Annotated in this window: 116 protein-coding genes, 1 other RNA gene and 1 pseudogene (1 of these 118 only partly in view); 60 read left to right on the top strand and 58 right to left on the bottom strand. The window is 41.8% G+C overall.

Translation table 11 applies throughout. The annotated features are described in order from the left end of the window. Positions 1 to 671: 671 nt before the first annotated feature. The 18 genes from C6H66_RS00840 to C6H66_RS00760 all read right to left on the bottom strand — a co-directional run bounded on the left by C6H66_RS00840 (position 672) and on the right by C6H66_RS00760 (position 12,224). Positions 672 to 1,499, bottom strand: coding sequence for a glycosyltransferase (locus C6H66_RS00840; RefSeq protein ID WP_105394533.1), 828 nt, complete (start codon positions 1,497 to 1,499; stop codon positions 672 to 674). A 604-nt stretch (positions 1,500 to 2,103) separates the two neighbouring features. Next, positions 2,104 to 2,493, bottom strand: a complete 390-nt coding sequence (locus C6H66_RS00835) for a YscW family type III secretion system pilotin (protein ID WP_105394532.1) — start codon at positions 2,491 to 2,493, stop codon at positions 2,104 to 2,106. After that, entirely contained in the window at positions 2,490 to 2,723 is a 234-nt protein-coding gene (locus C6H66_RS00830; protein ID WP_046395137.1) for a T3SS regulon translocated regulator ExsE family protein, read from the bottom strand. The genes C6H66_RS00835 and C6H66_RS00830 overlap by 4 nt, the downstream gene beginning before the upstream one ends. Beyond that, positions 2,720 to 3,166, bottom strand: coding sequence for a type III secretion system chaperone (locus C6H66_RS00825; RefSeq protein ID WP_269468834.1), 447 nt, complete (start codon positions 3,164 to 3,166; stop codon positions 2,720 to 2,722). Before C6H66_RS00825 ends, C6H66_RS00830 begins: the two co-directional genes overlap by 4 nt. Next, positions 3,163 to 3,291, bottom strand: a complete 129-nt coding sequence (locus tag C6H66_RS27210; RefSeq protein ID WP_256448142.1) for a hypothetical protein — start codon at positions 3,289 to 3,291, stop codon at positions 3,163 to 3,165. Before C6H66_RS27210 ends, C6H66_RS00825 begins: the two co-directional genes overlap by 4 nt. 93 nt (positions 3,292 to 3,384) lie before the next feature. Further along, positions 3,385 to 4,275: a YopD family type III secretion system translocon subunit gene (locus C6H66_RS00820; protein ID WP_105394531.1), complete on the bottom strand. Its 891-nt coding sequence runs from the start codon at positions 4,273 to 4,275 to the stop codon at positions 3,385 to 3,387. 11 nt (positions 4,276 to 4,286) lie between these two features. After that, complete coding sequence (gene sctE, locus C6H66_RS00815; protein ID WP_105394530.1) at positions 4,287 to 5,465, bottom strand: type III secretion system translocon subunit SseC family protein; 1,179 nt, start codon at positions 5,463 to 5,465, stop codon at positions 4,287 to 4,289. Next, entirely contained in the window at positions 5,446 to 5,955 is a 510-nt protein-coding gene (locus C6H66_RS00810) for a SycD/LcrH family type III secretion system chaperone (RefSeq protein WP_046395139.1), read from the bottom strand. The genes sctE and C6H66_RS00810 overlap by 20 nt, the downstream gene beginning before the upstream one ends. 9 nt (positions 5,956 to 5,964) lie before the next feature. Continuing rightward, positions 5,965 to 6,894: a virulence-associated V antigen gene (locus C6H66_RS00805; protein WP_046395140.1), complete on the bottom strand. Its 930-nt coding sequence runs from the start codon at positions 6,892 to 6,894 to the stop codon at positions 5,965 to 5,967. Between the two features lie 11 nt (positions 6,895 to 6,905). Beyond that, positions 6,906 to 7,184 carry an LcrG family type III secretion system chaperone gene (locus tag C6H66_RS00800; protein WP_046395141.1) on the bottom strand — a complete coding sequence of 93 codons (279 nt, stop codon included), beginning with the start codon at positions 7,182 to 7,184 and terminating at the stop codon, positions 6,906 to 6,908. After that, the gene (locus C6H66_RS00795; protein ID WP_105394529.1) at positions 7,184 to 7,660 is read right to left on the bottom strand and encodes an LcrR family type III secretion system chaperone; all 477 of its coding nucleotides are present in this window, start codon (positions 7,658 to 7,660) and stop codon (positions 7,184 to 7,186) included. Before C6H66_RS00795 ends, C6H66_RS00800 begins: the two co-directional genes overlap by 1 nt. Then, positions 7,657 to 9,774: a type III secretion system export apparatus subunit SctV gene (sctV, locus tag C6H66_RS00790; protein ID WP_046395143.1), complete on the bottom strand. Its 2,118-nt coding sequence runs from the start codon at positions 9,772 to 9,774 to the stop codon at positions 7,657 to 7,659. The genes C6H66_RS00795 and sctV overlap by 4 nt, the downstream gene beginning before the upstream one ends. Continuing rightward, positions 9,771 to 10,100 (bottom strand): type III secretion system chaperone SctY, encoded by a 330-nt coding sequence (gene sctY / locus C6H66_RS00785; RefSeq protein ID WP_046395144.1) that lies wholly within the window; start codon positions 10,098 to 10,100, stop codon positions 9,771 to 9,773. The genes sctV and sctY overlap by 4 nt, the downstream gene beginning before the upstream one ends. Before the next feature lie 2 nt (positions 10,101 to 10,102). Continuing rightward, on the bottom strand, positions 10,103 to 10,468 hold the full coding sequence (gene sctX, locus C6H66_RS00780) for a YscX family type III secretion system protein SctX (protein ID WP_036775307.1): 366 nt from the start codon (positions 10,466 to 10,468) through the stop codon (positions 10,103 to 10,105). Beyond that, positions 10,465 to 10,836, bottom strand: a complete 372-nt coding sequence (sycN, locus tag C6H66_RS00775; protein ID WP_046395145.1) for a type III secretion chaperone SycN — start codon at positions 10,834 to 10,836, stop codon at positions 10,465 to 10,467. Before sycN ends, sctX begins: the two co-directional genes overlap by 4 nt. After that, a complete protein-coding gene (locus tag C6H66_RS00770) occupies positions 10,833 to 11,120 on the bottom strand; it encodes a TyeA family type III secretion system gatekeeper subunit (RefSeq protein ID WP_036775304.1) in 288 nt (95 codons plus the stop codon). Before C6H66_RS00770 ends, sycN begins: the two co-directional genes overlap by 4 nt. Continuing rightward, positions 11,101 to 11,973 (bottom strand): type III secretion system gatekeeper subunit SctW, encoded by an 873-nt coding sequence (gene sctW, locus C6H66_RS00765; RefSeq protein ID WP_105394528.1) that lies wholly within the window; start codon positions 11,971 to 11,973, stop codon positions 11,101 to 11,103. The genes C6H66_RS00770 and sctW overlap by 20 nt, the downstream gene beginning before the upstream one ends. Positions 11,974 to 12,044: 71 nt before the next feature. Then, positions 12,045 to 12,224 (bottom strand): hypothetical protein, encoded by a 180-nt coding sequence (locus C6H66_RS00760; RefSeq protein ID WP_146111004.1) that lies wholly within the window; start codon positions 12,222 to 12,224, stop codon positions 12,045 to 12,047. Positions 12,225 to 12,279: 55 nt separating this feature from the next. Here C6H66_RS00760 and sctN point away from each other — a divergent pair, with 55 nt between their 5' ends. The 23 genes from sctN (at position 12,280) to C6H66_RS00645 (ending at position 30,285) form a co-directional block, all read left to right on the top strand. Further along, entirely contained in the window at positions 12,280 to 13,602 is a 1,323-nt protein-coding gene (sctN, locus tag C6H66_RS00755) for a type III secretion system ATPase SctN (protein WP_105394527.1), read from the top strand. Further along, entirely contained in the window at positions 13,602 to 14,063 is a 462-nt protein-coding gene (locus C6H66_RS00750) for a type III secretion protein (RefSeq protein ID WP_036775296.1), read from the top strand. Before sctN ends, C6H66_RS00750 begins: the two co-directional genes overlap by 1 nt. 11 nt (positions 14,064 to 14,074) lie before the next feature. Then, on the top strand, positions 14,075 to 15,286 hold the full coding sequence (locus C6H66_RS00745) for a type III secretion system needle length determinant (protein WP_105394526.1): 1,212 nt from the start codon (positions 14,075 to 14,077) through the stop codon (positions 15,284 to 15,286). Then, positions 15,283 to 16,212, top strand: coding sequence for a type III secretion system cytoplasmic ring protein SctQ (gene sctQ / locus C6H66_RS00740; protein WP_105394525.1), 930 nt, complete (start codon positions 15,283 to 15,285; stop codon positions 16,210 to 16,212). The genes C6H66_RS00745 and sctQ overlap by 4 nt, the downstream gene beginning before the upstream one ends. Further along, positions 16,209 to 16,862, top strand: coding sequence for a type III secretion system export apparatus subunit SctR (gene sctR, locus C6H66_RS00735; protein ID WP_046395151.1), 654 nt, complete (start codon positions 16,209 to 16,211; stop codon positions 16,860 to 16,862). Before sctQ ends, sctR begins: the two co-directional genes overlap by 4 nt. A gap of 2 nt (positions 16,863 to 16,864) precedes the next feature. After that, positions 16,865 to 17,131, top strand: coding sequence for a type III secretion system export apparatus subunit SctS (gene sctS / locus C6H66_RS00730; protein ID WP_036775290.1), 267 nt, complete (start codon positions 16,865 to 16,867; stop codon positions 17,129 to 17,131). Beyond that, complete coding sequence (sctT, locus tag C6H66_RS00725; protein ID WP_046395152.1) at positions 17,128 to 17,916, top strand: type III secretion system export apparatus subunit SctT; 789 nt, start codon at positions 17,128 to 17,130, stop codon at positions 17,914 to 17,916. The genes sctS and sctT overlap by 4 nt, the downstream gene beginning before the upstream one ends. Beyond that, positions 17,913 to 18,968 carry a type III secretion system export apparatus subunit SctU gene (gene sctU, locus C6H66_RS00720; protein ID WP_046395153.1) on the top strand — a complete coding sequence of 352 codons (1,056 nt, stop codon included), beginning with the start codon at positions 17,913 to 17,915 and terminating at the stop codon, positions 18,966 to 18,968. Before sctT ends, sctU begins: the two co-directional genes overlap by 4 nt. 753 nt (positions 18,969 to 19,721) lie before the next feature. Continuing rightward, positions 19,722 to 20,540, top strand: coding sequence for a helix-turn-helix transcriptional regulator (locus C6H66_RS00715; RefSeq protein ID WP_040150126.1), 819 nt, complete (start codon positions 19,722 to 19,724; stop codon positions 20,538 to 20,540). Positions 20,541 to 20,654: 114 nt separating this feature from the next. Then, a complete protein-coding gene (locus C6H66_RS00710) occupies positions 20,655 to 21,491 on the top strand; it encodes a T3SS regulon anti-activator ExsD domain-containing protein (RefSeq protein WP_105394524.1) in 837 nt (278 codons plus the stop codon). A gap of 14 nt (positions 21,492 to 21,505) precedes the next feature. Further along, positions 21,506 to 21,928 (top strand): YscB family type III secretion system chaperone, encoded by a 423-nt coding sequence (locus tag C6H66_RS00705; RefSeq protein WP_036775278.1) that lies wholly within the window; start codon positions 21,506 to 21,508, stop codon positions 21,926 to 21,928. Next, entirely contained in the window at positions 21,916 to 23,766 is a 1,851-nt protein-coding gene (sctC, locus tag C6H66_RS00700; RefSeq protein WP_105394523.1) for a type III secretion system outer membrane ring subunit SctC, read from the top strand. The genes C6H66_RS00705 and sctC overlap by 13 nt, the downstream gene beginning before the upstream one ends. Further along, the gene (gene sctD / locus C6H66_RS00695; RefSeq protein ID WP_105394522.1) at positions 23,763 to 25,034 is read left to right on the top strand and encodes a type III secretion system inner membrane ring subunit SctD; all 1,272 of its coding nucleotides are present in this window, start codon (positions 23,763 to 23,765) and stop codon (positions 25,032 to 25,034) included. Before sctC ends, sctD begins: the two co-directional genes overlap by 4 nt. Then, a complete protein-coding gene (locus C6H66_RS00690) occupies positions 25,031 to 25,270 on the top strand; it encodes an EscE/YscE/SsaE family type III secretion system needle protein co-chaperone (RefSeq protein WP_105394521.1) in 240 nt (79 codons plus the stop codon). The genes sctD and C6H66_RS00690 overlap by 4 nt, the downstream gene beginning before the upstream one ends. After that, positions 25,236 to 25,490, top strand: coding sequence for a type III secretion system needle filament subunit SctF (gene sctF, locus C6H66_RS00685; protein WP_036809034.1), 255 nt, complete (start codon positions 25,236 to 25,238; stop codon positions 25,488 to 25,490). Before C6H66_RS00690 ends, sctF begins: the two co-directional genes overlap by 35 nt. Before the next feature lie 2 nt (positions 25,491 to 25,492). Next, on the top strand, positions 25,493 to 25,846 hold the full coding sequence (locus tag C6H66_RS00680; protein ID WP_105394520.1) for a YscG family type III secretion system chaperone: 354 nt from the start codon (positions 25,493 to 25,495) through the stop codon (positions 25,844 to 25,846). Next, a complete protein-coding gene (locus tag C6H66_RS00675; RefSeq protein WP_105394519.1) occupies positions 25,839 to 26,405 on the top strand; it encodes a YopR family T3SS polymerization control protein in 567 nt (188 codons plus the stop codon). Before C6H66_RS00680 ends, C6H66_RS00675 begins: the two co-directional genes overlap by 8 nt. Positions 26,406 to 26,480: 75 nt before the next feature. After that, complete coding sequence (sctI, locus tag C6H66_RS00670) at positions 26,481 to 26,819, top strand: type III secretion system inner rod subunit SctI (RefSeq protein ID WP_046395160.1); 339 nt, start codon at positions 26,481 to 26,483, stop codon at positions 26,817 to 26,819. Between the two features lie 6 nt (positions 26,820 to 26,825). Further along, positions 26,826 to 27,563: a type III secretion system inner membrane ring lipoprotein SctJ gene (sctJ, locus tag C6H66_RS00665; RefSeq protein ID WP_269468749.1), complete on the top strand. Its 738-nt coding sequence runs from the start codon at positions 26,826 to 26,828 to the stop codon at positions 27,561 to 27,563. Continuing rightward, positions 27,564 to 28,190 (top strand): Yop proteins translocation protein K, encoded by a 627-nt coding sequence (locus C6H66_RS00660; RefSeq protein WP_105394518.1) that lies wholly within the window; start codon positions 27,564 to 27,566, stop codon positions 28,188 to 28,190. Further along, positions 28,169 to 28,786 (top strand): HrpE/YscL family type III secretion apparatus protein, encoded by a 618-nt coding sequence (locus C6H66_RS00655; RefSeq protein ID WP_046395163.1) that lies wholly within the window; start codon positions 28,169 to 28,171, stop codon positions 28,784 to 28,786. Before C6H66_RS00660 ends, C6H66_RS00655 begins: the two co-directional genes overlap by 22 nt. Positions 28,787 to 28,960: 174 nt before the next feature. Continuing rightward, complete coding sequence (locus tag C6H66_RS00650) at positions 28,961 to 29,893, top strand: YopT-type cysteine protease domain-containing protein (protein WP_105394517.1); 933 nt, start codon at positions 28,961 to 28,963, stop codon at positions 29,891 to 29,893. Continuing rightward, complete coding sequence (locus C6H66_RS00645; protein WP_282183102.1) at positions 29,890 to 30,285, top strand: CesT family type III secretion system chaperone; 396 nt, start codon at positions 29,890 to 29,892, stop codon at positions 30,283 to 30,285. The genes C6H66_RS00650 and C6H66_RS00645 overlap by 4 nt, the downstream gene beginning before the upstream one ends. A 284-nt stretch (positions 30,286 to 30,569) precedes the next feature. Here C6H66_RS00645 and cspE read toward each other — a convergent pair whose 3' ends face one another. The 3 genes from cspE to C6H66_RS00630 all read right to left on the bottom strand — a co-directional run bounded on the left by cspE (position 30,570) and on the right by C6H66_RS00630 (position 32,482). Beyond that, positions 30,570 to 30,785 carry a transcription antiterminator/RNA stability regulator CspE gene (gene cspE / locus C6H66_RS00640; protein WP_021323801.1) on the bottom strand — a complete coding sequence of 72 codons (216 nt, stop codon included), beginning with the start codon at positions 30,783 to 30,785 and terminating at the stop codon, positions 30,570 to 30,572. 464 nt (positions 30,786 to 31,249) lie between these two features. After that, entirely contained in the window at positions 31,250 to 31,552 is a 303-nt protein-coding gene (locus C6H66_RS00635; protein ID WP_036775251.1) for a hypothetical protein, read from the bottom strand. A 624-nt stretch (positions 31,553 to 32,176) separates the two neighbouring features. Beyond that, positions 32,177 to 32,482 carry a hypothetical protein gene (locus C6H66_RS00630; RefSeq protein ID WP_036809005.1) on the bottom strand — a complete coding sequence of 102 codons (306 nt, stop codon included), beginning with the start codon at positions 32,480 to 32,482 and terminating at the stop codon, positions 32,177 to 32,179. 877 nt (positions 32,483 to 33,359) lie between these two features. Here C6H66_RS00630 and C6H66_RS00625 point away from each other — a divergent pair. Beyond that, the gene (locus C6H66_RS00625) at positions 33,360 to 34,412 is read left to right on the top strand and encodes a hypothetical protein (RefSeq protein ID WP_105394516.1); all 1,053 of its coding nucleotides are present in this window, start codon (positions 33,360 to 33,362) and stop codon (positions 34,410 to 34,412) included. A 398-nt stretch (positions 34,413 to 34,810) separates the two neighbouring features. On the opposite strand, the pseudogene C6H66_RS00620 reads toward C6H66_RS00625, so the two are convergent. Together C6H66_RS00620 and C6H66_RS00615 are read right to left on the bottom strand one after the other, a co-directional pair. Then, a pseudogene (locus tag C6H66_RS00620) lies at positions 34,811 to 35,652 on the bottom strand (IS30 family transposase); the annotation flags it as partial. Between the two features lie 184 nt (positions 35,653 to 35,836). Continuing rightward, positions 35,837 to 36,262 carry a hypothetical protein gene (locus tag C6H66_RS00615; protein WP_105394515.1) on the bottom strand — a complete coding sequence of 142 codons (426 nt, stop codon included), beginning with the start codon at positions 36,260 to 36,262 and terminating at the stop codon, positions 35,837 to 35,839. Between the two features lie 1,228 nt (positions 36,263 to 37,490). Here C6H66_RS00615 and C6H66_RS00610 point away from each other — a divergent pair. The 7 genes from C6H66_RS00610 (at position 37,491) to C6H66_RS00580 (ending at position 44,633) form a co-directional block, all read left to right on the top strand. Then, the gene (locus C6H66_RS00610; RefSeq protein WP_105394514.1) at positions 37,491 to 38,573 is read left to right on the top strand and encodes a hypothetical protein; all 1,083 of its coding nucleotides are present in this window, start codon (positions 37,491 to 37,493) and stop codon (positions 38,571 to 38,573) included. Between the two features lie 221 nt (positions 38,574 to 38,794). Further along, positions 38,795 to 39,076 carry a hypothetical protein gene (locus tag C6H66_RS25540; RefSeq protein ID WP_146111003.1) on the top strand — a complete coding sequence of 94 codons (282 nt, stop codon included), beginning with the start codon at positions 38,795 to 38,797 and terminating at the stop codon, positions 39,074 to 39,076. Beyond that, positions 39,066 to 39,725, top strand: a complete 660-nt coding sequence (gene atoD, locus C6H66_RS00600; RefSeq protein WP_105394513.1) for an acetate CoA-transferase subunit alpha — start codon at positions 39,066 to 39,068, stop codon at positions 39,723 to 39,725. The genes C6H66_RS25540 and atoD overlap by 11 nt, the downstream gene beginning before the upstream one ends. 2 nt (positions 39,726 to 39,727) lie before the next feature. After that, the gene (locus tag C6H66_RS00595) at positions 39,728 to 40,387 is read left to right on the top strand and encodes a CoA transferase subunit B (protein WP_105394512.1); all 660 of its coding nucleotides are present in this window, start codon (positions 39,728 to 39,730) and stop codon (positions 40,385 to 40,387) included. A 706-nt stretch (positions 40,388 to 41,093) separates the two neighbouring features. After that, complete coding sequence (locus C6H66_RS25770; RefSeq protein ID WP_181150125.1) at positions 41,094 to 41,423, top strand: hypothetical protein; 330 nt, start codon at positions 41,094 to 41,096, stop codon at positions 41,421 to 41,423. Positions 41,424 to 41,435: 12 nt separating this feature from the next. Then, positions 41,436 to 42,353 carry an AEC family transporter gene (locus C6H66_RS00585; protein ID WP_105394511.1) on the top strand — a complete coding sequence of 306 codons (918 nt, stop codon included), beginning with the start codon at positions 41,436 to 41,438 and terminating at the stop codon, positions 42,351 to 42,353. Positions 42,354 to 42,782: 429 nt separating this feature from the next. Next, positions 42,783 to 44,633: a phage tail protein gene (locus C6H66_RS00580; RefSeq protein WP_105394510.1), complete on the top strand. Its 1,851-nt coding sequence runs from the start codon at positions 42,783 to 42,785 to the stop codon at positions 44,631 to 44,633. A gap of 234 nt (positions 44,634 to 44,867) precedes the next feature. On the opposite strand, the gene C6H66_RS26535 is transcribed toward C6H66_RS00580, so the two are convergent. Beyond that, a complete protein-coding gene (locus C6H66_RS26535) occupies positions 44,868 to 45,713 on the bottom strand; it encodes a gp53-like domain-containing protein (RefSeq protein ID WP_248000581.1) in 846 nt (281 codons plus the stop codon). A gap of 536 nt (positions 45,714 to 46,249) precedes the next feature. Between C6H66_RS26535 and C6H66_RS00570 the strand changes: the two genes are divergently transcribed. Then, positions 46,250 to 47,473 (top strand): insecticidal delta-endotoxin Cry8Ea1 family protein, encoded by a 1,224-nt coding sequence (locus C6H66_RS00570; protein WP_036808984.1) that lies wholly within the window; start codon positions 46,250 to 46,252, stop codon positions 47,471 to 47,473. Between the two features lie 351 nt (positions 47,474 to 47,824). On the opposite strand, the gene cysS is transcribed toward C6H66_RS00570, so the two are convergent. Then, positions 47,825 to 49,210: a cysteine--tRNA ligase gene (gene cysS, locus C6H66_RS00565; RefSeq protein WP_105394509.1), complete on the bottom strand. Its 1,386-nt coding sequence runs from the start codon at positions 49,208 to 49,210 to the stop codon at positions 47,825 to 47,827. 267 nt (positions 49,211 to 49,477) lie between these two features. Between cysS and ppiB the strand changes: the two genes are divergently transcribed. The 5 genes from ppiB to C6H66_RS00540 all read left to right on the top strand — a co-directional run bounded on the left by ppiB (position 49,478) and on the right by C6H66_RS00540 (position 52,821). Further along, the gene (ppiB, locus tag C6H66_RS00560) at positions 49,478 to 49,972 is read left to right on the top strand and encodes a peptidylprolyl isomerase B (protein ID WP_105394508.1); all 495 of its coding nucleotides are present in this window, start codon (positions 49,478 to 49,480) and stop codon (positions 49,970 to 49,972) included. Positions 49,973 to 49,982: 10 nt separating this feature from the next. Further along, the gene (gene lpxH, locus C6H66_RS00555; protein ID WP_105394507.1) at positions 49,983 to 50,705 is read left to right on the top strand and encodes a UDP-2,3-diacylglucosamine diphosphatase; all 723 of its coding nucleotides are present in this window, start codon (positions 49,983 to 49,985) and stop codon (positions 50,703 to 50,705) included. 146 nt (positions 50,706 to 50,851) lie between these two features. Then, complete coding sequence (gene purE / locus C6H66_RS00550) at positions 50,852 to 51,382, top strand: 5-(carboxyamino)imidazole ribonucleotide mutase (RefSeq protein WP_105394506.1); 531 nt, start codon at positions 50,852 to 50,854, stop codon at positions 51,380 to 51,382. Further along, the gene (purK, locus tag C6H66_RS00545) at positions 51,379 to 52,461 is read left to right on the top strand and encodes a 5-(carboxyamino)imidazole ribonucleotide synthase (protein WP_105394505.1); all 1,083 of its coding nucleotides are present in this window, start codon (positions 51,379 to 51,381) and stop codon (positions 52,459 to 52,461) included. The genes purE and purK overlap by 4 nt, the downstream gene beginning before the upstream one ends. A gap of 105 nt (positions 52,462 to 52,566) precedes the next feature. Beyond that, a complete protein-coding gene (locus C6H66_RS00540) occupies positions 52,567 to 52,821 on the top strand; it encodes a type II toxin-antitoxin system RelB/DinJ family antitoxin (protein ID WP_046394884.1) in 255 nt (84 codons plus the stop codon). A 107-nt stretch (positions 52,822 to 52,928) separates the two neighbouring features. Here the strand turns inward: C6H66_RS00540 and C6H66_RS00535 are convergent, their stop codons facing one another. Further along, a complete protein-coding gene (locus tag C6H66_RS00535) occupies positions 52,929 to 53,549 on the bottom strand; it encodes a riboflavin synthase subunit alpha (RefSeq protein ID WP_105394504.1) in 621 nt (206 codons plus the stop codon). 342 nt (positions 53,550 to 53,891) lie between these two features. Further along, a complete protein-coding gene (locus tag C6H66_RS00530; protein WP_105394503.1) occupies positions 53,892 to 55,073 on the bottom strand; it encodes an MFS transporter in 1,182 nt (393 codons plus the stop codon). 172 nt (positions 55,074 to 55,245) lie between these two features. On the opposite strand from C6H66_RS00530, the gene C6H66_RS00525 reads away from it, so the two are divergent. The 4 genes from C6H66_RS00525 (at position 55,246) to C6H66_RS00510 (ending at position 60,035) form a co-directional block, all read left to right on the top strand. After that, positions 55,246 to 56,139, top strand: coding sequence for a LysR family transcriptional regulator (locus tag C6H66_RS00525; protein WP_105394502.1), 894 nt, complete (start codon positions 55,246 to 55,248; stop codon positions 56,137 to 56,139). Between the two features lie 562 nt (positions 56,140 to 56,701). Then, on the top strand, positions 56,702 to 57,589 hold the full coding sequence (locus tag C6H66_RS00520) for an outer membrane protein OmpK (RefSeq protein ID WP_248000580.1): 888 nt from the start codon (positions 56,702 to 56,704) through the stop codon (positions 57,587 to 57,589). A gap of 55 nt (positions 57,590 to 57,644) precedes the next feature. Beyond that, positions 57,645 to 58,919: an MFS transporter gene (locus C6H66_RS00515; protein ID WP_105394500.1), complete on the top strand. Its 1,275-nt coding sequence runs from the start codon at positions 57,645 to 57,647 to the stop codon at positions 58,917 to 58,919. Between the two features lie 60 nt (positions 58,920 to 58,979). Beyond that, positions 58,980 to 60,035: an LLM class flavin-dependent oxidoreductase gene (locus C6H66_RS00510; protein WP_105394499.1), complete on the top strand. Its 1,056-nt coding sequence runs from the start codon at positions 58,980 to 58,982 to the stop codon at positions 60,033 to 60,035. A 212-nt stretch (positions 60,036 to 60,247) separates the two neighbouring features. On the opposite strand, the gene ybbP is transcribed toward C6H66_RS00510, so the two are convergent. Then, positions 60,248 to 62,680, bottom strand: coding sequence for a putative ABC transporter permease subunit YbbP (ybbP, locus tag C6H66_RS00505; protein WP_105394498.1), 2,433 nt, complete (start codon positions 62,678 to 62,680; stop codon positions 60,248 to 60,250). Then, on the bottom strand, positions 62,677 to 63,363 hold the full coding sequence (ybbA, locus tag C6H66_RS00500) for a putative ABC transporter ATP-binding protein YbbA (protein ID WP_046394877.1): 687 nt from the start codon (positions 63,361 to 63,363) through the stop codon (positions 62,677 to 62,679). Before ybbA ends, ybbP begins: the two co-directional genes overlap by 4 nt. Between ybbA and tesA the strand changes: the two genes are divergently transcribed. The 5 genes from tesA to C6H66_RS00475 all read left to right on the top strand — a co-directional run bounded on the left by tesA (position 63,334) and on the right by C6H66_RS00475 (position 67,131). Continuing rightward, positions 63,334 to 63,966, top strand: a complete 633-nt coding sequence (gene tesA, locus C6H66_RS00495) for a multifunctional acyl-CoA thioesterase I/protease I/lysophospholipase L1 (RefSeq protein ID WP_181150129.1) — start codon at positions 63,334 to 63,336, stop codon at positions 63,964 to 63,966. The two genes, ybbA and tesA, sit on opposite strands and share 30 nt — an antisense overlap. A gap of 50 nt (positions 63,967 to 64,016) precedes the next feature. Beyond that, positions 64,017 to 64,802, top strand: coding sequence for an SDR family oxidoreductase (locus C6H66_RS00490; RefSeq protein WP_105394497.1), 786 nt, complete (start codon positions 64,017 to 64,019; stop codon positions 64,800 to 64,802). A gap of 68 nt (positions 64,803 to 64,870) precedes the next feature. Next, positions 64,871 to 65,728, top strand: a complete 858-nt coding sequence (locus tag C6H66_RS00485) for a co-chaperone YbbN (RefSeq protein WP_105394496.1) — start codon at positions 64,871 to 64,873, stop codon at positions 65,726 to 65,728. A gap of 24 nt (positions 65,729 to 65,752) precedes the next feature. Beyond that, a complete protein-coding gene (locus C6H66_RS00480; RefSeq protein ID WP_036775200.1) occupies positions 65,753 to 66,673 on the top strand; it encodes an SPFH domain-containing protein in 921 nt (306 codons plus the stop codon). 2 nt (positions 66,674 to 66,675) lie between these two features. Further along, positions 66,676 to 67,131 (top strand): NfeD family protein, encoded by a 456-nt coding sequence (locus C6H66_RS00475; protein ID WP_105394495.1) that lies wholly within the window; start codon positions 66,676 to 66,678, stop codon positions 67,129 to 67,131. Here the strand turns inward: C6H66_RS00475 and cueR are convergent. After that, positions 67,125 to 67,526, bottom strand: coding sequence for a Cu(I)-responsive transcriptional regulator (gene cueR / locus C6H66_RS00470; protein ID WP_040150066.1), 402 nt, complete (start codon positions 67,524 to 67,526; stop codon positions 67,125 to 67,127). The genes C6H66_RS00475 and cueR overlap by 7 nt on opposite strands. 138 nt (positions 67,527 to 67,664) lie before the next feature. Between cueR and copA the strand changes: the two genes are divergently transcribed. The 3 genes from copA to ybaK all read left to right on the top strand — a co-directional run bounded on the left by copA (position 67,665) and on the right by ybaK (position 72,236). After that, positions 67,665 to 70,400 carry a copper-exporting P-type ATPase CopA gene (copA, locus tag C6H66_RS00465; protein ID WP_105394494.1) on the top strand — a complete coding sequence of 912 codons (2,736 nt, stop codon included), beginning with the start codon at positions 67,665 to 67,667 and terminating at the stop codon, positions 70,398 to 70,400. A 349-nt stretch (positions 70,401 to 70,749) separates the two neighbouring features. Further along, on the top strand, positions 70,750 to 71,562 hold the full coding sequence (locus C6H66_RS00460) for a TraB/GumN family protein (RefSeq protein ID WP_046394871.1): 813 nt from the start codon (positions 70,750 to 70,752) through the stop codon (positions 71,560 to 71,562). Between the two features lie 197 nt (positions 71,563 to 71,759). Further along, entirely contained in the window at positions 71,760 to 72,236 is a 477-nt protein-coding gene (gene ybaK / locus C6H66_RS00455; protein ID WP_046394870.1) for a Cys-tRNA(Pro)/Cys-tRNA(Cys) deacylase YbaK, read from the top strand. A 62-nt stretch (positions 72,237 to 72,298) separates the two neighbouring features. Here the strand turns inward: ybaK and ushA are convergent, their stop codons facing one another. Next, positions 72,299 to 73,957, bottom strand: a complete 1,659-nt coding sequence (ushA, locus tag C6H66_RS00450; RefSeq protein ID WP_046394869.1) for a bifunctional UDP-sugar hydrolase/5'-nucleotidase UshA — start codon at positions 73,955 to 73,957, stop codon at positions 72,299 to 72,301. 278 nt (positions 73,958 to 74,235) lie between these two features. Here ushA and C6H66_RS00445 point away from each other — a divergent pair, with 278 nt between their 5' ends. Further along, positions 74,236 to 75,453: an MFS transporter gene (locus C6H66_RS00445; protein WP_046394868.1), complete on the top strand. Its 1,218-nt coding sequence runs from the start codon at positions 74,236 to 74,238 to the stop codon at positions 75,451 to 75,453. Between the two features lie 241 nt (positions 75,454 to 75,694). Next, positions 75,695 to 77,401 (top strand): YbaL family putative K(+) efflux transporter, encoded by a 1,707-nt coding sequence (ybaL, locus tag C6H66_RS00440; protein WP_036775184.1) that lies wholly within the window; start codon positions 75,695 to 75,697, stop codon positions 77,399 to 77,401. 411 nt (positions 77,402 to 77,812) lie between these two features. On the opposite strand, the gene C6H66_RS00435 is transcribed toward ybaL, so the two are convergent. From C6H66_RS00435 to apt, 10 genes are all read right to left on the bottom strand, one after another. After that, positions 77,813 to 78,424 (bottom strand): LysE family translocator, encoded by a 612-nt coding sequence (locus C6H66_RS00435; RefSeq protein WP_036808915.1) that lies wholly within the window; start codon positions 78,422 to 78,424, stop codon positions 77,813 to 77,815. Between the two features lie 1,041 nt (positions 78,425 to 79,465). After that, the gene (locus C6H66_RS00430; protein ID WP_040150057.1) at positions 79,466 to 80,776 is read right to left on the bottom strand and encodes an inosine/guanosine kinase; all 1,311 of its coding nucleotides are present in this window, start codon (positions 80,774 to 80,776) and stop codon (positions 79,466 to 79,468) included. A gap of 96 nt (positions 80,777 to 80,872) precedes the next feature. Next, positions 80,873 to 81,976, bottom strand: a complete 1,104-nt coding sequence (gene wzz(fepE), locus C6H66_RS00425; RefSeq protein ID WP_105394493.1) for an LPS O-antigen length regulator Wzz(fepE) — start codon at positions 81,974 to 81,976, stop codon at positions 80,873 to 80,875. Positions 81,977 to 82,154: 178 nt separating this feature from the next. Next, complete coding sequence (gene hemH / locus C6H66_RS00420) at positions 82,155 to 83,132, bottom strand: ferrochelatase (RefSeq protein WP_046394866.1); 978 nt, start codon at positions 83,130 to 83,132, stop codon at positions 82,155 to 82,157. 176 nt (positions 83,133 to 83,308) lie between these two features. After that, complete coding sequence (gene adk / locus C6H66_RS00415) at positions 83,309 to 83,953, bottom strand: adenylate kinase (protein WP_105394492.1); 645 nt, start codon at positions 83,951 to 83,953, stop codon at positions 83,309 to 83,311. Positions 83,954 to 84,137: 184 nt separating this feature from the next. After that, entirely contained in the window at positions 84,138 to 86,030 is a 1,893-nt protein-coding gene (gene htpG, locus C6H66_RS00410; protein ID WP_181150128.1) for a molecular chaperone HtpG, read from the bottom strand. A 265-nt stretch (positions 86,031 to 86,295) separates the two neighbouring features. Further along, positions 86,296 to 86,901: a recombination mediator RecR gene (recR, locus tag C6H66_RS00405; RefSeq protein ID WP_105394490.1), complete on the bottom strand. Its 606-nt coding sequence runs from the start codon at positions 86,899 to 86,901 to the stop codon at positions 86,296 to 86,298. Next, entirely contained in the window at positions 86,901 to 87,230 is a 330-nt protein-coding gene (locus C6H66_RS00400; RefSeq protein ID WP_021323842.1) for a YbaB/EbfC family nucleoid-associated protein, read from the bottom strand. Before C6H66_RS00400 ends, recR begins: the two co-directional genes overlap by 1 nt. A 56-nt stretch (positions 87,231 to 87,286) precedes the next feature. Further along, the gene (gene dnaX / locus C6H66_RS00395; RefSeq protein WP_105394489.1) at positions 87,287 to 89,281 is read right to left on the bottom strand and encodes a DNA polymerase III subunit gamma/tau; all 1,995 of its coding nucleotides are present in this window, start codon (positions 89,279 to 89,281) and stop codon (positions 87,287 to 87,289) included. Between the two features lie 96 nt (positions 89,282 to 89,377). Beyond that, positions 89,378 to 89,929 carry an adenine phosphoribosyltransferase gene (gene apt / locus C6H66_RS00390; RefSeq protein ID WP_046394861.1) on the bottom strand — a complete coding sequence of 184 codons (552 nt, stop codon included), beginning with the start codon at positions 89,927 to 89,929 and terminating at the stop codon, positions 89,378 to 89,380. A 145-nt stretch (positions 89,930 to 90,074) separates the two neighbouring features. On the opposite strand from apt, the gene priC reads away from it, so the two are divergent. Then, positions 90,075 to 90,617 (top strand): primosomal replication protein PriC, encoded by a 543-nt coding sequence (priC, locus tag C6H66_RS00385; RefSeq protein ID WP_040150043.1) that lies wholly within the window; start codon positions 90,075 to 90,077, stop codon positions 90,615 to 90,617. A 22-nt stretch (positions 90,618 to 90,639) separates the two neighbouring features. After that, positions 90,640 to 90,807, top strand: a complete 168-nt coding sequence (gene rsmS / locus C6H66_RS00380) for a pleiotropic regulatory protein RsmS (RefSeq protein ID WP_065389291.1) — start codon at positions 90,640 to 90,642, stop codon at positions 90,805 to 90,807. 128 nt (positions 90,808 to 90,935) lie between these two features. Here the strand turns inward: rsmS and C6H66_RS00375 are convergent, their stop codons facing one another. After that, positions 90,936 to 91,373: a DUF1284 domain-containing protein gene (locus tag C6H66_RS00375; protein WP_046394860.1), complete on the bottom strand. Its 438-nt coding sequence runs from the start codon at positions 91,371 to 91,373 to the stop codon at positions 90,936 to 90,938. 122 nt (positions 91,374 to 91,495) lie between these two features. Between C6H66_RS00375 and C6H66_RS00370 the strand changes: the two genes are divergently transcribed. Beyond that, positions 91,496 to 92,260 (top strand): 2OG-Fe(II)-dependent halogenase WelO5 family protein, encoded by a 765-nt coding sequence (locus tag C6H66_RS00370; protein ID WP_036808898.1) that lies wholly within the window; start codon positions 91,496 to 91,498, stop codon positions 92,258 to 92,260. Between the two features lie 202 nt (positions 92,261 to 92,462). On the opposite strand, the gene C6H66_RS00365 is transcribed toward C6H66_RS00370, so the two are convergent. From C6H66_RS00365 to acrR, 4 genes are all read right to left on the bottom strand, one after another. Beyond that, the gene (locus tag C6H66_RS00365) at positions 92,463 to 93,011 is read right to left on the bottom strand and encodes a biotin transporter BioY (RefSeq protein WP_046394858.1); all 549 of its coding nucleotides are present in this window, start codon (positions 93,009 to 93,011) and stop codon (positions 92,463 to 92,465) included. A gap of 40 nt (positions 93,012 to 93,051) precedes the next feature. Next, positions 93,052 to 93,681, bottom strand: coding sequence for an energy-coupling factor transporter transmembrane component T family protein (locus C6H66_RS00360; RefSeq protein ID WP_046394857.1), 630 nt, complete (start codon positions 93,679 to 93,681; stop codon positions 93,052 to 93,054). Next, positions 93,678 to 94,352, bottom strand: coding sequence for an energy-coupling factor ABC transporter ATP-binding protein (locus C6H66_RS00355; protein ID WP_105394488.1), 675 nt, complete (start codon positions 94,350 to 94,352; stop codon positions 93,678 to 93,680). Before C6H66_RS00355 ends, C6H66_RS00360 begins: the two co-directional genes overlap by 4 nt. A gap of 411 nt (positions 94,353 to 94,763) precedes the next feature. Then, the gene (acrR, locus tag C6H66_RS00350) at positions 94,764 to 95,405 is read right to left on the bottom strand and encodes a multidrug efflux transporter transcriptional repressor AcrR (RefSeq protein WP_046394855.1); all 642 of its coding nucleotides are present in this window, start codon (positions 95,403 to 95,405) and stop codon (positions 94,764 to 94,766) included. A 129-nt stretch (positions 95,406 to 95,534) separates the two neighbouring features. Between acrR and C6H66_RS00345 the strand changes: the two genes are divergently transcribed. The 3 genes from C6H66_RS00345 (at position 95,535) to C6H66_RS00335 (ending at position 101,149) form a co-directional block, all read left to right on the top strand. Then, positions 95,535 to 96,728 (top strand): efflux RND transporter periplasmic adaptor subunit, encoded by a 1,194-nt coding sequence (locus tag C6H66_RS00345; RefSeq protein WP_046394854.1) that lies wholly within the window; start codon positions 95,535 to 95,537, stop codon positions 96,726 to 96,728. A gap of 18 nt (positions 96,729 to 96,746) precedes the next feature. Next, a complete protein-coding gene (locus C6H66_RS00340; protein ID WP_046394853.1) occupies positions 96,747 to 99,896 on the top strand; it encodes an efflux RND transporter permease subunit in 3,150 nt (1,049 codons plus the stop codon). A gap of 1,049 nt (positions 99,897 to 100,945) precedes the next feature. Continuing rightward, complete coding sequence (locus tag C6H66_RS00335; RefSeq protein WP_011147992.1) at positions 100,946 to 101,149, top strand: HHA domain-containing protein; 204 nt, start codon at positions 100,946 to 100,948, stop codon at positions 101,147 to 101,149. A gap of 100 nt (positions 101,150 to 101,249) precedes the next feature. On the opposite strand, the gene ffs is transcribed toward C6H66_RS00335, so the two are convergent. Next, an RNA gene (ffs, locus tag C6H66_RS00330) (signal recognition particle sRNA small type) lies at positions 101,250 to 101,346 on the bottom strand. A gap of 134 nt (positions 101,347 to 101,480) precedes the next feature. Beyond that, the gene (locus tag C6H66_RS00325; RefSeq protein ID WP_046394852.1) at positions 101,481 to 101,927 is read right to left on the bottom strand and encodes a YbaY family lipoprotein; all 447 of its coding nucleotides are present in this window, start codon (positions 101,925 to 101,927) and stop codon (positions 101,481 to 101,483) included. Between the two features lie 376 nt (positions 101,928 to 102,303). Here C6H66_RS00325 and tesB point away from each other — a divergent pair, with 376 nt between their 5' ends. Further along, the gene (tesB, locus tag C6H66_RS00320) at positions 102,304 to 103,167 is read left to right on the top strand and encodes an acyl-CoA thioesterase II (protein WP_046394485.1); all 864 of its coding nucleotides are present in this window, start codon (positions 102,304 to 102,306) and stop codon (positions 103,165 to 103,167) included. 72 nt (positions 103,168 to 103,239) lie between these two features. On the opposite strand, the gene amtB is transcribed toward tesB, so the two are convergent. The 5 genes from amtB to C6H66_RS00295 all read right to left on the bottom strand — a co-directional run bounded on the left by amtB (position 103,240) and on the right by C6H66_RS00295 (position 109,197). Next, a complete protein-coding gene (gene amtB, locus C6H66_RS00315) occupies positions 103,240 to 104,523 on the bottom strand; it encodes an ammonium transporter AmtB (protein ID WP_072165115.1) in 1,284 nt (427 codons plus the stop codon). A gap of 22 nt (positions 104,524 to 104,545) precedes the next feature. Then, positions 104,546 to 104,884, bottom strand: coding sequence for a P-II family nitrogen regulator (gene glnK, locus C6H66_RS00310; protein WP_036775141.1), 339 nt, complete (start codon positions 104,882 to 104,884; stop codon positions 104,546 to 104,548). A gap of 178 nt (positions 104,885 to 105,062) precedes the next feature. Further along, the gene (locus C6H66_RS00305; protein ID WP_046394487.1) at positions 105,063 to 106,847 is read right to left on the bottom strand and encodes a SmdB family multidrug efflux ABC transporter permease/ATP-binding protein; all 1,785 of its coding nucleotides are present in this window, start codon (positions 106,845 to 106,847) and stop codon (positions 105,063 to 105,065) included. An 11-nt stretch (positions 106,848 to 106,858) separates the two neighbouring features. Further along, positions 106,859 to 108,613 (bottom strand): SmdA family multidrug ABC transporter permease/ATP-binding protein, encoded by a 1,755-nt coding sequence (locus C6H66_RS00300; protein WP_046394484.1) that lies wholly within the window; start codon positions 108,611 to 108,613, stop codon positions 106,859 to 106,861. A 122-nt stretch (positions 108,614 to 108,735) separates the two neighbouring features. Continuing rightward, complete coding sequence (locus C6H66_RS00295; protein WP_036775135.1) at positions 108,736 to 109,197, bottom strand: Lrp/AsnC family transcriptional regulator; 462 nt, start codon at positions 109,195 to 109,197, stop codon at positions 108,736 to 108,738. Positions 109,198 to 109,324: 127 nt separating this feature from the next. Here C6H66_RS00295 and C6H66_RS00290 point away from each other — a divergent pair, with 127 nt between their 5' ends. Continuing rightward, on the top strand, positions 109,325 to 110,377 hold the full coding sequence (locus tag C6H66_RS00290) for a PLP-dependent cysteine synthase family protein (protein WP_105394487.1): 1,053 nt from the start codon (positions 109,325 to 109,327) through the stop codon (positions 110,375 to 110,377). Between the two features lie 32 nt (positions 110,378 to 110,409). Continuing rightward, entirely contained in the window at positions 110,410 to 111,108 is a 699-nt protein-coding gene (queC, locus tag C6H66_RS00285; protein ID WP_046394482.1) for a 7-cyano-7-deazaguanine synthase QueC, read from the top strand. Positions 111,109 to 111,136: 28 nt separating this feature from the next. Here queC and C6H66_RS00280 read toward each other — a convergent pair whose 3' ends face one another. The 5 genes from C6H66_RS00280 to lon all read right to left on the bottom strand — a co-directional run. Next, on the bottom strand, positions 111,137 to 111,544 hold the full coding sequence (locus tag C6H66_RS00280; RefSeq protein WP_046394481.1) for an acyl-CoA thioesterase: 408 nt from the start codon (positions 111,542 to 111,544) through the stop codon (positions 111,137 to 111,139). Positions 111,545 to 111,699: 155 nt separating this feature from the next. Continuing rightward, positions 111,700 to 112,074 carry a ComEA family DNA-binding protein gene (locus C6H66_RS00275; protein WP_046394480.1) on the bottom strand — a complete coding sequence of 125 codons (375 nt, stop codon included), beginning with the start codon at positions 112,072 to 112,074 and terminating at the stop codon, positions 111,700 to 111,702. A 150-nt stretch (positions 112,075 to 112,224) separates the two neighbouring features. Beyond that, positions 112,225 to 114,096 carry a peptidylprolyl isomerase gene (gene ppiD, locus C6H66_RS00270; protein WP_046394479.1) on the bottom strand — a complete coding sequence of 624 codons (1,872 nt, stop codon included), beginning with the start codon at positions 114,094 to 114,096 and terminating at the stop codon, positions 112,225 to 112,227. 177 nt (positions 114,097 to 114,273) lie between these two features. After that, on the bottom strand, positions 114,274 to 114,549 hold the full coding sequence (gene hupB, locus C6H66_RS00265) for a nucleoid-associated protein HU-beta (protein ID WP_011148005.1): 276 nt from the start codon (positions 114,547 to 114,549) through the stop codon (positions 114,274 to 114,276). 226 nt (positions 114,550 to 114,775) lie between these two features. Next, positions 114,776 to 115,343, bottom strand: partial view of an endopeptidase La gene (gene lon / locus C6H66_RS00260; protein WP_036775120.1) — the final stretch only. The gene runs 1,787 nt beyond the window's last position; 568 of the gene's 2,355 nt are visible here — the last part of the coding sequence; its start codon lies beyond the right edge, outside the window; the stop codon is at positions 114,776 to 114,778.

Raw genomic sequence — 115,343 nt, 5'->3', positions numbered from 1 at the left:
TCTTTCTGTTAGCTATTATTCTACAAGAAACCATATTCTATCTATTTTTTAATTTCCCAATAATCCATCCTTCAATCAAAAGCAAAGAATTATTACTTCGCCTTGAACTTGCTACTTTCAAGTATCAACATGACCACCATACACTTAAACTCTGGAATGTATTTTTATCTTGTTATAGTGATCTCATTTCTGCTGATTCATTTAAAAACAAAATAAACGCTAAATCAAGGCTAAATCACTTCTCCATCTTTCTTCCTAATATAAAAACCTTTGTTTCTATCAATTTGCGCAAATACCCCTAAATGTATGCTGATATTTTCAATCATTTAACCTGGAAAAATGAACGTTCACAGGAAGATTTTTGTTACTCAAACAAACAATTATATCCAAAATATTTTATATCCTCACCGCCAACTTAAATGTTGGATTACCCTTCCCAATAGATTGTGAAATGACAAAGTAATCAGGTGAAAACAATTAAAAAAATAGAGCATCTAACATATCATAGCCACTAGCCCATAAATCTCCTTAATACTAATATTAGATTACAACGTATAATGAACCACAATTCATGATAATTATGTACACCTGGTAATAAATCTCTCAAAGCAATTTTTTCAATAAAACGTTTCGCAAGTAATTTTTTTAAGGCAGGATCTTTTATCCTTTTTCTATACAAAATAAAAAAAACTGCCAACCTCTCGTATTGCATGACGGCTCAGTGATCTTCTTAACGACTTTTCACCTTTAATTTCTTTTGAGATGTTAATAATTGAATCAACTACAGTAATATAGCTATCAGCCCGATGATATAATTTTTTAATTTCTTTTGAGCGAGTTATTGATTCCAAATTATGTCGATAACAATATAATAACTCCTCACAAAAGCCAATTCGATTCGCGATAAGTGACAAATTAATGGTCCATAAAATATCTTCGTGAAGGGTATTGTCTTTAAAACTTAGCTGGTTATTTATAATCAGCTCCTTTTTAATAAGTTGTAACCAAACAAAATGTGGCCATTCCCTATATTCAACACAATATTCTATCCACTCTTTACCCGTTAATACCCTACCATAAGGTTGTCTACGTGTTATTCTTTTATTCTCTTGTAAGAATGGATCTTCTGTAAAACTGACTCCATTACCAATTAGCACATCTAATTTCTGTTCAATAGCTTGATCAAGCCACTTTCTTAATGTTCTCGGTTTCAACCAATCGTCACTATCAACAAATAAAATCCACTCTCCTCTCGCATACTTTATGCCATAATTTCTGGCTATTGAAACACCACGATTTTCTTGATTAAAGATCCGTATTCTATTATCTCTTTTTTTATACTCATTAATGACTTCTAAGCTATTATCCGTTGAGCCATCATTAATAATGACAACCTCAAAGTTAATATTTTCTTGCGCAGATATTGAATCTAACAAACAGGCTATATAGTTTTCATTATTAAAAATAGGGATAATGATAGTAATATCAAACTGAAACATCTATGGTCCTTTTAATAAGTTAGTTGTTTTTGATAAGAACATTATTTTCATAGTAAAAATGTGCCTTTTCCCCATTGCGATTCACAGACCATACAATATTTTAAGCATCAGTTACAGATGGAATTAAAATTTTCCTTAAAAAAGTAGATGGTTAAGTGTGATAATGATGAAATGATATATCTGTAATTTACGCATTACCGCTTCTTGTAAAGATAGGAACAGTTATTCAAACCTATTGGAACAGTTTAAATAAATCGGTAAATGTAGCAGATAAAATTAACAGAATATTTTTGATTTACCAAGATTGCTGTAATCTTATATATACAAATACAATTAAATATTTTAAGGCAAAAAACAAATGTAATCAAAAATAAGAAATAGAAGAAATAGAAGAAATAGAATAAAACAATAGAGAAGGGCAAAAAATATTAATTATCTTTACTAGCCATAATAATATAACAGACGTAAAGATTATCATGACCTAATTAGCAAATAATATTAAAATAGATATTATAGTAGATAATACTCTTATTTAACCTATAATCAAATGGCATTTAAAAGGCAATATTATTGCCTTATTTATTAATGAAGAAATATTTAAAACTCATAGACATTCTGGATAACACGCTAAAGGAGACAACTGCACTATAATCCTTTTTCCTGCAACAACTCGTTGTTGGCTTTTCGCCTGTACCGCTCGTTTCCCATCCCAACGTAAACGAGTCCTTAAGAATAGCTCACTATGAGAAAACTGTGGGCTTAAACGCATAGAAAAAGTGAGGGGTAACATGTCCAAGCGATAATACATCTCACCCACTGTCAATACTTTACCTTCAACCACAGTAAGCAACGACACCTCAACGTCTGCCGTTTTAGGCAGAGAAACCGGCATGGTCACATCTCCCTCAATCAACCGTGATGCATCATGCTTGACTACTTCACTGACACAACCAGTAATCAGCAAGCACAACAAGACCAGCCCTATTTTGGTCACGGCTGGCTGATCCTACGTTGTGACAACGGAGTATGCTGCCCATCCAACAAACGCTGCAATGTTGTCTCATGTTCAAGCCCTACGACAAGACCTCTACTTAGCACCACAGAAAGTGGCTCATTAACATTTTGCGGTATGTGTCCCAAAGTAACCTGACGGCCGCAACAAAGACTATTATTTTCATGGGGCACGCTTGTTAAATGAATGGGTAACGAATTTTCAATTTTCATACTCGCATTCCCAAAGATTCGCGCTGTTGAGAGTCAGCCGGAAGTTGAGCCTGCAATAACTCCTGCCAAAACTCAGCATGATCCAACATACTTGATAGGCTTTCTTCAAAGAGAGCCAAATTTAGCCGACTAGCTGACATCTGCCGATAAAGCTGTACCATTAGCGTTGACTCATCAAAACCAAAATGAAGATCAAACTGATACCAATGACGATTAAAACTTGCTAATTGACGGAAAATCCCTTCTCCAACCGCAGTGATATCAGCTACATCTATCTGTAAAACGAGCTGGTCGCGTTCAGGAATTAAGATCAAAGAGAGGTGAAGGTGCTCATCAAAACAGAGAGCGGCCACACCTTCATGATTTAAAGCCAGGTGCGGCAAGCCGAATTTAACAGCAAATTCAGACAAAACTTGGTTGACGATGGCTATCACATCCATCATGGGTTACTCCTGCTAGAGAAGGCAATCAGACCAACTTGAACTACCGAATGGTCAAACAAACGGGTTACTCCCGCAGAAAAGGGGGCCAGTTTACTACCATCATCTTTTGTGCCTCTGTCACTCAAGGGCAATTCTTTTAATAAAAAGGTCACACCAATAAGAGCGCACCTCTCGGTGCACTCAGACTTATTGTCCAACACAGATCTATTCTGCCAGCATTACACCACGCCTGTCGCCGCGCGCCATGCCTGGACATGACTCTGATAAAGCTGCTGTATCAATTGCAAAACCTCTCTCATAAAATTGTTATTCAATGAGATCTGATCTTCACTCTTCTGTTTTTCATGTTGAGAAATAGATGAATCCACTTCATGTTCCTTAGCTTTAGCTTGAGCCAGTCCCTGTTCTACCTGCACCGAATTATTGGACATACTCTCTAAAGATTTCATCACTGAACTTAAGAACTGCTGCTTACTGTTACGACTTTCAAAAACCAAGGTAATAGATTTCAGAGCACTCTTGTCAGCATCTTGTGCTACATTCCATACTCTACCAATTGCTGCCCGATCCGCATCGCTACTCTTACCTAACTGTTGCAACTTAAGATCGATTAATTCGTTACGACCAGCAATATTACCTTCCAACGTCTTCTGCTGCTTAATCGCTTGACTGTTTTTAGAGGAAGAAAAACCACCTATCAGCCCCGAACCAATTGTCATTAAGCCTGAAACCACTGCCATAGCAATCATCAACTTAGCGCCATGTCGCATCTCATCCACTTGTGACTTCTGAGCATCAATGGACGCTTTATTCTCAGTGTCACGCTGCAAAATACCCAGTTCACGCATTCTCTTGGCAATCTCAAACAGCAGCGACATCATATCCAGCGTATTATTTAATTCTTGTCCGACGTTTCCTAAGCGACTGGGATCGAAGCTCTGTTTCGGTACAATCAATTCAACCGTATCCGTGAGCCTAATTTTTTCCGGCTGTTGAACAGCAGCTTCATGTGCTGTCGGTGTCGGCGTGGAGATTTTATCAGTCACAATATCAACACTGTTATTGACACTGCTCACCTGAGAACTATTGATATTATTAATAGCTTCCATCTTCTTATTCCCTAAATTTCCTGTGGTCGGCTGGCAAGGTTATTTATCATGTCTCCCCTAGCATTGAGCATCTGGAAAATCATTTCCATCACATGTTGGAAAGACTCTACCATTTGGGACAACTCCTCTTTGAGCCTGTCCATCACAGCCTGAAATGCGGTCAATTCGCTACGCGAAAGTTGCACATCAGCTTGTCGGTTAGCCGCTTTACTCTGGAAGGCCGCATTGGTAGTTTGAGCGGCGCCATTAGCAAGATCCACTGTCATGTCACTTACCTGTACAACCACTTTCACGCTCCGAGCCGTAGCATTTGCTGCCGTACCTGCGACTTTTGCAGAGAGTTCCGCTGCCTTTATTGCCATCTTAGCAGTCACCTCAGCCACTTTACTGCCCATTTTAGCGCCCATTTTCGCTATCAAACCCGCGGCTGAACCACCGAAACTAACCGCCGCCGCCGCTACAGCCATCGTAACCTCAATCGCCGTTATAACTGGCCCCAGCCATTTCATGGTTTCCTTGCTGATTAAACCCGCTTTAGCCGCTTCTTGTAGTCCTTGAGAGACCACCCCCATTACCCCTCCGGCAATCAGTAAAGCGCCTGCTACCGCACCAACACCGGTGGCAACCATAATTGCTCCGACCACAATTGAAGCAATCGCACTGATCCAACCAAAGATCTTGGAAAATAATCCAGATTTCTGCGCCTCTTTAGCAGAATTTTCAGCTTCTTTAATCTTCTGCTGGTTCTCATCCATTTTCTGCAAGCTTTCCTGACGCGCCCGCTGGATATCTTGGATCTTGAGCTTTGTTTGATTACGCTCGATCTCGCTGGTCAATTTGCCCAATTCAATCTCTATTGCTTCAGATGAAGACAACACGAGAGAGGACAACCGCGAAGTTGTTTCTGTCAGCTTTGCTGTCAGCGCCTTTATCAGCCCTGTAGCCTGCTTGGACTCTTGTATAATCGATTCGAGCTTAACCATTTCTTCTCGCCCAAGGCGAGCATTACTCACCGCCAATGGCGCTGGCAATGATACCCTTCGTGACTTAGCTACATCAGCCGACAAGTTACTTGCCTGGCTAGGCGTAACAAGCTGCTCTCCTTTAGGGGGTGTAGCCACAGAGATATCATCAACCAGTAGACTCCTTTCCGGTTGAGAAACTCGGTAATCATTTGTTATCGGAATCATCTTTCTGAGTCCTTTTTATTGTGATGGCTTCTAACATTGCACTGGAACTGGCAGCTAAAGCAGCCTGTTCCGGCAAAGCGGCCGCAAGTTGTTGAGCCGAGTAGAAGCCACTCTCAGCCCCATCAAGTTCTCCTAATTGCAGGAGACATTCGGCAGCATGAAATGGAAAACGGGGTTCATTAATATCAAGCATCGCTCCGTAGCTATAGCTTTGAATCGCCTGTTCCAGTTGCCCCATTGCCTGACGGCACGCACCCAATCCAAGGAAGAACCGGGAATCATAGTGATCCAACATACACAAAGCCTGGAATATCTTATGTGCATCCTGCCATTTGCCTGACTGATACTGGTTGAACGCTAATGAGTAAAGTTGCTCCAACGTATCACTAGAAATATCCTTCAACATGGCAAAGGTGCCGCCATCATGAAGAAAAGATTCCAGCTCTTGTGCATATTGGTCAGAAGTCGTTGATGTTTCTTGATGCTCCATAATCATTCCTTAAATTGCGCCGAGAATATTGCGCATGATGCTGTCATACTTTTGAATAAAACGGTTTAACGCCTCGATAGCCGCGTTATAACGGGAACTCGCCTCATTTAAACGTGTTGTTTTTTCCTGGACAGTATTGTTTAGCGGATTTACACGATCATTAACCGAAGTAGAGAAATTGGCTAACTTATTATTATCCTTGTCATATTTATATAAATCCTCCAGACCTGTCATAGCGCCACTCTGCTTATTAGAACTTTCTAAAAACTTTTTAATAGAGAGGTTTGGTGATCCCTCGGATATCTTGATTAGCAGTTTATATTCAGCACTTTTCTCAAAAGCAGCCTGATCGCTAAAACCATACCTGGTATGGTCCAACAAATTGAAGGAACCGGAATCGGTAATCTTAAGCTCCCCATTAGCTGCTAATTTCGCATTAATCTCCGATTGAATAACACTGTAAATCTTTAACTCTGCGGTCAATGCAGCCAATTCATCACGCAACTCAAGTCGTTTTTTATCATGACCTAACATAACAGACTCAAATACCCCAATTACATCATCATCAAGACGATCCGGCGTTAAATTAAAATGAACCACAGCCAGAAAATCCCTTAATGTCCAATCAGTTTTTAATGTCGGGCTATTCAAGAAGGATTTAAGATTCTTGATGCCATTCTTTATTTGGCTATCGAAATGACCATCTTTGACAATAGCGTCCGCTGGCAGAAAATAGGCAATCAGTTTTTTCAGGAGATCCTTATTTTTATTTTCAGTGATAACATCAGAACCAGATTTAATCTTGATCCCCTTATTAAGAATAAGCTCAACCAATCCATCAAGCTCCGAAGATCCAGAACCTTTTAATTGAGCTAACGAAACCTTTTCTAGATCTGCCAAGAAAAGCTGTGGGTCATTTTGATATGGCCTAATTTCCACCTTCAAACTCCTTACACAATAATGCCACGCATACGAGGTGGGCGACGGAGACGCTTTCCCTCTTCCAGAGAGGGTGGTTGATTGCTTCGTAAGCGATTAACTTCTGTCAGCAATTCTTGCTCAGCATTCTGAACCAAAGTAACGTCAGTATGACCAAACAGTTCTGTACCCACATTTGGGTTGATGCCAAGAGACTGCCACATCTCCTGCAATAGTTGCAGTCTGTGATCGCTATCCTTAATAGCTGCCTCAGCAGCTTGTAGTACCTTAGCGTTAGGCTTCTCTTGCATCAGTGACTCCTATAATAAAGAGAGATATTGATTCTTCCTGTCAAAGTTAGACTTTTTTTTTGTTGTTTTCTCATTTGATGTAGCGAGATAACACAACTGGCTTCTAACTCGAACCAGCCAGGCGCGACCTCACTCGCACCGGTCCAACGGTGATAAAAGCGGGCCAAACGTTCATCATTAAGGGGAGAATCAACCAAAGTATTAACTTGACCATAAAGCCGGCTACCCGGCCCAAGCACTGCCATCGTTGCTGTTGCCAACAGATAAAGAGGCGCAAATGGATTAGCCAGTCCTCGACGCTGCCGGGTGCGACGTAACATGATGATCCAAACTCGCGGCTTATCATAGCGCCAGGCAATTTCACAATCTTCATACCACACACGCCAACCAAGAGCGATCGCGCTACTTCCCATATAGTGAGGGTGAACCGAATAACCCCGCTCCTCAAACCAAGGCGTAAGTGGATCACGGTTCATAGACACACCCTGCCAAGAGGTTGGATATTGATCTGTTGAGTCAACTCTTGATACGAGAGCACAGGCAAGCCGTGGTGATCACCTTCAATTAACTTACGGACATAGCGACGAATATCCATTGATACGATTAACACTGGTTTATTCTGCATCTGTGTTAAATCGCCCACTGTTTTCTTCATCTGTTCAAGGAAACTTTGTGTCACCGCTGGGTCCAGCGCCAGATAACTACCTGCGCTCGTTTGACGAATACCACTCCGGATCTGCTCCTCTACCTGTTGATCCAACAAATAGGCGGGCAGGATATTGTTACCATTAGCATACTTGTAACAAATGTAACGCTTGAGACTACTGCGAATATATTCCGTTAATTGCACTACATCTTTCTCCTTCTGCCCCCACACCACCATAGCTTCAAGAATCGCGCGTGTATTACGAATGGAGATATCCTCACCGACCAACCGTTGCAATATCTCAGTCATCCGCTGCAATGGAATGATGCGCATGGCCTCCTTGACCAATTCACCATAGCTACCCTCCATCTGTTCCAGAAGATAACGGGTTTCCTGCACGCCAATAAAATCTTCAGCATACTCCCGCAACACATGTGATAAATGCCAGGTGATCACCTGAGACATGGATAAAACCGCCAGCTTAGACTTCACCAAACGTTCCTGATGAGCTTCGGCTACCCACAGGGTTGGCTGATTAGGTAATAGCGGTTCCCCCTCTTCATAAGGAATAGCCAACAATTCCAACTGACTGACCGGTTCCTGCACCAGCAAATGTAATGAACGTAGCCGACCACGAGCAACAGGCACCTCTTGTAGCTGGATCAGGTATTCCCCCTCCTTCATTCCCTCATTAAAGCGTAAGTGGATACCCGGAAATGGTACCCCTAAATCCAAATAGAGGGCGCGTCGTACCCGTATTAATTCATCATTCAGTGAAATAGCTTCCAGTTCAGCCTGTAGTCCCGCGTCCACATCAATAAGCAAAGGAACCGTCATCGCAAATTCCTCTTTCTCACTAAGCTTTCCAGCTTTGGCCTTACTACCGCTTTTGGGTTTAGGTTTGGCTGCCGGAGCGCCTGCTCCTTGGGCTAATAGGCTAGGAAGATCCGTTTCCTGGCTAGCGCTGGCTTGTCTCTGGCGTTGGAACAGCAAATAACCGCCACCTGCCACCACCAGTGCAAGCGTTAAGAAGGTTAATGTAGGGAATCCGGGAATAAGGCCAAATAGCACCAATAAAACACCGCCAATCAGCAGTGCCTTTGGTTGGGCAACAACCTGCTCGCCGATCTCATTACCCAGATCCGAGGCGTCTTCCGACGAAACCCGGGTAACAATGATACCTGCGGTGATAGCAATCAATAGTGCCGGAACCTGAGAGACCATACCATCACCAACGGTCAAAATAGCGTAGAGCTGCAATGCATCAGCCGCCGACATCCCTTTCTGGGTGACGCCTATGGTTATCCCACCCAAAATGTTGACAAAGATGATGAGGAGACTTGCTATCGCATCACCCTTAACAAATTTCATCGCACCATCCATCGAACCAAACATCTGGCTCTCTTTTTCGATAATGCTACGCCTCTCTCTAGCCTCATTGACATCAATAACGCCGGCACGCATATCTCCGTCAATACTCATCTGTTTACCGGGCATGGCATCAAGGGAAAAACGGGCGCTCACCTCAGCTACACGTTCTGAACCTTTGGTTATGACTATAAATTGTACAATGGTGATGATCAGAAAGATCACTATCCCGACAATCAGGTTGCCACCAACAACGAAATCACCGAAGGTATAGACTATCTTACCGGCATCTGCTTGTAGAAGAATCATCCGAGTGGTACTGACGGAAAGCGCCAGACGAAATAGCGTTGTCACCAGTAAGACCGCAGGAAAAGCGGAAAACTGTAAGGGGGAATTGATATAGACCGCCATCATCATGAGCACAACAGAGATGGTCATATTAATAGCGATCAAAATGTCAAGCAGGATAGGCGGAAGCGGCAACACCATCATGAAGACCACGGCTAGCAACAATATTGCCAACATGATGTCCTTACGCTCGCCAATCAACCGCAATAACTCAAACCCACGGCTCATAATTGCGCCCCTTGAGCGAGATAACGTTGATAAGCACTGCGCGCTTCTTCCAGGTTCCCCTCCTGTTGACAGGCGCGGCTAACACAAAGCCAGAGGGCAGCGCTTTGTTCGCCCTGTTCTTGTAAGAGAGAGCAATGTTCTTTTGCTGCGCTTCCCTCTTGCAGTTTAAGTAATGAAACCACCAAGGCGCGACGCCCTTCCTGATGTTCTGGATGCAAAGCCAGTAATGCATCCAATAAAATACGCGCGCGGTCAGGATGACCGTATTGAAGTTGTAGCCAGCCGAGCAGCAACAGGGCGCTCTGCTGTTTAGCACTGAGAGTCATGGTCATACCTTGTGCAACAGGTGCAGAGCCATCTGCAACAACTGTTCATCTTGATTCATTTTTTCCAACAGGGAGACAGCATGCTGTACCCTGACGTCATCATCTTGTTGCAAAATTGTACGCAGACCACTCACAGCCTGACGGAAATCATGTGGGCGCAACAGAGAGTGAAACCCATCTTGCGGGCAAGCAAAAGCCAACAAAGCCTGATCAGCCTTGTTAGCGGGATAAAGACGTGCAGAGTGAGTCTCAACGGATTGACCATCGGGCAATAACGCGTAGCGATCAGGTAAACTAACCCCTATCTCTTCCCGACTGATCGCCGTTAGTTGTTCAATTCCTATGTGGGCGGCAGCGATTTTGCTCACGAAGCGAGCACCTCTCGCTGTACTCTTAACAAAGAGCGAAATGCCTGATGCAGCAAAGGCAAGGTTATATCTCGTTCGTCTAGTGTCACAAACAATAACAGGCGATCTTCCCCCAACCAGCCACAACGCAAGGGCAGTTCTGGCCCCTGACCACTGAAAGTGAGTAACATCGCCTTAACCATGACCTCTTTTCCCTGATGCCAGGGAATTTCTCTGGCCAGCCAAAGTGTTAATGCGCCACCATAGCGCTCAATTTGTAACGTACCAGAATACTCAAAATCGATTTGGATCAAGGGGCTAGAAACATCAGACATCTCCATACCCAAATCCTGACAAAACTGGAGTAACTGTGGCTCTATCCAGTTCATGATGCTCCCTCTCCCGACCACAATTCGTCTTCTTCTCTCTCAATCGCTGTATCCAGCGCCAGTTGACAAGCATTAAGCAAATTTTGACGCTGTTCTTCATCACTGAACACTTCTACCGGAATCAAGCGAATCAATCGCTTCAACTCCCGATAGAAATGAATTTGAGTTTGGCTATCCTGCAATCCCAAAGCATGACCGAGCATTTCAATATCCCGCACATTGGCCCAACGTTTCTCAACCAGAGAAACGACATCCCCCATAAGGTCAGAAGGCCCGTATGCCATGACTTTCCCCCTCTATCACGCTTTTCCATAACTGCTCAACCTGAACCGATAAGCTGTTAAGCAAACGGAGTTTATGCATGTCACTCATTACACGTTCCAGCTTAATCGGATCAAGTTGCCGCTGTTGGCTGTCTAGATCAGCGCTCAACGCTTTCATGATGAATCCTGTCACTTCCATCAGGGAGCTACTCTTGAAATTGGCTTGAATATCCCGCCAGGTAGCCGACAGCCCTTGATAATCCATCACTGCATCACGATAGATGTTGCGCAACGCTTGCAAGTTGCCAACCCCATTTCTCGCTGCTGTCGTGGCATCAGGCGTAATGCGAGCTCCCAACTCGATAGCAATCCCTTGCTCTTGCGCTAAACGTGACAACTCCTGATCAATCAATGTCAATATGGCATGTGCCTCCGGCCTGCCAGCCAGCGCGTCACGGGCCTGACTCAGCGCATAAAATTGCTCACTCACCTCGCCAGAGAAACTTTCCAGATAAGCCTGTAACTGAGCAATATTAGTCAGTTGAGCGCTATTTAAGTGAGAGATCAATGCCTTGACCTTTTGTTGACGCTCCAAATCCGGTACCTTCTGCAAATATTCGCCCACCAGCGCCTCAATTTCTCGTACCCTGGCATGCCCATCGCTAACTTTACGCTTGGAGAGCGGCATATCTTTGCGCTCCGAAAATGCAAAGGTCAGCTCTTCAGCCGCATCAGCAAAAGATTGGGATGCCGATACCAACACGACTTTCTCTCCCTGAAACTGACCAACCTTAGCCTGCTCCTGTTGTGCGGTAACCCCGGTACCCGGTTCTGATAAAGTTATCGAATGAAGATGATTCTGGATAATATCCATAGCCTACCTTGTCATATCAGAGTTAATAATGAACAAATTATAAAGATACCGTCCCAGCGCCTATGCCAAAATCAGTCGTGAATTTTTAGCAAAATCCGTCGTAATCCAAGGCAGAGTCCCATTGGTCTGGTGTAAAGCGCATCAAGCATGAACAATACGCCGTGAATAAGATCAGGAAATCTCACCGATAAAGCAGGGAACGTCCAGGCAAACTCCAACCATTTTCTAAAAACTCCCGACTCAGGTTGCAATCCCTCCCCCTCTCCCTTCTTTATAGTATTTGCAGCAGAGGTTATATAAACGATCATGAAGCTTTCCCTTGACCATATTCCCGGCCAAATGCGCCACGCCATTAATGAATGCCGGCTAATTCAGATTCGCGGCAGGGTTACACAGGTCACGGGTACACTACTTAAAGCCGTCATTCCTGGTGTACGGATAGGTGAACTTTGTCACTTACGTAATCCTGACAACACGCTGTCGCTTTTAGCGGAGGTGATTGGATTCCAACAACATCAAGCGCTGTTGACGCCACTTGGTGAAATGTTTGGTATCTCTTCAAATACCGAAGTCAGTCCAACCGGAGCCATGCACCAAGTTGGTGTAGGTGATTACCTGTTAGGACAAGTCCTTGATGGGCTAGGTAATCCGTTTGCCGGCGGCCAATTGCCGGAACCACAAGCTTGGTATCCCGTTTATCGAGATGCCCCGGCTCCTATGAGCCGTAAACGGATTGAACACCCGCTTTCACTCGGTGTACGCGCTATTGATGGCTTACTCACATGCGGTGAAGGCCAACGTATGGGGATTTTTGCCGCGGCGGGCGGCGGAAAAAGTACATTGCTATCTACGTTGATTCGTAGCGCCGAAGTTGATGTTACCGTGCTGGCGCTCATTGGTGAACGTGGCCGTGAAGTACGGGAATTCATCGAATCAGATCTCGGTGAAGAGGGACTAAAACGTTCAGTGTTGGTGGTCGCGACCTCAGATCGCCCGGCAATGGAGCGAGCTAAAGCAGGGTTTGTCGCTACGTCAATCGCTGAATATTTTCGTGATCAAGGCAAACGTGTACTGCTATTGATGGATTCTGTGACCCGTTTCGCCCGAGCGCAACGAGAAATAGGTTTAGCTGCCGGTGAACCACCAACCCGGCGTGGTTATCCTCCGTCAGTGTTCGCGGCTTTGCCACGATTAATGGAACGCGCGGGTCAATCCGACAAAGGTTCGATTACCGCCCTCTATACCGTATTGGTGGAAGGCGATGACATGACAGAACCCGTAGCAGATGAAACTCGATCTATCCTTGATGGTCACATTATTTTGTCACGCAAGCTGGCGGCGGCTAATCACTATCCCGCTATCGATGTACTACGTTCCGCCAGCAGGGTAATGAATCAAATTATTACTTCTGAACATCAGGCTCAAGCTGGCCTGTTACGCAACTGGTTAGCTAAATATGAAGAAGTGGAACTTTTGTTGCAGATTGGAGAGTATCAAAAGGGGCAAGATCTCGTTGCTGACAATGCCATTGCGCGTATTGACGCAATACGTAGCTGGTTACGCCAAGGCACTCATGAGCCAAGTGATTTACCGCAAACTTTAGCGCTATTACAGCAGATAACAAAATAATGATTAGCCGTTTACAACGCATAAAAGCTTTACGAGTCGAACGTGCTGAAAAACATTTTTCTCTGCAACAAATGAAACTGCAAACAGCCCGTCAAAACCATCAACAGGCTTTGCAAACCCTGCAAGATTACGGTCAATGGCGAATAGAAGAGGAACAGCGGCTTTTTGCACTGTGTCAGGGCAAGCCTATTGACCGTAAAGGTCTTGAACGCTGGCAACAACAAGTTGCCCTGTTGCGCGAAAATGAAGCGCAATTGGAAAAGCAAGCGGCTGAAATGAAAGAAAAAGTAGAGCTGGAACTCCGTCAATTACAAGAGTGTCAGCGTGTATTGCACCACGCACGCCAGCAGCAAGAAAAATTTAATGAATTGGGTCGTCAGCAACAAGAGGCGATCCGTGCCCAAGGTGAATACCAGGAAGAGCTGGAACAAGAAGAGTTCCATCGCCAAGAAAGAGTGTAAAACAGAAGAGTATGAACCCACTGACAGCTATCGGCAAAGGTGTCTCCTCCCTCCCAACGTCGTCTCCCACAGAGGCAGACGCAGATTTGCAACGCCGTTTCGAGCAAGCTATCACCTCTCATGCCGTCAACACGCGCCAGTCAACCACACGGCGGACAGAACAACCGTTAACTAACACGGCAGCAACGTTAACTAACACAACAACGTTAACTAACACAATAAATAGTAAAACAGCGGATCGGCATGCTACACATGACTCAGATGAGGAGCTTCCACTATTCGATTCTCCCCAACCGGTAATTGATGATCCGCGCAAGCAAGCCTTACCATTGACAGTCCATGACATGCCTGCGCCACCTCAAAATCAGAAAAAAAATTTATCGACCTCTGTTCATCGCCTTAGTGAGATCGCTAGCGAGATACAAGAGTCTCTGTCAGCACCTGGAATCCCAATGCATCGGCCAAACCTGAACGTCTTGTCTGATTCCGGCCTGAAACCGGTTGATATCACTGTGACTGGCCATCCTGACTCAACAATGACGCCTGTACAGCAAGACGCAAACGATGAACTGGCATATCATGCAGTGATGCAGACAGCACCTGGCCGATCCCCATCACAGCCAGACACACAACGCGGTACCACTCCTCACCAACAAACAGATCCGACTTTACCTATACCTGCTCGCTATACCAACGAAAGCAACATCACGGAAAAAAAAGCGTTGGATGAAGTCGAGACCTACCATTTGTTGGCATCAAAGCCAAAAGAATTTGACTCTCAATCCTCTTACTCCGGCGGATCAGATGGGAAAACCCCTTTCTTCCCACAAACACCACTCCTGCCAGGGGAACGCATCCTCGCCACGATGCAAGCAACTTCAACCATATCTCCCCTTTTGGAAGCATTGATCGACAAACTGAGTGTGGAGATCAGTATCGAACTCACACAGCAACCGCGTCCGGCAACATTACATTTAACACTTCCTAGCCTGGGGGCACTTGAGATCCAACTCACTAATGAGCACGGCAAACTTCAAATCGAGATTTTAGCGAATCCCGCAGCTCAACAACTCCTGAAACAGGCACGCTTTGAACTGATTGAACGTTTACAACTTCTTTACCCAACACAAACGGTTGAACTCTCCCTTCCGCCTCAAACGGATAGTGAACACGGATCACGTCAACGTCGCAGCGTATATGAAGAATGGAAAAAAGATGCATGAATGACCTAACCCTATCCAAAGTTTCATTAGAAGAATTAACGCTGCATCAGACCCTGAATCGCCACCAGCAACAATTTAGTTGGGATAATAGCCATCTCTCTCTGGATGTGGCCTCCCCTCCCCAAACGTTGGACAGGGTATTGATCGCCCATTGGCAAGGACAAACTTTTTCCTTTTACTGCCATGCAGCCGAGCTAGCATTGTGGCTTGCTCCTGATCTACAACAAGCGAATCTCACCTCGCTCCCTCAAGATCTGCTGCTGGCACTGCTGGAATATCAGAGCAAAGTGCTATCCACTCTGTCATGGTCAGCACTGCGTACCACGTCGGAACGCCCTTTGTCAGCTTGTTTACAATTACGCCTTGAACGGCCGGGGGCCACATTGCCGCTCTGGTTACCAGAGCCATCCCCTTTAATTGCTATATTGCCAGAACGTCAACCTGGCGAGTGCCTGTCTATTCCATTACGACTTTCTCTGCAATGGGGAGCAATAACCCTGACTTTAGATGCGTTTCGCACCCTGGAATCAGGGGATGTGCTGCTACTGCCCCCACAGCAACAACCAGATGCCCCTTTATTAGCGTATCTGGAAGGACGCCCTTGGGCTTACTTTAAATCCCATGACCATAAACTGGAGTTAATCACTATGCACACCCCCTCCTCTGACAATTCTGACGACACTCTGCCAGTAACGGACTTAAACGACCTGGAGGTTCATGTCAGTTTCGAAGTGGGTCGTCAGACCTTGGATCTACAGACACTCACCAGCCTGCAACCCGGTTCATTACTCGATCTTGGCGTTCCCTCAGACGGTGTAGTACGTATTCTTGTCAATCAGAAATGCCTGGGTTCAGGGCGGTTGGTCGATATTGAGGGGCGTCTGGGAGTAAGAGTCGAACATCTCTCCGTGGAGAAACAATCATGATCCAGCTACCGAACGAATTGGATCTCATCATCGGTCTGGCTTTACTGGCTCTGCTTCCCTTTATCGCGGTAATGGCAACCTCTTTTCTCAAACTGGCCGTGGTATTTTCCTTATTGCGTAACGCGTTGGGCGTACAGCAGATCCCACCCAACATGGCTATGTACGGATTAGCCATTATCCTCACTATCTATGTGATGGCTCCGGTGGGTTTCGCCACTCAAGATTACCTGCGTCAAAATGAAGTTTCATTCAGCAACTCACAATCAGTAGAGAAATTTGTGGAAGAGGGCCTGACACCTTACCGAAACTTTCTTAAACAGCATATCAAGCCCAGTGAACGCACTTTTTTTATCGACAGTACCCGACAAATTTGGCCAAGCCAGTACGCAGATCGGCTAGAACCAGACAGCTTGTTGATACTGTTACCCTCCTTTACAGTCAGTGAATTAACCCGAGCTTTTGAAATCGGGTTTCTGCTTTATCTGCCGTTTATTGCAATCGATCTCATTATTTCTAACATTCTGCTCGCAATGGGAATGATGATGGTTTCTCCAATGACTATCTCTCTTCCTTTCAAGTTACTGTTATTTGTCCTGCTTGATGGCTGGACACGCCTGACACACGGCCTTGTTATCAGTTACGGAGATTGAATATGAGTAATGCTGATATTTTGCATTTCACCAGCCAATCGCTCTGGTTAGTGTTAATCCTTTCCCTGCCTCCGGTACTCATGGCTGCGGCAGTGGGAACATTAGTCTCGCTAATCCAAGCACTCACCCAAATACAAGAACAAACATTGGGTTTTGTTATTAAATTAATCGCGGTCGTTATCACCTTGTTCGCGACAGCTACCTGGCTTGGCAACGAACTTTATAGCTTTGCCAACATGACCTTTCTTAAGGTGCCGCTGATCAAATGACCTTACCAGAGCTCCAGCAGCAAATGCTGGCTTATACCCTGCTATTACCGCGCATCATGAGCTGCTTTGTGATATTCCCTGTGCTCAGCAAACAGATGCTAGGTGGTGGGTTAATCCGCAACGGCGTGGCTTGTTCACTGGCCCTCTATGCTTACCCAACTGTAGCCGGCAACCCACTGCCCACATTAGGTAGCCTGGAGTTGACGCTGTTGCTCGGTAAAGAAGTCCTGCTTGGTTTGCTCATTGGCTTTATCGCTTCTATTCCATTTTGGGCGATGGAAGCCACCGGTTTTATTATAGATAACCAACGGGGAGCAACAATGGCGTCAGTGCTTAACCCTTCCTTGGGAAGTCAAACTTCACCCACAGGTCTGTTATTAACTCAAACGCTAATCACACTTTTTTTCTCCGGCGGCGCTTTTCTTAGCCTGCTTGGCGCTCTCTTTCAGAGCTATAACAGTTGGCCGGTAACGCAGTTCTTCCCCAACATTACCAACCAATGGCTCCATTTTTTCTATGGTCAGTTTAGTTATCTGCTGCAACTCTGCGCCCTGATGGCCGCCCCTTTGTTAATTGCCATGTTTCTGGCTGAGTTCGGGTTAGCACTGATTAGCCGCTTCGCTCCTTCTCTTAACGTTTTCGTGTTGGCAATGCCAATCAAAAGCGCAATTGCCAGCCTGCTACTGGTTATCTATATCCAGTTATTGATGCATCACGCCTATGACAAGGTGCTGTTAATTCTCTCCCCGGTACGCATGTTAATCCCTATTCTGGAGGCGCCATGAGTGGAGAAAAGACTGAAAAGCCTACCCCCAAGAAACTCCGGGATGCCCGGAAGAAAGGCCAGGTAACTAAAAGTAACGAAGTCGTCTCTACCTCCTTAATCTTGGGGCTAATCGGCATGATGATGGTCATGTCTGAATACTACTTGGAGCATCTGAGTAAACTGATGCTAATCCCGGCTAATCTGCTAGATAAACCCTTTCCCCAAGCCTTAAACCATGTGGTTGAAAACTTGATGCAGGAGCTGGTCTACCTCTGCTTGCCAATTCTGAGCGTTTCCGCTTTGCTATCGCTGGCTTCACACTTCGCCCAATACGGTTTTCTACTGAGTGGACATTCCATCAAACCTGATATTAAAAAGATCAATCCTGTTGAAGGCGCTAAAAGAATCTTCTCTATCAAGAGTCTGGTGGAATTCATCAAATCGATACTTAAAGTGGGGTTGCTCTGTACCTTAGTCTGGGTGACTTTGGCAGGCAACCTACAAGCGTTACTCTACCTACCAGAGTGTGGGGAGAAATGCATTACCCCTGTACTGGGAATGATGTTAACCCAGTTAATGACCGTGTGTGGCATTGGATTTATCGTGATCTCTATCGCTGATTATGCTTTCGAACACTACCAACATATTAAGCAGCTTAGAATGAGCAAAGACGAGATCAAACGGGAATACAAAGAGAGTGAAGGCAGCCCAGAGATCAAAAGTAAGCGACGTCAATTTCATCAAGAATTACAGTCGAGCAATATGCGTGCCAGCGTCAAGAACTCATCAGTGATCGTCGCCAACCCAACTCACATTGCGGTGGGTATCCGTTACAAGAAAGGGGAAACACCATTACCCCTTATCACGCTCAAGTTCACCGATGCTCAGGCCCTACAAGTTCGACGTATTGCCGAAGAGGAAGGTATTCCGGTGTTACAACGTATTCCTCTGGCACGGGCGCTTTATCAGGATGGCTTAATCGACCACTATATTCCTGCCGATCTCATCCAAGCTACCGCAGAAGTTTTACGCTGGCTAGAACAGTGGCAAGATCGTGCTCCTGAGTCGTAACCTGTTCCCAAATAGCGTTTTTTAACAGCGAAACTACATATATGACTGAGCATTGGCATTCAAAACACCTCGCCAATGCTCAATATAAACGAAATATAATTCAGATTCGTTTCTTAATTATTACGATTAAATTACATAATAACAACAAATTTAATATAAATAAAAATTACTGCTAATAAACCAACATTTCTTAAACAATATTATAATAAACAATCCAATTCAGTTCGGTTGATTTTACCTTTTTATCGATTGATCAAATCGTTGAAACCAGATTGAATTTATTATTAAGTAATTTATATTACATATAGCCATTTGGATTTCACTTTGCGCTGACTTCTATACCTGTTAATCCGTTAATATTACTCTAGTCATTACAATTATTAACGTATTCTGAACCATTAATACATTGCCTGAATAAAAGGAGATAACTATCAATATCAGTCAGGAAAAAAGGCCCAGTTTATGATTAAAAGTGCGAAATCTATCGGCAATGGTTATCGTATAAAAATTTGATCGCTTTTTACTCTTCGTTTATAAAACGTGAGAATAATTCGGTATTCGGGCCAAGGAACATAAATAGGCCCACTAGCAAAAATCATTTTAATTAAAAGGTGCTATAGTTAACCATCAGGTTAAATACATAAACTATTCTTTCTGTCTATTTCAGGCAGCGAAAACGAAGAAAATATCTATTAATAATAATAATGTGATTTGTATTTTTAAGACATACACCAACAGATCCAGGACAATAGAATGAACGGCATCACAACATCAGGGAAGGGAATGGATATCTCGCTATTCCAACGTAGCATGCCTGCCTTTAACGTTATAGAACATCCTCAGGAAGGGATATATATCCTACTCGAAGGTGAAATGACATGGCAGGATAGTACCAATACCTACGATATCTCCCACAACGAACTGCTTTTTGTTCGTCGTGGCAGTTATGCAGCAAAAACGCGTAGTGATACCTGTAAGCTACTCTGGTTGCCTCTGAGCACCGCTTTTCTCCACGGTTTTTTGCAACGTTTTGGCACTCTGCTCAGTGAGGTCGAGCGGCACAATATGCCAACACCCGAATTAATTGCATTTACCTCATCGCCTCTGTTATCTCAAAGTATAAATGGGCTGGTCGATTTACTGGCTCATGATTACCCCACAGCGTTGGGTCAACTCAGAACAGAAGAGTTGCTATTGTTATTAGCATTTGGAGAACAAGGCACTTTGCTCATGTCAGTATTACGACAATTGAGCAACCGCCAAGTGGAACGTTTGCAGAGTTTTATGGAAAACCACTACCTTAAGGAGTGGAAACTCAGTGAATTCGCTAAAGAATTTGGTATGGGATTAACCACTTTCAAAGAGTTGTTCCGTTCGGTATACGGAATATCACCACGCGCCTGGATCAGTGAACGCCGCATTCTTTATGCACACCAACTACTACTCAACAGTGAGATGAGTATTGTTGATATCTCAATGGAAGCTGGATTCTCCAGCCAATCTTACTTTACTCAAAGCTATCGAAGACGCTTTGATTGCACCCCCAGTCGGGCCAGGTATGGCAAAGAGTAACGATTGGCTAAAATAATCTGACGTTTTTTACAAGTTAACCATTGGCCTGACAGATAAAATAAGGCCATTCCTAATTTAATCGACAAGAGTGACTAGCAGCAAGATGAGCATAGCATGAGCCAGCAAGACCATAATCAGACTCGAACCAGCATGTTTCTCGGCCGCAAGATCTCTGTCATGCAGTCGGGAATTCCACGCCGGGATCAGTTACTCGGAAAATCATCGGCTATTCAGTATCAAAATAGCGACATTATTAATAGCCAACAGTTTATTTTATTACAACGCTTGCTACCCAGACATCTGCTGGAAAGCTTGATGAAGTCCGTCTGGTTTCGTAGACGGTTAAATTGTGGACAAGCTTTGCGGCGTGATGATCTACAACAGCTCATCAGAGCGGCGGCAGAACCGGAATGTGACTGGAATAAGGTATTGGGCGACCGCATAAACCTGGCTGACAGGCATCTTTTACAGCACTGGGTATTACACCCGCTATTTAACTGGTGGCTCCGTTTGTTGGAGCCAGAGATAGATTTCTGGTTCACTGAATTTGAGCAGTTACAGATCCAAGAACGGCAATTGCGGGCTAAAGCGCATTTTTGGCAGCAGGTGGAAAGTGTCCCATCTCAATGCCGTAAACAACATCATCAAGAGGTTATATCTTTGCAAACAGCGCTTAATCAACGCAAACAACTATTAGAAAAATTGCTGTTGACAACGGAAACCCAAGCTCGCGAAGCATGGCCCAACTGGTTTACCGGGCTGGATGCGCTCCAAGCTGGCGGCGACCTGACCGCTTTTACACCGGTTCCCGAAGCACTGTCATCCTGTTGGACGTGGTTAACCGCTTTAGAGCATGACAACGAGTCGGCCATTCACTTACAAAAATGGCTTTGTGCCCGTGTTCTGTGTCTGCCACAGGACAGTTTTTATTGGCAATCGACGACGACCTAATTATTAGAGGAAACATGCAAACTCTACTCAATCATTTGGCCAGTCGCTTGGGCCAGAAGCCTTTCGTTTCCGATAGACAAGGGCATTACCATTTGCACATTGATAACTACAACCTGTTCCTTCGCCAACAGGGAACTGAACTTGTGTTATCCAGCCCGTTAAGCTGGCGCCATAACCCAAAAGATCCGTCAGGCGCAGAGTTACTGAAAACACTATTGCAGCAGGTCACACGTTGGGGACGCCATGCTCCCCACGCACTGACCTTAGATGAATCAGAGAATCTTATTCTGGAGGCACGCCTTGACCTTGATAGTTTGGATGCTCAAATACTGGAACAGATGCTAACCATGCACGTCGATCTACTGGAACAAGTTATGGCTTTATTGTCAGAAACCCAATCCTCCCCCCAATGGAAACAGGTAATATGGCAACCATGAAACAGTTCCAACGGTTATGCCGTTCCCTACTGTTGTCGTTAAGCATCAGCGGCGTGATGATTCCCTCTGCTTATAGCCAAGATCTGGATTGGTTTCCTACGCCTTATAGCTATTTGGCAAAAGGAGAAAGCTTGCGGGATGTACTGGTTGATTTCGGCGCTAACTATGAAGCCTCAGTGGTTGTCAGTGACAAAGTGACCGATCAAGTTAACGGCCATTTTGAGCAGAACACTCCTCAGGAATTCCTGCAACATTTATCCTCTCTCTATAATCTGGTCTGGTATTACGACGGGAGTGTGCTGTATGTATTCAAAAACAGCGAAATACAATCGCGCCTGCTTAAGCTTGAACAAACCAACGCAACGGAACTACAGCAGGCCCTAAAACGTTCAGGCATTTGGGAACCACGCTTTGGCTGGCGTCCTGATCCAAGCAATCAACTGGTTTACATATCAGGCCCTCCCCGTTATCTCGAACTGGTTGATCAAACCGCATCTGCGCTGGAACAGCAATCATTGCTGCGTAGCGAAAAAACCGGCGCCTTGACGGTGGAAATTTTCCCGCTTAAATACGCCTCGGTAGTCGATCGCAAGATTCAATATCGTGATACCAGCATTGAAGCACCTGGCGTAGCTACCATTCTCTCTCGTTTGCTCAGTGATACCAATGTGACCACTGTTACTGGTGAAGCGTCTTCTTCTACGGGAGGAAGCTACTCAAGCCGTGCGGTTGTACAGGCAGAACCCTCCCTCAATGCCATCATTGTACGGGATAACCCGGAAAGGATGCCCATGTATGCCCACTTGATCAACGTATTGGACAAACCCTCTGCCCGGATTGAAGTTGCCCTTTCCATTGTCGACATCGACGCAAACAACCTTTCAGAATTGGGGGTTGACTGGCAAGTCGGCATCAACACCGGGCCTCGTCACATTATCGATATCACCACTTCCGCCGGGGGAAAAAATGAGGTCAAAGAAAAAGGGGAAAGCCTCGGTTCAGCCGCATTAGGTAGTCTGGTCGATCGCCGTGGTCTGGATTACCTGCTCGCCAAAATAACCTTACTAGAGAGTAAAGGAAGCGCTCAGGTGATTTCCCGCCCAACGCTTTTAACGCAGGAGAATACACAAGCGGTCATTGACAACAATGAAACCTACTACGTGAAAGTGAATGGTGAACGGGTTGCGGAACTTAAAAGCCTGACCTATGGCACTATGCTACGCATGATCCCCAGAGTCATCCAAGTAGGAGATTCTGCTGAAATCAGTTTAGATCTGCATATTGAGGATGGTAACCAGAAACCTAATAGTTCAGGTCGGGATGGTATCCCAACTATCAGCCGAACCGTTGTCGATACCGTTGCCAGAGTTGGACATGGGCAAAGTCTGCTGATCGGCGGCATCTACCGCGACGAAATGAGTCAAATAACACGTAAAGTGCCATTTTTAGGCGATATCCCCTATTTGGGTGTCTTGTTTCGCAATACCAGTGAACAAGTTCGGCGATCAGTACGGCTATTCATTATTGAACCACGTCTGATTGATAGTGGGATAGCCCATTATCTGGCTCTTGGCAACGGACAAGATCTACGCCCAAGATTACTGGCAACACAAGATATCTCTAATCATAGCTTATCGTTGAGTAAAGCTCTGGGGAGTGCGCAATGCCAGCCACTATCCTCGGCCCGTCAAGTACAAGAAACGCTACGGCAAGCAGGTAAAAGCTCATTTTTAGACTCATGCCGAATGGGTAAAACTTACGGATGGCGAGTCATTGAGCAACAATGTTCACTGAAAGAAACCTGGTGTGTTCGTGTGCAAAATAAGGCGAACAGATGAGTTGGAAAATTCGCTTTTACCGCGGACTGAATAAAAGTATTGAGGTCAATTTAGCTGAAGGGCGTTTAGCCATCGGCTCAGACCCCCTACAGGCAGATATCGTTCTGGTGGATGAAGATGTTGCCCCAGTGCACTTGATCTTAGAAGTCGAACCGGACTCAATTCGCCTGTTGGAATGGGCCGGTGAAACCGCGCCAAGTCAGAATGGCGAACCGCTATCACCGGGAGCGACATTGCAAGCGTTAGCCCGTCAGGAGGCAGGCCCATTATTGTGGGCTTTTTGTGACCAACAACATACATTCCCAAACCAACTCGCTGAACCGGCGGTCACACCACGCCAGCACCCTGTCCGCCAAAATCGCAGCCGGGTAGCTGGTGGAATGTTGATACTGTGCTTGGTACTGGCACTTGGTCTCTTGATGCTGCTTGGACATGAAGGATGGCAAAGAAGCAATATGTCCAACGGTATGGCCGAGCAAGAGCTACGCCGTTTTCTCAATGGCGATTCAGCCTATCGTCATGTAAGTGTACAAATGATGCCCAATAACGAGCCGCTATTGCTCAAAGGTTATGTAAACCTCAATCAACAACGGCTGGCGCTGCAACAGTATCTTGATACTCACTCTCTCAGTTATCGGCTGGAATTACGCACTATGGAAGAATTGCGTCAAGGGGTGGATTTCATTTTACAAAAACTAGGCTATGCCCAGCTCCAAAGCAACAATGGCAAACAACCGGGCTGGGTTCGCCTTATGGGCGAAGTCACTGATACCAGCCAGCAATGGAACGATATCGAATCACTGCTCAAACGTGATGTTCCGGGCTTACTAGGCATAGAAAACCAAACGAAGTTCACGGGCAATCATATCAAGCGACTAGATATGCTGTTAGCTAAACATGATTTACCCAACACGCTGACCTACAAAGATAAAAATGATCGTATCGAGTTCACAGGTCAACTGGATGAACACCAAGCTCACAATTTCCAACGCTTACAGCAAGTATTTAAACAAGAGTTCGGCAACCGGCCAGCATTGGTATTACTGAATAATAAGCAGCTCACCCGCAATGATGAGCTCAATTTCGATGTCCGGGCAGTGTCCCTCGGGCGTATACCCTATGTGGTACTCAAAAACAACCTGCGTTACCCCGTCGGAGCAACAACAGAAAACGGTTTAAGAATCGAGGCCATCCGCCAAGATGCGATTGTTATTACCAAGGGCGAGCAGCAATTTATTATCAAACTCAACAGGAGCCCGGTTTTATGATGACATCCCTGGAGGCACGACTGTTTGGCGCCGATCCCACTTATGTCAACGAAATGCAACTCCGCCTCTCTCAGGCGCTGAACGATATCAAACAACGCCTGAGACGTGGCGGTTCGGTACAAGAATACCAACAATGGCAACTGGAGGCTGATGCCATCCAAGCCGCAATCACAATACTTAACACAACAGAAGGAGACCATCATGGCCCAAATTTTTACTTCCGCAACAACAGTTAATACCCTCGATAAGGTTGCTGACCAGTTGAAGACGCAAGCTAACACAGCCAACAAAGACGTTGATGAAGCAATCACCGCCCTCAACGACGGTGCTGACAACCCCGCTTTGCTAGCCGATTTACAGCACAAAATCAACAAGTGGTCAGTCATCTACAACATTAACTCCACTGTCACCCGGTCCATGAAAGACCTGATGCAGGGTATATTACAGAAGATCTAATCATGACACGTTCACTCAAAGGGCTACTGGCAGATATCGCTCTGGTTGGAAGCGGCCATCACTGCCATGACGAAGCTAATATTATTGCTGACTGGCTGATGTCAAACGAGGAAGGGCAAGAAGCAGCAAACCTGATTCGGCTCTCTTCTTTGACGAACCAAGGCAAATATCAACAGGCTCTGGATTTTGGACGGGATCTTCCCTGGCCTAGTCTGGAACCTTGGTTAGCGTTGTGCGAATGGCGCCTGGGACTGTCATCAGCTCTGGAGAAAAGACTGACGCGAATGGCTGGCAGTGATGATCCACAATTGCTCTCCTTCGTTGACGGCATGCGGGAACAGCTAGCTCATGGATAGGATTGAAGGGCCATCCCATAACAGCGTGTCGCAACCAACGGTACAGCCTTCAGTCAGCTCCAGGCATCAACTCAGCTTTGAGCAAGCACTGGAAACCACACCGGATCAGCAAATGCTGAAAGAGCGCCAACAACGCTGGCTACAGGGAGAATCGCTGGAAAACGTTTTAGGCGATTTTGATCCAGCAACACAGCGCCAAGTGACATGGCAGTGGTATCAGACTTCAACATCTGATAAACAGCCCGCCCAACGTGCTCAGTTAGAAGACAAGCTGATCGCTCCGGTACAAGAGCGGCTATGGTCGCAGTTTGGCGGCCTGACATTGCCCGTCAATCCGCCGCTGGATATGCCAGAACTGAGAGCGATTGTTCGTGAATTCGCCCCCACAGGTCGACAACAAGAGACGGTGCTTCTCAAGATACTCGGCAAGATTGGGACTATTCCGGGCAATGAGTACCTGAGTGACCTTATCCGGCAAGAGTTGAAAACACTGATCCCCCGTAACGGTATGGTGGATAACCTGATACGAAACTCACACAAACTCGATTTGGAAGAATAATGGACCAACCACAACTCAGTGAAACAGGGATAGACAACCTAAATAAACTCAACCTACCTCAAATTTGGAGGAACAATGGATCTACCACAGATAAGTGAGACACTGCTCACCAGCCTGGATGAACTCAACGCACCTCAGGCCAGTGCCGAAAATATTGCGAGTTTTGAACACGCTATGTCCAATCAAGATCAGGGGATTGAAAACAATCTGATTAGTGAATTGGGTCAGCTCAGACAACAATTCACTCAGGCCAAACAGGAGCTGGAAGCGCAACTAGCCGTGCCCGGTAGCGACCCTAACAGCCTGATGCAAATGCAGTGGTCTCTGATGCGAATCACCCTGCAAGAAGAGCTAATTGCCAAAACGGTAGGACGGCTCAATCAAAACATTGAAACCTTAATGAAAGCCCAGTGAGGAGCTGTGAAGAAACCCTATATAATCTGCGTTATGCTCGCTGTCCTGATGCTAACTGGCTGTAAAATCGAACTCTACACCGGCGTCAGCCAAAAAGAAGGCAACGAAATGTTAGCCTTGCTCAGGGAAGCGGGCATTTCCTCTGATAAGCAACCAGACAAAGATGGCAATATCAAGCTGTTAGTCGAAGAGTCCGATGTGGCGCAAGCGGTTGAAGTGCTCAAACGTAAAGGATATCCACGGGAGAGCTTCTCTTCGTTACAAGATGTCTTCCCCAAAGACGGCCTTATCTCCTCGCCAATAGAAGAGCGGGCGCGGCTTAACTTTGCCAAAGCGCAGGAGATCGCCCGAACACTTTCCGAGATCGACGGTGTGCTGGTAGCTCGGGTACATGTTGTTTTACCCGAGGAGCAAGACCGATTGGGCAAAAAACTATCGCCAGCCTCTTCCTCGGTGTTTATCAAACACGCGGCGGACGTGCAACTCGACACTTACATTCCTCAAATTAAGCAACTGGTTAATAACAGCATTGAAGGGTTGAGTTATGATCGGATCAGCGTCGTATTAGTGCCCGCAGCGGGCGTGCGTCAAGTACCGCTGGCGCCACGCTACTCCACTCTGTTCTCTATCCAAGTGACTGAAGAATCACAAGGGCGTCTGATTGGGCTGTTTGTACTATTATTAGCCTTGTTATTTGTCAGTAATCTGGCGCAATTCCTGTGGCATCGAAGCAGGATGCAATAAATGGCAACAATATTAACGCCCTATCAGTTTCGATTTTGCCCTGCCAGCTATATTCATTCTGACCACCTACCATCAGAATGGCTTGCAGTCTTATCTTCCCTGCCTGAGTGGAGAAACTCTCCCAGACTAAATGGGCTACTGCTAACCCAATTTGATCTGAATGTGGATTATGAATTACCAACCGGGTTGGGAAATCTCGCCCTGTTAGAACAATCGTGCTTAGAACAACTTCTTACCTGGCTAGGAGCCTTACTGCACGGGCAAGCTATCCGCCATTGCCTGCTGGCGACAGAACTTCGCCATTTACACGATTCACTAGGAAAAGAGGGGCACCGCTTCTGCTTAAAGTATCTCGACATCATTATCGGCAACTGGCCGACTGGCTGGCAACGCTCGTTACCACTAGTAATCAATGCAAACTATTTTCGTATCAGTGCTTTACAGTTCTGGCTAACAGCGATGGAGCCTCTTCCTATCGATTTCGCTAAACGCCTGAGCCTACGGCTTCCACCTTATGAAAACCTCGCGGCCTGGCCTGTCAGCCAGGCAGAACGACCATTGGCACAAGCATTGTGTCTCAAATTGGCTAAGCAAGTGAACACAGAATGTTACCATTTATTAAAATAACAACAGAGCACCTTCAACTGGCCCCTGAACTCCAGATACTGCGTAAAGCGGACTATCAGACCTGTCTGAGTGCGCAATCTCTGCTCGATGCCGCCCGGATACAGGCACAAGAAATTGAACGTGACGCGCAGGCGGTGTATGAACAACAAAAAGAGCTAGGCTGGCAAGCTGGTATTGATGCTGCCCGCGCAGAACAAGCTAACCTGATTCATCAAACCCAGTTGCAATGTCAGCAATATTACCGGCAGGTGGAGCAACAGATGAGCAATGTAGTCTTGCAGGCTGTACGTAAGATCCTAAAGAATTATGACCAAGTTTCCCTCACCTTACAGGTCGTTCGTGAAGCCCTGTCATTAGTCAGTAACCAAAAACAGGTTATTTTACGCGTTAATCCTGAACAGGCCGCAACAGTTCGCGAACAGATATCACGGGTACACAAAGATTTCCCTGAGATCGGCTACTTAGAGATCACCGCTGATGAGCGTCTCGATCAAGGGGGCTGCATTTTAGAAACAGAAGTCGGGATCATTGACGCCAGTTTGGATAGCCAATTAGAAGCGCTGATGTCTGCCATCAATAACCAGTGGCAAAATTGACGACCTTATTCGCTTCAAAGAGATAACCGGTTTTCGACGGAAAGTGAAAATTTCTTCTGCCGTTATTAATATTCTCTATTTCGACAAAACATTATGATTCACTCTATCTGATATCCAAGCGCATATGCGTATCCCTTGGAATAATCACAAAATAAACCACTAAAGGAGTGACCATTGTCTCCCATCTCAGGTATTAATCACCAAAGAATATTTCCTACCCAACAGCTCGATACCACAGCCGTTAATCAACAACAGGGGGAGCTGTCGGGCAAATCCCTGAAAGTCTCTTCACCCAGACCAGGATTGTTAGAGCGCCTTTCCGCGACGATTCAACGCAATCTACCGGGCCACTCCATGCTTGATCGCCAACTGACCACCGATGGCAAGAAAAATCAAGAGAGCCGCTTCTCGTTCAGCATGATAAAAGACAGAATCGTTCACTTTGCGGTGAGCGCCAAGTTAGGGAGTGTTCGCGATTCTGCCAGTAAGCACGGCGGCGAAGTTACTTTCAAGTTCGCTCAGACCAAAGGCGCCTTTCTGGACCAAATCATGAAACATAGCGACACCTCCGGCGGGGTTTGTGAATCCATATCAGCTCATTGGATAAGCGCTCATGCCAAGGGTGAAAGCGTCTTCAACCAGCTCTATGTAGGCGGCCAAAAAGGTCAATTTCATATCGACTCTCTGGTTTCCATTAAGCAGTTACAAATGGATGGCCTAGATCCATATGCCGAGCAAAGCCAAATAACCGAATCCTGGCTCCGTGAGAACGGTATCCAACCACGAAGCCCACTTGAAGTAAGCGGAGAAACTGGCAGTAAAGGCACAAAAGATCTATTAAACGCCATCCTGGATACAGGTGATAAAGGCTCAGGCTACAAGAAGATCAGTTTTGAAGGACAAATGGCCGGGCACACAGTAGCCGCTTATGTAGATGACCAAAAGGGTGTTACCTTCTTCGATCCCAATTTCGGCGAGTTCAGCTTCCCGGACAAAACCTCATTCTCCAACTGGTTCTCTGAAGATTTCTGGTCTAAATCCATGTACAACAAGGAAATCGGACTAGGACAAAATTTCTACGTTTCCAACTTCGAGCCTAAAACATGATGACACACGACTATCACCAGCTTATAGAAGCACTGTTCTCTAAACTCGGCGTACCTGCGTCCCCTACCGACGATGATATCTACACTTTGGAAGTTGACGGGCGTTTTCAGGTATTGATTGGCTGTTATCACGACAACTGGCTACAGTTGTTTTGCGAATTAGGGTCCGAAGTCAGTCATGCCAACAATCTTTTTGGGCAACATTGGCCGGCTCATGTCCAAGGTGATTTGGATGGACAAGCCATTCTATGGTCACAACGTCCCTTAACCGAAGTAGATGTAACCGAGCTACAAGCTTGGTTGGAGCGATTTATTGATGATATTGAGCAGCGCCTGGCACCTAACACAACTCAACAGCCTAAAAATCTACCGCCTTCCTTGATGCGGGTTTGAACGCTAAATACAAACCACTACCGGGATATAAATTCAATGGGAGCTTCAATATTTGCCTCCCTTTAAACTACACCTCCCTTTAAACTACAAGGTCAAGGTAAGAGACAAATAAAAGATAAAGGTTAAATAAGCCAAATAGAGAATCAGAATAAAATACTATTCTGGCACCATACAAAAAACCCGCACTTATGGCGGGTTTTTACTTATCAACGACTTTAACTACTCAGGATATTACCTTCATCTCTATCGTAAAGTCGCTAATAGATTTAAGCAGTTAAGTTAAATCAAGATAATACGATAACATTTACTGCGGATGGACCTTTAGCGCCATTCTCAATAGAGAATGAAACTTCCTGCCCTTCTTCCAATGTTTTGAAATTATTACTCTGAATTGCAGAATAATGAACAAAAACATCTTTGCTACCATCTTTTGGCGAAATAAAGCCAAAACCTTTATCGTTGTTAAACCATTTTACTGAACCAGTCATTGCATTAGACATAGAATTTTCCTTTAATTTTTAAGTTGCCACAAGGCGTTATGAGGTCTGTTTTTCAGTTTTACTTATGGGTACTATTTACGGGTACTAATTAGAAGGAATTCGCAATGAAGTGGTATCAGGGATAACGCTAAATGGTGAACTGCTTTAACTTTAATACTTTTCATAAAAACTTTTCATAAATAGGTCTGTACTTCCAAACCAGTGACGCTATTAAATCACATTGATCGGTTGTTAGCAAATCTTAATTTCATTTATTTTTTCCTATTTGTTGCTCTCCCTTATCCTAAATTTCGACCTTAACCAATATTGCAATAGCTTTACCATAGCCATAACTAACTAATTATAAAAAGTTTTTATCCAAAAATCCCATTTGCCGAGATTACGGCACTGATTTGAATTTACAAATTTCCCCCAACGCCCTAATCAGGCTACAATACCGTAGCCTAAAATTAGTGAAAATAAAGTTAACATCTTCCCATCTTTAAACGACCATTGCAGTTCATGATCTCTGATACCTTAAAATACGGAAAATACTCAGTACCGTTATCGATAAATCCTCCATTATCAGTACGACATTGTGATGTAATAGCGCAAGTCTCATCTCCTTGCTTCCAAATGAATACATCACAAGACTGGGAAGCACGAGACATATTCCACTGCGCCATACACTCTTGATCAGTTAGTTCAATAGGCTTATCGGCTCCACTACCTGCGTTTGCGGCAGACGCAATCCCGAGAAGCAATGCTCCTAACATAAATTTCTTCATATTTATATATCCTTTAAGAATCATTCAATTATCGTATAATGGCATTAACTAATTGAAATTAATTTTCATAGCTATTTTAGGTATGTAAATATCTTTCTTAAATAATATTTAATTTCTGAATAAAACAATCAATATTCTTTAGTGAATCGGAGAGTTTCATATATCCACATTAAAAAAGTAGTCCATCTTCCACATTATTACAAGTTAACTGGGATATAATATGAAAAAACCGTATATTGATTTCAAATGGTTATCATTAGAATGATATTATTTACCCTACAAGATTCCAGTGAATTAAATATGTTTTTTATTCATCAAGCATTAAGTAATTTCAGGTTATTCATCTGTAATGTAATTATCCTAATAACAAAGTAATAATTAACTCCAGCGTTAAACAGTAACCGAATTACAATAAAATATATTTTCAGGTAAACTTAATGACGGAAAGAGCATTGATCTATGCACTGTAATTTTCGGCTTTACCATAGCCATAACTAATTAATTATAAAAAATTTCATCCATAATCCCTATTTGCCGAGATTACGGCACTGATTTGAATTTACAATTTTTCCCTAACGCCCTAATCAGGCTACAATCCGTAGCCTGAAATTAATGAAAATAAAATTAACATCCATCAGTCTTTAAATAACCACCGCAGTTCGCGATCTGTGATACCTGAGAATACGGGAAAAACCGAGTACCATTCTCGACAACTGGTCCATGAACAGCACGACATTGTGCTGTAATAGCACAAGTATCATTTCCGAGTTTCCAAATTGATAATATATCACAAGACTGGGAAGCACTAGACATATACCACTGCGCAATACACTCTTGATCAGTTAGTTCAATAGACTTATCGGCTCCATTGCCTGCGTTTGCGGCAGACGCAATCCCGAGAAGCAATACTCCTAACATAAATTTCTTCATATTTATATATCCTTTAAGAATCATTCAATTATCGTATAATGGCATTAACTAATTGAAATTAATTTTCATAGCTATTTTAGGTATGTAAATATCTTTCTTAAATAATATTTAATTTCTGAATAAAATTATATAATCAATATTCTTTAGTGAATCGGAGAGCTTCATATATCCACATTAAAAAAAGTAGTCCATCTTTCACATTATTACAAGTCAATTGGAATATAATATGAAAAAACCATATATTGATTTCAAATGGTTATCATTAAAATGATATTATTTACCCTACAATATTCCAGTGAGTTAAATATTATTTTTCATTCATCAAGCATTAATTAGACAGAGCAATATGAATAAATTCCGGGCAAACAGCACTTAAATTAAAACTGAGATAAATCAATTCACTATAATATTTATATGCTTTAAATAATGCAAATCGCTATGGAAAAATACTGACAAAAAGAAATATTATGACCATACATTATAAGTTATATCTATGATATTACTTTAAAACTGGATAAATATTTCAATTATCCCCACAAGCGTTAGATAATTCCAGGCTATTCATCTGTAATGTAACCATCCTAATAACAAAGTAATAATTAAAGAGACGCTATAAGAGAAATATGGAATAATGTTAATAATTAATTCCAGTGTTAAACAATAACCGAATTACAATAAAATATATTTTTAGGTAAACTCTTCGACTGTAAAGAAAATTGAACCATTCAATGTAATTGCATTTATCTTAAATGGGAAATAAATTGAGAAAATACATAATGATCTCATTCAACACCTTGAAACCCTCTCATTTTGAACTATATTTATTTTAACTATGTTTAATTATGAAAAAATATTAACTACCATGAGAGGTTGAGAAATGAACAAAAACTTTAACTGGGATCGAGCAAGCACCCAAGCATACACTAAAGATTACGGAAACAAGACCTTTACTTTATTACAGAATGATTCTAATCCCAATTCACTCAATATATTAGGTGGTGCTAATTTTATAATGAACTCTGAATGCGCAACATTAACATTACAAAATGATTCTGATGATATACCTATCTATTGGCCCGAATTTAATCGTAACAATGATGGAACAATGACTGACAGCGGAAAAGGAATGCAGGTGACTTTATATTCAGGAACATTGGAAGCAAACTATACATCAAAAAATAGGAATCACACAGTCATTTATTTAGGTTGCTCTGAAAATGCTATTTTTAATCTTGGAAATTCAGGAAATTTAAATATCATAAATCCAGGAACTGTATTTATGTTCATAGATTATGTCGCTTCAAATGAACTTAAACCACCTAAACTTACCATGTCAGGAAACAGCAAATTTAAAATAACACCAAACCTTAACATAACACCAACACAAGGAACACAGCAAAACAATCCCGCTTATATTTTTTTATCTAGTTACATATATCTCTATGAATCATCAGAGTTAACTTTAAAAAGTCATGGCCTCTTTTTAGGAGATGGAATCTTAGATTATTGCAATATAAACATACGAGGAAATTCAAAAGTAACATTAGTTAACGATGGTATAGTACCAAAAGACAACATAGACAGAAAAAATACAAAATTCAATCTTGGATCTGGCTCTCCTTTATTAAAACTCTCATCTTTTACTGGTACCAATTTCCCTCTGGATCTTGACAATGTAGAATACCCAGAGGGTCTATTCAATTTTATTACTACAGAAGGTGAGAATAAAGGGAAACTAGTGATCGATGTCTCATCCTCTAATGCTAATACATTCTATATAAATAAACTATTTAAGAAAAAGCTCATAGCCATTGATAACACAGTAATAGAAGAAACTCAAAAATTTACTATCACTATTAACGAATTCAAAACCACTTATAACAGTGACGAACAGATAGTATATAATTTTATAACTATCTCAATAACATAATAAATAAATTTAAATGTATAACCGTTCAAAACTATCCCTTCTCTCTATGGTACGATATCGAATAAGATAACGTACCACTTAATATCAGTAAGAACTGTCAATATCATATTTAACTGTATAAAATAACAAGTCAGGAATCAAGAAACTATCCCATCCCTGTCCATAAAACCCTTCATCCTCTAGTATATCATCGGTACCGCATGGATAACTGGGTAGTCATGAATGACATTACATTCTCAAGGTAATTCTCCTGAAAAAAGAGAATATCCTGACAGACTGGGATTCAGATTACAGTTGTACTTGGATAAAAGAAAGAGTTATAATCTAATTAATCTTGGATTCACATAATAAGTGCAACATCGTTATTCTGGAAGTAAACATGTTCGTATTCCCTTAAATCACTCATTCGGTGTTTCCTATCCCGTGTTTTCCGGCGGCGATGATTTAATCGGTTTACCACAAAACTTATTTCCTGCACAGAGACTTCATTAAATTCGGTTCCCTTTGGAAGGTATTATCTAATTAACCGATTGATCCCTCTTTCCCAAAGCGGATAAGGGTGGGAAAAGTATATTTATGTTGCTAATTTTTTACCAATGATTTCATGATCTGCGAACTCCAAATCATTATCGAATGTGATGGTATTAACCCTTTGCTTTAACTAGTATAATACTTTCACCGCCGCTTTCGCTACTTCTGATGCCTGTTTGTTATCAAGTTTAACAATAATTATATACAATATTTTGTAGTCAATCAGGGTTAATAAGACACTTTTTTTTATCTTTCCCAATTATCGCATCCCCTTCCCAGCCGTCAATACGTTCTTTTTCACTAACGACTTCCGGACTCTCATCAATACTGACCCGATGTTTAATTTTTCCTCTTTTTTCATAGCGATCATAGCGTTTGCGATAGGGTTTTCTGGCAATTCGCAGATGTTGCCATAAATCTCCACCTCTATTTTATCTTTATAAATTAGCCTATAAATTGGCTCATGATGCAAAACTATCCTTTTATGCTGCTTCAAATAATTAACCACCTGTTCAGGACTTGAATCTTTCCAAATTAACCGTTTTATCCATTTTTTGACTTCTGGCGTTATTTTTACGGCTTTTTTAGCAAAATGCCGACAAGCCAATATCTTCAAATGGACCTGTTCAGGGCAATATGTTTGGAATGCTTGATTTCTCTTCAATTCTCTGCTGATGGTCTACGGGCTTCGCTTAAGTGACTCAGCAATCATATGATAAAAACTATACTATCAGAACTTGACCATCAAGACGGTAGCTTATTCGGCGAATCCGCCCACCATACTTAACCAGGCTACTCTTCAGAGTAGCCTTAAATTCAAAGCTAAAACTCGTAGAACTTATTCAAACCATTATACCTGCAAAATCTCCAATTAAAGAATCGGTTGTTCTGCTCTAGAATAACGTTAGTACATAAGATCCATCAATCTTTTTAATGCTTAACGGTTTAGTTCCTCCACCTGTATTACGACCTCGAACATCTTCCGCTGCGTTGTAATCAAATACTTGACCAACATAACCTTTAATACTGTTATTTGGGCTCCTTTTATCTTGGAACACCCAAATATGCTTAATTACACTTTCTTCATCTTTTGGCATGACAGAGAACCGGATTACCTCCGAACTATCACTATCGGGGCCTATCAATGGAACAGTTACGTTTTCATCCTTTGTGGATTTTTGAGGTATACTTGACAGTTGCTGATTATTAACTCTCATTTGTACTGTATTTTCTAATTGATTATCAACCATCGAAATAATTGTTAGTTTTAATGCTGTTACAATTTCCATAGCGTCAATATTATCAATGTCTTTTTTCATTTCATTCACCTATATTATTAAATTAAAAAATCATAATAGAATTTTTAATAACATTAATCTTTTCATTCAAAAATACAATATAAATTACAAATTAATCAAGTTGATAAACTAATCTCTAAGCACCTCCTTAAGCTTAAAATTTATTGTTGGTAGTAAATTTCATCTTCTATTCCACGAAGGCATTACTATTTTTATTTATCATGTTACGTTGTTAATTAAATATAGACAAAGTTTCATTCCTTTCCACTAAATTTTAAAATAATTTAATGGCATCTTATCAATTTTCATGCTTAAACATTAAAAACCACAAAATCATTTATCTAAAAAAATAAAACCAGCTAATCACTCCGCTATGAATGCCAATAAACAATATAAAACAGAATAATATTATGCTCATACTTATTATTATTTCATAATAAAATTAACCATTTTAAAAATCATCACACTCAGGTGTATTCGCAATTAACTTTATAATTATTTCAGTATTTACAATGCATTATAGTATTTTGCACATATTTCCCCAACAAGATCCTCGTCAGAGGATTACTTCATTTGACAATCAATAATAAAGTGTACGGAAATTAGAAATTTTCTTTTTTGAGATTTAAATCACATATAGGCAAACCGATTAATTCAATCAGGTACCTTAATTTTCTATATGACAAGAAATAAGATAATAACAACCTATTAAAATGCGTTGATAAGCTTACCTAACATCAACTTATCCAACAAAACAGATACAAAAAATAGATTAAATTTACGACTAAGATATCTGGCTACTCACAGAGAGTAAAATTCTCAGATTGAAACTAATATCGTCTTCGGATTATACATAATATGTATTGATTACATCAGCGCCCCACCAAACATAACTATCCTGACACAAGATTTTCACCTATCGTTATTTTTTCAATCACAAAGAATTATTTATCAACTTAAACAACTCTCTTCACCAATTATGCTCAATCAAATTTTTACTTAAACAGCATTATTCGGTTAGCAAGTAGTAATAAACTATTCTCCCATAATATCATTCCTTACATAAATAAACCGTTGAAAAATCTCTATTAAAAACAGGAAAAAATTCTGATATCAGGTTCCATTGATCAGCAACAAAATCGCAATAAAATAGGCTGAAAGTATCTTGAAACTCACTTATTTTGAACTATATTTATATTAATCTACATTTAATAATGAAATAATATTAACTCAAAAAAGGGTAAAATTAATGAGCGAGAAATTTATCTGGGTCCCTGATGAAGATCAATCATACGGTCATCAACACGGCAGTCAAACTATTACTCCATCAAGCTCTTTCGATAAAAATATTGGTTTCACCTTCAAAATGGACGCTGGAGAAAATACATTAACACTGAATACTGATAACACAAATAGCATTAAAGCACACGATATTCATTGGCCCAGACCATCAATTCCAGTTGAACTTAAAGAGCAATATGAGATAGTACATAAGGCAGAAAATACAGATAAAACTTTAGGAGAAACAATAAACATATCCTCAGGAAATCTTATAATATCAGGAAGTAAAGAAAAACCTGTTAATTTTTATCTTAATTCTCAAGCTCAAGATAGATATAGAATAAAATTACAAAACTCAAGTACCCTTGCAATAGCAAAGGCAAACACGGTAAGAATTAGCGGTCCTAAAAATAAAACACTGAAACCAGAAGAATCAGCAGTCGCTATATCAGGGTCAAGTCACCTTACTGTAGAGGCTTCGGTAGAAATACAGCAAGAAAATGAAGTGATAAAAGGTAATATTTCATTAGAATGTGATTTCTCTATCACTGAATCTTCTAAGGCTATGCTTAAAAGCCATCTGGTCAATATATACAATAGCAATATTATCTTACAAGATAATGCACAGATGTTAATAAGTTCTCAAATATTAAACATAAGAGCTGATTTAGATGAACAAGGTCAACCTTTATTCTACACAAATTTCACTCTAAAAGCTGGAGCGACTTTATTAAATCTTAACTCTCCAAACGGCACCGATTTTCCATTAGATATTCACAGAGAAGATTATCCTAAAGGTGTATTCAACTTTATGGCCGAAGGAAAAGAGAACACAGGAAAAGTCGTCATTGATGTTGCACCAAAAGATGCTAATGCCTATGGTCTTAACACCATGCTCCGTAAAAATTTCATAGCGATTAATGGAACAGTGGTAGAAACCGGAGACCAAATGAAATATTTTGATTTTAGTTATGGAAAAGATACCCGCAAAGGTAATCAGGTCGGAACAATAACTATTTCTCTTAGAAACCCTCACCTAAAATTGTCTTAACAAATAGATCCAAGGCACAGCATAGAATATAACGCTGTGCCTCCCGGTATTAACAGATCATCCCTACTCTATACACCTATAAGGCTAAAGTGAGCCAAACCCATTAGAAGCCCCTCACACTTACCCATTTTCCCCCTTGCTCCCATTCGGCAACGCTTTCTATACTCCCAATCATCGCCTTTCTCCGATCCTGAGCGGCGAGGTTTCTCGGAGGTTAACTGATGAAACAGGAAGTCAATCAACGATATCGTACCCTATCCGGCAGCTACCATTGGGATCGTATCTTGACTAACAGCCCAAAAATGATGACGTTGTGCTGCGATACAGTTAAAGTTGGCGAAATGCCCCTTACCCTACAGGTCAAACTGTACCGCCTTGACACTATTCATCTTTCTCCCCTCCGGAGACGTTCTGAGGATATTGCTTTACTGGCATATTCATTGCCTTACGGACATGCGCCTATGTCCAACATATCCTATATAGGGAATCAATATGAAAAATAAACTCATTAGCATACAACAAGCTATAGAGCATTTTTATGACGGCATGACCATTATGGCTGGCGGTTTTATGGGCGTAGGTACACCCCCTCACTTAATCAGCGCATTGTTGAACTCCGGCGTCAAAGATTTGACCATCATTGCTAACGATACCGCCGGGATTGACGTTGGTATCGGCCCCCTTGTGGTTAATAACCGAGTGAAAAAAGTCATTACCTCACATATTGGCACTAATCCAGAAACCGGACGCAAAATGCTTGCTGGAGAAATAGAAGTGGAACTGGTTCCTTTAGGTACGCTGATCGAACGTATTCGCTGCGGAGGAGCCGGTCTGGGCGGATTCCTAACCCCAACCGGGGTAGGTACTGTTGTTGAAGAGGGAAAACAAAAAATCACCGTCAATGGAACGGACTATTTGCTGGAGCTCCCGCTACGCGCCGATCTCGCGTTGATTCAAGCTCATCTTGCTGACTATCACGGTAATCTGACCTACCAGTTAAGCGCCCGAAATTTTAACCCAGTGATCGCTCTGGCAGCGGACATCACGCTTGCTGAACCCGATAGGCTGGTTGAAGTCGGTGAGATTACACCGGATTGCGTGATAACACCTGGCGCACTGATCGACTACATCGTTTATCCAAGAGGGAACTAATAATGAATGCTCAACAAATTATTGCCCACCGTGTCGCACTCGAATTACAAGACGGCGACATTGTTAATCTTGGCATCGGCATTCCCACGCAAGTCCCGAACTATCTGCCGGATCACATTCACATTACTCTCCAGTCAGAAAACGGCATACTTGGCCTTGGGCCGATTACAGAAATACATCCCAATCTGGTCAACGCGGGCGGAAAACCCTGCGGTATCCTGCCCGGCGCAGCCATATTTGACAGTGCCCTCTCTTTTGCTCTGATCCGAGGTGGTCATATCAATGCCTGTGTTCTGGGGGGGCTGCAAGTTGACCAGCACGCCAATCTAGCCAGTTGGATGATACCGGGGAAAATGGTCCTTGGTATGGGAGGAGCAATGGATCTTGTCACCGGCGCACGTAAAGTCATCATTGCCATGAAACATTGTACCAAAGACGGTTCAGCAAAAATCCTCAAGCAGTGTACTTTGCCACTCACTGCCATCAATAAAGTCAGCATGATTGTCACTGAATTAGCTGTCTTCTGCTTTGAACATGGCCAGTTAATCCTGAAAGAACATGCGCCAAATGTCACATTAGAGGCTCTGCGAGAAAAAACCGAAGCAGAATTTAGTATCGCACATGACCTCAAAATCATGCCTATTCCGGTACAGGAGAAATGAGCATAATTAGCAAAATCATTAGCTGGTTTTATCAGTACTATCCTACCGCCCCACCAATCTAGACAGTTCAGATGTGAGGCAATGGCTGCAGGAATCTGCTAATTATTATCATTGCTCATATTCCCGCTAACTCATCATCATTATCAATAATTACATCAAGAAATTTGAAGATACTGGAATTACTGTAATTAAAACAAATAGCCACTCAAATATTAATAAAATGAAGTAATAACCCTTCAAGAACTGTCTCTTTATTCTAGATAAAGCATAGAGTAATTATAATAAATGCTCATTGAATTCTCATAAAATTATATAGTTATTTTTACAAGAAGAATCTTAGTATTCTTATTTAACGAAACAGTTAACATATAACTGTAATCATGCCAGCCTATTTAATATAGGCGTATTCATGCAACCACATAACTTTTATCGTTTTTTGTCAATTGTAAGGCTACAGATAAATCAATTTATTTTTCCATTAATACATCCTACTTAATCTCTAGACTATCTAGCTACAGTGATCATTAGCTATTAAAAAGATGATTTTTATCACACTTTAAGATTTAAAAAATCAAATATAATAATTTTATTTTAGGTGATTCAAATCACACTATCTATTAATTTTGGTTTTAAAGAAGAACAATATATGTAATATATTCCTACTTTTAGGGTTAGTTAACATTATAATTTTTCAAAGAGAATATAAATGGATTACCAAAATATATTTCAATTAACCATGCAAGAAAAACAGGATCTATTTTCAGCATTAAACAAAATTGATTACGATCCTACCGGTGGCGATTTATATATTCATTTAGTTAAATCCGCCATGATGTCTTCTTTACCTGTAAGAATAATATCAGCCCTAAATAAACAAAAAACATCCATAAACCCTAAGCCAATATACCCTCTTAGAAAAATTATAAAACATCAATATAAATATTTTAACTGGCGACTACAACGCGTATTTATCTCATCTAACCTTTGGAATCATCGGTATTTAAATCAAATAGAGCATAGAGTTTTCTCTGTCTAAAAGGACCACCAGATGTTAAATGTTTTCTTTTCAATCCTACCTATATTCTTACTAATTATTCTTGGATTCCTATCTAAAATATACACAAAGGACATTTCTATTTTCTGGAATTTTTCAGATAAATTTGTTTACTATCTTTTTTTTCCTTGCTTGTTAATATTAGATATTAGTGAGGCTAATTTCTCTGGTTCCGATAACTTCTATCCAATCGTATCAACCATAAGTTCAACAATAATAATCGCTATTATTATTTTCATCAGTAGATTTTTCTTTAGCACTACACCAGATCTATTTACATCTATTTTCCAAGGAGGAGTTAGATATAACTCATATGTTTTTATAGCACTTTCACAATCACTATTCGGCAGTGAGGGAGTTGCATTATCCGGATTTTTTGTGGCCTATATGATAATTATTACCAACATTATGAGCGTACTCGTGATGAATCACTATGGTCACGGAAGTAAGAAAAGTCTCGGTGGCGCTATCCTTGCTTTAGCTAAAAACCCACTAATCATTAGTGCAATTATTGGAGTATTGCTAAACTACTTTAATATTCATATTATCGGCCCAATCAGGCAACTTTTTATTTACTTATCGAACGCAGCCACACCATTAAGCTTAATGTCCGTAGGAGCTGGATTGATCATCAGCATGCATATAAAAAAGATACTTTCTATTTCCTATGCGACTATACTTAAGCTGGTTGTAATGCCGCTTATCACCATATTGATAATAAAATATCTAGGTGTATCAGATGTTCCCGCAAACATTGCTATTCTATATTCCGCAGTGCCTTGTGCCGGCAATGCTTATATATTAGCTAAACAAATGGGTGGTGATCATGAGGCAATGGCATCTATTATTACATGGACAACGTTGCTATCCATTATTACTGTAACTTTAATTCTTGGTAATATGAAGTTATAGAAATAGGCATAAAACAGCGCGTCATTATATAGAAAACATATTGTTCAGAACAAATGTAATATGTTTTCTATTACTAAATAACCACGTCAAATAGTAGACCACTTAATATAACTCAAGCCGTTTTAAACAATCTAGTTAATCGCTAAAAACAAAAAAATATACCGTACATCTGACAGACGTAGCAGGAAGAAATATAAGTATAAATTTCATATATTAAATACAAATAGCTTTGATATATTTCCGGTTAAAAAATTTCTAGCTATTTATTGCTAGCAACCATACAAAAATAATTAACCTTATAAGATATAAGAATATTCCATTATTCCAATTCCTAACTAGACTATGTTCAGAGGGAGTTGCCAGGAATTATTTTCACAATAATTCAACATGTTAATTATAAAATAGTATTATTTAATTTGAGGAAAGTATATGAGTCCTAAGAATGATTTTAAAGCTTTTTCTATTAGTAATAATGCTAACGTAGTAAGCCAAGAAGGGTATGAAGCAAACCCGGCTTTAAAGACCGGATTTCCACCAGAGAATATTACTACTCATTTACTCAATAAGGTATTACGCCAATCTTCAACAATATCCTCTGTAATAGCTAATTTTATCGCTACACAATATGGCAATGATGTTTTGGATGATGGGGATATAGTCAAACTCACTAGTCAATTAAATAAAGCCTTAGAAAAAAAGATCGCCGCAGAAGTTCCAAGCGCTTCACTAACCCAGAAAGGAATTGTTCAACTCACAGATAAAATAGGCAACAGCAATTCACTTGCAGTCACTCAAAAACTTGTTTCTGATGTAAATGATAATGCTAACAACAGATTAGCAAAAAACCAAAATGGCGCAGACATTCCTGATAAAAATGCGTTCATAAAGAATCTCGGTTTAGAAACCGGCAATTTAGCTAAAGATGCGGTGCCAAGTAGTAGAAAAATTAACGGGAAAGCGTTAACCGGGGATATCAATCTGAATGCCGGAGATGTTGGGGCATTTAAGCTCGGATTAACAGGAAACAACACGGTTAGTAATCCAGTCCCCTGGAACGCAAACACAGGGTTATATGATTTGCTGAACCCTGGCATAGATTCTTCGCATATTGCTCATTTCAATAATGGCGTTGGAAGTTGCCCGGCTTTTCAATTGAAAGTACGATACAGAAACGGCGGAATTGCTTATCGCTCTGCCCGTGATAATTTTGGCTTTGAGGAAGATTGGACTGATATTTATACAACAAAAAATAAACCAACGGCGGCGGATATTGGGGCAGTTAAGCTCGGATTAACAGAAAGATACACTATTAGTAATCAAGTCCCTTGGAACGTAAACACAGGGTTATATGATTTACTGAACCCTGGCATAGATTCTTCACATATTGCTCATTTCAATAATGGAGCTGGAAGTTGCCCAGCTTTTCAGTTGAAAGTACGATACAGAAACGGCGGGATTGCTTATCGCTCTTCCCGTGATAATTATGGCTTTGAGGAAGATTGGACTGATATTTATACAACAAAAAATAAACCAACGGCGGCGGATATCGGGGCATATACAAAATCCGAAGGATCTGAATTTATCCAGCCAAAGTCTATTAATCCAGCGAATATCAATGATCTTACCGCATGGATAAGATCATTGCCGCAGGGTGGTCATGCATTCAGATTTGCAGAAAATCATGGTGGCATTGGATATCCGTGGTCAGGCGGCTATGTAACAAGAATGCATGACATATGGGCGGGATTTGTCGCGCATTATGACTCTGCCGGTATTAGCTTTATCCACGGAAATGATGTAGGTGGAAATACAAAAGTTAGCCAACTTCGGACAGATAAAAACACACACTTCGACACTAACGGCATTCTCAGAGCATCCAGCCCAGTTGTAGATATTCATCCAGACGGAACTTACGAGTTAACCAGCGAAGCTGAGGGAGTGACGGTTAAGCATATAGATACAGGGAAATATCGAATCAGCGGTTGCAATGGTTTTGCCAAAGATGGCGCGTGGGGAATTCACGGTGGAACTATCATTCCGGCAGACAGCAACGGGTTAAATCTTATTTGGGTGCGTGAATCGGTAGACACCGCCAGCGGCGATATAACCATCGAATGTTACCATCGTCAAAATAAAGACGCTCCTGAATTTGCTCAAAATAAGCGTGTCAAAAGCGTAACTGCAACAGGAGAAGTCGTTTATTACCATGATGCTGAACCATGCGATATTCCAGACGGAAGAGTAATTAATATTCGTGTGCAACTACCTGAGAAGTCATAATAATGTAATCAGGGCTACTTAGCTCTCCTGCATTATTACAATTTGTTGGAACACAGAAAATCGGTTAACAAACCTCGTTCAAAATGGCGAGGTTTGTTTTTTCATCCATAAAACATTCTGATATAGGAAAGATCACCGATTAAATACATTTAATAACAAATGATTTAAAAAAATCAATCCAATTTGCATTACGAGTGATTATTAACGCAAAAACTATTGTCATCGGTTTCCATATTAAAATCCCCAGGCAAACCAGACACATCTTGCCCCAGGTATCGGTCCAAATTCTTTAACACCTCGGCTTAACATGCCAAGATTTGACGCAGTGAAACCTGACAATTGAATATTATTTATTTGCCAAACTGCTTTATTAACACCTCCTCCATAGTCATGTTCAGCAACTACAACAACCTTTTCTGGGAATGGAATTGGGAAATTAACATGTCTATCAGGATTATCATACGCAGTAGCATCTGAAATTCCCCATTGAAATATCATCCCAGTATTGCCACATTTCCACCAACCATTTACTGCTTTTAGGGATGTGTTTTTATTGCCATAACGAGAGTCAGATTCAGATTTATCGTAACTTCCCACATCCCCGGCATTCAGATTGATGTCACTCGACAACGCCTTTCCATTCACTTTTCGAGTATTAAGTACTCTACTATTAATATTTTCACGCAATGAATTTATTATTTCCTGGGCAAGCTTTTGCGTTACTGCCAATGAGTCACTATTACCAATCACATCAGTAAGCTGAACAACCCCTTTTTGTGTTAACGAAGCATCTGGTGCTGTTGTAGTGATTTTTTGTTCCAACGCTCTGTTTAATTGAGCAGAAAGCTTAGCGATATTACCATCATCTAAAACATTATCGCCAGATTGTGTCGCGATAAAATTAGCAACCACGGATGCTATTGTTGAAGATTGACGTAATACCTTATTTAATAAGTGAGTAGTAATATTCTCAGGTGGAAATCCAGTACTCAAACTCCGGCTTTCTTCATATCCCTCTTGGCTCACTACATTTGCATTATTACTAATAGAAAAAGCTTTAAAATCATTTTTTTGGCTCATATGATCTCCTTAGATTAAATAATGTTATCTTATAATTGATATATTAAATTATTATGTCAATAACTCATTGTAACTCACAATAATCACAGTCTAGCTCAAAAACAACAATAATTACATTCACTACCTCATCATTTATTAATTAGATGATTCATCGTTATTATTTTACAAGTTATAAGTTATAAGTTATAAGTTATAAGTTATAAGTTATAAGTTATTCAATAAAAGTAAAAAAATTTATCAATAATCTGATTATTATCAATTTATTACTCGAACGGTTATTACCAAGATTATTATTAAAGAAAATAATTGCTTAAAATATTATGGCTATAAATTACTGGATATAAATAGCATTTCACAATAGTGCTATAGTTTGTTCGCTTGATTGACATCAGAACCGAATTAAATTTATAAGGATTTAAATAATAAGTCTTGTTTATCAATCAAATATTATGAAATAAAATTCCATTCCATCAAATGGTCGTGTAATATAATTAAAAACAAGAATGTATTTTATAACCAAAAATAAGGTAACTAAAATGACAATATCATTGGAAAATAATATAGATGTACAAGACAATAATATTAAATTACACCTTTTGACTTTAGAAGCGTTAGATATGATTAAAAAGAAAAGTTTTAATCAGTCAGACTCTGTGTCTCCACAAGGTGTTGTATCCAGTGTATTAAGTATTTTATTAAAACTGACGTACAAAAAACTGACAGAACCTAAAGAAGTCGATGTCATTGGGATTATTCAAGATGCATTAATTAAATATACTAGTGAATGGTTAGAAGCAGAGTATCAAGCCGTAAGAAAAGATGCAGAAAGTTTACAAGATGCCATCGCATCTTATCAAAAAAATCCCACAGATGAAGCAAGACAATTAATTGTAGTTCGTAATGAAATCGCGATAGCGGATATGCGTCGTTTGTGTATTCTCAGTATTAATACAGCGAAGAAAAACAGTATTACGCTCTTATCCAGCATTTGTTCCCTTTCCTGTTTATTATATTTCTTTACATTAAGAGATACCTTGGTTAATGGATCGGAATGGGGTTATTCACCTGATGATCTTCAAAAATACAGCAAAGCAATAGCCGAACAAGCAGATATTATGTTTAACGATATCATAGTTGCTGCTATTCATAGATATAACAGTGACGACTTTTACGAGCCGGAATCACAGGCAAAGCGTTCAATGATATATTGGACAAGTGACTATACTAATATTCAATCCCATTTAACTTTTGGCGCACAACGAAAATCTTCACGTGTCTGTTTAAATCCAAGTGACACAGATAATTTATTTATCGACCATAACTATAACAATATTTTTCTCGGTGATGTATTTTTGAATGGCGGTAGGACATCTATTAACAAGGGCTATAATTATCTTTCAGCGGCAGAACCGCAAATGTATGAGCGTGGCCCGACTCAAATTACCTTACAGGTTAAATCGGCAGGACGGTATCGTTTACGCATGTATTATGCTTATATGGCAGATTCATTCAATTTTGATTCGGCAATCCAAATGAAGTTAGAACAGTCAAACAACACTATTTTCGATCAAAATATCAAATTCTTTACCGAAAGAGTTTTAACACCTTATAAATCAGGTTCAAACTACGGGCCGGTTGTATATCGGACAACTGAGGTTGATTTAGAGGCAGGGCCTCTATTGTTAACATTACATGAAGAAGAAGGTAAACGTCTATCTGGTCAAGGGTTAATTCAGCATATTGAATTTTTAGGACTATAATGTTGCATGAGATTGTCACTGAGACCTTGGTGACAGTCTCAACTCAACAACCACCGATTTTAGTCGGTGGTTGTTGAGTTATCCATTCAGACATGACAAGCAATATACTTTTATAGATATTCAGCTTGTGGGAATTAAAAGATTGTGACTTGTTTAAATAGAAACCTTATAAGCCAGAGAGTTTTTTTTGAATTTATTCAAAAAATCATAAACATTTTTTTCAAACTTGCCTTATTTCTTAACCAGGAGATCTCATAAAGCAACAAGTGGGATAATAGAGATAAACCATCAATATTAGACTCCCTCAATAGGGAGCCTAAATTATAAATTAACACCAAAAATAGATCGAACTTACTTACGACGCCAGCTTGTCCCTTGCGGACCATCTTCCAGTTCAATACCCATCTCATTTAACTGATTACGAGCAGAATCTGCCAGCGCCCAATCTTTGTTTTTACGGGCATCATTACGCTGCTTAATTAGCGCTTCAATTTTAGCAATCTCTTCATCGTCAGCCTGAACACCACGGTGCAGGAATTGCTCCGGCTCTTGTTGCAATAAACCTAGAATACCAGCCAACTTGCGTAATTCAGCCGCTAAACCATTCGCTGCGTCCATATTTTCTGATTTCAGGCGGTTAATTTCACGTGCCATATCAAACAATACCGAATAAGCCTCTGGCGTATTGAAGTCATCATTCATCGCTTCAATGAAACGCTCCTCAAATACTTCACCACCGGCCGGCTGTACAGAAGCATCTGTACCTCGCAGAGCTGTATAAAATCGTTCAAGTGCGGTACGGGCCTGCTTTAGGTTATCTTCTGTATAGTTAAGTTGACTGCGGTAATGGCCTGACAATAAGAAGTAGCGTACCGTCTCCGCATCGTAATATTCCAATACGTCACGGATAGTAAAGAAGTTGTTCAGCGATTTGGACATCTTCTCTTTATCCACCATCACCATTCCTGAATGCATCCAGTAATTCACATACGGACCATCATGGGCACAGGTAGATTGTGCAATTTCATTTTCATGATGGGGAAACATCAGATCAGCGCCACCACCATGAATATCAAAATGATTACCTAGCTGTTTGCTGTTCATGGCAGAACATTCAATGTGCCAACCCGGACGACCCGCTCCCCACGGCGATTCCCAGCTTGGTTCACCGGGTTTGGACATTTTCCACAATACGAAATCCATCGGGTTACGCTTAACATCAGCCACTTCCACTCGCGCCCCGGCTTGTAACTGGCTGAGATCCTGACGGGAAAGCGATCCGTAATCCTGATCACTCTCGACGGAAAACATGACATCGCCATTATCTGCAACATAAGCATGACCACGTTTTATCAACGATTCGGTCAGTGTAATAATCTCCGGGATATGCCGGGTCGCACGTGGTTCCAGATCAGGGCGTAGGATATTCAGCGCGTCAAAATCTTTATACATTTCCGCCAACATACGGCCAGTCAGATCATCACAACTTTCACGGTTTTCTGCCGCACGCTTGATGATTTTGTCATCAACATCGGTCACATTGCGTACATAGGTCAAATCGTATCCCAAATAACGCAGATAACGAGCAACCACATCAAAAGAAACAAAGGTTCTGCCGTGACCAATATGGCACAAGTCATAAATCGTGATACCACACACGTACATCCCTACTTTCCCCGGATGGATTGGCTTAAATTCTTCTTTCTGACGGCTGAGGGTATTGAAAATTTTTAGCATCGAGATTTTCCGTAAATTCACTGTACGTGTGTTAAAAATAACGAATTGATAATTCTGGATTTATGTCCCTATCTCATCAATAACAGCTCGATATGGCATAGTCCAATAGGATATTGAAACCTGATATCAAGCGCTTTGCAAGGCTAGCGATCAATATAGCTTACTGAAACTAATAGGTACTGACTCATTATGGTATATGTGATATAAAAGCCGCCTGGTCCGAATGCCCTAACTGGGTTAGTCAAAACTATTATTAGGATTTCAATTATGGTGACTTTCCATACCAATTTTGGCGATATTGTAATTAATACTTTCGCCGACAAAGCTCCTGTAACTGTTGAGAATTTCTTGAACTACTGCCGCAATAGCTTCTACGATAATACTATTTTCCACCGTGTTATTAACGGTTTCATGATTCAGGGTGGCGGATTTGAACCTAGTATGAAACAAAAGCCGACTGATGCAGCTATCAAAAACGAAGCCAATAACGGTCTGAAAAACAACCGTGGTACTTTGGCAATGGCCCGCACCAACGATCCACACTCAGCAACTGCGCAGTTTTTCATTAACGTTGTTGATAATGATTTCCTGAACTTCCGCTCTGAGCGCCCTGATGGTTGGGGTTACTGCGTCTTTGCCGAAGTGATCGAAGGTATGGATGTTGTTGATAAGATCAAAGGCGTTTCTACCGGTCGCAGCGGTATGCACCAAGATGTACCACTCGAAGATGTTATCATCGAAAAAGTAACTGTTAGCGAATAACTCACTGAATATGTGCACACTTTTTATCGCAGATTTACATCTCAGCGAACATGAACCGGCAATCACTGCCGGTTTTCTGCGTTTTTTGCATGAGGATGCCATTCAGGCCGATAGCCTCTATATTCTCGGTGATCTGTTCGATTACTGGATCGGCGATGATGATAACAATCCTCTCCACCGTGAAATCGCTAGCGCATTAAAAACTGTGCAACAACAAGGTGTTACCTGTTACTTTATTCACGGCAACCGTGACTTTCTGCTCGGTTCGCGCTTTGCTAAAGAGAGCGGCGTCATATTGCTCCCGCAAGAAAAAGTACTGGAACTGTACGGTAAGCGAGTGCTTATTCTGCACGGCGATACCTTGTGTACTGATGACGAAGGTTATCAACGATATCGTAAGCGGGTTCATACCCCGTGGGTCCAACGTCTGTTTCTACTGCTACCTCTGTCTATCCGCCAAAAAATTGCCGTAAAAATGCGAGCCAACAGCCAATCGGTCAACAGCAGAAAATCCGAAGCCATTATGGATGTAAACCAGCAAGCTGTTATTGATACTTTTGAGCGGTATCAAGCTGACTGGATGATTCACGGGCACACTCATCGCCCTTTTGTACATGAAGTTCCTCTACATGATAAAACCGTTTACCGTGGTGTACTTGGCGCATGGCATCATCAAGGATCGATGTTCAAAGTAACGGATAAATCAATCGATCTTATCTCTTTCCCATTCTGATTAACCAGAAGCCCCCAATCCAAGTATCGCAATGGAAGTATAAAGTAACGCAATCGTTTTCCTTAGCTTGTGAGCATGATATGATCCGCAGCCTTAAAGCGTTATTTTCATTCTGGTGGACGTTAAAACACAGGAGCATTTGATTTATGACTGCCCAGCCTGATTTAGCAGGAACAACTCAACACAATGCCAAAATCGCCATTGTCATGGGTTCTAAAAGCGATTGGACGACGATGCAGCACGCGGCTGATATTCTCATTTCTCTTAATGTACCTTTTCATGTTGAAATTGTTTCTGCTCACCGTACACCCGATAAACTATTCAGTTTTGCCGAGCAAGCTGAACAAAATGGTTTTGATGTCATTATCGCTGGCGCCGGCGGCGCGGCTCATCTACCCGGCATGCTGGCGGCTAAAACGCTGGTGCCGGTTCTCGGCGTACCCGTACAAAGCGCTGCACTGAATGGAGTAGACAGTCTTTACTCTATCGTACAGATGCCAAAAGGGATTCCTGTCGGCACACTTGCGATTGGGAAAGCCGGCGCGGCAAACGCAGCCCTATTGGCCGCACAGATTCTGGCTCGTCATGATAAAGATTTACTGCAACGCCTCAGCCATTGGCGTGAAACACAAACTCAGGATGTACTCGATAATCCTGATCCGCGGGAGGAAGCATGAAGCCAGTTTGTGTATTAGGCAATGGTCAGCTCGGCCGCATGTTACGTCAAGCTGGTGAGCCTTTAGGTATCACGGTTTATCCTGTTGGCCTGAATGCAGAACCCGAAGCGGTTCCTTATCAGAATAGCGTTATTACCGCTGAAATTGAGCGCTGGCCGGAAACGGCCCTTACCCAAGAACTTGCCCGTCATAAGGCTTTCGCTAATCGAGATATCTTTCCCCGTCTGGCTGATCGTCTGCCGCAAAAACAGTTAATGGATAGCCTTGGGCTGGCAACGGCTCCGTGGCAATTACTCTCTGATACCAACCAATGGCCGCAATTATTCTCTGAACTCGGTAGTTTCGTTATCGTTAAGCGCCGTACTGGCGGTTATGATGGCCGAGGGCAATGGCGTATTCGTCCCGGAGATGAAACAGCATTACCCGCTGATATTTATGGTGAATGTATTGCTGAGCAAGCCATTCCTTTCTCTGGCGAAGTTTCACTGGTCGGCGCCCGCAATAAAAATGGCGATTGTGTGTTCTACCCCTTAGCACATAATCTGCATCAAGATGGCATTCTCCGCGCCAGTATTGCCTATCCTCAGGAAAATGACCATTTACAGCATTATCATTTACAACAACAGGCTGAAAATATGTTGTCAGCGATTATGCACGAGCTGAAATATATCGGCGTGATGGCAATGGAATGTTTTATTGTCGGTGATAATTTATTGATTAACGAACTCGCGCCACGCGTTCACAACAGCGGTCATTGGACTCAGAACGGCGCATCTATCAGCCAGTTTGAATTACATCTTCGCGCTATTCTGGATTTGCCCCTGCCTCGACCAGAAGTCACTGCACCGTCAGTTATGATCAATTTGATTGGTACAGATATCAATACACAATGGCTCAGTTTGCCCTTGGTACATTTACATTGGTATGGGAAAGAAGTCCGTCCTGCACGTAAAGTTGGTCATCTTAATCTTTCTCACTTTGATAAAAATGAATTAAAAGATACATTGCAGAAACTTGTTCCTATGCTGCCTCCTGAATATCAGAGTGGCCTTGAATGGGTACAGGAAAAATTAATTTAACTAACGCCTAACACTAACGTTGTTTATTTATCGATCTTGTTATCTTGATTTGTATCCACAATAGTCCCACAGTAAGGATACAAATTAAGAGACAAAGAGGGACATATGAATACGGCTATATTAAAAGTTCGTGTTTCTGAAAAACTGAAAAATGCGATGGCACAAGCCGCCCGGAATAATAATTTGAATATGTCTAGCTTTGTCCGTCTGGTATTAACTAGAGCGACAAAAGAACACCATGTTCCTAATGCTACAACACAGGCAGCGATCCATGAGCTGGAAAGTGGTGGCGGTACAAGTGTAGGTACCATAGATGAATTTTGGGATAAAATAATAGATGACAAATGTCCATCAAAATAATCAAACGTTTGTCATTTAATGGCTTGGGATTAACTGTGGAAGCGGAGGTAAAGTGACTTCCGCTTCACACCTCAACTCAATCTAGCTTATTCATATTACTTCAATTATCATATTGATCTATTAGCATTCATCGATCTGGATATTGTGTCTACAATCGTTCTGGTTGTTTGATCTATTTCGTAATTAAGTAAGTCACCAACTTTAATATTACTAAGATTGGTAGCCCTTAACGTTTCTGGAATTAAATTCAATTCTATAGTTTTATCTTCTTCATTTATACCATTTATTGTCAAGCTACAACCATGTAACCCAATAAAACCTTTATGGAAAAAATATCTTATATTATCTCCAGGAATATTAATCACCAATCGATAAGTTTCGCCAGTTTTGATAAATTCAACGACTTCTGCCACACCTTCAATATGCCCATATAGACTATGACCGCCATTTTCTTTATTCATTTGATGTGATCTTTCAATATTAACTTCATCCCCCACATTTAAAAACTTTAATGTGGTCACATCAGCCGTAAAATCTGATATATCAAACCAGACGATATCGTTCTTAAATTGGGTGACAGTCAGGCACGTACCATTAATCGCAACACTGGCCCCCACAGAAACATCATCAAAGAAATGGTTATTATTACTGACGGTTAATGTACTAAACCCGTCTTTTCTATCAAGAGATAATACACTTTCTTTTCCTTGTACAATTCCAGTATACATAATCACCCTCTTTTATTTATATTAAGTAGAAATGCCCTTGTTACATTAAGAGAATTTATGGTTTTCATGAATATATCTAATAAAATTTTATTAGCTCTATTAACCATATTTTCCTACCCCATATTTACAAAATATCTTTTATATACTTGATTTAAATAAAAATTTCAATAAAACATTTAAAAGCCAATAAACTACTTTACCCTATAGTTTTTAATTATATCAAGCTTTTTGTAGAATGGATGATTTCTTACTATTAAATTGACAATTATCAAACATAAACCAAGATAGAATCGAAGATTATTTTTCTAACTTATGGAAACACTTTAATTTGAATATTCATCACTAACTGCTCTTTGAACTAAATATAACCACTAGAGCGGCTAATAATGCGCATCCTCCGCCGCTGCAAGCGACGCCATACCAAGAAAAATGCCAGGCTGCGACAGCTCCCAAAGAAGAACCTATTGCGCCACCGGCGAAATAACAGGTCATAAATACGGTATTTAGTCGACTGCGGGCATCAGGTAATAATGTATATAACCGTGTTTGATTTGCCACTAAACCCGCTCTGCTGCCAAGATCTAACAGAACAATACCGGCGAATAAAAATAGAATATTGTGGTTCGCGCCGCTAATTAGGCACAAGGCTAACGTCACCAATAAAGCGCCTGTGGTAACAATCGCTCTCCCGCCGAGGCGATCTGTCAACGAACCTATTACTGGTGAAACTAGCATTCCCACAATGCCCGTTAAGCCAAAAAGACCGGCGATATCGCTTCCCCAACCGTAAGGTGGTTGGGAAAGTAATAAGGCCAGAGAACCCCATAAAGTATTAAAAGCGGCGAACAGTAAAAAACCGGATAATGCTGCTTCACGCAAAAGGGGTTGTTGCTTTACCAACTTACCAAGTGAAATAAGAAGTTGGCTATAAGTCATAGTGTGTGATGTTTTTATTTCTGGCAGTACAAACCAGACCAGAAAAAACAGGAAGATATCAATTAAAGCTGCTAATACAAACATTTCACGCCAACCGAAATGCTCTCCAACCGCACCACTCAATGCTCTGGCAAGCAGTGCTCCAGCGAAAAGGCCACTCATCAGACTTCCTACCGCCCGGCCACGCTTTTCTGGTATTACCCAACCGGATACGGCGGGAATGATGATTTGTGCTGAAATAGAAGTTAGCCCCACAATCAGACTACTTGTCAAAAGACATGTAAAATTTGGGGCTGTGGCACATAAGATAAGACTGACTATGTTACCGATTAAGAGGCAAAAAATCAGCTTGCGACGGCTTAGTGTATCGCCAAGCGGCCCAAAAAAGAGAAGCCCCGCCGCGTAGCCAATCTGCGTTAGTGTCGCGATCCAGCCGGATATTGAACCATTAACGCTAAAACTTGTCCCAATTGTTGGCAATAGTGGTTGGTTATAATAAATATTCGCGACAGCAAAACCACAAGCTACAGATAATAAGATAAGAGAAACGGAAGAAATAGGATTTGGTTTAATTGCTGTATTTGACATGGGAACTCTCAGCATTTGGGCCGGAATTATGATGAAGTGATTCTGGCACTATTTTGAAATCGTGGGAATAAAGAGAGCGAACGAAATTGTTTTGCATAGAATGCAAAAGTGATAGCGCTACCAGATGTTGTGTATTATTTGTAATATATGAAATGTATAGGTAACAATTGCGATGAAAGATTTATTACGTACCGATATGCTAACAACATTCATTCATGTTGTCCGTTCACAAAGTTTTTCTGCCGTTGCTCGTTTGCAAGGTATGGCTGCGTCTTCTATCACTCGTCAGATAGACAACCTTGAAAAAATGCTAGAGACAAAACTATTCTTTCGCTCTACTCGTGGTTTATCACTGACTGACGCAGGGGAGATTTTATTTGCAAGGGCGCAAGGTATTATCAATGATCTTGTCGATGTCCAAGCTGAGTTGGCGGCGTTGAATGGCGAACCGCAAGGGGCGTTACGTATAGCTTGCCTGCCAACGTTTGGACGTCAACATATTATTCCGATGCTAGCGGAACTATTCACGCGATATCCTAAAATTCAGGTTGAACTTGATCAAACCGAGCGTTTGACTGATCCGGTCAGGGATCGTCTCGACGCGGTTATTCGTATTGGTGAATTAAAGGACAGCACACTTTATTCAAAACGCATCGCCACACAAACTTGGATTATTTGTGCTAGCCCAAACTACATTCAAAAGCATGGAACACCGACAACACTGACTGAACTGGGTGAACACTATTTGCTTGATAAACATCATGACCCCGCAGGTATTTGCTGGTCACGTTATCGCAGTGCTATTAACTTCAACGATGATAACAGGATCTTTCGCAGTGATAACTTTGAAACATTGAGAATGGCCGCTGTCAGTGGATTTGGGGTAGGACTTTTACCTAATTGGGTGATATCCACCGATATTCGTTCTGGAAAATTGATACCTTTATTTAATGATCCCGATGGACGTAAAGAAGATATTTATTTACTGCGGGCACTTGCTCACCCGCCAGCAAAATTAATGGTATTTATGTCACTATTGCAAAAATGGCTTGCCAAGACGATTTAGTCTTGGAATACCTAACTATTCATAATCTATTCTTTATTTTTTTGAATATGTATTTCATGTATAAGTGATTTGTGAAAAATGCAAAGATACATTGAGCTAGTTAGGGTTAATTACTCAAGATAAATATTAAAAAAGATATTTTATCTATATATTTTAAAACCAAAGCAATAATTATTAAAAATATTTAAATTAACGAATAGGTTTTATTATACCAAAACAGACCCCCATTTATCATTGTTATTTCCCATTAAAAAATCAAATTAATCAAGTAAAATAAATAATATATTTAAGTTAACAAAAATATAATTAAAAAATATTTTCACAAAACCATTAATTAACAATATTTTTCCCAATATCCAACACAAAGTTGAATAAACAACCTATCGATAATTAAATAATCAATGTATTACTAACACTGAAAAATCACTAAGGTTAAAACAATCTTATCTTTCTACTCCTTCCTCCTTTCATCAATAAAATCAAATATCCCTTTGACAAAACCGTCTTATTAGATCAATGTTAGCAACCACCAGCCCGATACCGTACGAGAAAGGGAATCTTCGTGTTACTTGCCACAAAAATCCATAATACGAAAAACTATCTCCCGCTTTTTTTCACCTCAAGGCTCTCTTCTCCATTTTGCGGCGCCGCTTATCTGGCAATGACTTGGCGCTGGATAGGCACTCGATTAAAGAAGAGCGGATTACCTGCAATGCTATTATTGTTGTCGGCAATCAATCAAGCTCAAGCCGGTCATTTTGTTAATTTTCAATCGATTGATACCAGCCTTTATATGCAATTTGAAAATCGGGTCGATCCCCAAAAAACCATTTCGCCGATTTTAGAGGCTTTCGGCGACTACAGTATCGGCGATATGTACGTCTATAGTATTTGGCAAAACTCGCTGCAAAGTGATTACCAAGGTGATAAAAGCACCTACTATTATAAAGTTGTCCCCAGAGTAAGCTTGAGTAAAGTCACTGGTAATGACATCTCTTTTGGGCCGGTAAAAGATATTTTGTTCACTCAATGGATTGCCAAAACGAAAGGGATAGATTACGACTACTTCCCCGGTATCAGTATTGACTGGCAAGCTAGCTGGATTAGCTGGCTACGTACAATTTTTTATTTTGAGAATAATGCCAAAGGAAGCTGGAATGATCAGCGAATTCATATCGATTACGGCATTCCCTTCAATAATAGCTTAGGAGATTTTCGGGTTGTCGGCACTTTTGACTATACCTTAGGTTTGCATGGACAGCCTGAAACTATCGATTTCAAACCAGAGTTACATTACGATTTAGGGAAACTCCTTGGTCATCAATCCGGTCATTTATGGACAGGCATTGTTCTGAACCCCATAAAAAACAAATACAAAATAAGAGATACCCCTTATTATCGAACGGATCAATTTAGCTACGGGATCTTTATTCGATATAGTTTTTTCTGATATCGGAATAAAATATCAGAAATTTTCTGATGGCCTTTATCCTGATGGAGTCAAAATGCCCATTCAACATGACCAGTTCGGACGTACTTATCAGTGGCTCCTACTGATACTTTTGGGTTTGATTTACTTTCTGGTCACCGCAACCACATTTACTTCGCTGGGCGTTGTATTACCTAGTATGATTAAGGAATTACACTGGAGTTGGACCGATGCCGGTTTAGGGTTCACGTTACTTGGCCTGTCATGTGGGCTGTCCAGTTACCTTCCAGCGATGTTTATTCGTCGTACCGGCGTCCGCGCTACCTTAATGATCGGTACGCTCACCTTTATCACCAGTTTTTACATCCTCTATAACACCCACAGTATCGCAGCCTATTTTACCGGTACCACATTATTAGGAATTGGCTTTAGTCTTATGGCGACGGTTCCCGGTACTTATGTCATTAGCCGACTTTTTAAAAAACAGTCGTTGGCTTTTGGTATCTATTTCACCATTGGGGGATTAGGGGGCGTGGTCGGTCCGTGGATCTATTTCCTAGCAACAATATTTTGGGAAAACTGGCGTATACACTGGGCAATTTCCGGGATATCACTCACCCTGATTAGTTTATTAACCATTTTATTTATGCGCGAAGGTAAAAAGGAAAACGCCCACGCGGAAAAGGTTAGTAAAAATCAACAAGACCAGCTCCCCACTAGTATCTATCGCACCAAGGAAATATGGAATGTCCGGCAGGCGCTGCACACTTGGCAATTTTATGCCATTGCCGCCGCTTATACCTCTTTTTTACTGTGTGGGATAACCGTTAATAGTTTTGCAGTCGCCCATATTACTGAAAACGGATTCAGTGAATCTGTCGCCGCCTCCTCACTCAGTATTTTGGCTTTTATCAACGCATTCTCACGATTTGCAGGAGGCGCAGTTGGTGAATGGCTCGATCCCAAAAAATTGCTTATCGGTAGTCTGTCGATAATTATCTGCGGCCTTATCGCACTCAGTGTCACCACTTCATGGACATTTTTAATCCTGTTCACATTGTGCATTGGTATCGGCTATGGCATGACTTTTCTGGCATCCAGTATATTGCTGTTCAATTATTTTGGGCGCACGCCTTACTTGGAACTGTTTTCGGTAATGAATCTAATCTCTACTACCGCCTGTATCGCCCCTTTCCTGGTGGGCGCAATTAAGGATTATTCAGGTAGTTTTACACCAGCATTTCTCATTATCGCCATACCAGTGCTAGCTATTCTGATCATCACATTCATGATGCAACCACCGTCACAAATCGTGAAGAAATGTCCTGATGACAACACACTACTTAACTGAATTTAACAATAAAATGAACCTATAAAATATTCCTTACCACAGACAAACAAGGAATTAATCATGGCAAAAAAAGAATTCGGTGTATTTCTACCCATAGCGAAAGGTGGATGGATTATTTCCAAAAATACACCACCACTCGATGCTTCTTATCAGCAAAACCGTGAAGCGGCTATTCTGGCTGATCAAATTGGTTTGGATTTCATCATGTCAATGAGCAAATGGCGTGGCTTTGGCGGTGAAACGGAACATTGGGGCTGTTCGCTGGAATCCGTTACGATGATGGCCGGTATTGCCGAAGTGACTCATCATGCCCGGCTGATCGCAACCATGCATGCCGGGCTGCATAATCCCGCCGTGACAGCCAAAATGATTGCGACACTGGATCAAATTAGTCATGGCCGAGCCGGGCTGAATATTGTCTCTGGTTCATTCAAAGACGAATTTGAACAGATGGGGGAATGGGATAACAATTTAGACCACGATCAACGTTACGCAATGACCGAAGAGTGGACCCAATTGATCAAACGGCTTTGGAGTGAGAAGCAGGTTAATCATCAGGGAGATTACTTTAATTTCAAGAATTGTGTTTCTGAGCCTAAACCTGTTTCCGTTCCGCGCCCTTATTTGGTCTGTGCCGGTCAATCAGAATGTGGGCTACGTTTTAGTGTACGGAACACCGATGTGTGTTTCATTGGTGGTAAAGATGAAGAAGAAACACGACAAATTAGTCTAATGGCTAAGCGTCTTGCAGCCGAATACGACACAACCACCAAAACCTTTTGTATGTGTACGATTATTTGCGCTGAAACAGATGAAGAAGCTAAAACGCTGGCTGAGTTCTATCATGATGGCTTGGATATAGACGCAGTTAAAAGCATGATGCACAGTTTTGGCGTCGATATTGACGGAAAAAGCAATGCGATGGTTGAAAGATCCCAAAACGCTTTTATGACCCACACAGCTATCGGCAACCCGGAAACATGTCGTAAACAATTGTCAGATTTACTGCGTGAATGCGAACTGGACGGGGTTATGTTGATCTTCCCTGATTATGTTAAGGGGTTGACCTCTTTCGGCGAGAAAATATTGCCACAACTTAGAGCCGAATTTACCTAAACAACGATATACCCGTTATTTTTCAAGTTGCCTCTTTGTTGGCCGCGCTCACCCCGGTCACATAGTTCGCTATGCGACCGGGGATTCACTCCTTTGCCATCGCGATGAATCTTGAAATCCATAGGGTATAGTAGGCCAATAAGCTTGGAATGGGTTCATCACATCTCGACGAGCGATTACCCATTCCCTGAATGTCTGCAAATATCGCCCCTTTATCCCTGAACTCGCCGGTGTAATCCCGTCCCCCGTAACAACCGAAACCCCAACCCGCTTCCACACAATGAAAGTAACAAGCTGCTGATTATTGGTAGTAATAGCCACATCTGCCATGCTGGTTGCCACGGAAAATCAAATACCTTGGTCTGCAACAACCAAAGCGCAACCTCAGCTCCCAGTGCCGCAGTAAAACCCGCCATTAATCCAAGCAAAGCAAATTCACTCCAAAGGGTACGACGCAGTAACTGTTTACTGGCTCCCAAGGTGCGGTAAACCACCAGTTCAAGTTGCCGTTGATGCATCCCTACCTGAACCTGTGCCAATAGCAGTAATGCGCCGCAGACCATGACCAACCCAACCATGACCTCCAATGCCTTACTGACCTGCTGCAAAATACCCTGAATTTGCTTAATCATCGCGCCGGTATCAAGCAGGCTCAAGGTTGGAAACTGACGATTAAGATCCGTCAGAAGTCGGCCATCGCCTTCATAATGGAAACTAGTCAGCCAGGTTTGCTGCTGATTCTCCAATGCTTGTTTTGGGAAAATAAAAAAGAAATTTGGCCGCAAACTTTCCCAATCCACCAGTCGAATACTGCTGACTATGGCGCTAAATTGCTGCGTATCACCACTGAATGTTAGCTTATCGCCGATTTTGATTGCCAAACGTTCAGCAAGCCCCTGCTCAATAGAAACCTCATCCGCCTTTGGCGGCCAGTGACCTTCCACCAAGGTATTAAACGGAGGTAATTCCTCTTTCCATGTCAGGTTCAACTCCCGCTGCACCGTGTTGCTATCCGATTCTCTGGCCTCTGCCCACGCGATAGCTGACTGACCATTAATTTCCGTCAAGCGAGCCAATACCACCGGATAGAATGCCGTAGGTTTAACCTGATATTGAGCCAGCAAATGTTCTACTTGTGGAATTTGCTGTCCAGTCATATTAATCAGAAAATAGTTTGGACTGTCCGGCGGCAATTGGTGCTGCCAACGGTCAAGCAAGTCTCCCCGGACCACCAGCAACAAAGCAAATAACATAAAGGATAAAGAGAAAGCCGCCAGTTGGGCTCCTGTCTGGAACGGCTGCCGCAGTAGTCGATTAACCGCCAGGCGAAAACTGAGCTGGCGGAGTTTCAGATGACGTAATAACCATAATCCTCCCCAACCAAACACCGCCAGTAATAGCGCAACCATCACCATACCAGCCAGTAACGCCCATAGCATAGGTTTGGTTCCAACCAACAGGCCCAACCCGCTAATGACCACCAATGCCGCCAACGGCAGGTAATAGCGCAACGGCCAGATAGGCGCGATAATATCATCACGCAGCACCCTTGATGGTTGAGTTGCCATTAACTGCTTGTACGGACGTATTCCCACCAGTAAAGCGATAACAGATAACGCGCCTAACGCCCATATCCACGGCCAGAATCCGGCTTGCGGCAACATCTTCGGTAACATGGGCGCCAAAATCTGTACGAGCAAATATTCAAACATCAATCCCAGAAGCGTCCCCACTACCGCTGCCGCAATTAATATCACTAACCATTGGCCAATCACCCATTTACGCAACGCCCAACGCCCGGCACCCAGTGTTTTTAGTACTGCAATTAAATCATGGCGGCTACGGCAATAGTGGGTCATTGATACCGCTACCGCGGCGACAGCGAGTAATAACGTCAGCAAAGCCGATAACAACAAAAATTGCTGCGCCCTTTCAATGGATTTTGCGAGCGCCCCGCTATCCTGTTTCAAGGTATACCAGCGTTGATCAGCTTTAAGTTGGGGATCAATGAGCTGCTGATACTGATAAACCGCTTCTTTATCACCTGAAAACATATAACGATAAGTCAGACGGCTACCCGGTTGAATCGCCCCGGTAGATTGAGCATCATCAAGACTGATTAAAATCCGAGGCGCAATCTGAAAGGGATTGAAACCACTGTCCGGTTCCTGAATTAATTCTCCGCTCACCTTAAGCGTGGTATCTCCGACATCCAGATTATCGCCAACTTTGATTTTCAACAGTTCAAGCAAACGAGGCGCAACCAGTGCTGTTCCTTTTTCCGCTTTCAAACCCGGTGGATGGGTTTCCAGCTCACCATACAATGGATAGTCATGGTCTGCGGCTTTTACATTAGCAAGTTGCGGAACATCCCCGGCATAAGTCATCGTGGTGAAAGAGAGCTGGCGACTCAACTTTAATCCCAAACTTTTCGCCTGTTGTAACCATCCTTCATCTACCGGATAAGCCGCACGCAGGACTAAATCACCTGCCAGAAAATCCCGACTCTGATAATGAACACTTTGATCAATCCGATCACTGATCCTTCCCAGCGCCAGCACACAAGCCACCGCCAACGTAAGCGATAACCAGACAATCAATAAAGAAGGGGTGCGCCATTCGCGCCAAAACCAACGCCAAATCATCTTTCTTCCCTCAATTTGCCATCAACCAATCGCAAACAACGTTGACAACGAGCCGCAAGCTGGCTGTCATGCGTGACCAGAATTAATGTTGTGGCGTAATCACGATTGAGAGAAAACAGTAAATCAGCAATCCGATCACCAGTTTGCCGATCCAGATTACCCGTCGGCTCATCAGCAAACAGAATTTTAGGTTGGCTGCTGAATGCCCGCGCCAATGCCACCCTCTGTTGCTCACCACCAGAAAGTTGGGCCGGCATATGTTTCAAACGTTTTCCCAATCCCAATTGTTCCAGCAATTCAACCGCTTGTTTCCTGCTACGCTGTTCAGATTCACCACGCAATAAAGCAGGAAGCTGGACATTTTCCAATGCGTTCAACGTCGGAATTAACATAAATGATTGAAAGACAAAACCGACATTTTCAGCCCGCAGTTGCGCTCGCCGTTCCTCGTTCATCTGGCTTAAATTATGCCCTAGCAGCCGAACCTCGCCGTCACTGCCATCATCTAACCCGGCAATAATGCCAAGCAATGTGGATTTACCCGAACCCGATTCCCCCACTAAAGCGATAGTCTGTGCCGACTCGACAACCAACTCGACTCCCTGCAATATAGTGATCTTATTTTCTCCCTGACCAACGTGCTTACTAAGATGCTGAACTTCAAGAATACTCCCCGTTACCATTTACTTTTCCTTTTATTAGTGATGCTATTTAGCGCCAGAGCGACTGCGGCTGATACCCTTCTGATTCTCGGTGATAGTCTTAGTGCCGGTTACCATCTGCCTATTGAGCAATCATGGCCTGCTTTGATGGAAAAAAAGTGGCAGAAATCCGGTAATAAAATCACGGTCATCAATGGCAGTATCAGCGGTAATACCGCCGCTCAAGGTCTTGAGCGGCTACCTGAATTACTTAAACAACATAAACCCCGTTGGGTACTGATAGAACTGGGCGCCAATGATGGACTACGCGGTTTTCCTCCACAACAAACAGAGCAAGATCTGCAACAGATCATTACGTTAGTGAAACAAGCCAATATTCAACCTTTATTGATGCAGATCCGTCTGCCGCCAAACTATGGGCGCCGTTATACCGAATCTTTTGCCAAGATTTATCCCAAACTGGCAGAACACAATCAAATCCCCCTGCTTCCGTTTTATATGGAACAAGTCGCTATTAAACCGGAGTGGGTGCAACAAGATGGATTACATCCTAATCTGGCAGCCCAACCATTTATCGCCGATTGGATGTCTGACACACTATCAGCACATCTTAATTATTCTTAAGTAGTAAACTATTAGTTTCAACAAATTGATGTCTATAAGCAGGTAAAGTTATGCAAAAGTCCGTTCTTATCACCGGCTGTTCCAGTGGAATTGGTCTGGTGGCGGCCAAAACACTACATCAGCGGGGCTATAGAGTATTAGCAGCCTGCCGGAAACCCGCAGATTTACAACATATGCGCGAGTTAGGACTGGAACCTATCGAATTGGATCTTGATGACAAAATGAGTGTTGAACGCGCCGCCGCCGAGGTCATCAGGCTCACCAATGGCCGTCTTTACGGGCTGTTTAATAACGGCGGCTTTGGTATTTATGGCCCACTAAATACGATCAGTCGTGAACAACTGGAACGGCAATTCTCTACTAATCTATTTGGTACCCATCAACTTACCTGCTTATTACTTCCAGCAATGCAACTTCATGGCGAAGGCCGTATTATCCAAACCAGTTCAGTTATGGGACTAATTTCAACCCCAGGCCGCGGCGCTTACTCCGCCAGTAAATATGCCTTGGAAGCCTGGTCAGATGCGTTAAGAATGGAATTAGCCGGAACCGGAATTAAAGCTTGTCTGATTGTTCCTGGCCCGATAAAAACACGTTTTGCAGAAAACGTGAATCAAACGCAAAGCGATAAACCTGTCAGAAACCCCAGGCTCGCCCGCCATTTTACCCTCACCCCCGAAGCCGTTGTGCGCAAACTGATTCATGCTCTGGAAAGTCCAAACCCCAAATTACGTTATCCAGTAACTTGGATAACCCACGCAGTCACGATTATGCGCCGGATTTTACCAGGAAGAGTAATGGATAAAATACTGAGTAAGCAGAGTGGTACAACTTGAAAGTTAAGAAAATAACCTCAATCTATTTAATCATACCCTGCGACAACCAAATTTAAGAGACTAATTATATGTTACCAACTTCTACTGGAATTAATGTTAACGAAAGCAATCTACATCAAACCGTTGAACAGTCTATGACTGTACCTGTTTTATTTTATTTTTGGTCTGAACGTAGCTCTCATTGTCAAGAATTAGGCATAATATTGGATAAACTGGCAGCAGAATATGCAAATCAATTCATATTGGCAAAAGTGGATTGCGATAAAGAGCAAATGGTCGCGGCACAGTTTGGCTTACGAGCCATTCCTACGGTTTATATTATGCAACAAGGCCAACCGGTAGATGGTTTTCAAGGGCCACAACCTGAAACAGTTATTAGAGAGATGCTTGCCCGCGTATTACCCAAGCCGGAAGAGTTGAAAGTCGCTCAGGCAGAGGAACTTATCGCAGCAGGAAAACATCAGGATGCACTACCATTACTGAAAGAAGCTTGGCAATTAGCCCCCAAAAACAGTGAAATTGCACTTATATTGACCGAAGTGCAAATTATGCTCAATAATATAGCAGAGGCCGAGGAAATTCTGAGTCTTATTCCATTACAGGACCAAGATACTCATTATCACAGTTTACTGGCTCAAATTGAGTTACAAAAGCAAGCGGCGGATACACCAGAGATCCAACAATTGCAGCAAGAATTCGCCATTCAACCAGAAAATGCAGAGCTGGCTGTTAAGCTCTCGCTGAAACTGCACGAAGTTAGTCGTAATGAAGAAGCGCTGGAATTATTACTTAGCTTCCTGAAAAAGGACCTTTCCGCTGCCAATGGCGCAGTACGGAAAACAATGATGGATATTATGTCTGCAATGGGGACCAGTAACACCCTGGCTTCAAAATACCGTCGCCAGGTCTATTCACTGCTTTACTGATTTATTTAATTGTAAGGAATTGCTATGGATTTATTCGCTTTTGGTGCCGTACCCATTCTGATCTTTATTGCGGTGGTTATTGTCTTTACTTGCGTAAAAACAGTGCCACAAGGCTATCAATGGACGGTAGAACGCTTCGGTCGTTATACCCGGACTTTATTACCGGGTTTGCATATTATCGTCCCTTTTATCGATCGCATTGGCCGTAAAATTAATATGATGGAACAAGTGTTGGATATTCCTTCACAGGAGGTGATTTCCCGCGATAACGCCAATGTTACTATTGATGCGGTCTGCTTCATTCAAGTTGTCGATCCTGTTCGAGCGGCTTATGAAGTCAGTAACCTTGAACTCTCCATTATCAATCTGACGATGACCAACTTCCGTACCGTTTTGGGTTCAATGGAGCTGGATGAAATGCTGTCACAGCGTGATTCTATCAACAGTCGTCTATTGCATATTGTTGATGAAGCCACTAACCCGTGGGGAGTGAAAATTACCCGTATTGAAATCCGTGATGTGCGTCCACCCAAAGAGTTGATCTCCGCCATGAACGCACAGATGAAAGCAGAACGTACAAAACGTGCTGATATTCTGGAAGCGGAAGGTATCCGTCAGGCGGCTATTCTGAAAGCAGAAGGAGAAAAACAGTCTCAAATTCTGAAAGCGGAAGGGGAACGTCAATCGGCATTTCTCCAGGCAGAAGCACGTGAACGTGCCGCCGAAGCGGAAGCTCGCGCAACTAAAATGGTGTCCGATGCGATTGCTGACGGTAACATGCAGGCAATTAACTACTTTGTTGCCCAGAAATATACGGATGCACTGACCAGTATTGGCGCCTCCGATAACAGCAAAGTCATTATGATGCCTCTGGAAGCGAGCAACCTAATGGGTGCGATTGGCGGTATTACTGAACTGATTGGCGAAAGCAAAAAAGGTAAGTAATCATGATTGCACAGATTGCGGCTCAAACCCCCTGGCTCTGGTTCTCTTTTGGCGGCTTACTGTTAATTGCAGAGCTTCTTGGAACCGGCGGCTATCTGTTATGGACGGGGATAGCCGCTATCGTTGTTGCGTTTGTCACCTGGCTGCTACCAGGAATCAGCTGGGAATGGCAAGGCGTTTTGTTTGCCACTCTGACACTGCTTTCCGCAATGCTATGGCGCTACTGGTTACGTCGCCGCCCCTCAAAAGGCAGCGATACCCTGAACCAGAAAGACCACCAGCTCATCGGTATCCGGGCCAAACTAGCTACAGACACTGAAAATGGTTACAGCCGGATCAAACTGGCTGATGGAAGCTGGCGGGTTCACTGTAGTAGTGAACTACCAGCCAATACCGAAGTAGAGGTAATCGCTGTTGATGGCATTACCCTGAAAGTAAAACCGGTCAGTTCTCAGTGATGAGAGCAACAACCCGATAAATGATCTATGATGGGGCATTCAGCCCCATCATCTCCAGGGCACTCTTCCGCCAAAGATAACAATTTACTTCTCATTTTCTGCAACTCTTCAATCGCCTTTTCTATTTCAGCCACCTTATGCAAGGTTGCCGTTTTTACATCAGCACTGTGACGATTGGGATTGCGAAATAACACTAAAAATTCACGGCATTCATCAAGCGTAAAACCGACCTGTTTCGCCTGACGCAACAGCGTTAATTCATCAATATGTTTCTGCTGATAATAACGGTAGCCGTTATCCCCCCTTGCCGGCGGTGTAATCAGATCCTTTTCTTCATAAAACCGAATAGCTTTACTGGTAAGACCGGTTTTTTGGGCAACTTCACTAATGTTCATTTTTTCCCCTTGACCTTACCCTTGCGGGAAGGTTTAACCTTCGCAACAAGTCAGAAATTCACTTGAACTGTGTAGATATCATCAATTATCACACAAGTGTGAAGAATAATTACATCACTATGTGTTAGGAGTTTTTTTATGTCACACACAACCATTTTAACCTTACAGGGACTCTCCTGTATTCATTGTGTTCACAGTGTGAAAAAGGCACTGGCAAATCGTGCAGATGTAGAGCAGGCGGATATTACGATTGATTATGCCAAAATCATTAGTAAAGCCTCTGCTGAATCATTAATCGAAACAATTCAAGCAGCCGGTTACGATGCGATAATCGCCAGCCAACCTGATGTTGAACTGGCGCTCTCCGGCCTGAATTGCATGCATTGTGCCGGTACGACTCGTAAAGCGCTGGAGGCCGTGGATGGCGTTATCGCCGCAGATGTGAATACTGAAACAGCTAAAATTTACGGTAAAGCCGATGTCGTTACCCTGATTGCCGCCGTTGAGCAGGCGGGTTATCACGCAAAACTCGCTTCTAGTCAAAACTCCCCAAAATCTGAGCCGCTGACACTACCTGCTTCAAATAGACCGGAACCTTTGGCAGCGGCAACCTCCTCTGTTCCGGTCGAAAAAACTGACGTCTCCGTTGTGAGTGATAGCAATGATAGTATCCAGTTGCTGTTGGACGGCATGACTTGTGCCAGTTGCGTGAACAAAGTTCAGAAAGCATTACAAGGTGTTGATGGCGTGGAAAATGCCAGAGTGAATCTTGCTGAACGCAGCGCTTTAATTATCGGTAGTGCCTCACCAGAGACACTGATTAAAGCCGTAGAAAAAGCCGGGTATGGCGCAGAACTGATTCAGGACGAAGCTGAACGGCGTGAACGTCAGCAACAAGTTTCTGACGCTAATATGCGCCGTTTTCGTTGGCAATCAGCATTAGCATTGGTCGTCGGTATTCCCGTGATGGTGTGGGGCATGATGGGCGATAATATGATGCTCACACCTGAAAACCGTCATATCTGGCTGACTATCGGCGTTATCACGCTTGCCGTGATGATCTTTGCCGGTGGTCACTTCTATCGCAATGCATGGCAAAGCCTGAAAAACCGTAGTGCCACAATGGACACATTGGTGGCATTAGGAACCGGCGCAGCCTGGCTTTACTCTATCAGTGTCAATCTATGGCCGGATATTTTTCCGCCACAAGCCCGTCATCTCTATTATGAAGCCAGCGCGATGATTATTGGTCTGATAAATCTGGGTCATGCTCTGGAACAACGTGCCCGTCAGCGTTCTTCAAAAGCACTGGAACGTCTGCTGGATCTGACACCACCGACGGCCCGTGTGGTGACAGAAGATGGCGAAAAAGAGATGCGATTGGCTGATGTCAAACCCGGCATGACATTACGTTTGGCAACCGGTGATCGTGTTCCCGTTGATGGTGAAATCATGCAAGGTGAGATTTGGATAGATGAAGCAATGCTCACCGGTGAGCCGATTCCACAGCAAAAATCTAAAGGCGATAACATTCATGCCGGTACGACAGTGCAAGACGGTACGGTGCTGTTTACTGCCGCCGCAGTTGGCAGTCAGACAACATTAGCACGAATCATTAAACTGGTCCGTCAGGCGCAAAGCAGTAAGCCCGAAATTGGTCAGTTAGCAGATAAAATTTCCTCCGTGTTCGTTCCCGTTGTGGTCGCGATTGCCCTGATTGTCGGTGCTATTTGGTACTTCGTGGGTCCAGCGCCACAGATCATGTATTCATTAGTCATTATTACTACCGTGTTGATTATTGCCTGTCCCTGTGCCCTTGGGTTGGCAACTCCTATGTCAATTATCTCTGGTGTCGGCCGGGCAGCAGAATTTGGGGTTCTGGTTCGGGATGCCGACGCGCTGCAACAAGCTAGCACCTTGGATACCCTTGTTTTCGATAAAACCGGTACGCTGACGGAAGGTATGCCTCAAGTGACTGATATCCATACTTTTAATGGGTACAGTGAACAAGAGGTATTGCGTTGGGCTGGCGCACTGGAACAAGGTTCTAGCCATCCATTAGCCAAAGCCATTCTTGCCAAAGCCGAAGGGCTGGCATTGCCGCAAGTTGAACAATTCCGTACTCTGGCTGGACTCGGTATCAGTGGTGAAGTGAATGGCACAATCTTGTTGCTAGGTAATCAAGCCTGGCTAGAACAAAATCAAGTTGATACGCAAGAATTAAAACCGCTGATTGCTCAACAAGCAGAAAAAGGCATCACACCGGTTCTCCTGGCAGCAGGAGGTAAAGCGGCGGCAGTGCTATCAATTCGCGATCCACTGCGTGAAGATACCATTACTGCATTGCAGCGATTACATCACCAAGGCTACCGTTTAGTGATGCTGACTGGTGATAACCCGGCTACTGCCAATGCGATTGCAAAAGAAGCAGGTATTGATCAAGTGATTGCGGGTGTATTACCTGATGGCAAAGCTGAGGCGATTCAGAAACTGCAAGCAGCAGGTCGCAAGGTTGCTATGGTGGGGGATGGTATTAACGATGCTCCTGCCCTAGCTCAAGCTGATGTGGGGATTGCAATGGGAGGAGGCAGCGATATCGCCATTGAAACCGCGGCGATAACACTGATGCGTCATAGTCTGCATGGTGTGGCTGATGCGGTTGAACTGTCCAAAGGAACGCTGCGCAATATGAAACAGAACCTATTGGGGGCATTTATCTACAACACATTAGGGATTCCAATTGCCGCTGGTGTGCTCTATCCCTTTACCGGAACCCTGTTAGATCCGGTAGTCGCAGGTGCGGCAATGGCGCTCTCTTCAATTACGGTGGTGAGTAATGCTAACCGCTTATTGAGGTTTAAACCTAAATTATGAATTACTAAAGAAATAAGTCTGCTTTGATGATGTTGGGGTGAGTCGTAAAGTGAGTCGTAAAAATGCGCATCCATGATCGCATTTTACACTTCTACCCCAGCACTTTTTCATATAGCAATGTCCCCCATGTTACTGCATCAAATCACCACATCTCCGACAATGTTTTCATTACAAATCTCTAGTTATCATTTTTAAAGAATTGGAAAGGTAAATACAGCGGTCAAGTAAAATCTCCTTGTATACTGAATAGTAGTAAAAGAACATTCAATGGAAATGGATAGAGATACAGTTGTAATATTAACCTAGAAAAATAGCTAGTTTAAAGAATAAATGCTAAACCGGAGCTCAAATGGGACGACTGATTAAACACCTTACCAATATATTAGGAATCAATGCTCTCCATCGTTATCCCTATCCCGCTCACGATATTACACTGGCAGGTGATAGACATTTGCATCTGGTGGGCAGTATTCATATGGGTACGAAAAACATGTTCCCACTTTCAGAAATATTGATAGAACAACTTAATCAATCCGATACATTAATCGTGGAAGCAGATATTACTCAGTCAGACTCCCCATTTCATGATGAGTTTCAATCATATCACCGTATCGAACAACGTTTATCTTCTGAGATGTATCAGAATTTTCAGGACTATTGCAATGAGATCCAACAGCAAGAAGAATTCCTCAATCTATTGCCCTCATGGCAAATCGCTTTAATTTTACAAGCTGGACAAGCACAAAACCTTGGATTGCATCCCCAATACGGTATCGATTATCAGCTCCTGAATGCAGCCAAAGCTCAAGGGAAAACGATTATTGAACTAGAAGGTACTGAATCACAAATTAATTTACTTAATCAAATTCCCAATAACGGCCTACCACTACTGGAAGATACATTAACCCATTGGCACGCAAATGCCCGTGCTTTACAAACCATGATCAGTTGGTGGATGGACTATCAACCAGAACAACAAGAACATGCTTTACCAACAACTTTCAGTAAAGAGATATACCAACTATTGATGACTGAACGCAATAAACGATGGAATAAGCGTTTACAGGAATTACCTGCCGGTCGATACCTCGTTGCTGTTGGCGTTTTGCATCTGTATGGTGAAGGGAATTTGCCCAAGATGCTGACAGAAGAACAGCATTAAAAAAAGGCCAATATTACATATATCGCTATAATAATATTGGCCAATCATATGAGGTATAATCTGTCATTTTTGTTATTCTTAAGTACGGGATATTACCTGTTTGTATACAAGCAACAGAGCCGTAGTCAGATTATCAATTCCATCATTCCATTTCATCCATTATCTTTAATTACAAAATCATCCTATGTAATGAAATCATGACACCTGCGATCATTTTACTAGAGAAACAGAAAGTTAGCTTTACTCTTCATACCTACGAACACGACGCAAATGAGCATAACTTTGGTGATGAAGCAGTGAGGAAATTAAGACTCAATGCCAGGCAAGTCTTCAAAACTTTGCTGGTTGCACTTAATGGTGAGGCTAAAAATTTGGTAGTAGCGGTCACCCCTGTCTCAAGTGAACTAGATTTAAAAAAGGTCGCCAAAGTTTTTAAAGTCAAAAAAGCTGAGATGGCTAATCCGCAAATCGCCCAGAAAGTGACAGGATATCTCGTCGGCGGGATCAGTCCGCTAGGACAGAAAAAACTCTTGCCAACGGTTATTGATAATCAGGCGCAACAGTTCCCTACTATCTTTGTCTCTGGTGGCAAACGAGGGTTAGATATTGAATTAGCGCCATCTGATCTCTGTAGGTTAGCGAAAGGCACCTTCGCTGATATTGCAAGAGTTTAAATTATTACCCAAAAAGGGCTGCCTAAAATTGCAGCCCTTTCGATTTATCATTCTGTCAGGGATTATTGATAAATAATTTCACCCTTTGGCTCATAATCAGCCGCTTTCAATGGTGAATGCTTCTCGATATAGTCTTTCAACACTTCTGCATCAACAAAACCGGTGTTGACATAGGTTGGATAATTATCAACTCGTGGATAGCCATCACCACCGATAGCATTAAAGTCAAGCATTGCCATGCGGTAAGTTTTATTCGGCTCTAGTGGCTTTCCACCGATTTTTACCTCTTTAACGCTTTTACCATCAGCAATCAGGCTAACATTCACAAACTGTGCATAAGCACCGGAATCAACTTTCATATTCGCAATTATCGCCAGATATTTTTCGACTTCACTGCCGTTCATATCAACGTAAACCAATGTGTTGGCAAATGGATGTACTTTCAACACATCTTTATAAGTGATATCGCCTGATTCAATCGAATCGCGAATACCGCCGCCACTCATAATCGCAAAATCAGCATCCGCGCGTTCCATCATGGCAGAAAGAGCAACACGGGCCATATTAGTCTGAACAAAACGAACTCTGCTGCGATCACCTTCCAATTTACCCTCAATAGAGCCCACTTTTACACCAAGCTGTTTATCACCTTTATCCTGATAAGGCATCAGCAACTTTAACATATCCGGGTTTTGGGCAATTTCATGAGTGTAGTAAACACGTTCAGTAGCACCGTCTCCCTTCTGCACTTTCTTTTTGAGGTTAATAGGGATCAACTGATAGTGAGTCAACTTCAATTCACCATTACGAAATTGGAAATCAGCTCGACCAACGTATTTCCCCCACTCATGAGCCTGAACAATCCAAGTACCGTTCTGACGATCCGGCGAACATGGCGTTCCTGGCACATAATCGATCTGCTTATAATTTTTCTTTTCCGCGGACATACAGACCGGATCTTGCGAGTGACCACCAACAATCATATCCAGATAGCCCGCGGGCAAACTGCGAGCCATTTCAACATCACCCGGCGCATTAGAACCATGATTACCGTTGTCATAGTGCCCCATATGGGTTGCGGCAATAATCACATCTGGCTTTTCATCTCTCTTTAGTTCTTCAACAACCATTTTGGCTTCTGTCGCAGGAACCCGAAATTCAACATCAGGAAAATTAGCCGGGTTGCCGATTTTCGCCGTATCATCAGTCGTCAGACCAATAACGGCAATTTTCACACCCTGTTTATCGAAAATGGTATAAGGCTTGAACAAACGTTTGCCGGTGCTTGTCTGGTAAATATTAGCAGCCAGAAATGGAAAATTTGCCCATTTTTCCTGTTGACGTAGTATTGACAGAGGATTATCAAACTCATGGTTCCCCAACGCCATTGCATCATAGCCCACCAAATTCATGCCCTTAAAATCAGGTTCGGCATCTTGCAAATCAGATTCTGGTACACCGGTATTAATATCTCCGCCGGAAAGTAGCAACACACTACCACCTTTTTTCACGACCTCTTGGCGGATTTCATCAACTACCGTTTTTTGAGCGGCTAAACCATACTCGCCATAATCGTTATGCCAAAAATGCCCATGATGGTCATTGGTGTGCAAAATGGTAATGTCATAGGTTTTGTCCTTCTCCCACGCACTTGCGATTGCAGGAAGTAATGCTATAGATACAACCAAAGCGCAAGCTGAGGTCTTGAACGAGAGTTTCATGGTATATCTCCATGTTTTTTTAGTGAATTGCCATGCAAAAACAGCTTCAAAAGCTAACAAGGCGGGATAAATTGATCATTTCTTGAGATAGGTTATGTATGTTATGCAGTTATTAGAACATGTTTTGCTTCGTCTTCGCGGGAGTACCATAAAACTATACCCAAAATAGTAAAAAATCAACTCTCTACCTAATATGTATTAAAATTCAACAAATAACCAATATACTGATTACTGATTACTGATTACTGATTACTGATTAAGACAGATTGGCAGCGAATATGAGTGAACAGAGCAATACTACTATAGCCCCATCTCCCACAAGAAAAACCAGGAATACTGTTTTTACTATTCTTGGTGCAATCAGTGTTTCACACTTATTGAACGATATGATCCAATCGCTGATTCTAGCGATTTATCCTTTACTACAATTAGAATTTAACCTAAGTTTTGTGCAAATCGGTATGATCACACTGACCTATCAGATTACCGCCTCTTTATTACAACCACTAATAGGTCTCTATACTGATAAACATCCACAACCCTATTCATTACCTGTTGGAATGAGTTTCACTCTATCCGGTCTATTACTGCTGGCCTACGCCAACAATTTCTCGTTAATTCTATTAGCATCTGCATTAATTGGCACAGGCTCTTCGGTATTCCACCCAGAATCGTCGCGCGTAGCACGTATGGCATCCGGTGGTCGGCACGGATTAGCCCAATCTCTTTTCCAGGTCGGCGGTAATTTTGGCAGCTCCCTTGGGCCTTTGCTAGCCGCTGTGTTTATTGCTCCCTATGGCAGAGGCAACGTTGGCTGGTTCACTCTGGCAGCATTACTCGGCATCATCGTGCTGCTACAGATCAGTAAATGGTATAAGGCTCAGAATTACATCAAGAAAAATCAAGCTAAAACTGACCTCGCCGTCAAAGTTTTATCAAGAAAAACCGTGATAGGTTCCTTGGTTATTTTGCTAATTTTAATATTTTCCAAATATTTTTATCTCACCAGTATCAGTAGCTATTATACTTTTTACTTAATACACAAATTTGGCATTTCCGTACAAAACGCCCAATTTCATCTGTTTATTTTTTTATTCGCAGTTGCAGCAGGAACCATTATTGGTGGACCAATTGGCGACAGGATCGGCCGAAAGTATGTTATCTGGATATCTATCCTAGGAGTCGCACCTTTTACCTTAGTTCTGCCTTACGCTTCTCTATACTGGACAAGTATTCTATCAGTGATTATTGGTGTGATTCTAGCATCTGCGTTCTCTGCAATCCTGGTATACGCTCAGGAACTTATTCCAGGTAAAACCGGGATGGTATCCGGCCTGTTTTTTGGGCTAGCTTTTGGTATGGGAGGTATTGGCGCAGCGGTACTTGGTGATATTGCAGACAGAACAAGTATTGAACTGGTTTATCAGATTTGTGCTTTTCTGCCATTACTTGGCATATTTACCGCTTTATTACCTAATATAGAAGATAAGAACTAGAAAAATCATCATCCAACCCCACATAAAATTTACTTTTTATGTGGGAATAGTGCTTATTTACCTTATAAATATTCAAATAGAACAACACAAATCCCTGTTACGGGTAATTTAATCCTTTCAATCCATATTTTTTGATGTTTTATTCATTTTTTTAGCGAATTTACCTAGAATTATCTATAAAATACAGTTACACCTACCTCTTCACTATGCTATTTACTAGCCTCAGCACGAAGGAGTCTTAATGGAGCACTCGACACCACTTATCACCACTATCGTTGGCGGGTTCTTTATCGCTTATCTGCTCGGTATGCTGGCACAACGCCTGAAAATCTCACCGCTGGTTGGTTATCTTACTGCGGGAGTACTCGCTGGTCCTTTCACTCCTGGTTTTGTCGCTGATGCATCACTGGCCCCCGAATTGGCAGAAATTGGTGTCATCTTATTGATGTTTGGTGTTGGACTGCATTTTTCACTCAAAGATCTGCTCGCCGTAAAATCCATTGCTATCCCCGGAGCAATTGCGCAAATATTGGTCGCGACATTACTCGGAGTAGGATTATCAGCAATACTGGGGTGGGAATTATTTAGCGGTATCGTCTTTGGTCTCTGTCTATCAACCGCCAGTACCGTTGTTCTGTTACGAGCGCTAGAAGAGCGCCAACTGATCGATAGCCAACGAGGTCAAATAGCTATTGGCTGGCTGATTGTCGAAGATCTGGCGATGGTGCTGACTCTGGTATTACTGCCTGCGGCTGCCGGTATTCTTGGTAATAAAGAAGCCGATATTGGGCAGTTAGTTATCGAACTCGCCATGACCGTCGGCAAAGTTATCGCGTTTATCCTGCTGATGATTGTTGTTGGCCGTCGTCTAATTCCGTGGGTACTGGCAAAAACCGCCAGTACTGGCTCCAGGGAACTGTTTACCCTTGCCGTGTTGGTTATCGCCTTGGGTATCGCTTACGGCGCCGTCGCTCTGTTTGATGCTTCATTCGCACTAGGGGCGTTCTTCGCCGGTATGGTATTAAACGAATCAGAACTAAGCCACCGTGCCGCCCAGGATACGCTACCACTCAGAGATGCTTTCGCCGTATTGTTCTTCGTTTCTGTTGGCATGCTGTTCGATCCAATGGTCCTTATTCAACAGCCACTATCTATATTGGCAACGTTGGCAATCATTATTATTGGTAAGTCCGCGGCTGCAATGTTACTCGTAAAGATGTTCGGCCACTCACGCCGGACCGCATTGACAATTTCAGTCAGTCTGGCACAAATCGGTGAATTTGCCTTTATTCTGGCTGGTCTTGGGGTCGCACTCGGCCTGCTTGATGCAAATGCCCGTAACCTTGTTCTGGCTGGCGCGATTGTTTCTATCATGCTAAACCCAGTTCTATTTAGCCTGTTGGATCGCTATCTGGAAAAAACAGAAACTATTGAGGAACAGTTGCTGGAAGAAACGCTGGAAGAAGAGACGCAAATTCCTGTCGATATCTGCGGTCACACTATCGTTGTCGGCTACGGACGTATCGGCAGCTTGCTATGCCAACGCTTGCAGGAAAAAGAGATCCCTCTGGTTGTTATTGAAAACACCAGAGCCAAATTTGAGGAACTCGGTGAACAAGGTATCAGTGCCGTCATGGGCAACGCCGCCAGCAAAGATATTATGTCACTGGCTCGCTTGGATTGCGCCTGCTCCCTTCTACTGACCATTCCCAATGGCTATGAAGCAGGTGAGATTGTCGCTAGTGCAAGAGAAGCACGCCCAGATATTAATATCATTGTCCGAGCTGACTATGACGATGAAGTTACCTATATCACGGAGCGTGGGGCTAGCCACGTTATTATTGGCGAGCGTGAAATTGCCAAAACAATGGCAAGTGTATTAGCCAATAGTGAGCAAGGCTATCCGACTGAGCCTCCCCCTGCGTCGCCCTTTTCGCCATTAATTTGAGAAAACGCAACTGTTGATGGAATCATTCCCTACTCCTTACCGAGTAGGGATCATGAGCCATCCTTATCACTTTAAGTACCGGTGATAAAGGACGGTTCAGAGGGAACAAAACTTTCAATTGAAATATTGCTCTACTTAATTCTGTACAACAAAAATCAATCGGATTATCAATTAATCCTTAGCCCATTCCAAACAAGATTCAGCTCCCCATTGAGGTAAATGTTTTTTCATAGGGGGTAAATACCATGTGTTGAATTTTTAGGGTTACTTAACATGATCATGGTATTTACCCAACTAAAATAAAGAAACTCTACACAAATCTGGACCGCCTTCAACTACCATTAGCTTAATAAAACTATTAATGCAAAAACCAATCAGTCGGAAGGTAACAGAATCAAACATCTCATTACGTCAAAGATATAAAACACCTTTCATTGACGTGTAAAACATTGAAACAGAGAAAACACATAACACTACAGAAGCGAGACGATAAAACAGATCGGGTTTTAAACTCCCTTTTCCCAGCTTTCCTGCATATAGCATTTTCCCAACCCCCACCCAAATTAAAGAAACAGGCAATAACGCGCAAACAAAAACCGCCATACATGGAATGTATTCTGACCACAAAGTAAATGCAGTAAGAGGAAATATATATGTAGCAAACACAAAAGCCTTAGGATTCAGCAACGTGGCAAATAATACCGTGATAAAGTGGATTTTCGCCGCATTCTTGTCTAATGAGAAATGCCAAACTTTAAAAGCCAAATAAGCAATGTATGTCGAAGCACACATCTTTAAGATAACTAATGACCATACGAAAGCATGAGAGACAGTAGATAAAAATAACCCCCACAAACTAATTGCTGTTATATAACCCAGTGCCTCAGCTAATATCAGCCTGAGTGTACTAATAAAACCATGTGAATATCCAGACGATACCAAAAGAGTATTGGTTGGTCCCGGCATAATTAAGACCATACTCACCATACTGGCAATTCTTATATAATCGTAGTAACTATTCATAGTATCCTCAATGGCTGTTATAGATAATAATTAATTACTTGAAATATAATAGGAAATTTTTAATAAAAAATTTCATCACGTTCCTCCATTTCTTTAAATTAGCAATAATAAGTTATAGTCATTAAATACTATGACTTTCATTTAATAGCTATTAGCTGCGTATTTTCTTCAAATGTTAGTAGTCTCAATAACTCCAATTCAATAATAAAAGATACAAAAAATCTGTCCTAATATAGGCCACAAAATCAAATAATTACAGTAAACAAAAAGTATTTCGCTAAATGATCCTTCTAAGTTATCAATCATCGATAAAATTTCGCTATCGGAATTAGCATTAGAAAACACTAACTCACAGATCAATACTATACAAAAAAATATGAAACTCCGTATCAGCCTAGGGGCTATTTCTAGAATATAGCAGCACCAATCCATATATAACTAATATCATTTCTATATATGGTCGATATCATTTCAATATATAAAGAATATCGTTTCAATACACGGCTAGTATCATTTCAGTATATTACTAATAAAGGAGTATCCTCTAGCCAATCATCTTGATTATAATTATTAGAATCAACAATTGAAAAATTAGTTCCAAGATTTTTAAAAATTGTGATTTTAGTCCAAATTCATCCTTTATCTGATCCCTCATAAAATAAATAGAAAAATTAGAGAAATCATTAAATCAGCACGAGTCTGGTTGATAACTTTAGCGATATCTAGCTATATTAGAAATGCGCTGCCCTATGAAATTTTCACATATAAAACAATAATATGAACAAAACACAAAAAACAAACAGAAATTTTTATTTGCATATTATTGCTATCTGAGTGATATAAATATTCTATTCCAGAATATTTTTGAATTTATTTAAACAAATATATAAATAAGAGCGAAATACTTTTTCTTTTATCAATTCAACAAAAAATCATTACTGTTAATAAAATAAACTTTAACTATCATTCATAATCTTAATAAATGATTTTATACCTAAATTTCGACGCCGTATAAATTAATACGGCGCCGAAATTTTAGAATTATCGCTCCCAATAAGACTCTTCCAAACTGTCTTCTTTTTCAGGTAAGCCACGACTTAATCGTGGGGAATGCTGACTCAATACCTGATAGCTAACTCTATTTGCATATTTACAAACCTGAGCAAGTGATGAATATGTCAGATAAGTACGGAGATGTTTACTGGAATTAGGCACATTCATTCTATGGTGATTATTAGCCGTTATATCATGCAGTAAAGCAGATAAAGCACCATCACCAGCACCATTGGTATTCATGATTTTTTCCGGCCCCCCCATATAAGGTTCAATATGGGAATAAACTTTCATTGGGATTTGGCAATCAGATTTACGCATAGCGCGGCTGAATTCATAACGGTTAAATTCAGCAATAGCCCCCGGTAGCAATGGGTGAGTTGTCTGACGCATGTAATCTTTTTCCGTATAACCTGCCATATATAATCCAGCTGGACCAGCGGTACACAAAACCAAATCGACCCAATCCAGCGCCATATCTGAAGCTAATAGCGGATCACTGCAACCAGTAAGCTCATAAGCCTCATCTTCATTCATTGCCAAAACAGAAATATTCTCAACTAAAAAGTCACGCCACCATTGTGGATCATCAGCAATAACGTATTTTGTCCCCAGCGTCAGAACGACAGGCACACTATGTTTTTTCGCATATTCAATAGCCTTCATAGTCGCTTCTGGCATTGGTTCTCCCGGTTTACAACGAACCAAGTAAGCGGTTAACACCAATGCAGAAGCTTCAGCAATAATCTTCTCAGGAATACTCTCCGGCTTAAGTTGATTCATTTGCCCAGGACTGATGGCAAAAGTGCGCTCACCATTTTCCGTTACTAGCGTAAAACAGCGCCCAATTGCCCCGTTCACACCTTGTAAGTAGTTCAGATCAGTACGACTAGATGTGTTACATAAATAGCGGTAAGCATAACTGCCAATCTGAATATTATTGCACATAGTACCTAGTAAGACAGAACGATCATCGGCAAGAACCGAGTAATTATGTAAGGTATTACCAATAGTGCCGCCAGCAAATTCGTGGCTAATAAGATTATTATCAGTAAGTTCTTTATACAGGGCTTCAGCGACATCATCTTCAATAACTAATGAATGCCCTTGGCTGAGGTTATAGCGCTGGATAAAATCTTCGTCTACTTTCGCTTCAATATCTACTAATGTCTGATCGATGCCAACGATATAAGCTCGGTTATTCTCACCATCCATCATCTCTTTAATTGGCTGGAGTAAAGGATCACGCAGACTGACGGGAAAATAGTGTTTTGATTTACGTTTACCGGGGAATTTCATTTTTGGTTGATGCTATAACGCTAAAAGATGCAGCATATTAGCACAACAAAAGACTAACAGGCAGCAAATGTCATTCGACATTTGCTACCAAAAAAACTACGCCGCTTTCTGACGACTACGTGCCATATGACGAATCAGAACAAACACTACAGCCAAGATCAGCCCAACGAAAGCACTGCCTACTAAAATAAGTAAACGCTTCGGTGAATCTTTCGCCGTTGGCTCATAAGGAGCCTGCATATATTTGAATGGTTGGAAATTAACTGTGTCTATTTTAAGTGCTTTAAGCGCCTTTATATAGAACAAACGGTTACGTAAGTCAGCATCAACTGAGGTGGGATCTTTAATATCCTCCGTAATTTTCAGCTTACGTTGTAATGCATCAGCCCCCAAAGCAATGGAATAATCTGGATCGTCTTTGATCATTGCACCTTCACTGGAAATAGGTTTTTTAATTCCTGCTGAATTAGCAATAGATAATGCATGTTTCAATCGCTCAATATTTGCTTCCTGTACGTTATTCACACGATTTAAATCAACCTTATATAAACCTTCAGAGTAAGCAAGCTTTTGTTTTACCATATCACTTAATTCACTCTTCACCTGCTCATGAACAACAGACGACACATAGTCAATATAGCCATTTAACAGGTTATATGCATCCTCAGCAGTTCCAGCACTGAAAATCAATTTAGTTTCACCATTTTCATCATCTTTCTCCGCTTTTGAAGAAGATGAAATATTATCATTTACAATCTTTTCAATAAGTTTTCTTTTTGCAAGCGGTGAATGATCATCTGATTTCGCTATCAGATTTTTAAAATAATCTGTATTGATCAGATATTCTTCACGTAAAACCCGTGAATTAAAATTATTTAAAAAATTATTATACAACGACGACGAAGTTATTGATGATTGTAAACTTAAAACCTCTAAATTAGTCAGGGTATCTTTAAGTGGTTGTATCTCTTCAAGTTGAGGTTTAACAACAGAAGCCGAACTACTCCACTTTTGTGGCATCAAAGATGCTGCTGCAAAGCCAATAACAGCAAAAAGAATAGTAACAGCAATAATCAATAACTTTGATTGAAATAAAACAGAGAATAACTCAAACAAATCAATTTCATCATCTTGTTTTGAATTGTAATAATTAAAATATTCTTCATTTAAGTTAGTGCCTTTAATCGGTTTATTACTCATTATTTATATCCAAATTCAAATATGCTGTTACTAATTGATATACAAAACATCATCCCACTAGCCCATAGGTTAATTCCCATTTACCCTGAAATAAGTATGGCATTCCCACCAAGCTAGCATCCGTGTAGCAATATACCCTAAAAAGCCAATGAACCCTAATGATAGATTAATCCTATCACTATTCATTCCCGTTTCTGACAAACCCGTTAACCAACGTTTCAAGGAGTAAAATATGGCTTGTATTGTCGTTAAGCGCAGGAATATATTCGAATTTTTCTCCACCAGTACTCAGAAATATCTCTTTATTTAGCTGTTTTATCTCTTCCAAAGTTTCCAGACAATCAGACGAAAAGCCGGGGCAAATCACCTGGATATGTTTTATTCCCTGATTAGGCAGGGATTTCACTGTTTGATCCATATATGGCGTCAACCATTGTTCACGACCAAAACGTGACTGATAAGCCACCATTACCCGTTCTGCCGGATAATTAATTGCCTGCTTTAGTAAGCGTGTTGTTAACTTACACTGTTCAGCATAAATATCACCCGTATCAGCATAACGCTGCGGAATGCTATGGTAGGAAAACAATAATCGGTCTGGTTGACCATGCTTATCGAAACTCTGCTCAATAGTCTCTTTCAGCGCAGAAATATAGGCCGGATGATCAGCATAACTACGAATAAAGTGAATCCCAGGAATAGTACGATATTTCTGCAATACCTGACTGACACCATCAAATACCGCCGCAGATGAGGAACTAGAATATTGGGGATAAAGTGGTAACACAATCAGCTGCTCAACATTCTGCTTAAGTAAGTTGTCAATCGCTTGCTCAAGAGATGGAGAGCCGTAATTCATTCCAAGTTCAACAGGGATGTCAGCAAGTCTTTCTGCCAGTAATTTCTGTTGCCGACGGCCATATACTAACAGAGGAGAACCTTCATCCATCCAAATTTTCTGATATAACTTTGCTACACGTGAAGAGCGCAAAGGCAAAACAAATCCATATAATATTGGCTTCCAGATGAATCGAGATAAGTCTATGACTCTTTTATCGCTCAGAAACTCAGCTAAATAACGTCTTACAGCCTTAGTTGTCGGTTTATCAGGAGTACCAAGATTAACTAATAAAACACCATATTTACCGTTGCTCATTATGTCGATCCTTAATTGTTTTGCTAGTGAAAACCCTAACACAATAAAATACAGATGAAAATCATGTTTATCTACGCAAACAATGAGGAAAAACCGACCAATTTACATGATATAGTAAATAAATAATATAAGATAAGGCGACTTGTTAGTCGCCTTCTAAGAACCATTTAGGTTGATTAACCTAAAATTTCAGTTAATTCTTCGCTAATCTCAGATACCTTACGAGTACCATCAATTCTAAAATATTTAGTATAATCTATCTCTGCTTCTTTTCGGTAGTAGGATACTAAAGGTGCTGTCAGTTGATGATATTCAACTAAACGTTTACGCACGATATCTTCGTGGTCGTCTTTACGAACGGTCAACTCTTCACCCGTAACATCATCCTTGTTCTCCACTGCCGGCGGATTAAATTTGATGTGATAAACACGGCCAGATGGCGCATGTATACGGCGCCCAATGATACGTTCAATGATGAGTTCATCGGGAACATCGAACTCCAGGACATAATCAACATTAATCCCCGCTTCTTTCATTGCATCAGCTTGGGGAATAGTACGGGGGAACCCATCCAACAAGAAACCATTGCGGCAGTCATCTTGTGTGATGCGCTCTTTGACCAAAGCAATTACCAGTTCATCAGTGACCAGCTTGCCATGATCCATCAGCGCTTTCGCTTTTAAACCCAATTCTGTGCCAGCCTTAACCGCAGTACGCAACATATCGCCAGTAGAAATTTGAGGGACCCCATATTTCTCCACGATGAATTGCGCCTGAGTCCCTTTACCGGCGCCCGGAGCGCCCAGCAGAATAATACGCATTGCGTAAATCCCCTTGCTAGTTAGTTTTTATATTTTCAGAAAACGAATCACCATACCATTTAGCATGGGGTTCGCTCAAGGAAACAGGTAAACGATTTCGTGATATTTTTCTGTAAAAATAAACCACGCCCCATCTTATTATTAGAGGCGTGGTTTACAATCGTTATCAAGAAATATAGTTAAATCAAGCTTTTTCAGACAATAGCAATTGATTCATACGGCGAATAAACTGATTTGGGTCTTCTAATGTGCCACGTTCGGCAAACAATGCCTGATCAAGCAACAGTTCAATCCAATCCGCAAATTGAGCCTCATCACTGATATCAGCAGCCAGTTTTACCAACTGATGATCAGGATTCAGTTCAAAATTGTACTTAACATCCGGCACTTGTTGACCAGCCGCAGCAAACAATTTCGCCATCTGCGTGCTCATTTCATCCGCATTTGTTGTCACAATTGCTGGAGTATCAGTCAGACGGTGAGTCAATTTAACCTCTTTCACGCGATCACCAAGCAGTGTTTTCACACGCTCAACAAACGGTTCCAGTTGCTTTTCAATTTCTTCCTGCTCGGCTTTGTTTTCATCTGCCAGTTTATCCAGGGACTCATCGGCTTTACTGACTGATTGGAATTTTTTACCATCAAAATCAGTGAGGTATCCCATCATCCATTCATCAATGCGCTCTGACAGCAACAGAACTTCAATACCTTTTTTACGGAACAGCTCCAAATGAGGACTGTTTTTCGCCGCAGCGTAACTGTCTGCGGTGATGTAGTAGATCTTATCCTGACCTTCGGTCAGCCTGCTAACATACTCTTCCAGAGAAACTGTCTGTGCCGAGCTATCATTATGAGTAGAAGCAAAACGCAGCAATTTAGCGATAGTTTCCTTATTGGTACTATCCTCTGCCGGACCTTCTTTCATTACCAGACCAAACTGTTGCCAGAATTGCTGGTACTTTTCCGCATCATCTTTCGCCAGTTTATCCAGCATCTGTAATGCACGTTTGGTCAATGCATTACGTAAATTACGAGTAATAGAATTATCTTGTAAGATTTCACGGGAAACGTTCAGCGGCAAATCGTTGGAGTCAATCAGGCCGCGGACAAAGCGTAAATAGTTCGGCATAAACTGTTCCGCATCATCCATAATAAACACACGCTGGACATACAATTTCAGCCCGTGCTTATGCTCACGGTTCCACATATCCCACGGAGCCTGAGACGGAATATAGAGCATGCTAGTATATTCCTGTTTACCTTCTACGCGGTTATGGCTCCAGATCAGCGGATCAGAAAAATCATGAGAAATATGTTTGTAGAACTCTTTGTACTCTTCATCTGTAATTTCAGATTTGCCACGAGTCCACAAAGCTTGAGCTTTATTAATCTTTTCCCAAGTTACTGTATCCTCTTCTCCCTCTTCTTCGCTCTTGTTTTTGGTTTCAATTTCAACTGGCAAAGCAATATGGTCAGAGTATTTACTGATAACAGAACGCAAACGCCAGTCATTCAGGAATTCATCTTCTCCTTCACGTAAATGAAGGGTGATTTCTGTACCGCGCGTCTCTTTTTCAATATCAGCAACCGTGTAATCGCCTTCTCCGGCAGACTCCCAAAATACGCCCTGATCAATTAAAGCGCCAGCCGCACGAGTACGTACAGTGACTTTATCAGACACAATAAATGCAGAGTAAAACCCAACACCAAACTGACCAATTAACTGGCTGTCTTTAGCCTGATCTGAACCAATAGATTCCAGAAAAGCTTTTGTTCCTGATTTAGCGATTGTTCCAAGATTATCGATAACTTCATCACGAGTCATTCCAATGCCATTATCACTGATCGTGATGCTTCTCTTTTCTTTATCAAAAGAAAGACGAACGCGTAGTTCACCATCATTTTCATAAAGTTCTGGAACAGATAATGCGCGGAAACGTAATTTGTCAGCAGCATCGGAAGCGTTTGAGATTAGCTCACGAAGGAAAATCTCTTTATTGGAATAGAGTGAATGGATCATTAATTGCAGAAGTTGTTTTACTTCAGACTGAAATCCACGGGTTTCCTGACCTTTCATACTCATTTATTACCTCAATCTAAATCCAGTTCAGATAGACAAAATCAGACGATAATATGCAGATGGGGATAAATAAGTTGAATTTCAAGTTTGATTATCCAAAAGAATTATGAAGTCACTTTTGCGGATAACAAAATGAACTAAAAGGCATGCGCCACATAAATGTAGCGCCTCAAAACCTTTACGATTTGCTCTAACCAGACTACAACTCTGTTCAAGCACATATTCAATCACAACTCGAAAACCGTAAGGCATTAACAGAAAATCAATAAGTAATCTTCTGCCGCCCGGCAATTGAATGAGACAATGTTGTACCGTCTACCATCTCAAGTTCACCACCAACCGGTACACCATGAGCAATACGACTTGCTGTCACACCGTACTGAACGCATATCTCTGCGATATAATTGGCAGTAGCCTCTCCCTCCACTGTCGGATTGGTCGCCAGAATCACCTCTGAAATCTCTTCAGTGGCGAGACGATCCTCAAGACGATCTAAACCGATATCCATTGGACCAATGCCATCTAATGGGGATAAATGCCCCATCAATACAAAGTAACGCCCGGCAAACTGCCCAGTTTGTTCAATAGCATGAATATCCGCAGGGCTTTCAACCACACAGATTTGACCGTTTTGTTGACGGCGTGGATTAGCACAAATCGTGCACTGTTCCTGTTCGGTAAAAGTCCGGCAATATTTGCAGTGTCCAATTTCTGACATCGCTCTGGTCAATGCCTGAGCCAAACGCATTCCACCACTGCGATCACGCTGTAGCAGATGAAAAGCCATCCGCTGCGCAGATTTAGGGCCAACCCCTGGTAAACAGCGTAATGCTTCCATCAAGGATTCAAGGAGAGGACTGGTTTGCATCAGAATGGCATCTTAAAGCCTGGCGGCAATTGCATCCCACTGGAAACACTTGCCATTTTCTCTTTCTGAGTCTCTTCAATACGACGAGCTGCGTCGTTGAATGCAGCAGCAATCAGGTCCTCCAGCATCTCTTTGTCATCTTCCATCAGGCTTGGATCGATCTCAACACGACGGCAATTATGAGCACCATTGATAGTCACTTTAACCAGACCTGCACCCGATTCACCCGTCACTTCCAGATTGGCGATTTCTTCTTGCATTTTCTGCATTTTGTCCTGCATTTGCTGGGCCTGTTTCATCAAATTGCCCAAACCACCTTTACCAAACATAGATTTCTCTCTTCGCTATGGCTACATCGTACAACAAGGTACAGATTGCAGCATGGTTAAACCGGTCGGATACTCTCTTCATCCAATTCAGCATCAAATACCTGCCGCAATGTTTGAATAGTTTTATCCGCAATAATTGATTGGCGAGCTTGTGCCAATTTCTCTTCATAAATGGCTTGTCGCCACTCCAGCGGAGTTTTCTCCGCAGGATTATCATCTTCAATAATGCTGAATTCAACCGTTGCGCCATACAACTCGCTCAAAGCCCCCGCTAATGATTTTTGTGCGAAAGCGGAATTAAGGTGACGCTGGCTCGAACGTAGGTGTAAACGGATATTATTTGCACTAATCTGCTCTTTAAACGCATTTAATGCCAATTGCTGCACCAGCTTAGGAATTTTAAGTTTACCAACTTCTGCGGCCCATGCATCTCTCTGTTTAGATTCTTCCGCTAATTTATCTACCAGCTCTGGGGTTTTCTCATGTTCCAAAGCTGTTCTTAAAGCCTTTGGTGTAGCCACATGAGTTTCTGTTTTCTCCTCAATATTCTTGGCTCGCCAACGATAAGCTTCTTTTTTCTCAGGTTTGTTTTCCTGTTTTTTATCTATTGATGACTGAGGCCGCTGTCCTGACACTGCGGCAAGCCGTTCCAATGCTGAAGTTGTTGACTTCATTTTAACAGGTGTAGCCGATTCAGGCTTTTTTGTTGGCGTTTGCTCTTGCTGTCGGGATAACACACTCCTTGCTTTCAGCAACTGCGCGGTTGGGCTTGATGAAAGCGCCTGAGGTATCTGAGGTTGCGACGGAGAAGTTCTATCCAATTGTGCCGGTTCATTAATATCATTAGCAGGTGGCACATCCCCCTGATCACTCTGTTTATGTTTCGGCTGTGCTGTAACTGGTGTTGTAACTGATGGTATAACCGCAGGATTTACCACCGGCGCAGCAACCTCTTCAATAACTTTTTTGGGATGAAATGCCAAAGCTCTGAACAGAGCCATTTCAACCCCCATCCTGCGCTCCGGTGCATACGGCAAGTCCCTACGACCAATCAGCAAAGTTTGATAATAAAGTTGCAAATCTTCCGGTGAAATAGCTTTTGCCAATATGCGCAAACGACCTTCAATCGATGAAGAAACGATCTCTGGTTGGGAAGGTAATAGTTGGAGCATTGCAATACGATGTAGCAATGAAAGGATCTCTACCAACAAATCTTCCCAGTCAGCACCACGTGAAGCAACTTGTTCCACCAATGCCATAACCTGCTGACCGTCAGCTCGAATCAATGCTTCAATAATTGATAACGGTTGCTCATCATCTAATGTTCCTAGCATCAAGCTAACTATTTCGGCTGTTACCTGGCCCTGCCCGATAGCAATAGCCTGATCTGTTAGACTCAACGCATCACGCATGCTGCCATCAGCAGCGCGAGCCAATAGCTGACGAGCACGGCTGTCACTCTCTATATGTTCAGCTTTAAGAATACGTTCAAGCTGATCGCTTATTTGACCAATATCCAGCGATTTGAGATGGAACTGCAAGCAACGGGAAAGAATGGTCACTGGCAATTTTTGCGGATCAGTCGTTGCCAGTAGAAATTTCACATGCTCAGGCGGCTCTTCCAACGTTTTCAATAACGCATTGAAGCTGTGTCGGGAAAGCATATGCACTTCATCAATCAGGTAGACTTTAAAACGCCCACGAGCCGGAGCATATTGCACATTATCTAGCAATTCACGCGTATCTTCGACTTTGGTACGGGAAGCCGCATCAATTTCAATTAAATCGACAAATCGCCCCTGTTCAATTTCAAGGCAATTAACACATTTACCACAAGGCTCATCAGTAATACCCGTTTCACAATTTAGCCCTTTGGCAAACAAACGGGCGATCGTTGTTTTCCCGACACCTCTCGTGCCAGAAAATAAGTAGGCGTGATGAAGCCGACCGTGGGCAAGACCATTAGCCAACGCAGTCAGGATATATTCCTGACCAATAACATCAGAAAATATTTGTGGGCGCCACTTACGGGCAAGTACCTGATAGCTCATTGATACCGGGAAAATCGAATACAGTTGGGTACCATGCTAACACAGCCTCACTACAGACAGCGAGGCCGATATGTTAGTAATACGAAAATAAGCAGATTAATGATCTGGGAATTCAAGTAGAGTAAAACTACTTACACCTTGTTTTTGCAGACGCTCAGCACCGCCTAAACCAAGCAAACCAATAATAAAGGCCGCTTCAAAAACTTCACCGCCTAAGCGACGGATTAAACGAACAGTGGCTTCAACCGTTCCCCCCGTTGCCAGCAAATCATCAATAACCAACACCTTATCGTTTTCTTTTACGCTATCTTTATGCATTTCCAACTTATCAGCGCCATACTCTAGATCGTACGTTTCACTCAATGTTTCCCGAGGTAGTTTGCCCGCTTTACGAACAGGAACAAAACCAACACCAAGACGTAACGCAACCGGAGCGCCAAACAGAAAACCTCGAGCTTCAGTGCCAACAACTTTTGTAATGCCTTTGTCCTGATATCGTTCTACCAGAAGATTAATTGTTGTTTGGTAGGCAAGAGGGTTATCCAATAAAGTGGTTATATCACGAAAAAGAATCCCTGGTTTCGGATAATCAGGAATCGTTTCAATGCTGTCTTTAATAAATTGCAGTTGCTGCGCGTTTGCGGTCATAATCGGGCCAATGATGAGTAGAACACGGAGGTTCTAAAATCTATGTAAACTGATAGAAAAAAGCAACTGATGAACACGCATCAGCCTACTTTTTGTCGTCCCAGATTAATTCTGCTTCGCAAGATATAACCATTTTAGGGTATAAATGAATACACAGCCGTTATTAAATTTACTCGAAAAACAGGTCGATATACTGGCAGAAGAGATAGCGCCATTAGCTGACACGCCATTCTCTACTGCCCGGTTTGATCAGGCTTTATTTAACCGACATAGCGATAAACTCCGAGGCTATCTACAAGAAGTCAGGCACAACATGGAACAACTCAAAGAGTGTGTTCAGGATCACCGAACCGAACAGGTCGCATTTCTAACTGAACGCCTAGTTGCCCAAATAGAGGCATTAAAGCGTGAATTGTCCACCCAATCATTGAGAAAAAAAGAGAGCCGATTTGAACATAAACAACAAGCTACTGACCTGTATCACAAACTGGCTGAACATCAGGATTATGAACGCCGTCTACTCGCAATGATCAATGATAGAGAGCTAAAATTGAATCAACAAACTACACTTAGTCATCAACAAAAAATACAGAAAGAAATCGCGGCATTAGCCGGAAGGCTAGCACGTTGCCGTCAATCTCTAACACGAATTGAAAAATCAATTGAATACAAAGAGAACATGGACTAACGATTCAGATGAGGAATGTTTTATGTCCGTCGAACATGCACCACCCGAAGTTCAACTTGCTGTTGATCTGATCTATTTACTGGAATGCAATGAAATCACTCCTGAAATCGCACTCGCCGCACTGGAAATAGTCAAACACGACTATCAAGCAAAATTAGCGAAGCAATCACCGTCGACAAAGGAGTATTGAGCCATTTACTTCAACACCTCAATAAATACCCTGATCGATACTATAAAAGATTCGCGTTTATCTTAAGTATGTGATCATACATTCATATCAATATCAGCCTTTGCAAAATTTCAAACGGCTTTATATCCTCACTCGCTTTTTCCACTATTTCGTTTAAGAAACGTTGAAGAATAATCATCCGCAGCAATTCGAGTACAAAGCGGTTCCCACTCACAGCCTACACAAGCGGCTCTTATGATCCCACGATTAAAAGCCCATCTCGCCCGTTTTAAATAGGTTTCATCAAGCCTCAACGTATAACCTACCTCAATTGATCGGCCCATAAGAGAACCAATGGCTTCCAAAGCTCGACCATCCCGGACAATAACACTCTCGCCAAAACAATGAGGTTTGTCTTCTCCAAGCAAAGGAATACATATGTCATCCGGCCCTGCCACAATCAGAATATCTTCATCCCGAATTCGAGGAATAATCCTATTATAATTTTCAACAAAATCAGGGGAATATCCGTTGCCAGCGTAGGTAAGTATACACAAAAAGTGATGACCTCTCAGAGATATTGTCATTATTGCGCTCCAGAATGTGATCAGATGTTGCATTTTTATACAACCAATGCTATATGATTAATACTGACCATCAATAGATCAGTTTTTCTAATATAAAGAAAATCGGCTAGGAATCGACTACTATGTCGTCACGGTGGGTATCAAACGAGCTTGTCAAATTATCATCAGAAAGCTTGCAGGCAATCATAGATAACAAGATTCCAGCAGCGATGATAGATGATTTTGCAACTCAAGAAGAAGCAGAACAGCTTTCGTCTGCAATACTGAGCATGAAGGCAAAGCCATATGAGTTTGGAAGGCCGGGGTCTTATTTAGGAAATCCACTCGCTCATTACCGTAATCGACCAAAAGAGCAATATTTCGCTCAAGTTAGCGTAGCTGAACAAGATCTCACCCAAATTATCAATCAAGCTTTTGATCCAGTTGCTCGGTTCATACGATATATCAATCACGATACAAATTTCAGCATTTCGGTCGCTGAAGAACCGGGATTTGGCCCCTATTTTGCCGGTATCGTCCGGATTATCTCCGGTGGTTCGGATCTACATGTGGACTACGCACCTACTTTTGCGAAAGGAAATTTAGTCGTCGGAGATATATCGACTCAACTTGCCTGGAACCTCTATATTTTATCTCCCTCTCAGGGAGGAGAAACCGTGATCTATAACCAACCATTCAAGAGTACTGTCGTTGATAAAACGTACAAACCGTATGATCGTGCTTTATTGGTTGATTGTGAGTCTTTCACTTTCCGACCTCAAGTTGGCTCTGTCGTCATTTTCAACACCAGTAACCCTCATATTATCCTGCCTGCAAGCAGCAATCGCATTGCAACAGGCTCCTTCATCGGTGTATTAAATGAGAAAAAGTTGATTTTATGGTCGTAATAGTATTTCAGTAAGATATCTGGAAGTTGAACATTAAGAGCACTTTTTCCTACCCTACCGCTATTTTATATGTTGTAACAATTATCACGAGGGAAATGTCGTGATATGCAGAAAAACTACAATTAACTGACATTATATCTTTAAGTTACCGTTGAGGGTTATCGTCCAGTCGTCTGGTCCATAATAAACACAATGATGACACTTAAGAACGCGGTTCAAGAGTAGGGTAAGCCCGACGGACCGTCTTCGCAATCAAAATAACCAGTACGATTTTGATAATATCTCCCGGTATGAACCCAATTGAACCTACGGCTGCTTGCCGAATGCTGATATTAGCAAATAAGGCAATCCACGGGATACCTATGACATAAACAACCATAATTCCGCCAAAGACAAGAAATACTGCTTCTTTAAAGGTATTCAGTTTTGCAAGATTCTTCTCATACAAATAGCCGATGACAAAAGCGGCAATCGGCCATGACAAAATAAAACCACCACTTGGACTGAGAAATACACTCAATCCTCCCCTCCCTCCAGACATTACCGGTAATCCAACGGAAACAAACACACAAAAGAGCAACAGTGCTAATCCACCCCGTTTCGCACCAATGATGGCACCAGCAAGCATTACTCCCATTGACTGCGCTGTTATCGGAACGCCCACAACGGGAAGTGTCAGTGGCGGAAATAAACCCAGTGCTACGGTTAGAGAGGCAAATAGTGCTATATAAACAATATCTTTGGTAGACATTTAATCCCCCTTTCTTTTCGATAAAGCCACAACCCCTGCTTTACTTGCTGCTTGATTTATTTCTGTCAAATCCTGGATCATAGGACCGAGCTTCAATAGCAGCAGAAATATCGTCTGCCATTTTGAGCATTCGCACAATAACAGGAACTGCAATTGCAATGACACTCTTATCGAGACCTCTTGCTTTCTGCGCCTCCCGTACTTCTTCTGTAATTGACGCCAGAACAGGGATAAACCGCAAAGCAAGCGATAGAGCCAAACTCACTTTTCCAGGATTGATGCCAAGATAGTACAACCATCCAAGGCCCTTTTCCAAGGCGTCGATCATATCAGAAGAACGAGTAGTAAGAGTGACAAGTGAGGCCAGCAATAAAAGTGAGACAAGACGAACTACCACAAGTACACCTGCGGTCCAGTGGTGTAGAAGCAATTGGACTATAAAAATAAGTACGAAGATCCATAGCGCTGGCCGTAATTGCATCCAAGCAGTTTTTAATGAGATTCTGGCTAATAAGTATAAAAGTACTATGCACGCCAACGCTGCAACAGAGAGATCGATACGTGGAATAACGAAAAGTAATGTTCCCAGAATGACCAAAGCAATAATTTTAAACCCCGGGCTAATTCTATGTACAAATGATGAACCAGGGTTATACCCAGACAGGCTCATAACATCATCCTTACGTATTCAGGAATAGCAATAGAGGGTATGTCATCAACAACAACGCGACCATCATCAAAAACCAGAACACGATCAAATCCCGCCAAAAAATCAAGGTCATGAGAAACTACAATCACAGTTTGAGATAAGTTATCGATTGCTTCAGCAACACGGCGCTTGTTTCGTAAATCCAACAAGGTTGTAGGCTCATCGAAAATAATGTAATCGGGCTCCATCACAAGGACACCAGAAATCGCAAGGAGTTGTTTCTGACCACCACTTAAAAGATGAGCAGGATGCTCCCTAAATTGAAGTAAATTATAGCGTGAAAGGGCCTCCTGCGTTCTTTGCCGAATCTTGTCCTTGGTAAAACCGAGATTTTTCATTCCAAAGGCCAAATCCTCCTCAACGACTGGAAAAACGATCTGATTGTCAGGATTCTGGAATACGAAACCAACCTTACGTCGGATCGCCTTACCCTCTGTTCTGGTGTTCAAACCATCCACCAAAACATCACCACTTTTCGGTACCAATAATCCATTAAGAAGACGTGCAAATGTACTTTTGCCACAACCGTTACTACCTATGATGGCAATCCGTTTTTCCTTAAGCTGCAAATTTAATTCTTTCAATATTACTCGCTCGCCATAGGCATGCGTCACATTTCGTACTTCCAACATAGATGGTTATCTCTTAACATTGCAGCCAGCAACTTAACACTACTCCTACTTAGCACTGTGTCTGCCTACAGAATCCGTAGGGAAAATTCAATCAATATACTGATTTCAGCGTTATCAACCAGTTCCAACTTGCTGATATCACAAGCTCCTGTTCCACCCTTCTAAATTTAATCAGTACATTTTATACAGTCAGAATCTTAAAAATTTACCTTAAGTTATAGCTTTTCTTTGACCTCTTCCCTAACAAAACCGGCAACAGCATCTGATATTAGAAATATTTTCAACTTAGTTTCTCTGTCTCATCTCTTATATAGCAGCAGATAAACAAAGAGCATAAGATAATGATTTTTTGCCATTAGCCACATTGTTAGCAATTACCAAAATAGAATTCACCTCTATTATTCTGGCTCTTCATTTTTCAGCAACTTTCATATGCTCACTATATTTAAGCATATCGATAAAACTATCTACTAACGACTCCGCTTCTTTCTGAATATCAAAACTATCTGGCGCAAATAACCAGTTTTCCAGCAAGCCCGTTATCAATCCCCTTAACATGATAGCCGCTCGCCGCAGATGAAGATTATAAGGAAGCTGGCCTGATGCAATACAACCAGAAAGAGATTCTTCAATACGAACATAGTCTGCAACACACAGCTCCTGACGGACTTCCACCAAGGCAGACATTTCACCAACAAACTCACATTTGTGGAAAAAAATCTCCATTAATAGCCGGTTTTTCGGATCGTCAACGACCGACGTCAGGATATGGATGATTAAAGTTCTTAAAATCAGGAGTGGATTATTAGGATATTTTGCTTGATACTCTTTTTCTAATTCGTCAATCTTAGAATCTGTTATTCTACAGGCTTCGGAAAACAGGTCTACTTTATTTTTAAAGTGCCAGTAAATTGCCCCTCGGGTTACCCCGGCGGTTGTGGCAATATCTGTCAGTGAAGTAGCAGAGACACCGCGCTCAGAAAACTCTTTTATAGCTGCGTCTATAATCTGTTGCCGGGTCTCCTCAGCCTGTTGTTTAGTTTTTCGTGCCATACACTCTAATTTTAACCTAAAATGGATTTACATACATTCACGTATGTTTGTATTATAGCATGCTGTTATTAATGGAGTAATGGTTTTACGGATTGAAGGGTCAACATCTAAAAATATTGAGGTTTACTTATGCGAATAAACAGGGGAGTTTTGCCTCTGGCTACAATACTGGTATTCTCAGGCAGCTTAGCTCTTTCAGGATGTAACGACAAAAACTCTCAGCAGGCTGCTGGGAATCAACAGGCTCCTGAAGTCGGTATCGTGACGCTGAAAAATGAACCTCTGATGGTCACGACAGAACTTCCAGGCCGAACGTCAGCCTTCCGCATTGCAGAAGTTCGTCCACAAGTAAGTGGTATAATTCTGAAACGAAATTATAAAGAAGGTAGCGATGTAAAAGCAGGCACATCTTTATATCAGATAGATCCAGCAACTTACCAGGCTACCTATGACAGTGCTAAAGCTGATTTGGCAAAAGCTCAAGCTAATGCAGAGATCACACGCTTGACAGTAAACCGATATAAGTCACTGTTAGGTACAAACTATGTTAGTCAACAGGAATTTGATAAAGCCAGCGCTAACTATGCTGAAGCGAATGCTACAGTACAGGCAGCAAAAGCAACTGTAGAGACTGCCCGTATCAATTTGGCATATACCAAAGTTACAGCGCCGATTAGTGGTCGTTCCGGCAAATCGACTATAACTGAAGGCGCTCTAGTTTCTGTTGGTCAACCAACAGCACTGACAACTGTTCAACAACTAGATCCAATTTATGTGGATGTTACTCAGTCAAGTGATGATTATCTGCGTCTTAAAAGTGAAATCACCAAAGGTGTTGTGCAAAAAGGGGACAGTAAAGCTAAAGTTCACCTGATCATGGAAAATGGTAAAAATTACAGTGAAACAGGCTACTTGGAATTCTCTGATATCGCTGTAGATGAAACAACGGGCTCTATCACTATCCGTGCAATATTCCCTAATCCAAATGAAGAGTTACTGCCAGGCATGTTTGTTCGAGCAAAACTGGAAGAGGGTATTCGCCGGGATTCAATACTCGTTCCTCAGCAAGGAGTTACCCGTACACCTCGTGGTGAAGCTACTGTCATGGTGGTTGGTGCAGACGAAAAAGTCGAACCACGCGTTATCACCGCTAACCAAGCTATTGGTGATAAATGGCTAGTAACTTCCGGTCTGAAAGCAGGTGACCGGATCATTGTTACTGGTTTGCAAAAAATTAAACCCGGCATCCCGGTTAAAGCAGCAGAAGTAGACTTAAATGCAAAATCTGCTGCGAACCAAACTGAACCTGCGAAAAAGTCTTAATTTAGGAGTCGGTGATTCATGCCTAAGTTTTTTATAGATCGGCCAATCTTTGCATGGGTAATCGCAATTATCACCATGCTGGCTGGGCTGCTGGCAATTATGAAATTACCCGTGGCGCAATACCCTACTATCGCACCACCGGCGATTTCTATCGCCGCAACTTATCCCGGCGCAGATGCCACCACTGTACAAAACACAGTTACTCAGGTTATCGAACAGAACATGAATGGTATCGACAACCTGGTTTATATGTCTTCCGACAGTGATTCTGCTGGAAACATGAACATCACACTAACCTTTGAAGCGGGTACTAACCCTGACATTGCACAGGTGCAGGTGCAAAACAAGCTGCAACTCGCTATGCCTCTGTTACCACAAGAAGTACAACAGCAAGGGATACGTGTAGATAAGTCCACAACCTCTTTCCTAATGGTTGCCGGATTCATCTCTGAAGATGGTTCCATGTCACAGGACGATATCTCTGATTATGTTGGTGCAACTGTCAAGGACCCTTTAAGTCGCGTAACCGGTGTAGGTGATACAATGCTTTTCGGTAACCAGTATGCCATGCGTATCTGGTTAAATCCTGACAAGCTTGTTAACTACAAAATGACGACTTTAGATGTAATAAATGCAATCAAAGCGCAAAATAACCAAATAGCCGCCGGTCAATTAGGGGGAACTCCTCCCGTTCCAGGTCAACGCCTGAATGCTTCGATCATTGCTCAAACACGTCTAACCTCACCAGAAGAGTTCAGTAATATTCTCCTGCGCGTCAATACTGACGGTTCTCAGGTCCGTCTGAAAGATGTAGCAAACGTGGAACTAGGTGCAGAAAGTTACAACATCATTGCCCGCTATAACGGTAAACCTGCTGCGGGTATCGGTGTCAAACTAGCGACAGGCGCTAACGCTTTGGATACATCCAAAGCAGTAAAAGAAGCACTAAAAAATATGGAACCTTTCTTCCCTCACGGGCTGAAAATTGTCTATCCATATGACACCACACCATTCGTTAAAATCTCTATTAACGAAGTGGTAAAAACACTGGTTGAAGCAATTATGCTAGTGTTCGTGGTAATGTACCTATTTCTCCAAAATTTCCGCGCAACACTCATTCCAACTATTGCGGTTCCAGTCGTACTCTTAGGAACATTTGCGATACTCGCTACATTTGGCTATTCAATAAATACATTAACCATGTTTGCTATGGTTCTTGCCATTGGCTTACTGGTAGATGATGCCATTGTTGTTGTAGAAAACGTTGAACGAGTTATGCAGGAAGAAGGTCTATCGCCAAAAGAAGCAACAAGGAAATCAATGGGACAAATCCAAAGCGCCTTGGTTGGTATTGCAATGGTGCTGTCTGCTGTATTTATCCCAATGGCCTTCTTCGGCGGTTCAACCGGTGCAATTTATCGTCAATTCTCGATTACTATCGTATCTGCAATGGTACTCTCTGTGCTGGTAGCCTTAATCCTGACACCAGCTCTATGTGCCACTATGTTGAAACCCATTGCCAAAGGTAGCCACGGTAAGCAGACCGGCGTCTTTGGCTGGTTCAACCGCATATTTGACAAAAGTACCCACCACTATACTGACAGTGTTGGTCGTATTCTACGCAATACAGGCCGTTATCTGGTAATTTATGTATTCCTAGTGGCTGGTATGGCTGTCATGTTCACACGTTTACCATCTTCCTTTCTTCCTGAAGAAGATCAGGGAGTATTGCTGACAATGGTTCAATTACCTGCGGGGGCGACACAGGAACAAACAGAGAAAGTTCTGGATAAAATAAGCGATTACTTCAATACAGAAGAAAAAGATCGTGTGGTTTCTGTATTTACCGTCAGCGGCTTTGGTTTTAGTGGTCAAGGGCAAAACACTGGGTTAGGCTTTATAAGCCTGAAAGACTGGAGTGAACGTCCTGGCGCTGAAAACAAAGTACCTGCGATTGTTGCCAGGGCTAGCGCTCACTTCCAGAAAATCAAAGAAGGTATGGTTTTTGCGTTTAACATCCCGGCAATTGTAGAGTTAGGTTCAGCAACCGGCTTTGATTTTGAATTAATTGATAAAGCAAACCTTGGACATGACAAACTGACAGAAGCCCGTAACCAATTACTTGGCATGATACAACAGCATCCAGATATGTTAGTAGGTGTTCGTCCTAATGGTCAGGAAGATACTCCTCAATATCGGCTCAGAATTGATCAGGAAAAAGCTGAAGCTCTCGGTGTTTCCATTGCTGATATTAACTCAACACTCAGCACGATGTTTGGTAGTAACTATGTGAACGACTTTATTGATCGCGGTCGCGTCAAAAAAGTTTACGTTCAGTCGGAAGCACCTTATCGTATGTTGCCAAGTGATATCTACAAGCTGTATGTCCGTAACAAACAAGGTGAAATGGTTCCATTTTCTGCCTTTATAGATACATCCAAAGAACCCTGGACCTACGGCTCACCACGTCTGGAACGTTACAACGGTTTACCATCAATGGAAATTCTGGGTGAAGCAGCTCCAGGTAAAAGTACCGGCGATGCAATGGCCCTGATGGAAGAGCTGGCATCCAAGCTACCGAATGGGATCGGTTTCGATTGGACAGGTATGTCCTATCAAGAACGCCTATCCGGTAATCAGGCTCCAGCTCTGTATGCATTATCGTTGATAGTGGTATTCCTCTGTCTGGCAGCACTATATGAAAGCTGGTCAATTCCATTCTCAGTTATGTTAGTAGTACCATTGGGTATTGTTGGGGCCTTGTTGGCAACAACATTCCGCGGTTTGGATAACGATGTTTATTTTAAAGTTGGCTTATTAACCACTATCGGGTTGTCGGCGAAGAACGCGATACTCATCGTTGAATTCGCTAAGGATCTGATGGAAAAAGAAGGCAAGGGGTTGATAGAAGCTACGCTAGATGCGGTAAGAATGCGTCTTCGCCCAATCCTAATGACATCACTAGCATTTATGTTAGGTGTTATTCCCCTAGTACTGAGTAATGGTGCGGGCTCTGGCTCTCAAAACGCGGTGGGTACTGGGGTATTAGGCGGAATGATTGCAGCAACCTCGCTAGCAATCTTTTTCGTGCCAGTATTCTTTGTGGTTATAAGACGACGTTTCAGTAAGAAAGCGGAGGAGATTGAACCTGCGTCAGAATCTCATTAATGCTACCAACAATAACCAGAAGGCCGTCAAATCGGCCTTCTTAATATAATAGTTGCTTCCACCTAGCAAGATTCTGATCATTAACCTATCCGCTTAATCTTTAAGTAATTTTGTTTAAATTTAATTATGATCACCACTTATGAGTATAAAATAGCTTTAAAAATCCAAGCATTAGTGACTTTAATAAAATTAATATGAAAGTTGTCGGACAAAAATTACTTTATCTTTTTTTACACTAAATGACAAAAAACAATACCAGCACATAGTGACTTATGTAATAATGATGTTATATTCATTGATTATTGTAGCCATCAGGCTATAATCTGCCGTTACTGGTATCTGAGAGTAATACTGTTTTATATAAACCTACATATTAACTCACACATACTAGCCGATATTTATAGTTTATTGAGTTAAGGTATGAATTTTTGTTAAGAGCTGATCCTGATTTACCAGAAGAAAATCAGAGCTATCTGTAAAAAAGATAAATAATCCCAAAGAACGATTATAGATACATAATAATAATCTCTCGAAAAAAATTTTATAATACGTGTATATGCTTAGTGTTTAACTCAAAAAATTAAGTAATGGCATATACTGGAAGATCAACATAGCATGGATGAATATTCACTCAAGATGACATAATATTGATGAATTAAAATGCTTATGTGAGAATCTAAGGTAAGAGGTACGTCTAGTGCAAAGTACACAGAGATGAGACTAGTTGTGAAAAGAATTTTTACATCTCAGAATAATTTAGAGCTAAACAAATAGAACGAATACATATCAACTTTCGTTTAGCACTTTAAAATAAAATATTCTGATGATTTCAACCTTCTCTCTTGAATTGATAAATGTATTGATAATACATATACTTACAAATCTCCTGGAAACAAATTAAGATTAGCGTTTCCAGACTTGTGGAATGGTAAAAACTAATGAACGCTCAATCAGCGTCCCGTTACAGGATTTAAGTTGTTCCTTGAGCAAAATTTGATTGAATATTTCCCTCAATAATTTTTTATATATGTTAAATAAGAAAGGCGATTATGACTAAAACTGATTATCTGATGCGTTTAAGAAAATGCACCACGATTGATACACTAGAACGTGTGATTGAAAAGAACAAATATGAACTTTCAGGAGATGAACTTGAACTATTCTACTCTGCTGCGGATCACCGCCTAGCTGAGCTGACCATGAATAAACTGTATGATAGAATTCCACCTTCAGTATGGAAATACGTTCGCTAAAATAGTCTTTATCAGATAGAAAGTGATCCGAGCCGGTAAAGTGCTATCGGCTTATTTAGATCATCTATGTATTTAGGTTATCAATGAAAATTGGCGAGGGCTCTGCCAGCGACATCCCGGCACACACATCCCCTGCTATGGCTGCTTCCTTCCGGACCTGACCAAGTTAACAAGTTAGCGTTGCGGGAGAACCAACAGAGCCCCCATTGTGACGTGTTGCTTTAACTTCAAAGCGGCGCCATTATCATTCATACCTACTCAAATAGCAATACAAGCAGGCCCGAATGCTGATTTATTGCACATTACAAGTGAATACAATTAAGGAAATGTATTATCTAACGGCTTTCAACGTAATTTCGATATTTTTAGTCCTCCCATTATTAATCACTTCATACGCTGTATCTGTAACAAACATCAATCGACTATGCAGCGAAACAGAAGCACTGACAACAATGCGTGCCCCCGGCTTAATTTTGTCTGATTGATAAGGCAAAACAAAATGGAAAGGCGATTGTTTCCCTCCTAAACGCTCAACCTTCTGAGACAGAGTAACTGAAGGTGCATCAAGCAAAGATACATCAGATAAAGCCACTGTCAGAACAGCATCTGCTGGCAATGCTATACGCTGTAGTATATTAATATTGCCTTCAACAAAAGAGCGTTTCATTGGATTTTCAATCTTTTCCACCTGAGTATCTACTACCTCAGCACCTTTAGCATTACACCCAACCAAAGCAACCGCTAGTAGTACACCAACGGGGAGTTGCCATAACTTCATATACATTCCTCCATTATTAACTAACCTATACCCGTTATCTTTCAAGTTGCCTCTTTGTTGGCTGCGCTCACTCACCCCGGTCACATAGTTACCTATGCGCCCGGGGATTCGCTCCCTTGCCGTCGCGATGCGTCTTGAAATCCATAGGGTATATATTAAACATTAAAATAAATTAAAATATCAAATCATTAAATCTAAACCATCTGGATTATAGATTAAAAAATTGAATATCAGACACCAACAAATCTCATATTCTTTATTGCACTACTGTCAGGACTTAAAACATTTACAATTTAGTTATTTATTAATCATATATTAATGAGACAATAATCATCCCTTGTACTCTCGATAACCTAATAGAAAACAAAGGCATATTATGAGCAAGTCATTACAGAATCTGATAAATTTGATGAAATTGGAAAAAATTGAGGAAGGTATTTACCGAGGGCAAAGTAAAGATCTCGGTTTTCCTCAGGTTTTCGGGGGGCAGGTGATTGGTCAGGCACTGTATGCAGCCAAACAAACCGTTGTCGATGACCGGATGGGCAACTCTTTCCATAGCTATTTCTTACGCCCCGGAGACAGTCACAAACCTATCGTCTATGATGTTGAAATTCTACGTGATGGGGGAAGTTTTAGTGCCCGGAGAGTCAGTGCCATTCAAAATGGCAAACCTATCTTTTATATGACTGCCTCATTTCAAAGTCACGAAGAAGGTTTTGAACATCAGAATATGATGCCGGATGTACCATATCCAGAAGAACTTATCCCTCAGAACGAAATCGTGAAAAAGATGTCGCATCTACTGCCACAGAAGATGCAGAATATTCTTCTCTTTCCCTGCCCGCTAGAAATGAGGCCCGTAAAATATCACAGTCCATTTAATTGCCCACCAGAAGAACCTATACGCTATGTTTGGTTCCGCAGTAATGGCAATATGCCTGATGACCCTTTTATTCATCAATATCTACTTGGCTATGCCTCCGACTTTAACTTTCTGCCAACAGCATTACAGCCACATGGTGTCGGGTTCCTTGAGAAAAATATTCAGATAGCAACAATTGACCATTCTATGTGGTTTCACCGCCCGTTTAAACTAGACGACTGGCTACTATATGCTATAGATAGTCCATCAGCTTCTGGTGCCCGTGGTTTTGTTCGGGGACAAATTTATAATCGTGAAGGGATACTTGTTGCTTCCACTGTACAGGAAGGTCTGGTTAGGAAACGCAACAGATAAATGAATAAGGCAGCAAATTAAGAAACCAGCATTGTATTTTATGGTCTTATTGCTGCCTTTTAATATTACAACTTAATTATAAGCACTCTCTCCATGAGAATTAATATCCAACCCTTCCCTTTCAACTTCAACTGTAACCCGCAACCCTACCAACAGCTCTGCCATTTTAAAAGCAACAAAGGCAACAATGACTGACCAAACCACACAAACCAGTATACTAAAAGCCTGGATACCAACTTGCTCCAACATGGTTATACCCTCTGCATGCCCGGTTCCTCCCAAAGATTTAGCCGTAAAAACCCCAGTCAGGAGGCAACCCACGATCCCACATACGCCGTGTATACCAAATACATCACATACATCGTCAACGCGTAACCATCGTTTTAAAGCCACCACCCCCCAAAGTCCGGTAAAACCCGCGATCAGACCAATGATTAATGCACCACCAACACCCACCATTCCAGCAGCAGGTGTAATACCAACCAGTCCAGCAATACAGCCTGAACATGCTCCTAGAAGAGACGGCTTATTACGGAAAAACCATTCTGCAAAAACCCATGACAGAATAGCGGCAGCAGTCGCCACAATGGTATTTAAAAATGCCAGAGCAGCTATCTCATTAGCAGCATTAGCAGAACCCGCATTAAAACCGAACCAACCAATATAGAGCACAGCAGTACCAGTGAAAACCATCGGTAAATTATGTGGTTTAAATGCTTCTTTCCCAAAACCAGTGCGTTTTCCCAGCAAGTAAGCACCAACTAATCCAGCTACAGCAGCGTTAACATGAACAACTGTACCACCCGCAAAATCCAATGCTCCATCCTGTGAAAGTACACCACCGCCCCAAACCATATGCGCCATAGGCAGGTAAGAAAATGTCAACCACAGCACACTAAAAATTAACAAAGCCGAAAAGCGAATACGCTCCCCTAATGCACCAACAATCAAAGCAACAGTGATACAAGCGAAAGAACCCTGAAATGCCACATGAATTAGCTGATAAAAATTGCCACTTAAGTCAGTGAATGCCAAATTCTTTAGCATCATTTGACTAAAACCACCGAAAAAACCATTCCCTGGTTCAAAAGCCAGGCTGTAACCGTAAATCACCCACAACACACATACTAAAGCAAAGCTCACCATAACCTGAGCCATTAGCGATAAAACATTTTTACTCCGTAGCAATCCACCATAAAACAGAGCAATTCCCGGAATGGTCATAAACAGAACAAGGACTGTACAAATCATCATAAAAGCATTATCAGCTTTATCAGCAACGCCTTCCGCAGCCTGAGATAATGATGGTACACAACTGACCATAATACCGGCAGCCACTGAGAATCGTTTTTTCACATCTATCTTCTCTATCAGTAAGTTACAGTGCCGCATCATTAGTCTCTCCTGTTCTAATACGAATAGCCTGTTGTAATTCAACGACAAAAATTTTACCGTCGCCAACTTTTCCAGTGAAAGCTGATTGCTGAATAGCATGAATTACTTCCTCAACTAATTCATCTGCTACAGCAATATCTATCTTTATTTTAGGTAAAAAGTTGACATTATATTCAGCTCCACGGTAAAGCTCCGCATGCCCTTTCTGACGCCCAAATCCTTTTACCTCTGTTATGGTCAACCCCTGAACACCAAGATTAGAGAGAACTTCCCGAATATCCTCTAATTTGAATGGTTTTATAATTGTCGTAATGAGCTTCATATATCCCCCTTCCATCCGGCTATTATGTTTGCAATAAGGAAATAGCAAAGGGTGTGCCAGAAACTAAAAGAATATAGAAATCAAATAATAATAAAGAAAATAAAAATTCTGGAGAATAAGAAGGAGGGAGAGTAGCGGATATACTCTCCCAGAGTGCACCTAATCAGTGCAAGCCTGATTAAATTAGTACCTCTTTTTCAGAGATTGTGCCACAGTCATTTAGTGTCTCACCGACTTGTTGCAATTGATACATCTGATAATAACGTCCACACCTCGCCAATAATTGCTGATGGCATCCCTGTTCAACAACTGCACCACGATGTAGCACCAGAATGGTATCAGCTTCCACAATAGTAGACAGGCGGTGAGCAATCACGATCAACGTCGTTTGCTGACGAATCAACCTCAAAGCCTGTTGTACCATCTGTTCTGTACTAGAATCAATGTTTGCAGTCGCTTCATCAAGGATCAAAATTTGTGGCGTTTGCACTAACACTCTCGCCATAGCAAGCAACTGTTTTTGACCAGCCGACAACGTATTACCCTGCTCTCCCAAAATAGTATGAAGTCCATTAGGTAATGTACGTACTAACTCAGCTAATTGCACGGTTTCCAATACCTGCCAAACTTTCTCTTCTGAGATATTCCGGCCAAGCGTAATATTATCAAAAAAAGAATCAGCAAGAACGACCGGGTCCTGCTGAACCATCGCTATACCATTGCGTAGTACCGAATGAGACAGGGATGATACAGGCCGACCATCGAGGTAAATTTCCCCTTTCTGCCACGGATAATATCCCATCAGTAAATTTGCCAACGTACTTTTACCACTACCGGTATGACCAACCAAAGCAACAAAACCATGAGCCGGAACCTGTAAATTGATGTCTTGTAAAACTACTTTGTCATCCCGATAAGAAAAGCTAACATTTTCTATATCAATTCGACCACTGGATAGTGGCTGATCATCCATGCCATAGCCTTGTTGAGGGCTATCCATTAATTCAAATATTCTCTCACCAGCAACCACAGCTTGCTGCAAGATAGATTGCTGGGAGGTCAACTCAATGAGTGGTTCATTCAACCGTGCCAAGTAATCGATAAAGGCATACAACACCCCAACACTAATTACGCCGATTCCATTAAAACCAAATAGCATGATAAGGCCACACAGTACCATAGCTGACACAAAATTCAGTAATGGTCGTAATAAAAGCCCGTCTAACCGTAGTGCCTGCATTCTTGCTTGATAATGAGCAAGATTAGTTGCCAGCATTCGTTCACCAAAACGAGCTTGCTGCCGGAATTGTTGGATAACACTCATTCCATTGATAATCTCGTTAAAATTATCATTAACGTCAGCTAAATAACTCCGTACCTGTCGGATAATTGGTGTACTTAGATACTGATATATCGCCATAACAATTAATACGATAGGAAAAATAAGAATTGCAATCAATGCCATACGCCATTCCAGTACAAACATGGCAATCAACATAGCGCTAATCAATGCTATACCACGGAATACCGTAGGGACCACATTGACATAAAGATCTAGAATAGCCTCTGTATCATTCGTTACACGAGAAATCAATTGCCCTACTGGTTGATTATCAAAAGCACTCAAAGGCTGACGCAATGCCGCATTCATCACATCAGTACGAAGTTGCCGAACAACATCAACTGATATTTGATTGAACAATAAAGCCTGGAAATAGTGTAATACAGCGGTGATCAGTTGCAGAGCAATGAAGGCTACAGCCAAGCCAATAACCAATCCAATGGGCATATTACCTGTTGCAACCATATTATCGATAAAATAACAAATTAGAACTGGACCACTTACCTCTGCAATTGCAGCCACCCACAACATAAGTACCGCCAGCACCAACAGCTTACGATAATCTTTTCCATAAACCAGCAAACGTTTCAGAGACGGCCACAATTGACGAACCTTAGTCATCTCTATCTCTTTCATACGATTCCATCCTCACTATCCAATGCCGCTTCAATTTGCTGATAATGATACATATCACGATACCAGCCTGGTTGTTCCACCAGTTGCTGATGTTGTCCCTGCTGTATAATCGAACCTTGCTGCATCACCAGAATATTATCAGCATCAGTTAATGCAGATAGGCGATGGGCGCTAATAATAACAGTGCGTTGTTGTCTCCATCGTTTTAGATTTTGCAAAATACTGTATTCAGTTTGCCCATCAACCGCAGATAAGGCATCATCCAAAATCAAAATCTCTGTATCTAAGAGTAATGCTCTCGCAATAGAGATACGCTGCTTCTGCCCACCAGAAAGCATCACACCACGCTCCCCCACCTCCGTTTGATACCCTTCCGGTAAACGAAGAATATCTTCATGAACACAGGCAAAACGAGCAACTTCTTCAATTTGCTCCTGTGTAGCATCCGGACGTCCCAAAGCAATATTACTAGCAACGGTATCTGAAAACAGAAAAGGTGTTTGATTGACAACGGCAAAACGAGCCCGCCATTCATCTAACTGAATATCTGCAATTTTTATCGACTGGAAAAGAATTTCTCCCTCAGTTACATCAAACTGTCTTTGCATCAGAGCAAGCAGAGTACTCTTACCTGAGCCTGTTAGACCACAGATCCCCAGTAACTGCCCAGGGGATAACTTGAAATTAATTTGATTCAGAACACTTTTATTACTCTGAGGATAATTAAAAGATTTAATATTCACATTCAGGATACTGCGCTCAGATGACAAATGACGGAGACCACTTTTAAGGACAGGAGGTTCTTGTAATAAACTACGGATACGGCTATATGCAGCACCTCCCCGTTCAACGATATTAAACATCCATGCTAGCGCCAACATTGGCCAAATCATCAAACCAAGGTACATTACGAAACTAGTAAGTTCACCCAGTGTTAATCCCCCATGCAACACCATCCAACTACCACCACCGACAGCCAACAAATCTGATATACCGATTGCAATAACAATTGTCGGATCAAACCGGGCATCTACTCTGGCAACATACATATTCTTACGGCTAGCCTCTACTGCAACTTGCTCAAACTGATTTGCTTGTAGATCTTCAAGACCAAATGCCTTGATCATGCGAATACTAGTTAAACTCTCCTGAGCTTGATTATTCAGAGCAGAAAATGCACCTTGTGCCGATTTAAAACGATGATGTAGTTGATCACCATATCGTTTAATAATAATTGCCATAATAGGCATAGGTAACATGGCCAATAACGTTAACTGCCAACTAATTTGCACACTCATTACAATCAACACCGCACAGCCCATAACTAGCGAATCAACCAACGTTAACACGCCTTCCCCCGCGGCAAACACCACCCGTTCCACATCATTGGTGGCACGCGCCATCAAATCGCCGGTACGGTGGCGCAGATAAAATTCCGGGTTTTGACAACTGAATTGTCGGTAAAAATTATTCCGTAACTTAACCGCTAATTGATATGACGCCCCAAACAACCATAATCGCCATATATATCGTAGAATATAGACAAACAACGCTACGACCAACATAACACCAATCCATATCATCAATTGGTAAGATGACATAGATCCAGCACTAATACCATCAACAATGACGCCCACCAAATATGGAGGAACTAGTAGCAGAATAGAAATGATAATAAGCAGGCTTACTGCTCCAAGGTAGCGACGCCATTCACTACGAAAATACCAACTTAATTGAGAAAATAATATCACACGTGTATATCCCGAAATATAAATTTATATTTAAATACAAACTTAAATATAAATTTAAATAAATAATAAGAACATCGAATCAAACTCAAAATAATTGAATTAATTCTCTGAATAATAGTGGACTAATCTGGTATTGGCAATACCGTAGTATACTTGATTTTTTCCATTGCAAAGTTGGATGTAACATCAATCAACCCCGGGATACCGTTCACCATACGCTTGTAAAAAAGATCATAACTTTTCATATCTACAACTTCAACATGCATCAGATAATCACACTCACCAGCCATACGATAAAAAGCCAAGACTTCTGGCATTTGTTTTATAAATGCGACAAATTGCTCATACCAAGCACTATTATGCTGCTGAGTTCTGATCATCACAATTACTGTCAGCCCTAGTCCTAACTTTTCACTATCAAGCAAAGCAACCTTACCGATAATATAACCTTCATCTTCAAGTCGTTTTAGCCGCTTCCAACAAGGAGTAGAGGTAAGATTAACAGCTTCCGCCAATGCATTCAGAGACAGACTGCAATCTTTCTGTAGTAACTTTAGCAATTTGCGGTCTGTTTTATCCAACATAACTACCTCTCATAGAAAATTTTTCCATAAAGAAACCACACATTAAGAAAAATAACAATCTCTTTCTCCCAGTATCAAGTTAATCTACCCGCCGCCAATTATTTTTAAATTACAGAGTTAATAATTAATGTCACACAGTTGGACCACCAAGGCAATCAGAGAGATTCAAGCAGACCATCAACGCAGTTCTGACACTCATCTTATCCGCCTTAATTTGCCAGTTTTTCCAGGTATCCACTTATATCTAAAAGATGAAAGCACCCATCCAACCGGTAGTCTGAAACACAGGCTTGCCCGTTCTTTATTCCTTTACGCACTTAGTAACGGCTGGATAAAGGAAGGTACCCCGGTTATTGAATCCTCATCGGGTAGTACCGCTGTATCCGAAGCCTATTTTGCCCGCCTGCTTGGGTTACCTTTTATTGCTGTTATGCCCTCATATACCGCTAAACGTAAGATTCAGGAAATTGAATTTTATGGTGGTAAGTGCCATTTTGTTAACCATTCAGCACAAATTTATGACGAGTCAGAACGACTGGCGAAAGAACTAAATGGTCATTATATGGATCAATTTACTTACGCCGAACGAGCAACAGACTGGCGAGGCAACAATAATATTGCTGAAAGTATTTTTCGCCAGATGCAAATGGAACCATTTCCTGAACCAGATTATATCGTTATGAGCGCTGGTACTGGGGGAACTTCTGCAACGTTAGGACGCTATATCCGTTACCAAGGGCATAACACTAAACTGATCGTTGTCGATCCAGAAAACTCTATATTTTATGATTATTACCGTCAAAATTGCTGTGATATTCGTGGCAATTATAGCAGTAAGATTGAGGGTATTGGCCGCCCTAGAGTAGAGCCTTCTTTTATTCCCTCGGTTATTGATGACATGATCCAAATACCTGATTGCGCCAGCATTGCAACAATTTACTGGCTGGAAAAATTACTAGGCAGAAAAGTTGGCGCATCTACGGGAACTAATGTCTGGGGAGCTCTCCTGCTTGCTAACCAAATGCATGAGCGTGGAGAACAAGGCGCAATAGTAACTTTACTGTGCGACAGTGGTGAACGTTATCTCGATACCTATTACAATCCAGATTGGGTAAAAAATAACATCGGCGATATCTCATCTTATCTCAAACAACTATCCAATTTCCGTAGTTATAAGTAACATAACCATTTTATTCTAATGAGGATGTTACAATGAGACGAGCTGTTGTTGTATTCAGTGGTGGACAAGATTCCACGACCTGCCTAATTCAAGCAATTAATCAATATGACGAAGTACATTGTGTCACTTTTGATTATGGTCAGCGCCATCGCGCCGAAATTGATGTTGCACGTAATATCATCCATTCTCTTGGTGTTGTTGCTCATAAAGTACTGGATGTCACATTACTTAGTGAACTGGCTCTCAGCAGTCTGACTCGCGATAACATCCCTATTCCCGATTACAGTGAAAGCAAAAAAAGTGCTATACCCAGTACATTTGTCCCTGGCCGCAATATCTTGTTCCTGACACTGGCTGCTATATATGCTTACCAAGTTGAAGCAGAAGCAGTTATTACTGGCGTATGTGAAACTGATTTCTCCGGTTACCCTGATAGCCGTGATGAATTTATCAAAACAATGAATAAAGCTGTAAACCTTGGCATTGCCCGTGATATCCGTTTTGAAACTCCATTGATGTGGCTCAACAAAGCTGAAACTTGGGCATTGTCCGACTACTACCAGCATTTAGACTTTGTTCGTAGTCAGACATTAACTTGCTACAACGGCATTCAAGGTAATGGATGTGGTACATGTGCCGCTTGTCATCTCAGAGCTAACGGATTAGAACAATATTTGAATGCTCCGGAGAAAATAATGGCTGAAATGAAAGCAAAAACACATTTAATTTAATCCAAATGGCAATGAGAGCCGTCCCCTCTCATTGCCCTGTTTTCACCAAAGCTCCCATTATTTCACGTAATTCACCTTCAATAGATAATGCTCTTTGCGTTTTTCTATCAATCCAAACAAATGTAGTCTTAGCATCTGCGATGAGTTGATTGTTCCTTCTGCGTATGATTTCCTGAGAAAATACACCACTTCTGTTTCTCAGCTCCGTCAATCGGCAATCCACCTCCAATTCATCACCAAGAACTGCTGAACTGCGATAATTAATATTAATGTTGACCACTGCAAATCCAACATTGTTTTTCTGTATCCATTCCACTACAGAATGCTTATGCAACCATTCCCACCGAGCACTTTCCAAAAATTCCAGATAGCGAGCATTGTTCACATGCTGAAACAAATCTATATGATAACCATGAACTTTTATAATTGAACTCATAATATTGCCTTTATGTTAAAGTCACTCATCTGACCAGGTTGATTTCACAATAGCAAAACAAAAAATTCACACTAATTAAAGTGATTTATTTGCAACCTTGATCACAACATCCCCATTCATAAAAAAAATCATGAATGAGGATGATAGATAATATACTAGTAACTCAACTTACTTCTATTTCGTTCAATAAAAACTGGTCCTATTCCCTGAACCTCCTGTAACTGCTCCACCGTAGTAAACGCACCATGTTTTTCTCGATATTCAACGATTCCTTGTGCCTTTTTTACCCCAATACCATTTAGTGCTTTTGCTAACTCTTCCGCACTTGCAGTATTAATATTCACCTTTCCCTTTTCTTCTACTTTCAAAGCATCCTGCTGCTGTAATTGCTTTTCTGATGAAGAATTACTGGTAGTATTGGCTGTTTTAGCTACTTTATCTTTTACTTGTTCAGTGGCAATCGCAAATTGCCCTCCACACGCATAAAGCAATCCAGCGAGCAAAACAGATAAAATTCCCGATTTTTTCATATTAATTCCTCCATGTTTTATGAGCGGAAAAAAGATTGCCACAGATAAATTTGAGTACAATGGACAAAGATCAGATATGCGAAAGGCCGCGAAAGCGGCCTTTATTGACAAGATAATTACAAAGATATTTGCGATACTCTCCGCAAATTTTTATTCGATATGACCTAACTTAATTTTAGCTTTTTCACGCAAGCTAACCAGTAAAGATTCCAGCATAGCGTTACCCATTTCACTCTGATAGCTATCAATCATGCTTTTAATTTGTTCTTCGGATACAACACCTGGAGTAACTTTATCTAGTCGGATCAACACAACATCATCCAAACTATTTTTCGTCAAACCATATTCTGCCTTACCTCCTTTCGGCCGTGGTAAAGCAAATACTGCACCAACTAACACATTATCCTGAGATGTACGCTGAATAACCTGAGATTCACCAAATTGAATACCTGCATCTTTCAAGGCTTGCTCACCTTTACCTTCTTTTAAGGCAGCCAGTAATTTCTCACTTTCGACTTGAAGTTGTTTTTCAGCTTTCTGACGTTTAACCAATTCAGTAACTTGCTCTTTAACTTTCTCGAAGGGCTGTACTGTTTCTGGCTTATAATTATCTACACGGAGAACAAATGCACGATCACCTTCAACGGAGATAACATCAGAGTTAGTCCCTGTTGGCCCCTGCCCATCAACAAGATTACCTTCAAAAATGGCATGAATGACGGCCCCAAAATTAATCTCTGTCGGCACACTATTGCGATCAAACCAATCAGTCGTCACAATCTTAATACCTGAAACTTCCTCAGCCGCAGCTAGAGATTCATTATCGCTAGTAGCAGCATCACTAACCTTCTGTTGCAGAGCATAGAAAGCATCTACTGCTTTTTCCTGCTTAACCGTTTTCTCAATTTCAGAGCGAACTTCAGATAAGGGCTTAATTACTTGAGGCTTAACATCATCCAAATGGAAAATAGCGAAGCCATTAGAAACCTTAAGCACAGAAGAAATTTGGCCTTTCTCTTTCAAATTAGCTTGTTTCAACTCTTCAGGAAGAGCATCCTCTTCCATCCAACCGATCTCACCACTATTTTTCGCTGAAAACTTATCAATAGATTTTTTAGTCGCTAATTTACCAAAATCAGCACCTTTATTTAACTCATCAAGCACTGTTTTGGCTTCAGCTTCAGTTGCAAGCTGAATCAGACTGTATTTTTTCTGCTCTGGTTGGGTATAACGTTTCAGATTATGTTCGTAGTAAGCATCAACATCAGCAGATGTAGCTGAAACTTTATTCATTTCATCTACAGCATCCATCTTGATATAGCTAACTTTCACTTCTTCTGGAGCAATAAAGCTGCTTTTATTCAGGTTATAGTAATCTTGCAAATCTTTATCTGTTACTTCCTGCTGCGCCTGAATTTTCTTCAGCTCCAGTGTAGCCATACGGGCAGTTCTCTGTTGCAGAAGTAATTCAGCGCTGAGTTTTACCTCACTAGGCAATGCTATTTCACTACCAGAAAAAGCCATAATTAATTGTTGATTAACTAAATTCTGGCGTGTTTGTTCAGCAAAAATATCTGGACTCATATTGGAACGATCGAGCAACTCCAGATATTTGTTGTTATCAAATTTACCATTTGTCTGAAAGTAAGAGATATTTCGGATAGAATCCTTAACTTGCTCATCGCTGGCAGATAAACCCAATGCACGGGAATATTGCTCAATCAGTACATTATTAATTAGACGCTCCAAAGCCTGATTACGAATCTGCTTCATGCTTTGTTCGTCACTTGCCAACACTGAGAATTTATCCCCCAATTGCTCTTGCAATGCGTTTCTCTCTTGCTGAAACGCACCCTCCAATTGAGCACGACTGATAGCCTGGCCATTCACTTCGGCAGCATAACTACCAGCTCCACTTGTCAGGTAGCCGCCAACCCCCGTCAAAACAAAAGACAGGATAATGAGAGCCAGCACGATTTTAAGCACAGGACTGTTTGCCGCCGTGCGTAGGTTGTCCATCATAAAGAGGCAAAACTCCGCTTTGGTGAAATTGAAAACGCCATATTACGCTAATTCAAGCGCTAAGAGAAAAAAAGCGCACCAATCAATTGATGCGCTTCTATTTTAACTTACCAAACCTGTCTCGTCAGTCTATGTTTGCCAATATAACAAGGACTGATAAACAATATTTGGTTCATGTCACCCATTAACAGCGTCTTTCAAACCTTTACCTGGACGGAAAGCAGGTACTTTAGCCGCAGCAATTTTGAGCTCTTTTCCTGTTTGAGGGTTACGGCCTGTACGTGCAGAACGTTCACGAACAGCAAAAGTACCGAATCCCACCAGAGCAACATCATCGCCATCCTTCAATGCACCCGTTACAGAAGAAATAAATGCATCTACTACACGCCCTGCGGCTGCTTTAGAAATATTAGAGTCAGCAGCAATCTTGTCGATCAGTTGTGATTTATTCACTCTTATCATCCCCATATAGTTTTTACTATCGCATCAGAATCCTAACGGATAACCCGATAGCAGTGCCGTTATATCAATCCTTTCCGATATTGGCAAGAAATCATAAGACAACAAAATATTTATTAGACAGTTCATCCAAGTTAGCAATATAAAAAGGCTGGCAAGCCTGAATTCGCTTACCAGCCTATATTTCATCCATAATTAAAGATAGTTCACTATTTTTGCACTATTGAACTGACACTAATTCTGCGCCAAACACAGGATCCTGCAATGTAATAGCCAAAACATCTTCAATACGTTTTACTGGATGGATCTGTAGATCTGCAATAATATTTTGGGGAATTTCTTCCAGATCACGTTTATTCTCTTCCGGAATTAAGACTGTTTTAATTCCGCCTCGATGAGCAGCCAGTAGCTTCTCTTTCAAGCCACCGATTGGCAGAACTAAACCACGCAATGTGATTTCACCGGTCATAGCAACATCAGCTCGAACTGGATTACCGGTCAGACAGGAGACCAATGCTGTACACATGGCGATACCCGCACTTGGGCCATCTTTCGGCGTCGCACCTTCCGGAACGTGGACGTGAATATCCCGTTTCTCATAAAAATCAGCGTTGATACCCAACTTATCAGCACGAGCACGAACAACAGTTAATGCTGCTTGAATGGATTCCTGCATAACCTCACCGAGTGAGCCAGTATAGGTTAGTTTACCTTTCCCTGGAACACACGCAGTTTCAATGGTTAGTAAATCACCACCAACTTCAGTCCATGCAAGCCCTGTGACCTGA

Source organism: Photorhabdus hindustanensis, from assembly GCF_002968995.1.
Taxonomy (GTDB): domain Bacteria; phylum Pseudomonadota; class Gammaproteobacteria; order Enterobacterales; family Enterobacteriaceae; genus Photorhabdus; species Photorhabdus akhurstii.
Note: the sequence above shows the minus strand (reverse complement) of the source record. Positions and strands in the feature narration are given on the sequence as shown.

What these genes read in the sequence shown, in the direction of transcription:
- cueR (WP_040150066.1), bottom strand. Translation starts at nt 67,526, where the DNA reads ATGAACATTAGTGAAGTTGCCCAAAAAACCGGTCTTACCAGTAAAGCT.
- C6H66_RS00475 (WP_105394495.1), top strand. Translation starts at nt 66,676, where the DNA reads ATGATTGCACAGATTGCGGCTCAAACCCCCTGGCTCTGGTTCTCTTTT.
- tesB (WP_046394485.1), top strand. Translation starts at nt 102,304, where the DNA reads ATGAGCAAGTCATTACAGAATCTGATAAATTTGATGAAATTGGAAAAA.
- sycN (WP_046395145.1), bottom strand. Translation starts at nt 10,836, where the DNA reads ATGAACTGGATAGAGCCACAGTTACTCCAGTTTTGTCAGGATTTGGGT.
- hemH (WP_046394866.1), bottom strand. Translation starts at nt 83,132, where the DNA reads ATGAGCAACGGTAAATATGGTGTTTTATTAGTTAATCTTGGTACTCCT.
- C6H66_RS00400 (WP_021323842.1), bottom strand. Translation starts at nt 87,230, where the DNA reads ATGTTTGGTAAAGGTGGTTTGGGCAATTTGATGAAACAGGCCCAGCAA.
- acrR (WP_046394855.1), bottom strand. Translation starts at nt 95,405, where the DNA reads ATGGCACGAAAAACTAAACAACAGGCTGAGGAGACCCGGCAACAGATT.
- C6H66_RS00830 (WP_046395137.1), bottom strand. Translation starts at nt 2,723, where the DNA reads ATGAAAATTGAAAATTCGTTACCCATTCATTTAACAAGCGTGCCCCAT.
- C6H66_RS00535 (WP_105394504.1), bottom strand. Translation starts at nt 53,549, where the DNA reads ATGTATACTGGAATTGTACAAGGAAAAGAAAGTGTATTATCTCTTGAT.
- ybbA (WP_046394877.1), bottom strand. Translation starts at nt 63,363, where the DNA reads ATGGTAACGGGGAGTATTCTTGAAGTTCAGCATCTTAGTAAGCACGTT.
- ybbP (WP_105394498.1), bottom strand. Translation starts at nt 62,680, where the DNA reads ATGATTTGGCGTTGGTTTTGGCGCGAATGGCGCACCCCTTCTTTATTG.
- sctI (WP_046395160.1), top strand. Translation starts at nt 26,481, where the DNA reads ATGGATCTACCACAGATAAGTGAGACACTGCTCACCAGCCTGGATGAA.
- htpG (WP_181150128.1), bottom strand. Translation starts at nt 86,030, where the DNA reads ATGAAAGGTCAGGAAACCCGTGGATTTCAGTCTGAAGTAAAACAACTT.
- ppiB (WP_105394508.1), top strand. Translation starts at nt 49,478, where the DNA reads ATGGTGACTTTCCATACCAATTTTGGCGATATTGTAATTAATACTTTC.
- C6H66_RS00485 (WP_105394496.1), top strand. Translation starts at nt 64,871, where the DNA reads ATGTTACCAACTTCTACTGGAATTAATGTTAACGAAAGCAATCTACAT.
- C6H66_RS00715 (WP_040150126.1), top strand. Translation starts at nt 19,722, where the DNA reads ATGAACGGCATCACAACATCAGGGAAGGGAATGGATATCTCGCTATTC.
- C6H66_RS00325 (WP_046394852.1), bottom strand. Translation starts at nt 101,927, where the DNA reads ATGAAGTTATGGCAACTCCCCGTTGGTGTACTACTAGCGGTTGCTTTG.
- sctE (WP_105394530.1), bottom strand. Translation starts at nt 5,465, where the DNA reads ATGATTCCGATAACAAATGATTACCGAGTTTCTCAACCGGAAAGGAGT.
- C6H66_RS00690 (WP_105394521.1), top strand. Translation starts at nt 25,031, where the DNA reads ATGATGACATCCCTGGAGGCACGACTGTTTGGCGCCGATCCCACTTAT.
- C6H66_RS00800 (WP_046395141.1), bottom strand. Translation starts at nt 7,184, where the DNA reads ATGCAAGAGAAGCCTAACGCTAAGGTACTACAAGCTGCTGAGGCAGCT.
- C6H66_RS00540 (WP_046394884.1), top strand. Translation starts at nt 52,567, where the DNA reads ATGAATACGGCTATATTAAAAGTTCGTGTTTCTGAAAAACTGAAAAAT.
- recR (WP_105394490.1), bottom strand. Translation starts at nt 86,901, where the DNA reads ATGCAAACCAGTCCTCTCCTTGAATCCTTGATGGAAGCATTACGCTGT.
- atoD (WP_105394513.1), top strand. Translation starts at nt 39,066, where the DNA reads ATGAAAAATAAACTCATTAGCATACAACAAGCTATAGAGCATTTTTAT.
- C6H66_RS00275 (WP_046394480.1), bottom strand. Translation starts at nt 112,074, where the DNA reads ATGAAAAAATCGGGAATTTTATCTGTTTTGCTCGCTGGATTGCTTTAT.
- C6H66_RS00745 (WP_105394526.1), top strand. Translation starts at nt 14,075, where the DNA reads ATGAACCCACTGACAGCTATCGGCAAAGGTGTCTCCTCCCTCCCAACG.
- C6H66_RS25770 (WP_181150125.1), top strand. Translation starts at nt 41,094, where the DNA reads ATGGATTACCAAAATATATTTCAATTAACCATGCAAGAAAAACAGGAT.
- C6H66_RS00610 (WP_105394514.1), top strand. Translation starts at nt 37,491, where the DNA reads ATGAGCGAGAAATTTATCTGGGTCCCTGATGAAGATCAATCATACGGT.
- C6H66_RS00355 (WP_105394488.1), bottom strand. Translation starts at nt 94,352, where the DNA reads ATGTTGGAAGTACGAAATGTGACGCATGCCTATGGCGAGCGAGTAATA.
- C6H66_RS00525 (WP_105394502.1), top strand. Translation starts at nt 55,246, where the DNA reads ATGAAAGATTTATTACGTACCGATATGCTAACAACATTCATTCATGTT.
- C6H66_RS00365 (WP_046394858.1), bottom strand. Translation starts at nt 93,011, where the DNA reads ATGTCTACCAAAGATATTGTTTATATAGCACTATTTGCCTCTCTAACC.
- C6H66_RS00820 (WP_105394531.1), bottom strand. Translation starts at nt 4,275, where the DNA reads ATGGAAGCTATTAATAATATCAATAGTTCTCAGGTGAGCAGTGTCAAT.
- purE (WP_105394506.1), top strand. Translation starts at nt 50,852, where the DNA reads ATGACTGCCCAGCCTGATTTAGCAGGAACAACTCAACACAATGCCAAA.
- sctW (WP_105394528.1), bottom strand. Translation starts at nt 11,973, where the DNA reads ATGGATATTATCCAGAATCATCTTCATTCGATAACTTTATCAGAACCG.
- ppiD (WP_046394479.1), bottom strand. Translation starts at nt 114,096, where the DNA reads ATGATGGACAACCTACGCACGGCGGCAAACAGTCCTGTGCTTAAAATC.
- sctD (WP_105394522.1), top strand. Translation starts at nt 23,763, where the DNA reads ATGAGTTGGAAAATTCGCTTTTACCGCGGACTGAATAAAAGTATTGAG.
- sctV (WP_046395143.1), bottom strand. Translation starts at nt 9,774, where the DNA reads ATGAGCCGTGGGTTTGAGTTATTGCGGTTGATTGGCGAGCGTAAGGAC.
- purK (WP_105394505.1), top strand. Translation starts at nt 51,379, where the DNA reads ATGAAGCCAGTTTGTGTATTAGGCAATGGTCAGCTCGGCCGCATGTTA.
- adk (WP_105394492.1), bottom strand. Translation starts at nt 83,953, where the DNA reads ATGCGTATTATTCTGCTGGGCGCTCCGGGCGCCGGTAAAGGGACTCAG.
- C6H66_RS00810 (WP_046395139.1), bottom strand. Translation starts at nt 5,955, where the DNA reads ATGGAGCATCAAGAAACATCAACGACTTCTGACCAATATGCACAAGAG.
- apt (WP_046394861.1), bottom strand. Translation starts at nt 89,929, where the DNA reads ATGACCGCAAACGCGCAGCAACTGCAATTTATTAAAGACAGCATTGAA.
- copA (WP_105394494.1), top strand. Translation starts at nt 67,665, where the DNA reads ATGTCACACACAACCATTTTAACCTTACAGGGACTCTCCTGTATTCAT.
- C6H66_RS00655 (WP_046395163.1), top strand. Translation starts at nt 28,169, where the DNA reads ATGTTACCATTTATTAAAATAACAACAGAGCACCTTCAACTGGCCCCT.
- C6H66_RS00460 (WP_046394871.1), top strand. Translation starts at nt 70,750, where the DNA reads ATGGGACGACTGATTAAACACCTTACCAATATATTAGGAATCAATGCT.
- C6H66_RS00370 (WP_036808898.1), top strand. Translation starts at nt 91,496, where the DNA reads ATGTCGTCACGGTGGGTATCAAACGAGCTTGTCAAATTATCATCAGAA.
- C6H66_RS00570 (WP_036808984.1), top strand. Translation starts at nt 46,250, where the DNA reads ATGACAATATCATTGGAAAATAATATAGATGTACAAGACAATAATATT.
- C6H66_RS00645 (WP_282183102.1), top strand. Translation starts at nt 29,890, where the DNA reads ATGATGACACACGACTATCACCAGCTTATAGAAGCACTGTTCTCTAAA.
- C6H66_RS00680 (WP_105394520.1), top strand. Translation starts at nt 25,493, where the DNA reads ATGACACGTTCACTCAAAGGGCTACTGGCAGATATCGCTCTGGTTGGA.
- C6H66_RS00435 (WP_036808915.1), bottom strand. Translation starts at nt 78,424, where the DNA reads ATGAATAGTTACTACGATTATATAAGAATTGCCAGTATGGTGAGTATG.
- C6H66_RS00345 (WP_046394854.1), top strand. Translation starts at nt 95,535, where the DNA reads ATGCGAATAAACAGGGGAGTTTTGCCTCTGGCTACAATACTGGTATTC.
- C6H66_RS00510 (WP_105394499.1), top strand. Translation starts at nt 58,980, where the DNA reads ATGGCAAAAAAAGAATTCGGTGTATTTCTACCCATAGCGAAAGGTGGA.
- rsmS (WP_065389291.1), top strand. Translation starts at nt 90,640, where the DNA reads ATGTCCGTCGAACATGCACCACCCGAAGTTCAACTTGCTGTTGATCTG.
- C6H66_RS00340 (WP_046394853.1), top strand. Translation starts at nt 96,747, where the DNA reads ATGCCTAAGTTTTTTATAGATCGGCCAATCTTTGCATGGGTAATCGCA.
- C6H66_RS00530 (WP_105394503.1), bottom strand. Translation starts at nt 55,073, where the DNA reads ATGTCAAATACAGCAATTAAACCAAATCCTATTTCTTCCGTTTCTCTT.
- C6H66_RS00630 (WP_036809005.1), bottom strand. Translation starts at nt 32,482, where the DNA reads ATGAAGAAATTTATGTTAGGAGTATTGCTTCTCGGGATTGCGTCTGCC.
- dnaX (WP_105394489.1), bottom strand. Translation starts at nt 89,281, where the DNA reads ATGAGCTATCAGGTACTTGCCCGTAAGTGGCGCCCACAAATATTTTCT.
- C6H66_RS26535 (WP_248000581.1), bottom strand. Translation starts at nt 45,713, where the DNA reads ATGAGCCAAAAAAATGATTTTAAAGCTTTTTCTATTAGTAATAATGCA.
- C6H66_RS00375 (WP_046394860.1), bottom strand. Translation starts at nt 91,373, where the DNA reads ATGACAATATCTCTGAGAGGTCATCACTTTTTGTGTATACTTACCTAC.
- cysS (WP_105394509.1), bottom strand. Translation starts at nt 49,210, where the DNA reads ATGCTAAAAATTTTCAATACCCTCAGCCGTCAGAAAGAAGAATTTAAG.
- C6H66_RS00750 (WP_036775296.1), top strand. Translation starts at nt 13,602, where the DNA reads ATGATTAGCCGTTTACAACGCATAAAAGCTTTACGAGTCGAACGTGCT.
- sctN (WP_105394527.1), top strand. Translation starts at nt 12,280, where the DNA reads ATGAAGCTTTCCCTTGACCATATTCCCGGCCAAATGCGCCACGCCATT.
- C6H66_RS00625 (WP_105394516.1), top strand. Translation starts at nt 33,360, where the DNA reads ATGAACAAAAACTTTAACTGGGATCGAGCAAGCACCCAAGCATACACT.
- C6H66_RS00490 (WP_105394497.1), top strand. Translation starts at nt 64,017, where the DNA reads ATGCAAAAGTCCGTTCTTATCACCGGCTGTTCCAGTGGAATTGGTCTG.
- C6H66_RS00445 (WP_046394868.1), top strand. Translation starts at nt 74,236, where the DNA reads ATGAGTGAACAGAGCAATACTACTATAGCCCCATCTCCCACAAGAAAA.
- sctY (WP_046395144.1), bottom strand. Translation starts at nt 10,100, where the DNA reads ATGACTCTCAGTGCTAAACAGCAGAGCGCCCTGTTGCTGCTCGGCTGG.
- C6H66_RS00290 (WP_105394487.1), top strand. Translation starts at nt 109,325, where the DNA reads ATGTCACACAGTTGGACCACCAAGGCAATCAGAGAGATTCAAGCAGAC.
- C6H66_RS00335 (WP_011147992.1), top strand. Translation starts at nt 100,946, where the DNA reads ATGACTAAAACTGATTATCTGATGCGTTTAAGAAAATGCACCACGATT.
- C6H66_RS00360 (WP_046394857.1), bottom strand. Translation starts at nt 93,681, where the DNA reads ATGAGCCTGTCTGGGTATAACCCTGGTTCATCATTTGTACATAGAATT.
- lpxH (WP_105394507.1), top strand. Translation starts at nt 49,983, where the DNA reads ATGTGCACACTTTTTATCGCAGATTTACATCTCAGCGAACATGAACCG.
- C6H66_RS25540 (WP_146111003.1), top strand. Translation starts at nt 38,795, where the DNA reads ATGAAACAGGAAGTCAATCAACGATATCGTACCCTATCCGGCAGCTAC.
- C6H66_RS00430 (WP_040150057.1), bottom strand. Translation starts at nt 80,776, where the DNA reads ATGAAATTCCCCGGTAAACGTAAATCAAAACACTATTTTCCCGTCAGT.
- sctC (WP_105394523.1), top strand. Translation starts at nt 21,916, where the DNA reads ATGGCAACCATGAAACAGTTCCAACGGTTATGCCGTTCCCTACTGTTG.
- ybaK (WP_046394870.1), top strand. Translation starts at nt 71,760, where the DNA reads ATGACACCTGCGATCATTTTACTAGAGAAACAGAAAGTTAGCTTTACT.
- sctU (WP_046395153.1), top strand. Translation starts at nt 17,913, where the DNA reads ATGAGTGGAGAAAAGACTGAAAAGCCTACCCCCAAGAAACTCCGGGAT.
- sctT (WP_046395152.1), top strand. Translation starts at nt 17,128, where the DNA reads ATGACCTTACCAGAGCTCCAGCAGCAAATGCTGGCTTATACCCTGCTA.
- C6H66_RS00305 (WP_046394487.1), bottom strand. Translation starts at nt 106,847, where the DNA reads ATGACTAAGGTTCGTCAATTGTGGCCGTCTCTGAAACGTTTGCTGGTT.
- sctR (WP_046395151.1), top strand. Translation starts at nt 16,209, where the DNA reads ATGATCCAGCTACCGAACGAATTGGATCTCATCATCGGTCTGGCTTTA.
- C6H66_RS00595 (WP_105394512.1), top strand. Translation starts at nt 39,728, where the DNA reads ATGAATGCTCAACAAATTATTGCCCACCGTGTCGCACTCGAATTACAA.
- sctF (WP_036809034.1), top strand. Translation starts at nt 25,236, where the DNA reads ATGGCCCAAATTTTTACTTCCGCAACAACAGTTAATACCCTCGATAAG.
- C6H66_RS00280 (WP_046394481.1), bottom strand. Translation starts at nt 111,544, where the DNA reads ATGAGTTCAATTATAAAAGTTCATGGTTATCATATAGATTTGTTTCAG.
- C6H66_RS00795 (WP_105394529.1), bottom strand. Translation starts at nt 7,660, where the DNA reads ATGAACCGTGATCCACTTACGCCTTGGTTTGAGGAGCGGGGTTATTCG.
- C6H66_RS00840 (WP_105394533.1), bottom strand. Translation starts at nt 1,499, where the DNA reads ATGTTTCAGTTTGATATTACTATCATTATCCCTATTTTTAATAATGAA.
- C6H66_RS00660 (WP_105394518.1), top strand. Translation starts at nt 27,564, where the DNA reads ATGGCAACAATATTAACGCCCTATCAGTTTCGATTTTGCCCTGCCAGC.
- C6H66_RS00615 (WP_105394515.1), bottom strand. Translation starts at nt 36,262, where the DNA reads ATGAAAAAAGACATTGATAATATTGACGCTATGGAAATTGTAACAGCA.
- C6H66_RS00480 (WP_036775200.1), top strand. Translation starts at nt 65,753, where the DNA reads ATGGATTTATTCGCTTTTGGTGCCGTACCCATTCTGATCTTTATTGCG.
- C6H66_RS00710 (WP_105394524.1), top strand. Translation starts at nt 20,655, where the DNA reads ATGAGCCAGCAAGACCATAATCAGACTCGAACCAGCATGTTTCTCGGC.
- C6H66_RS00580 (WP_105394510.1), top strand. Translation starts at nt 42,783, where the DNA reads ATGAGTCCTAAGAATGATTTTAAAGCTTTTTCTATTAGTAATAATGCT.
- queC (WP_046394482.1), top strand. Translation starts at nt 110,410, where the DNA reads ATGAGACGAGCTGTTGTTGTATTCAGTGGTGGACAAGATTCCACGACC.
- C6H66_RS00635 (WP_036775251.1), bottom strand. Translation starts at nt 31,552, where the DNA reads ATGAAGAAATTTATGTTAGGAGCATTGCTTCTCGGGATTGCGTCTGCC.
- glnK (WP_036775141.1), bottom strand. Translation starts at nt 104,884, where the DNA reads ATGAAGCTCATTACGACAATTATAAAACCATTCAAATTAGAGGATATT.
- C6H66_RS00770 (WP_036775304.1), bottom strand. Translation starts at nt 11,120, where the DNA reads ATGGCATACGGGCCTTCTGACCTTATGGGGGATGTCGTTTCTCTGGTT.
- priC (WP_040150043.1), top strand. Translation starts at nt 90,075, where the DNA reads ATGAATACACAGCCGTTATTAAATTTACTCGAAAAACAGGTCGATATA.
- C6H66_RS00585 (WP_105394511.1), top strand. Translation starts at nt 41,436, where the DNA reads ATGTTAAATGTTTTCTTTTCAATCCTACCTATATTCTTACTAATTATT.
- C6H66_RS00295 (WP_036775135.1), bottom strand. Translation starts at nt 109,197, where the DNA reads ATGTTGGATAAAACAGACCGCAAATTGCTAAAGTTACTACAGAAAGAT.
- C6H66_RS00825 (WP_269468834.1), bottom strand. Translation starts at nt 3,166, where the DNA reads ATGATGGATGTGATAGCCATCGTCAACCAAGTTTTGTCTGAATTTGCT.
- C6H66_RS00515 (WP_105394500.1), top strand. Translation starts at nt 57,645, where the DNA reads ATGCCCATTCAACATGACCAGTTCGGACGTACTTATCAGTGGCTCCTA.
- cspE (WP_021323801.1), bottom strand. Translation starts at nt 30,785, where the DNA reads ATGTCTAATGCAATGACTGGTTCAGTAAAATGGTTTAACAACGATAAA.
- sctQ (WP_105394525.1), top strand. Translation starts at nt 15,283, where the DNA reads ATGAATGACCTAACCCTATCCAAAGTTTCATTAGAAGAATTAACGCTG.
- sctS (WP_036775290.1), top strand. Translation starts at nt 16,865, where the DNA reads ATGAGTAATGCTGATATTTTGCATTTCACCAGCCAATCGCTCTGGTTA.
- C6H66_RS00675 (WP_105394519.1), top strand. Translation starts at nt 25,839, where the DNA reads ATGGATAGGATTGAAGGGCCATCCCATAACAGCGTGTCGCAACCAACG.
- ybaL (WP_036775184.1), top strand. Translation starts at nt 75,695, where the DNA reads ATGGAGCACTCGACACCACTTATCACCACTATCGTTGGCGGGTTCTTT.
- ushA (WP_046394869.1), bottom strand. Translation starts at nt 73,957, where the DNA reads ATGAAACTCTCGTTCAAGACCTCAGCTTGCGCTTTGGTTGTATCTATA.
- C6H66_RS00705 (WP_036775278.1), top strand. Translation starts at nt 21,506, where the DNA reads ATGCAAACTCTACTCAATCATTTGGCCAGTCGCTTGGGCCAGAAGCCT.